Annotated in this window: 106 protein-coding genes, 5 tRNA genes and 3 pseudogenes (1 of these 114 running past the window's edge); 87 read left to right on the forward strand and 27 right to left on the reverse strand. The window is 59.9% G+C overall.

Annotated elements, in window-relative coordinates; translation table 11 throughout:
• Positions 1-28: 28 nt before the first annotated feature.
• On the reverse strand, positions 29-1126 hold the full coding sequence (locus DXB86_RS06100) for an IS110 family transposase (protein ID WP_147330825.1): 1098 nt from the start codon (positions 1124-1126) through the stop codon (positions 29-31).
• Between the two features lie 401 nt (positions 1127-1527).
• Between DXB86_RS06100 and DXB86_RS06105 the strand changes: the two genes are divergently transcribed.
• The 5 genes from DXB86_RS06105 (at position 1528) to DXB86_RS06125 (ending at position 8646) form a co-directional block, all read left to right on the forward strand.
• Positions 1528-3096: a threonine/serine exporter ThrE family protein gene (locus tag DXB86_RS06105; protein WP_199411004.1), complete on the forward strand. Its 1569-nt coding sequence runs from the start codon at positions 1528-1530 to the stop codon at positions 3094-3096.
• 299 nt (positions 3097-3395) lie between these two features.
• A complete protein-coding gene (locus DXB86_RS06110; RefSeq protein ID WP_117736530.1) occupies positions 3396-6038 on the forward strand; it encodes an ATP-dependent Clp protease ATP-binding subunit in 2643 nt (880 codons plus the stop codon).
• A 124-nt stretch (positions 6039-6162) separates the two neighbouring features.
• Positions 6163-6522, forward strand: coding sequence for a type II toxin-antitoxin system RelB/DinJ family antitoxin (locus DXB86_RS06115; protein WP_117736531.1), 360 nt, complete (start codon positions 6163-6165; stop codon positions 6520-6522).
• Positions 6519-7040 carry a PIN domain-containing protein gene (locus tag DXB86_RS06120; protein ID WP_117655056.1) on the forward strand — a complete coding sequence of 174 codons (522 nt, stop codon included), beginning with the start codon at positions 6519-6521 and terminating at the stop codon, positions 7038-7040. Before DXB86_RS06115 ends, DXB86_RS06120 begins: the two co-directional genes overlap by 4 nt.
• A gap of 148 nt (positions 7041-7188) precedes the next feature.
• Positions 7189-8646, forward strand: coding sequence for an aminoacyl-histidine dipeptidase (locus tag DXB86_RS06125; protein ID WP_117736533.1), 1458 nt, complete (start codon positions 7189-7191; stop codon positions 8644-8646).
• A 127-nt stretch (positions 8647-8773) separates the two neighbouring features.
• On the opposite strand, the gene DXB86_RS06130 is transcribed toward DXB86_RS06125, so the two are convergent.
• The 3 genes from DXB86_RS06130 to DXB86_RS06140 form a co-directional block, all read right to left on the reverse strand.
• Positions 8774-10078, reverse strand: a complete 1305-nt coding sequence (locus DXB86_RS06130; protein WP_117736534.1) for a type II toxin-antitoxin system HipA family toxin — start codon at positions 10076-10078, stop codon at positions 8774-8776.
• Between the two features lie 3 nt (positions 10079-10081).
• Complete coding sequence (locus DXB86_RS06135) at positions 10082-10552, reverse strand: helix-turn-helix domain-containing protein (protein ID WP_117736535.1); 471 nt, start codon at positions 10550-10552, stop codon at positions 10082-10084.
• A 124-nt stretch (positions 10553-10676) separates the two neighbouring features.
• The gene (locus tag DXB86_RS06140) at positions 10677-11255 is read right to left on the reverse strand and encodes a manganese efflux pump MntP family protein (RefSeq protein ID WP_117736536.1); all 579 of its coding nucleotides are present in this window, start codon (positions 11253-11255) and stop codon (positions 10677-10679) included.
• 374 nt (positions 11256-11629) lie between these two features.
• Here DXB86_RS06140 and disA point away from each other — a divergent pair, with 374 nt between their 5' ends.
• The 7 genes from disA (at position 11630) to DXB86_RS06175 (ending at position 17433) form a co-directional block, all read left to right on the forward strand.
• Positions 11630-12670, forward strand: coding sequence for a DNA integrity scanning diadenylate cyclase DisA (disA, locus tag DXB86_RS06145; protein WP_369831362.1), 1041 nt, complete (start codon positions 11630-11632; stop codon positions 12668-12670).
• Positions 12670-13398 carry a 2-C-methyl-D-erythritol 4-phosphate cytidylyltransferase gene (ispD, locus tag DXB86_RS06150; RefSeq protein ID WP_117736537.1) on the forward strand — a complete coding sequence of 243 codons (729 nt, stop codon included), beginning with the start codon at positions 12670-12672 and terminating at the stop codon, positions 13396-13398. The genes disA and ispD overlap by 1 nt, the downstream gene beginning before the upstream one ends.
• Entirely contained in the window at positions 13388-13882 is a 495-nt protein-coding gene (gene ispF / locus DXB86_RS06155) for a 2-C-methyl-D-erythritol 2,4-cyclodiphosphate synthase (RefSeq protein WP_006234975.1), read from the forward strand. Before ispD ends, ispF begins: the two co-directional genes overlap by 11 nt.
• A gap of 3 nt (positions 13883-13885) precedes the next feature.
• A complete protein-coding gene (gene cysS / locus DXB86_RS06160) occupies positions 13886-15352 on the forward strand; it encodes a cysteine--tRNA ligase (RefSeq protein ID WP_117736538.1) in 1467 nt (488 codons plus the stop codon).
• A gap of 186 nt (positions 15353-15538) precedes the next feature.
• Positions 15539-16453 carry a 23S rRNA (guanosine(2251)-2'-O)-methyltransferase RlmB gene (gene rlmB, locus DXB86_RS06165; RefSeq protein ID WP_117736539.1) on the forward strand — a complete coding sequence of 305 codons (915 nt, stop codon included), beginning with the start codon at positions 15539-15541 and terminating at the stop codon, positions 16451-16453.
• A 3-nt stretch (positions 16454-16456) separates the two neighbouring features.
• On the forward strand, positions 16457-17134 hold the full coding sequence (locus DXB86_RS06170) for an NYN domain-containing protein (protein WP_055309418.1): 678 nt from the start codon (positions 16457-16459) through the stop codon (positions 17132-17134).
• A 224-nt stretch (positions 17135-17358) separates the two neighbouring features.
• Positions 17359-17433 (forward strand) — tRNA-Thr (locus tag DXB86_RS06175).
• Positions 17434-17964: 531 nt separating this feature from the next.
• Here the strand turns inward: DXB86_RS06175 and DXB86_RS06180 are convergent.
• On the reverse strand, positions 17965-19365 hold the full coding sequence (locus DXB86_RS06180) for a PTS transporter subunit EIIC (protein WP_117736540.1): 1401 nt from the start codon (positions 19363-19365) through the stop codon (positions 17965-17967).
• 9 nt (positions 19366-19374) lie between these two features.
• The gene (locus DXB86_RS06185; RefSeq protein ID WP_117736541.1) at positions 19375-20793 is read right to left on the reverse strand and encodes a glycoside hydrolase family 1 protein; all 1419 of its coding nucleotides are present in this window, start codon (positions 20791-20793) and stop codon (positions 19375-19377) included.
• Positions 20794-20944: 151 nt separating this feature from the next.
• Between DXB86_RS06185 and DXB86_RS06190 the strand changes: the two genes are divergently transcribed.
• The 13 genes and pseudogenes from DXB86_RS06190 to DXB86_RS06250 all read left to right on the forward strand — a co-directional run bounded on the left by DXB86_RS06190 (position 20945) and on the right by DXB86_RS06250 (position 28197).
• Entirely contained in the window at positions 20945-21778 is an 834-nt protein-coding gene (locus DXB86_RS06190) for a MurR/RpiR family transcriptional regulator (RefSeq protein WP_158555294.1), read from the forward strand.
• A 431-nt stretch (positions 21779-22209) separates the two neighbouring features.
• A tRNA-Tyr gene (locus tag DXB86_RS06195) sits at positions 22210-22291 on the forward strand.
• Between the two features lie 10 nt (positions 22292-22301).
• Positions 22302-22377, forward strand: a tRNA-Thr gene (locus DXB86_RS06200).
• Between the two features lie 3 nt (positions 22378-22380).
• A tRNA-Met gene (locus DXB86_RS06205) sits at positions 22381-22457 on the forward strand.
• A 96-nt stretch (positions 22458-22553) separates the two neighbouring features.
• Positions 22554-23744, forward strand: a complete 1191-nt coding sequence (tuf, locus tag DXB86_RS06210) for an elongation factor Tu (protein ID WP_089572520.1) — start codon at positions 22554-22556, stop codon at positions 23742-23744.
• Between the two features lie 279 nt (positions 23745-24023).
• Entirely contained in the window at positions 24024-24173 is a 150-nt protein-coding gene (gene rpmG / locus DXB86_RS06215) for a 50S ribosomal protein L33 (protein ID WP_117655047.1), read from the forward strand.
• A 13-nt stretch (positions 24174-24186) separates the two neighbouring features.
• Positions 24187-24262, forward strand: a tRNA-Trp gene (locus DXB86_RS06220).
• Positions 24263-24338: 76 nt separating this feature from the next.
• Positions 24339-24677, forward strand: a complete 339-nt coding sequence (secE, locus tag DXB86_RS06225; RefSeq protein WP_117736543.1) for a preprotein translocase subunit SecE — start codon at positions 24339-24341, stop codon at positions 24675-24677.
• 3 nt (positions 24678-24680) lie between these two features.
• Entirely contained in the window at positions 24681-25217 is a 537-nt protein-coding gene (nusG, locus tag DXB86_RS06230; protein WP_006234984.1) for a transcription termination/antitermination protein NusG, read from the forward strand.
• A 120-nt stretch (positions 25218-25337) separates the two neighbouring features.
• Positions 25338-25766, forward strand: a complete 429-nt coding sequence (rplK, locus tag DXB86_RS06235; RefSeq protein ID WP_022093893.1) for a 50S ribosomal protein L11 — start codon at positions 25338-25340, stop codon at positions 25764-25766.
• A gap of 117 nt (positions 25767-25883) precedes the next feature.
• Positions 25884-26591 carry a 50S ribosomal protein L1 gene (gene rplA / locus DXB86_RS06240; RefSeq protein WP_117736544.1) on the forward strand — a complete coding sequence of 236 codons (708 nt, stop codon included), beginning with the start codon at positions 25884-25886 and terminating at the stop codon, positions 26589-26591.
• Between the two features lie 465 nt (positions 26592-27056).
• Positions 27057-27623: pseudogene (locus DXB86_RS06245) on the forward strand (hypothetical protein).
• Positions 27547-28197, forward strand: coding sequence for an isocitrate/isopropylmalate family dehydrogenase (locus DXB86_RS06250; protein ID WP_233502585.1), 651 nt, complete (start codon positions 27547-27549; stop codon positions 28195-28197). Before DXB86_RS06245 ends, DXB86_RS06250 begins: the two are co-directional and overlap by 77 nt.
• Positions 28198-28548: 351 nt before the next feature.
• Here DXB86_RS06250 and DXB86_RS06255 read toward each other — a convergent pair whose 3' ends face one another.
• The 12 genes from DXB86_RS06255 to DXB86_RS06310 form a co-directional block, all read right to left on the reverse strand.
• Entirely contained in the window at positions 28549-29679 is a 1131-nt protein-coding gene (locus tag DXB86_RS06255; RefSeq protein WP_117635373.1) for a DUF4179 domain-containing protein, read from the reverse strand.
• The gene (locus tag DXB86_RS06260; RefSeq protein WP_117583099.1) at positions 29660-30220 is read right to left on the reverse strand and encodes an RNA polymerase sigma factor; all 561 of its coding nucleotides are present in this window, start codon (positions 30218-30220) and stop codon (positions 29660-29662) included. The genes DXB86_RS06255 and DXB86_RS06260 overlap by 20 nt, the downstream gene beginning before the upstream one ends.
• A gap of 222 nt (positions 30221-30442) precedes the next feature.
• Positions 30443-31153 carry a metallophosphoesterase gene (locus tag DXB86_RS06265; protein WP_117736545.1) on the reverse strand — a complete coding sequence of 237 codons (711 nt, stop codon included), beginning with the start codon at positions 31151-31153 and terminating at the stop codon, positions 30443-30445.
• The gene (locus DXB86_RS06270; RefSeq protein WP_117736546.1) at positions 31150-33066 is read right to left on the reverse strand and encodes a BMP family ABC transporter substrate-binding protein; all 1917 of its coding nucleotides are present in this window, start codon (positions 33064-33066) and stop codon (positions 31150-31152) included. Before DXB86_RS06270 ends, DXB86_RS06265 begins: the two co-directional genes overlap by 4 nt.
• 93 nt (positions 33067-33159) lie before the next feature.
• On the reverse strand, positions 33160-33927 hold the full coding sequence (locus DXB86_RS06275) for a mechanosensitive ion channel family protein (protein WP_117736547.1): 768 nt from the start codon (positions 33925-33927) through the stop codon (positions 33160-33162).
• 128 nt (positions 33928-34055) lie between these two features.
• Complete coding sequence (locus tag DXB86_RS06280; protein WP_117736548.1) at positions 34056-36083, reverse strand: bifunctional UDP-sugar hydrolase/5'-nucleotidase; 2028 nt, start codon at positions 36081-36083, stop codon at positions 34056-34058.
• A 158-nt stretch (positions 36084-36241) separates the two neighbouring features.
• A complete protein-coding gene (locus DXB86_RS06285) occupies positions 36242-37036 on the reverse strand; it encodes an ABC transporter ATP-binding protein (protein WP_022093887.1) in 795 nt (264 codons plus the stop codon).
• Complete coding sequence (locus tag DXB86_RS06290; protein ID WP_099432089.1) at positions 37029-37952, reverse strand: ABC transporter permease; 924 nt, start codon at positions 37950-37952, stop codon at positions 37029-37031. The genes DXB86_RS06285 and DXB86_RS06290 overlap by 8 nt, the downstream gene beginning before the upstream one ends.
• Before the next feature lie 204 nt (positions 37953-38156).
• A complete protein-coding gene (locus DXB86_RS06295) occupies positions 38157-39137 on the reverse strand; it encodes an ABC transporter substrate-binding protein (RefSeq protein WP_117736549.1) in 981 nt (326 codons plus the stop codon).
• Between the two features lie 160 nt (positions 39138-39297).
• A complete protein-coding gene (locus DXB86_RS06300) occupies positions 39298-40083 on the reverse strand; it encodes a hypothetical protein (protein WP_117736550.1) in 786 nt (261 codons plus the stop codon).
• Positions 40084-40332: 249 nt separating this feature from the next.
• Positions 40333-41736 (reverse strand): asparagine--tRNA ligase, encoded by a 1404-nt coding sequence (gene asnS / locus DXB86_RS06305; protein ID WP_117736592.1) that lies wholly within the window; start codon positions 41734-41736, stop codon positions 40333-40335.
• Positions 41737-41917: 181 nt separating this feature from the next.
• Entirely contained in the window at positions 41918-42481 is a 564-nt protein-coding gene (locus DXB86_RS06310) for a PTS glucose transporter subunit IIA (protein WP_118266321.1), read from the reverse strand.
• 244 nt (positions 42482-42725) lie between these two features.
• On the opposite strand from DXB86_RS06310, the gene DXB86_RS06315 reads away from it, so the two are divergent.
• On the forward strand, positions 42726-43628 hold the full coding sequence (locus tag DXB86_RS06315) for an alpha/beta hydrolase (protein WP_117736551.1): 903 nt from the start codon (positions 42726-42728) through the stop codon (positions 43626-43628).
• Positions 43629-43838: 210 nt separating this feature from the next.
• On the opposite strand, the gene DXB86_RS06320 is transcribed toward DXB86_RS06315, so the two are convergent.
• Entirely contained in the window at positions 43839-44489 is a 651-nt protein-coding gene (locus tag DXB86_RS06320) for a GntR family transcriptional regulator (protein ID WP_117736552.1), read from the reverse strand.
• A 254-nt stretch (positions 44490-44743) separates the two neighbouring features.
• Here DXB86_RS06320 and DXB86_RS06325 point away from each other — a divergent pair, with 254 nt between their 5' ends.
• The 7 genes from DXB86_RS06325 to DXB86_RS06355 all read left to right on the forward strand — a co-directional run bounded on the left by DXB86_RS06325 (position 44744) and on the right by DXB86_RS06355 (position 53782).
• Positions 44744-45520, forward strand: coding sequence for a dimethylarginine dimethylaminohydrolase family protein (locus DXB86_RS06325; RefSeq protein ID WP_117635364.1), 777 nt, complete (start codon positions 44744-44746; stop codon positions 45518-45520).
• A gap of 107 nt (positions 45521-45627) precedes the next feature.
• Positions 45628-47091: a basic amino acid/polyamine antiporter gene (locus tag DXB86_RS06330; protein ID WP_117736553.1), complete on the forward strand. Its 1464-nt coding sequence runs from the start codon at positions 45628-45630 to the stop codon at positions 47089-47091.
• A gap of 465 nt (positions 47092-47556) precedes the next feature.
• Positions 47557-47877 carry a hypothetical protein gene (locus tag DXB86_RS06335; RefSeq protein WP_117736554.1) on the forward strand — a complete coding sequence of 107 codons (321 nt, stop codon included), beginning with the start codon at positions 47557-47559 and terminating at the stop codon, positions 47875-47877.
• Between the two features lie 121 nt (positions 47878-47998).
• Entirely contained in the window at positions 47999-50359 is a 2361-nt protein-coding gene (gene feoB / locus DXB86_RS06340) for a ferrous iron transport protein B (protein WP_117736555.1), read from the forward strand.
• 123 nt (positions 50360-50482) lie between these two features.
• Positions 50483-51679, forward strand: coding sequence for an MFS transporter (locus tag DXB86_RS06345; RefSeq protein WP_117736556.1), 1197 nt, complete (start codon positions 50483-50485; stop codon positions 51677-51679).
• 153 nt (positions 51680-51832) lie between these two features.
• Entirely contained in the window at positions 51833-53209 is a 1377-nt protein-coding gene (locus DXB86_RS06350; protein ID WP_117736557.1) for an alpha-amylase family glycosyl hydrolase, read from the forward strand.
• Positions 53210-53212: 3 nt separating this feature from the next.
• Complete coding sequence (locus DXB86_RS06355) at positions 53213-53782, forward strand: DNA-deoxyinosine glycosylase (protein WP_117736558.1); 570 nt, start codon at positions 53213-53215, stop codon at positions 53780-53782.
• Here the strand turns inward: DXB86_RS06355 and DXB86_RS06360 are convergent.
• Positions 53779-54435 carry a hypothetical protein gene (locus DXB86_RS06360; RefSeq protein ID WP_117736559.1) on the reverse strand — a complete coding sequence of 219 codons (657 nt, stop codon included), beginning with the start codon at positions 54433-54435 and terminating at the stop codon, positions 53779-53781. The two genes, DXB86_RS06355 and DXB86_RS06360, sit on opposite strands and share 4 nt — an antisense overlap.
• Positions 54436-54528: 93 nt before the next feature.
• Here DXB86_RS06360 and DXB86_RS06365 point away from each other — a divergent pair, with 93 nt between their 5' ends.
• The 4 genes from DXB86_RS06365 to DXB86_RS06380 all read left to right on the forward strand — a co-directional run bounded on the left by DXB86_RS06365 (position 54529) and on the right by DXB86_RS06380 (position 58394).
• The gene (locus DXB86_RS06365; protein ID WP_117736560.1) at positions 54529-55665 is read left to right on the forward strand and encodes a pyridoxal phosphate-dependent aminotransferase; all 1137 of its coding nucleotides are present in this window, start codon (positions 54529-54531) and stop codon (positions 55663-55665) included.
• Positions 55666-56170: 505 nt separating this feature from the next.
• Positions 56171-56692 (forward strand): 50S ribosomal protein L10, encoded by a 522-nt coding sequence (gene rplJ / locus DXB86_RS06370; protein WP_117646079.1) that lies wholly within the window; start codon positions 56171-56173, stop codon positions 56690-56692.
• Positions 56693-56794: 102 nt separating this feature from the next.
• On the forward strand, positions 56795-57172 hold the full coding sequence (rplL, locus tag DXB86_RS06375; protein WP_006235005.1) for a 50S ribosomal protein L7/L12: 378 nt from the start codon (positions 56795-56797) through the stop codon (positions 57170-57172).
• A gap of 313 nt (positions 57173-57485) precedes the next feature.
• Positions 57486-58394: a UTP--glucose-1-phosphate uridylyltransferase gene (locus DXB86_RS06380; protein WP_117736561.1), complete on the forward strand. Its 909-nt coding sequence runs from the start codon at positions 57486-57488 to the stop codon at positions 58392-58394.
• Positions 58395-58476: 82 nt separating this feature from the next.
• Here the strand turns inward: DXB86_RS06380 and DXB86_RS06385 are convergent, their stop codons facing one another.
• A complete protein-coding gene (locus tag DXB86_RS06385; RefSeq protein ID WP_117736562.1) occupies positions 58477-59502 on the reverse strand; it encodes a WYL domain-containing protein in 1026 nt (341 codons plus the stop codon).
• A gap of 268 nt (positions 59503-59770) precedes the next feature.
• On the opposite strand from DXB86_RS06385, the gene DXB86_RS06390 reads away from it, so the two are divergent.
• From DXB86_RS06390 to rpsJ, 15 genes are all read left to right on the forward strand, one after another.
• On the forward strand, positions 59771-60469 hold the full coding sequence (locus DXB86_RS06390; RefSeq protein ID WP_117736563.1) for a hypothetical protein: 699 nt from the start codon (positions 59771-59773) through the stop codon (positions 60467-60469).
• A gap of 211 nt (positions 60470-60680) precedes the next feature.
• Positions 60681-60878, forward strand: a complete 198-nt coding sequence (locus tag DXB86_RS06395; protein WP_117736564.1) for a hypothetical protein — start codon at positions 60681-60683, stop codon at positions 60876-60878.
• A 372-nt stretch (positions 60879-61250) separates the two neighbouring features.
• Positions 61251-61526: a hypothetical protein gene (locus DXB86_RS06400; RefSeq protein WP_117736565.1), complete on the forward strand. Its 276-nt coding sequence runs from the start codon at positions 61251-61253 to the stop codon at positions 61524-61526.
• Positions 61526-62431, forward strand: coding sequence for a hypothetical protein (locus tag DXB86_RS06410; protein WP_147330826.1), 906 nt, complete (start codon positions 61526-61528; stop codon positions 62429-62431). Before DXB86_RS06400 ends, DXB86_RS06410 begins: the two co-directional genes overlap by 1 nt.
• A gap of 10 nt (positions 62432-62441) precedes the next feature.
• Positions 62442-62579 (forward strand): hypothetical protein, encoded by a 138-nt coding sequence (locus DXB86_RS09995; RefSeq protein WP_158555295.1) that lies wholly within the window; start codon positions 62442-62444, stop codon positions 62577-62579.
• Between the two features lie 188 nt (positions 62580-62767).
• A complete protein-coding gene (locus tag DXB86_RS06415; RefSeq protein WP_117736568.1) occupies positions 62768-63526 on the forward strand; it encodes a hypothetical protein in 759 nt (252 codons plus the stop codon).
• A gap of 92 nt (positions 63527-63618) precedes the next feature.
• Positions 63619-64491, forward strand: coding sequence for a hypothetical protein (locus DXB86_RS06420; RefSeq protein ID WP_117736569.1), 873 nt, complete (start codon positions 63619-63621; stop codon positions 64489-64491).
• A 439-nt stretch (positions 64492-64930) separates the two neighbouring features.
• Positions 64931-68359, forward strand: a complete 3429-nt coding sequence (locus DXB86_RS06425) for a DNA-directed RNA polymerase subunit beta (RefSeq protein ID WP_233504170.1) — start codon at positions 64931-64933, stop codon at positions 68357-68359.
• A 6-nt stretch (positions 68360-68365) separates the two neighbouring features.
• A complete protein-coding gene (locus DXB86_RS06430; protein WP_199411006.1) occupies positions 68366-72844 on the forward strand; it encodes a DNA-directed RNA polymerase subunit beta' in 4479 nt (1492 codons plus the stop codon).
• Between the two features lie 312 nt (positions 72845-73156).
• Positions 73157-73675 carry an RNA polymerase sigma factor gene (locus DXB86_RS06435; protein ID WP_187362387.1) on the forward strand — a complete coding sequence of 173 codons (519 nt, stop codon included), beginning with the start codon at positions 73157-73159 and terminating at the stop codon, positions 73673-73675.
• Entirely contained in the window at positions 73626-74702 is a 1077-nt protein-coding gene (locus DXB86_RS06440) for a DUF4179 domain-containing protein (RefSeq protein ID WP_117736572.1), read from the forward strand. Before DXB86_RS06435 ends, DXB86_RS06440 begins: the two co-directional genes overlap by 50 nt.
• Positions 74703-75153: 451 nt before the next feature.
• Positions 75154-75531, forward strand: a complete 378-nt coding sequence (gene rpsL / locus DXB86_RS06445; protein WP_006235012.1) for a 30S ribosomal protein S12 — start codon at positions 75154-75156, stop codon at positions 75529-75531.
• A gap of 74 nt (positions 75532-75605) precedes the next feature.
• Positions 75606-76079, forward strand: coding sequence for a 30S ribosomal protein S7 (rpsG, locus tag DXB86_RS06450; protein WP_006235013.1), 474 nt, complete (start codon positions 75606-75608; stop codon positions 76077-76079).
• Positions 76080-76098: 19 nt separating this feature from the next.
• On the forward strand, positions 76099-78198 hold the full coding sequence (fusA, locus tag DXB86_RS06455) for an elongation factor G (RefSeq protein WP_022094183.1): 2100 nt from the start codon (positions 76099-76101) through the stop codon (positions 78196-78198).
• A gap of 60 nt (positions 78199-78258) precedes the next feature.
• Positions 78259-78567, forward strand: coding sequence for a 30S ribosomal protein S10 (gene rpsJ, locus DXB86_RS06460; protein WP_022094184.1), 309 nt, complete (start codon positions 78259-78261; stop codon positions 78565-78567).
• A gap of 115 nt (positions 78568-78682) precedes the next feature.
• Here rpsJ and DXB86_RS06465 read toward each other — a convergent pair whose 3' ends face one another.
• A complete protein-coding gene (locus DXB86_RS06465; protein ID WP_117736573.1) occupies positions 78683-79459 on the reverse strand; it encodes a biotin--[acetyl-CoA-carboxylase] ligase in 777 nt (258 codons plus the stop codon).
• A 174-nt stretch (positions 79460-79633) separates the two neighbouring features.
• On the opposite strand from DXB86_RS06465, the gene DXB86_RS06470 reads away from it, so the two are divergent.
• The 25 genes and pseudogenes from DXB86_RS06470 (at position 79634) to rplX (ending at position 98273) form a co-directional block, all read left to right on the forward strand.
• Positions 79634-80593: a beta-ketoacyl-ACP synthase III gene (locus DXB86_RS06470; protein ID WP_117736574.1), complete on the forward strand. Its 960-nt coding sequence runs from the start codon at positions 79634-79636 to the stop codon at positions 80591-80593.
• A gap of 52 nt (positions 80594-80645) precedes the next feature.
• Entirely contained in the window at positions 80646-80882 is a 237-nt protein-coding gene (locus tag DXB86_RS06475; RefSeq protein WP_006235019.1) for an acyl carrier protein, read from the forward strand.
• 2 nt (positions 80883-80884) lie between these two features.
• The gene (fabK, locus tag DXB86_RS06480; RefSeq protein ID WP_117736575.1) at positions 80885-81829 is read left to right on the forward strand and encodes an enoyl-[acyl-carrier-protein] reductase FabK; all 945 of its coding nucleotides are present in this window, start codon (positions 80885-80887) and stop codon (positions 81827-81829) included.
• Positions 81817-82743: an ACP S-malonyltransferase gene (locus DXB86_RS06485; RefSeq protein WP_117736576.1), complete on the forward strand. Its 927-nt coding sequence runs from the start codon at positions 81817-81819 to the stop codon at positions 82741-82743. The genes fabK and DXB86_RS06485 overlap by 13 nt, the downstream gene beginning before the upstream one ends.
• Positions 82744-82773: 30 nt before the next feature.
• Complete coding sequence (gene fabG, locus DXB86_RS06490) at positions 82774-83547, forward strand: 3-oxoacyl-[acyl-carrier-protein] reductase (RefSeq protein WP_117736577.1); 774 nt, start codon at positions 82774-82776, stop codon at positions 83545-83547.
• 39 nt (positions 83548-83586) lie between these two features.
• Entirely contained in the window at positions 83587-84834 is a 1248-nt protein-coding gene (gene fabF, locus DXB86_RS06495) for a beta-ketoacyl-ACP synthase II (RefSeq protein WP_117629228.1), read from the forward strand.
• A gap of 3 nt (positions 84835-84837) precedes the next feature.
• Positions 84838-85311, forward strand: coding sequence for an acetyl-CoA carboxylase biotin carboxyl carrier protein (accB, locus tag DXB86_RS06500; RefSeq protein WP_117629227.1), 474 nt, complete (start codon positions 84838-84840; stop codon positions 85309-85311).
• A gap of 9 nt (positions 85312-85320) precedes the next feature.
• The gene (fabZ, locus tag DXB86_RS06505; protein WP_099432064.1) at positions 85321-85743 is read left to right on the forward strand and encodes a 3-hydroxyacyl-ACP dehydratase FabZ; all 423 of its coding nucleotides are present in this window, start codon (positions 85321-85323) and stop codon (positions 85741-85743) included.
• Positions 85744-85753: 10 nt separating this feature from the next.
• Positions 85754-87097, forward strand: coding sequence for an acetyl/propionyl/methylcrotonyl-CoA carboxylase subunit alpha (locus DXB86_RS06510; RefSeq protein WP_055250229.1), 1344 nt, complete (start codon positions 85754-85756; stop codon positions 87095-87097).
• Entirely contained in the window at positions 87090-88808 is a 1719-nt protein-coding gene (gene accD, locus DXB86_RS06515) for an acetyl-CoA carboxylase, carboxyltransferase subunit beta (protein WP_233504168.1), read from the forward strand. Before DXB86_RS06510 ends, accD begins: the two co-directional genes overlap by 8 nt.
• Positions 88809-88848: 40 nt before the next feature.
• Positions 88849-90063, forward strand: a complete 1215-nt coding sequence (locus tag DXB86_RS06520; RefSeq protein WP_117736579.1) for a PTS transporter subunit EIIC — start codon at positions 88849-88851, stop codon at positions 90061-90063.
• A 151-nt stretch (positions 90064-90214) separates the two neighbouring features.
• Entirely contained in the window at positions 90215-91369 is a 1155-nt protein-coding gene (locus DXB86_RS06525) for a cation diffusion facilitator family transporter (RefSeq protein ID WP_233504169.1), read from the forward strand.
• 39 nt (positions 91370-91408) lie between these two features.
• The gene (locus DXB86_RS06530; RefSeq protein ID WP_117736581.1) at positions 91409-92035 is read left to right on the forward strand and encodes a histidine phosphatase family protein; all 627 of its coding nucleotides are present in this window, start codon (positions 91409-91411) and stop codon (positions 92033-92035) included.
• A 449-nt stretch (positions 92036-92484) separates the two neighbouring features.
• The gene (gene rplC, locus DXB86_RS06535) at positions 92485-93105 is read left to right on the forward strand and encodes a 50S ribosomal protein L3 (RefSeq protein WP_035137484.1); all 621 of its coding nucleotides are present in this window, start codon (positions 92485-92487) and stop codon (positions 93103-93105) included.
• Positions 93106-93151: 46 nt separating this feature from the next.
• Positions 93152-93778, forward strand: a complete 627-nt coding sequence (rplD, locus tag DXB86_RS06540) for a 50S ribosomal protein L4 (RefSeq protein WP_117736582.1) — start codon at positions 93152-93154, stop codon at positions 93776-93778.
• Entirely contained in the window at positions 93779-94066 is a 288-nt protein-coding gene (rplW, locus tag DXB86_RS06545; protein WP_022094197.1) for a 50S ribosomal protein L23, read from the forward strand.
• A gap of 179 nt (positions 94067-94245) precedes the next feature.
• Positions 94246-95076, forward strand: a complete 831-nt coding sequence (gene rplB / locus DXB86_RS06550; RefSeq protein WP_055250219.1) for a 50S ribosomal protein L2 — start codon at positions 94246-94248, stop codon at positions 95074-95076.
• A gap of 32 nt (positions 95077-95108) precedes the next feature.
• Entirely contained in the window at positions 95109-95369 is a 261-nt protein-coding gene (gene rpsS, locus DXB86_RS06555) for a 30S ribosomal protein S19 (protein ID WP_006235035.1), read from the forward strand.
• 14 nt (positions 95370-95383) lie between these two features.
• A complete protein-coding gene (rplV, locus tag DXB86_RS06560) occupies positions 95384-95755 on the forward strand; it encodes a 50S ribosomal protein L22 (RefSeq protein WP_006235036.1) in 372 nt (123 codons plus the stop codon).
• A 6-nt stretch (positions 95756-95761) separates the two neighbouring features.
• Positions 95762-96472 (forward strand): 30S ribosomal protein S3, encoded by a 711-nt coding sequence (gene rpsC, locus DXB86_RS06565; RefSeq protein ID WP_006235037.1) that lies wholly within the window; start codon positions 95762-95764, stop codon positions 96470-96472.
• Positions 96472-96867 (forward strand): annotated as a pseudogene (rplP, locus tag DXB86_RS06570) (50S ribosomal protein L16); the annotation flags it as partial. The gene rpsC and the pseudogene rplP, both read left to right, overlap by 1 nt.
• A gap of 107 nt (positions 96868-96974) precedes the next feature.
• Positions 96975-97190 carry a 50S ribosomal protein L29 gene (rpmC, locus tag DXB86_RS06575; RefSeq protein WP_006235039.1) on the forward strand — a complete coding sequence of 72 codons (216 nt, stop codon included), beginning with the start codon at positions 96975-96977 and terminating at the stop codon, positions 97188-97190.
• A gap of 16 nt (positions 97191-97206) precedes the next feature.
• The gene (gene rpsQ, locus DXB86_RS06580; protein WP_006235040.1) at positions 97207-97467 is read left to right on the forward strand and encodes a 30S ribosomal protein S17; all 261 of its coding nucleotides are present in this window, start codon (positions 97207-97209) and stop codon (positions 97465-97467) included.
• Between the two features lie 118 nt (positions 97468-97585).
• Positions 97586-97954: a 50S ribosomal protein L14 gene (rplN, locus tag DXB86_RS06585; RefSeq protein WP_006235041.1), complete on the forward strand. Its 369-nt coding sequence runs from the start codon at positions 97586-97588 to the stop codon at positions 97952-97954.
• Positions 97955-97967: 13 nt separating this feature from the next.
• Entirely contained in the window at positions 97968-98273 is a 306-nt protein-coding gene (gene rplX, locus DXB86_RS06590) for a 50S ribosomal protein L24 (protein ID WP_117736583.1), read from the forward strand.
• Between the two features lie 767 nt (positions 98274-99040).
• Here the strand turns inward: rplX and DXB86_RS10115 are convergent.
• Together DXB86_RS10115 and DXB86_RS10120 are read right to left on the reverse strand one after the other, a co-directional pair.
• Positions 99041-99142: an IS3 family transposase gene (locus DXB86_RS10115; RefSeq protein WP_231501554.1), complete on the reverse strand. Its 102-nt coding sequence runs from the start codon at positions 99140-99142 to the stop codon at positions 99041-99043.
• 292 nt (positions 99143-99434) lie between these two features.
• A pseudogene (locus tag DXB86_RS10120) lies at positions 99435-99542 on the reverse strand (hypothetical protein); the annotation flags it as partial.
• Between DXB86_RS10120 and DXB86_RS06600 the strand changes: the two are divergent.
• The 8 genes from DXB86_RS06600 to DXB86_RS06635 all read left to right on the forward strand — a co-directional run bounded on the left by DXB86_RS06600 (position 99499) and on the right by DXB86_RS06635 (position 107538).
• Positions 99499-99816 (forward strand): 5'-methylthioadenosine/S-adenosylhomocysteine nucleosidase, encoded by a 318-nt coding sequence (locus tag DXB86_RS06600; RefSeq protein ID WP_158555296.1) that lies wholly within the window; start codon positions 99499-99501, stop codon positions 99814-99816. The pseudogene DXB86_RS10120 and the gene DXB86_RS06600 sit on opposite strands and share 44 nt — an antisense overlap.
• Before the next feature lie 226 nt (positions 99817-100042).
• Positions 100043-102784 (forward strand): PRD domain-containing protein, encoded by a 2742-nt coding sequence (locus DXB86_RS06605; RefSeq protein WP_117736585.1) that lies wholly within the window; start codon positions 100043-100045, stop codon positions 102782-102784.
• Positions 102785-102907: 123 nt separating this feature from the next.
• Positions 102908-103381, forward strand: coding sequence for a PTS sugar transporter subunit IIB (locus DXB86_RS06610; RefSeq protein ID WP_117736586.1), 474 nt, complete (start codon positions 102908-102910; stop codon positions 103379-103381).
• A gap of 9 nt (positions 103382-103390) precedes the next feature.
• Complete coding sequence (locus DXB86_RS06615; protein ID WP_117563755.1) at positions 103391-104176, forward strand: PTS sugar transporter subunit IIC; 786 nt, start codon at positions 103391-103393, stop codon at positions 104174-104176.
• A 2-nt stretch (positions 104177-104178) separates the two neighbouring features.
• Positions 104179-105012, forward strand: a complete 834-nt coding sequence (locus DXB86_RS06620) for a PTS system mannose/fructose/sorbose family transporter subunit IID (protein WP_117563754.1) — start codon at positions 104179-104181, stop codon at positions 105010-105012.
• A gap of 26 nt (positions 105013-105038) precedes the next feature.
• Positions 105039-105437, forward strand: a complete 399-nt coding sequence (locus DXB86_RS06625; protein WP_089572475.1) for a PTS sugar transporter subunit IIA — start codon at positions 105039-105041, stop codon at positions 105435-105437.
• A 12-nt stretch (positions 105438-105449) separates the two neighbouring features.
• A complete protein-coding gene (locus DXB86_RS06630; protein WP_199411007.1) occupies positions 105450-106574 on the forward strand; it encodes a glycoside hydrolase family 172 protein in 1125 nt (374 codons plus the stop codon).
• Between the two features lie 79 nt (positions 106575-106653).
• Positions 106654-107538, forward strand: coding sequence for an ROK family protein (locus tag DXB86_RS06635; RefSeq protein WP_199411008.1), 885 nt, complete (start codon positions 106654-106656; stop codon positions 107536-107538).
• 116 nt (positions 107539-107654) lie between these two features.
• Here DXB86_RS06635 and DXB86_RS06640 read toward each other — a convergent pair whose 3' ends face one another.
• Complete coding sequence (locus DXB86_RS06640) at positions 107655-107897, reverse strand: DegV family protein (RefSeq protein ID WP_117736587.1); 243 nt, start codon at positions 107895-107897, stop codon at positions 107655-107657.
• Positions 107898-108495: 598 nt separating this feature from the next.
• Between DXB86_RS06640 and DXB86_RS06645 the strand changes: the two genes are divergently transcribed.
• Positions 108496-109575: a Gfo/Idh/MocA family protein gene (locus DXB86_RS06645; RefSeq protein WP_117736588.1), complete on the forward strand. Its 1080-nt coding sequence runs from the start codon at positions 108496-108498 to the stop codon at positions 109573-109575.
• 3 nt (positions 109576-109578) lie between these two features.
• The gene (locus DXB86_RS06650) at positions 109579-110325 is read left to right on the forward strand and encodes a DeoR/GlpR family DNA-binding transcription regulator (RefSeq protein ID WP_117736589.1); all 747 of its coding nucleotides are present in this window, start codon (positions 109579-109581) and stop codon (positions 110323-110325) included.
• A gap of 396 nt (positions 110326-110721) precedes the next feature.
• Here DXB86_RS06650 and DXB86_RS06655 read toward each other — a convergent pair whose 3' ends face one another.
• Together DXB86_RS06655 and DXB86_RS06660 are read right to left on the reverse strand one after the other, a co-directional pair.
• Entirely contained in the window at positions 110722-111381 is a 660-nt protein-coding gene (locus DXB86_RS06655; protein WP_233503005.1) for an RluA family pseudouridine synthase, read from the reverse strand.
• A 15-nt stretch (positions 111382-111396) separates the two neighbouring features.
• Positions 111397-113777, reverse strand: partial view of a U32 family peptidase gene (locus DXB86_RS06660; protein ID WP_117736590.1) — the 3' portion only. Its footprint extends 115 nt past the window's final position; 2381 of the gene's 2496 nt are visible here — the last part of the coding sequence; its start codon lies beyond the right edge, outside the window; the stop codon is at positions 111397-111399.

Consider the following 113777-nt stretch of genomic DNA (forward strand, 5'->3'; position numbering starts at 1 on the left):
TGTTGAGCGTTGGTCAAAATGGTTGTTTTTACAGTAGCGCTAACACCACCTCACGAGCTCGGCCGCGGTGGCCGCGTTCGCCTTCGCCTGCGGCATCCCGCGGGCGATCATCTCCTCGCGGCGGCGCAGGAGCCTCTCGGACCCCTTCCTCCCGTGCATCCTTATCTCGAGGGGCACGCCGGAGCCCTTGGGCATCAGCTTCGGCTGGTGGCCGGCCTGGGGCATAGCACCAGGACCCCTCGACAGCCAGCTTCCTGACGAGCGCGTTGCCGGCCCCGCTGATTCCGCCGAGGCGCACGGAGTCCGCGCTCGACCTCTGCTTCGGGGCGAGGCCGAAGTAGGCCGTCACCTGCCTGCCGGAGCGGAACCTCGAGAAGTCGCCGACCTCGGACGCGAAGGCGGCGGCGAGCGCGAACCCGCACCCCTTGATCGACTGGAGCGCCTCGACCTCGGCCGAGAGGGGGCCCGCCGCGACGGCGGCCCTGTATTCGGCGAGGAGGGCCTCCCTCGTCTCGTCGGCCGCCTCGACCTCGTTCCTCAGCGCCGCAAGCGCCCGGATGCCTCCGTCGTCGGCGGGGTGTATGCCGTCGAGCCACCTGAGGAAGCCGTACGTCCAGTACTTCCGGGGGTTGCCGGCCGGCGTCGTGCCGCCGTAGACATAGCCGCGGCGGGCTAGGAACGCCAGGAGCCGCTGCTTCGCCGCCGCGAGCCTCGCGGTCGCCGCGTCGTGGGCGGCGGCGAGGTCCCTGAGCCCCTCGGTCTCGGGGGACGGCACCCATACCGGGGTGACGTCGTGCGACAGTATCGCCTTGGCCATCCTGGCCGCGTCGTTGCGGTCGTTCTTGGACGAGAGGTCGGCAGCCGACCTCGGGACCTTGGAGACGGCCGCGACGACGCAGTCGACGCCGAGCCCGGAGAGCTCCCTTTGCGGGGCGAAGCCGAGGTAGCCGCTCTCGTAGGCGGCGAGCGACGGGCCGGGGAAGCCCGACATCCACTCCGCGACCTCGCCCCAGGGGTTGCCGCGGAACCTCCTCGTCACGGCCTCGCCCGTCTCCGCGTCGAGCGCGCAGACGGTGGTGGACCTGAGGTGTACGTCCATTCCGAAGGCGGTAGAATATCTAGGCACGGGAGCCTCCCAACCTCGTTGCGGCGCGGCTGCGCCTCTGGCACTTCAACAACATTGTCGCAGCCCCGACCCGCGGTCACGAGCGGGGGCTCCTGTCGTTTCCGTGCCCCTGGATTGGGTCATAGTGTCTGACTTATGCTCAACCTGCGGCGCCATTTTGCTTGAAGGCACCTTGCTCACTCTGGCGGGCTTTCGCTGTCCGTCCTCTATCTGCGGTGTTGCCCTGGTTGGCACTTGGGGACGTTCCTTTTGTGCCGGCACTTGGGGACAGTCCTAGTCGTCTGGGGTCTACCGGCGCATTGGGGGTTTACGCCTTCCATGCATGACAGTCGTCTCTTTTATGTTTCCTTTAGCCGTCGCTGCCTAGGATGGGGGTTAGTCGGTAGGAAGGGAGCGTCTATATGAACGACGCGAGCGATCGTGCAATCGAAGAGGACATGCTCGATCAGTTCAATTACTTTGACGATGAGGACGAGGAGCTGATCGATCGTCGCGAGCCGGCATCGCTCGATGCTTTCGACCTTGTTGATGAGGGGCCCGACGAGGACGAGGTCGAATCGACGGAACCCCCACAGCCTTCGCGCCATGATTCGTTGCTCTCAAGAGTCCCTCTGCACCACGGTGTTCGTGCCGGCGCCCTCCATATGAAAACCGACTGGTGCCAGATCGTGACGGCAGGCGGTGAGCTTGCCGTCGATGCGCCGCTCACCGATAAATCATCCATCATTTGCCGCACCGGTATGCTTATGCTCGCGAGCGGAACGGGTGCCTGGCGTGTACGCGATACCATGAATCGCGTCGCCGCTGTACTCGGTGTCACCATCCACGTTGACTTAAGTCTCCTGTCGTTTGAGTGTACTTGTATCGAAGATGGTCACTGCTTTAACGAGGTCGTCAGCCTACCCACAACGGGGGTCAATACTCATCGCATATGGATGATGGAGAGCTTCTTAAAGGAAATCGAGGTTTACGGGCGCCGGTTTACCGTGCATGAGTACCACGAGATGCTCAAGACCGTTGAGAGTTCAAAACCCGATTACACTCCCTGGCAACAGGGCATTGCGGCGGCCTGTGCTTGCGGCGCCTTTGTCTTTTTGCTCGGCGGCGGCCCTATCGAGATGGCCTGTGCATTTGTGGGCGCTGGTGTCGGCAACTTTGCGCGCTCCCATATTCTCAAGCAGGGCCTTGGCCAGTTTAGCGCGCTGACGATCGGCGTTGCACTCGCTTGCGTCTCGTATCTGCTGGCATTGCTTGGCCTTGGCCAGGTCATACCGGGGGCAATGTCGCACCAAGAAGGCTATATCGGCGCCATGCTCTTTGTGATCCCCGGCTTTCCTCTCATTACGGCAGGCCTCGACATCGCTAAGCTCGACATGCGAAGCGGCATTGAGCGTCTTTCGTATGCTGTGTCGATTATTGTGATGGCGACCCTCGTAGGCTGGATGGTTGCCGAGTGTGTGGGGCTGGCGCCGGATGATTTTGCCCCGCTCGGCCTCTCACCGTTGGCTCTTACACTCTTGCGTATTGTGATGAGCTTTGTCGGAGTATTTGGCTTCTCGGTTATGTTCAACAGTCCGGTAAAGATGGCAGCGGCGGCAGGGCTCATCGGCGCCGTGTCTAATACCTTGCGCCTTACGCTCGTTGATGCGCCGACGCTGTTTCCCTTCCTGGGTCTGAGCGTGGGTATGCCTCCCGAGGCAGCAGCGTTTATCGGCGCGCTGGTATCGGGACTGCTCGCGAGCTTAGCCGAAATCAAACTCACCTACCCACGCATCGCCCTCACGGTGCCGTCGATTGTCATTATGGTGCCGGGCTTGTATCTGTATCGCTCGATGTATTACATGTGCACCTTCGACACGGTCAATATGCTCGGCTGGTTTGTGCGTGCAGTGCTCATCGTGGCGTTTCTGCCCGTTGGCCTGGGCGTGGCGCGTACGCTCACCGACCCTCGCTGGCGCCACACCAGCTAATTGGCGCAAGTGAAACTGATCCGCATAACATGAACGTGGATAATCTCCCGTTTTTGGCCTGTTTACGGGCTCAAAACGGGAGATTATCCACGTTCATGGAATGGGTGTCCGAAAATCCACGCTCGTTGGGCCGATACAGACGCACCTGGCGATTCCTTTTTTGTAGACGTTGTCGCGCGGCTACGGGCAGGAAAGGTCCCAACGGTTAACATATACTCCATATGGGTAAAGAGACCAAAGCGCTGCCGCGGGGCGGCGCTTTGCGTTTGAAAAAACTAGCTCGTCTAAGAGGAACTAGCATGTTAGACCGTTTTACCGATCGCGCGCGCAAGGTCATGTCCATGGCCAAGCAAGAGGCGCTCGATCTTCATTCAAATAAGGTGGGTACCGAGCACCTGCTGCTCGCGCTTGCCAAGGAGGACGAGGGCATTGCCGCCGAGGCACTGCGTTCGCTCGACATCTCCTACGATGACATCATGGATACTCTCAAAGAGGTCCAGACCACGGTTCCCGACCCCAGTGAGGAGACCGAGGCGGCCAAGCTCGCCTTTACGCCGCTCGTCATTAGCGTGATGGAGCGTTCATTCCGCGTGGCGCGTGAGAACAACCAGACCTACGTGTCGACCGAGCACTTGCTGATCGGCATCGTCGAAGAGGGCAACGGCATGGCCATGGACATCCTCATGCGCTTGGGTGTGTCGTCCGCCTCCACCAAAAAGGCTATCGAGAAACTCACCGCCAAGGACCAGGACAAGAAGCGTCCGCTCGCCGGCGCCGGTGCTGGTCGTCCCGGTGCGGGCCTGCCGTTCTTTAGCGGCTCGGATGCCTCTCAGCAAAAGGGGAGTGGCACCGATACGCTTAAGCAGTTCGCGACCAACCTCACGCAGAAGGCGCGCGACGGCGAGCTCGACCCTGTAATTGGTCGCGAAAAGGAAGTCCAGCGTATGATGGAGATCCTTTCGCGCCGCACCAAGAACAACCCGCTCATTCTGGGCGACCCCGGCGTGGGCAAGACGGCCATCGTCGAGGGTCTGGCACAGCAGATCGCTGCCGGCAATGTGCCCGAGAACCTTATGAACCAGAACATCTGGACGCTTGACCTGCCGGGTCTTGTCGCGGGCGCCAAGTATCGCGGTGAGTTTGAGGAGCGCCTCAAGAACGTGATCCAGGAGGCGACCGAGGCCGACGACGTCATTCTGTTTATCGACGAGATGCACACCATCATCGGTGCCGGTTCTGCCGAGGGATCCATCGATGCAAGCTCCATGCTCAAGCCCGTGCTCGCGCGTGGTGCCTTCCAGATTATCGGCGCCACCACGGCCGAGGAATTCCGCAAGTACCTCACCAAGGACCCGGCCTTTGAGCGTCGCTTCCAGACCATCGATGTCGAGGAGCCGAGCGTCGAGGACACGGTCAAGATCCTGACTGCGCTCAAGCCGCGCTACGAGGAGCACCACCACGTGCGTTACACGCAGGGTGCCATCGAGGCCGCTGCGAACCTTTCCAACCGCTACATCCAGGATCGCTTCCTGCCCGATAAGGCCATCGACCTCATTGACGAGGCCGGTGCCCGCGCTCGCATCGCCGCGAATCGCGCACCCGAGCCGGTGCGCGAGGCCGAGCATCGCATCGAGGAACTCAAGGCTGCCGCACAGGAGGCTACCGAGAGCGACGACATGAACAAGGCCGCCGAGATCACCGAGCAGCAGAAGGCTGCCGAGATTGAACTCGCCGAGGCCAAGGCTGCCTGGACCGCCGAGCTCGACGCCAGCCCGCTCACCATCGACGTGAGTCAGATTGCCGACATCGTGTCCGTGACCTCGGGCGTGCCGGTTTCCTCGCTCACCGAGAGCGAGAGCCGTCGCCTGCTGCAGACCGAAAGCGTGCTCAAGACCCGCATTATCGGCCAGGACGAGGCCGTCGAGGCCGTCGCCAAGGCCGTGCGCCGCAGCCGTTCGCCGCTCAAGGACCCGCGTCGCCCCGGCGGCAGCTTTATCTTCCTGGGTCCCACCGGCACAGGCAAGACCGAGCTCGCCAAGACGCTCGCCGAGTACCTCTTTGGCAGCAAGGATGCGCTCATCAGCTTCGACATGTCCGAGTTCGGTAGCGAGTTCGAGGTATCCAAGCTCATCGGTAGCCCTCCGGGTTACGTTGGTCACGACGAGGGCGGCCAGCTCACTAAGGCCGTTCGTCGCCACCCGTACTCGGTCGTGCTGTTCGACGAGATCGAGAAGGCGCACCCCGATATCTTCAACATCTTGCTGCAGGTGCTGGAGGAGGGTCGTCTGACCGATAGCCAGGGCAAGACGGTCGACTTCCGCAACACCGTGATCATCATGACATCCAACGTGGGCGCCCGCGAGATCGCGCAGGATGCGAGCGTGGGCTTTGGCACCACCGGCGAGCAGGGCCTCACCTCGAGTGAGATCCGCGGCCGCGCGATGGGCGAGCTCAAGCGTCTGTTCCGCCCCGAGCTGCTCAACCGCATCGACGACATCGTGGTGTTCCAGAAGCTCTCGGGCGAGAACCTGACCAAGATCGCTCACCTGCTGGTGGACGATCTGCGCCAGCGCCTGATTGCCAACGGCATGAACATCAAGCTCACCGATGCGGCCTATGACAAGATCGTGGCCGAGGGCACCGACCTCACCAACGGTGCGCGTCCGCTGCGCCGTGCTATTCAAAAGCTCATCGAGGACCCGCTGTCCGAGGAGCTTTTGGCCGGCGAGTGGGGCGAGGGCGATACCGTCCTGTGCGACGTGGCCGATGGCAAGTTTGTCTTTAGCCACGGCACGGGCGAGATCCCGGCACCGCGTCCGGCGGGCACGCTCGGTGGCGATACCGCCCCGGCGGCACCGCACACCGGCAACGCCGCGCCCGTGAGCGGCGGCGTGACCTCGGGCCCCGGCGGTATGATGCAAGCCGGCTCTGGTGCGCTGTAGGGATTAAACATACCTTGTATAACGGGGGCGTTTCCGATAAGGAAGCGCCCTCATTTCTATTGAAATGCGCTTCAATCTGCCGTGCTATACTAAAATCGAGATATAGTATAGCAAAGGAGCTGATATGCCTACGTCAATATTCGACACGCGGCCAGTTCAGATGAACGTGCGTATAGATCGCCAGCTCAAAGAGGCGGGAGACGCCGTCCTGACTCATATTGGCATGACGCCGTCACAAGCCGTTCGGACACTTTGGGAGTATCTGGTCGTTAACGGACGCATGCCCTCGAAGGGAGATGCGGCGGCTCCGGTTTCTGACGGAGTAGAGCCCCAGCGCATGGAGTCAAGGGCCGCGCAAGGCAGCCATATCGTTCGCGATTCGTGCCTCAAATACGGCATCCCCATCCCTGAGTTCTCGGGAGACTATGACGACCTCTATGAGGAGGCCATGGCGGAGCGCTATCCCGAATGGGTGGAACTATGAGCACAGAAGGCGTCCTCAAGCTGTTAATCGATACCAACGTATGGATGGATTATTTTTCTGGCAGGTCCGACCGTACGGCAAATGTCGTCCATCTGATCGAGATTGCCGACGCCTCGGAGCGGATTGCCCTGTTTGCCTCGTCGCTTTCGGTCAAAGACGTTTCATATCTTGTCTCGGCGGCAATCAAGCAGGAGTGCCGAAGAAAGACTGGCTCACTGAGCGATAACGCCATTGCGGCGGCAGACGAAACGGCTTGGGCATGCGTTCGACAGATGCGCGAGCTAGCCCTCATCGCCCCGGTCGGTGCAGACGAGGTCTTCGACTCCTTTGTGTTCAAGTACCACCACAATGACTTTGAGGACGACCTGATGCTGGGCGTCGCCAATCGCATTGATGCCGATTACGTCGTGACGGAGGACAAGAATCTTATTAAACATACCAATGGTGTATGCATTAATGTTCAACAGGCGTTGAGGTTGGTTGAAGGGTCCAACGCCCCTTCGGCACGGCCCGTCTAGCCTGCTTTATCTTAATAAAGTGGCGTTTCCCCGCCGTTAGCCGATGATGCAAGGGCGCTCGGCGTTTTCGACTGGTTTATGCACGCAAAGTCTGGGAATATACAAGTCGCATATCTTACTGTCTTACCAGTTGCGCCAAGGAGGCACCATGGACTACAAGATCACCGGCTATGAGCCCGCCCAGCTGTTCCATTTCTTTGAGGAGGTCAGCGCGATTCCCCGTGGGTCTGGCAACGAGAAGGGCATCAGCGATTTCCTGGTCGCGTTTGCCAAGGAGCGCGGCCTCGATGTGTATCAGGACGAGGTCTACAACGTCATCATTCGCAAGCCCGCATCTGCCGGTGCCGAGAATGCCCCGGCCGTGATGCTGCAGGGCCACATCGATATGGTGTGCGACAAGTTGGGCTCCGTTGAGCACGACTTTATGACCGATGGTATCGACCTGGTCGTCAAGGACGGCGTCCTCACCGCCAACGGTACCACCCTGGGTGCCGACAACGGTATCGCCGTCGCTCTGATGCTCACTGTTCTCGATGACGATTCGATCGTTCACCCCGCCCTCGAGTGCGTATTCACCACCGACGAGGAGACTGGCCTGGTCGGCGCCGAGACGCTCGACAAGTCCCAGATTAGCGCCCGCACCATGATTAACCTTGACTCCGAGGAAGAGGGCGTTGCCACCGTCAGCTGCGCCGGCGGCGTCGTCGTTACCTACACCTGCCCGATCGTGCGCGAGCACAAGACCGGTAGCACCCTCACGCTCGACATCTCCGGCCTGCTGGGCGGTCACTCCGGCAGCGATATCCACCTGGAGCGCGGCAACGGCAACCTCATCATGGCCCGCATCATCGACCGCCTGATGGTCGCCGGCGAGCCCGCCATCGTTAGCTTTAACGGCGGCACCAAGGACAACGCCATCAACCGTGAATGCAAGGCTGTTCTGGTCTACGCCGACCACGCTGCCGCCGAGGCCGCGGCCCAGATCGCAAAGGGCATCATCGCCGACGTCGCTGCCGAGCTCGAGGTCTTCGACCCCGGCTTTACCTGCACCGTCGAGATTGCCGACGACGCCGAGGTCGAGGCCATGGACCAGAAGTCCGCGCTTGCCCTTATCCGCGCCCTGCGTCTTGCCCCTAACGGCGTGATTCGCCGCAATGTCGCCACCGACGGCTCCGTCGAGGTTTCCTCCAACATCGGTGTGGTTGCCACTTCTGACGACGAGGTCAAGATCATGCTGTCCCCGCGCTCTTCGATCACCTCGCTGCAGAACGAGTTCAAGGATCGTTTGCAGACGCTTGCCGATGTCCTGGGCTTCGACGCCAAGTTTGAGTTCGAGTATCCCGGCTGGAGCTATGCCGAGCATTCGCCGGTCCGCGACGTCTTTGTCGAGAGCTATCGCGAGCTCTTTGGCTCCGAGTTGCGCATCGAGTCCATTCACGCCGGCCTTGAGTGCGGCCTGTTCGCCGAAGCCCTGCACGGCCTGGACGCCATCGCCGTGGGCCCGACGCTCTCCGATGTCCATACCCCGGACGAGAGCATGGAGCTCGCTTCTGCCGAGCGCTTCTACGAGCTGCTCATCGACGTCCTCAAGCGCCTCGCTGCGTAAAGGTTGCGCTAGCAGCAGTCCGAGCCGCGTGCCAGCGGATTGCAAATGACATTACGAGAGGGGGTACCCGGTCTTTTGCGACAGGTGTCCCCTCTCTTCTTTTAAGAAATGGGAAATTGATTGGCGTCTAGCCCATATCCGCCCTGATGAGGTCGAGGGTTCGCTGGCAGTTTTCGCGGACGGGGCCGAGCATATGATCGCGCAGGTCCGCCATGCCGGGCAGGTCGGCGTATTCGTCCATGACCTCTTCCATGCAAATGGGTACCTCGTAGGCGAGGTCCATCATGGTCGCAAAGCAAAACTTCTCGGATAGCCCGGCATCGGTGAGCGCCGTCTCCAGCGCGGGGTCGCCCATACCGTGGTATCGGCGGATAGCACCTGGACCGATGCGCCCCACACGATTTTCGCCGCCAACGCTCATAGCAAGGCGTGCCCGACGTCGCATGCTCTCATACGCCAAGCCCGATGCGACATCGTACATTCGAGCCATCATGGCTGCGCCGTCGTTTCCAAGGAGCAGGGAATAGTTTTTCGCATGCGCATCCGGTGCGCCGATAATGGCGTTGAAGAACAGTATCTGCGTAAACAGATGCAGGTTAAGTTGATGGTGGCTCGTAGTTACGAGGAGCTCTTGAATGTCGCGTGTGGTCGGGCCGCCGTCTGCCGTGTACTTTTGGGCGGGCATCACCCCAAGTGCCTGACAGAGGTCTTCTTGATGTAGGCGCCTGATCGTTCCGTCTTCGACTTTCACGCGGTCATAGCGCTCAACAATGAGGGTAGGTTCGTCCTCAAACATACGATATTCGACGTTTGCCGTTGCGATACCGGCTCGCTGGGCGCTTTTCATGCAGACAAACTCATTGAGAGCCTCGAGTTTAAATCCGTTAACGCCATTTTTGAAAATATGCGTCGTGGGCGAGGAGCCCATGCATTCGCACCAGCGGCCGTTAATGAACGCGAGCGCGAACTTGCCCTGGTTGCCTCCAAGTGACCAACTTTCATCTAGACCCATCCACGATGCATCGCGGTCATCTCTGATCGACTTGAGGCGGAGAGCAATTTCGTGGTCGTCTATAGGGCGGTAATCGCCAGCGCGATGCAGGACGGCGTCGGCATCTTCTTCGGCATAAAACTGCACTCCGCCCGGACAGTCGAGTCCGATATGGCTGAGCAACGCAACGGGATTGTTGGGCCTAACGTCGAATTCGGCGGCAATCGCTTTTCGCTGGTCATCGCTGTCGGGTAGAAGACCAAACAGGTACGGATTCATGACCTGTTGTCCGTATGTGCGATTCGATACGGGTATGTTGGTCGATAGGGCTGGCCCGTCATAGTCATGATCGTAGGTAAAGCTGATAAGACCGTTCTCATCTTGCGTGAGCGTTCCCGCAGGTACGCCGCAAATAATGGTCCGAAGTGATGTTCTGGCCATTGGCTATTTCCCTTCGGGCTTGGTTTGGTTAGATGCGTTTGCGGCAATCGAGACTCCGAGATTGGACATGACGAAATCGGCGAAGATCTCGTCGTAAAGTGCGGATGTAAAGGGGGCATCTGCAAGAGCCGGAATGGCGGTACTACGACTGTTGCGATGATGGGGACGTTGAGTGTGATGGCGCCTGGGAATGCTGCGAGGCAGCGGATTGGCATGCGGAGCGTCGACTGGTCGCTCATTTTTTGCTTCGCCGATATCCCCTTGAGCGGCGAGTGCCAGTCCAAGAGCATTGAAAATCGTCAGCAGCTTGTCGAGTCGAATGCCAGTGGCGTCTCCTAGCTCGAGCGATGCGAGCAGGCGCTCCGAAACACCGGCCTTTTTGGCGAGGGCGGCACGGGCGAGACCCTGAGCCTTGCGTGCCTGACGCACGTAGATGCCAGCTTGGCGCGGTGTGGTGATGGGAAGGGTATCCATGGCGATCTCCTAATGTGCAGACTTTTGCATATCAGTATGACATGCAAAAGTCTGCACGAAAAGGCATTATGCAAAACTCTGCATGAGACCTCTACATTGACGTTGAGCTTATGAGAGGCGTTTTTTATATCGCGAGAATCCCCAGATGCTCAAGCAAGATCTTAAGTCCGATGAGGATGAGCACGATGCCGCCCACGATGGTGGCAGGTTTTTCGTAGCGCGCGCCAAAGGTGTGGCCGATTGCTACGCCGGCGACGGAGAAGATAAACGTTGTGACGCCGATAAGCGATACAGCGGGAACGATGTCAACCGAGAGCGCGGCAAATGAGATGCCCACGGCTAGGGCGTCGATTGAGGTGGCGATGGCGAGGATCAGGTACTCGCCTAGGTCAATCTTTTCGGCATTCTTGCCGTCGCCTTCATCCTCGTCTTCGGTAAAGGCTTCCCACAGCATTTTGCCGCCGATGAAGGCCAAAAGGATAAAGGCGATCCAATGGTCGATGGGTCCGATGATGCCCATGAATTGACTGCCGAGCGCCCATCCGATTACGGGCATGCCGGCCTGAAAGCCGCCAAAGAACAGGCCGAGCACCACGGCGACTTTAAAGTTGATCTTCTTCATGCCGAGGCCCTTGCAGATGGAAACGGCAAAGGCGTCCATCGAAAGGCCAACGGCGAGCAACACGAGCTCTGCGAGTCCCATAGTCTGGCTCCCTCTCTGCGGGCGGGCCCGCGTGTACCTCTTGGGGGAGTAACAAAAAAGACCCGTGGCGTACGCGTTGCGCGCACAGCCACGAGTCTCGTTCATTAAGGCAAGCCAGGCCGCATCGGCCAGTGTGTTGACTTGCCGCGCCACCGGAGGCGAACCCGATCACGCGACTACTCCCTCATTTATGCGAATCCCGATGCTACCACATAAGCAGCTCATTTGGATTGGGGCTCTCAGCTGTGTTCGCTCATTCTGTAAGCATCGGATTTTGCGGGCGTCACAGAGGCAAACCGTGAGAAACTTATTGACGTTTATGGAGCGTATACGATGGGAGCGATGCCTTGGATAAGAACGAGCTGCAAAAGCGTATGGAACAGGCCATCCGCCTGACGGCACCTGGCCAGCCGATCCGCACCGCCCTCGACATGATCATTGCTGGTCACCTGGGCGCCCTTATCTGCGTCGGCGACACCGAAAACGTGCTCGCTGCCGGTAACGACGGCTTCCCGCTCAACATTTCGTTTACCTCGAACCGCCTGTTCGAGCTTTCCAAGATGGACGGCGCCATCGTCATCGATGGCGACCTCACCCAGATCCTGCGCGCCAACTTCCACCTCAATCCCGATCCCTCGCTCGCCACGAGTGAGACGGGCATGCGTCACCGCACCGCCGCCCGCATGTCGGTGCTCACGGATGCCATCGTGATCTCGGTCTCGGCCCGTCGTGCCGTCGTCAACGTGTACGTTCACGGCAAGAGCTACGAGATCCAGCCCGTCACCACCATCATGAGCTCGGTCAACCAGCTCGTCGCCACGCTCCAGACTACCCGTCAGTCGCTCGACCGCTCCCTGCTGCGCCTGACGGCCCTCGAGCTCGACGACTACGTTACGCTCGCCGACATCACCGGCATTTTCTCGAGTTTCGAGATCATGCAGCAGGCAAAGACTGAGCTTAAGGATTGCATCGTCAAGCTGGGCAACCAGGGCAAGCTCGTGCAGATGCAGCTCGAGCAGCTCGCGGGCTCCAGCATGGATACCGAATACGACCTGATGATCCGCGACTACGCAAGTGATTCTTCCGAGGCTAATGCCGAGAAGATTCGCGCCAACCTGAGCCGTATGACACCTAAGGACCTGTCCGACCCACAGCATGTGGCGGCGGTTCTGGGTTACGACGACCTGGACGAGGACTCCGTCATGACGCCGCTGGGCCTGCGCACGCTTTCGCGCGTGTCCGTCGTGCGCGACGGCGTGGCCGAGAAGATCGTCGACGAGTATGGATCGCTGCAGGAGCTCATGGACGACATCAGCGAGGATCCGGAGCGCCTGGGCGACTTTGGCGTCAACAACCCTGCCATTCTCGCGGACTCCCTGTACCGCATGAAGGGCACCAAACAGGGGAACGCATAATGGCGCCCGTATGTGCCGTGGTCGTTGCCGGCGGCAGCGGCCAGCGCTTTGGAAATCCCGGCGGCAAGCAGCTCGTTAACGTGGCGGGCCGTCCGCTCATGAGCTGGTCCATCCGTGCGTTCGATCGTAGCGACAAGGTCGGCCACATCGTGGTGGTGTGTCCTTCCGTGCGCCGTGCCGAGATGCGCCGCCTGGCCATCGACCCGTTTGACTATGACACGCCCATCAGCTTTGCCGATGCCGGCGATACCCGTCAGGATTCCACCCGTGCCGGCGTGCATGCGGTGCCGGCGGGCTTTGAATACGTCGCCATTCACGATGGCGCTCGTCCGCTCATTACGACCGAGGCCATCGACCACGCTATCGACGTGCTCGTGAGCGACCGTGCCCTCGACGGTGTCGTGTGCGGCCAGCCTGCCATCGACACACTCAAAATCGTCGATGGCGACAACATCGTCGAGACGCCGCCGCGCGAGCTGTACTGGGCCGCGCAGACGCCGCAGATTTTTAGTGTCGACGCCATGAAGCGCGCCCATGCCGCGGCGATTGCCGAGGGCTTTATCGGCACGGACGATTCGTCACTGGTCGAGCGCATGGGTGGGCGCGTCCGCTGCGTCCAGAGCCCGCGCGATAACCTTAAGGTGACGGTGCCCGAGGACCTGCGTCCCGTAACCGCGATTCTGCTTGGCCGCATGGCCGAGGGAGAGGACCTTCCCCATGTTCAGTAACCTGCGCATTGGCCATGGCTACGACGTCCACCGTTTGGTGGAGGGGCGTCGATGTATCATCGGCGGGGTCGACATCCCCTACGAGCGCGGCCTGCTGGGCCACTCGGATGCCGATGTGCTCGCGCACGCCTTGGCCGACGCCATTCTGGGCGCCTGCCGCGGGGGAGATATCGGCAAGCTATTCCCCGACACCGATCCCGCCTACGAGGGTGCCGATTCGATGGTGCTGCTCGCTCGCGTGATGGACTATGCGCGCGAGCTGGGCTTTGAGTTTGTCGATGCCGATTGCACCATTGCCTGTCAGCAACCCAAGATCACTCCGCACCGCGATGCCATGCGCGCCAACCTTGCCCATGCCCTGGGCGTCGACGTGGAAAACGTGGGCGTCGCCGCCACCACGACCGAAAAGCTCGGTTGGGAAGGCCAAGGCGAGGGAATTGGCGCCTGGGCCGTCTGCCTGCTACAGAAAACCGTTAAGGAGTAACGAATGCGTATCTACAACAGCGCTACCCATAAAAAGGAAGAGTTCCAGCCCATCGAGTCCGGCAAGGTTCGCATGTACGTGTGCGGCCCCACGGTCTACGACAACATCCATATCGGCAACGCCCGCACGTTCATCAGCTTTGACGTGATTCGCCGCTGGCTCATCGCGAGCGGTTACGAGGTCACGTTCGCCCAGAACCTCACCGATGTCGACGACAAGATCATCAAGCGCGCCAACGAGCAGGGCCGTACGGCCGCCGAGGTCGCGACGGAGTTCTCCGACAAGTTCATCGGTGTCATGCGCGCCGCCAACGTGCTCGATCCCGATGTGCGCCCCCGCGCCACCAAGGAGATCGGCCCCATGATCGCTATGATCAAGACGCTTATCGAGCAGGGCCACGCTTACGCAGCCGATAACGGCGATGTGTACTTTGCCGTGCGCAGCGATCCCAACTATGGTCAGGTCTCGGGCCGCAACATCGACGACCTTATGGTTGGCGCGCGCATCGAGGAGAACGAGGACAAGAACGACCCGCTCGACTTTGCCCTGTGGAAGGCCGCTAAGCCCGGCGAACCCAGCTGGCCGAGCCCCTGGGGCGAAGGCCGTCCCGGTTGGCACACCGAGTGCGCCGCCATGGTGCATCGCTACCTGGGCACCCCGATCGACATCCACGGCGGCGGCTCCGACCTTGCCTTCCCGCATCACGAGAACGAGTGCGCCCAGGCCACCTGCGCCTGGCACCAGGGCTTCTCCAACACCTGGATGCACACGGGCATGCTGCTGGTCGACGGCGAGAAGATGTCCAAGTCGCTCGGAAACTTCTTTACGCTGGCCGAGGTCCTCGAGCAGCACTCCGCTGCTGCCCTGCGCCTGCTGATGCTGCAGACGAGCTATCGCTCGCCGCTCGACTTTTCTTGGGAGCGCCTGGAGGGTGCCGAGAACTCGCTCACGCGTATCGCCGGTACGGTCGAGAACCTGCGCTGGGCCGCGAACCATGCGACGGCCGATGCCGATGAGGCAGCATCCGAGGCGTTTGCCGCCAAGGCCGCTGAGACCCGTGCCACCTTTAAGGAGTGCATGGACGACGACTTTAACACCGCTGGTGCCATGGGTGCCGTCTTTGGCTTTGTGACCGAGTGCAACCAGTACCTGGAGCAGGCGGGCGACGCTGCCGACAAGGCCGCCGCGCTTGCCGCCGCCGATACGCTGGTCGAGCTGCTCGATACGTTTGGCGTTGAGCTCCCCGAGCCCAAGGTCGAGCTGCCGCTGGGTCTGCTAGGCGTTGCCGCCGGCCTGGTCGCCTACACGGGCGACGACGTGGACGAGGCCGCTGCCAAGATTCTCGAGGCCCGCGCCGAGGCCCGTGCCGCCAAGAACTGGGATCTGGCCGACGCCATCCGCGACCAGCTCAAGGACCTGGGCCTGACGATCGAGGACACTGCCGCCGGCACTCGTATCAAGTCTCTCTAATCCCTGCGGGTTTTCCAAGCACCCGACCTTGCCGTTCAAACCGTCGCTCGCGTACTCAAGTACGTGTCGCTCCTCTTTCATGGCAATCTCGGGCACTTGGAAAACCCGTACCGACCGCCCGAATTAATATTCATGGGCGGTCGTTTATTTTGTTTCGTTTGATAGTTGTATTTAGGAGGTCGCTTTATGGCCGACAATCGCAAGCGTGCGCCTCGTGGCGGCAAGCAGGCCGCTTCTGGCTCGCGTCCGATTCGCCGCAACGATCGCGCTGCCGCTCCCAAGGGCCAGCGCGAGCGCTCACAGGCTGCTCGCTCGCAGCGCGAGCGTAGCCGCGATAACGTCGAGGTTCCCAAGGGCGAGTTTATCGAAGGTCGTCGTGCTGCCGCCGAGGCGCTACGCACTGGTTTTCCCATCAAGTGCGCGCTCATCGCCGAGGGCGGGGAGCGCGATGCTGCCTTGTCGCGCCTGGTCGACGATCTCAACGCCGCGGACGTCCGCATTAAGTATGTGCCGCGCGCGCAGCTCGATGCGCTGTCGAGCCATGGCGCTCATCAGGGCATTGCGCTCGAGGTGGGTAATTTCCCCTATGCGGACGTCGCCGATATCCTTGACCGCGCGGGTGACGGCCCGGCGCTCGTCGTCGTACTCGACCATGTGACCGACGACGGTAACTTTGGTGCCATCGTGCGCTCTGCCGAGGTCGTGGGCGCGGCGGGCGTCATCATTGCCAACAAGCGCGCCGCCGGTGTGACCGTGGGCAGCTACAAAACCTCTGCTGGTGCCGTTATGCATCTGCCCATCGCACAGGTTCCCAACATCGCTCGAGCGCTCGACGACCTCAAGGCTGCTGGCTTTTGGGTGGGCGGTGCTTCCGAGCACGCCGAGGGCAGCTGCTGGGATGCTCCCTTTGAGGGCCGCGTTGCGCTCGTCATGGGCTCCGAGGGCGACGGCATCTCGCGCCTGGTGCTCGAGAAATGCGACTTTTTGACCAAGCTTCCCCAGCGCGGCATGACCGAGAGTCTCAATGTGGCCCAGGCGACCACCGCGCTGTGCTTTGAGTGGCTGCGCCGCAATGCCGGCGAGCTCATGGGGGAGGAGTAGCGCATGTCCAAGAAGAACCGCGCCAAGTCCAAGGCCAAGCGCTTTGGCGAGGGCTCGGCCAAGCCGATTGTTTCGGCCGCGACCTACGGCGTGGGCGGCAATGCGTTTGCGCAGGCTATCGCCGACCCAGTCTCGACGGTGCACTCCAACAAGCCCGAGCTGCTGGTGGTCGACGGTTACAACGTGATCCACTGCACGCCGCGCTACGAAAAGCTCGTCTACGACCATTCCGACGATCCATATTCCAGCGACGTCCACGATATGGCGCGCACCGCGCTCATCAACGATGTTGCGGCGTTTGCCCAGGGCCGTTACGAGGCCGTGATCGTGTTCGACGGCGCGGGCAACATCTCCAACGAGCGCCCCAACCTACCGGCCCGCGGCGTGCGCATCGAGTTCTCGCCGACGGGCGTCTCTGCCGATACCGTGGTGCAGAAGCTCTGCATTGAGGCACGCGAGGAAGGCCGCGCGTGCTCCGTGGTATCGAGCGACGGTACGATTCAGGCCGTCGTCATGGGCAAGGGCGTCACGCGCATCTCGAGCCGCATGCTGGTGGACGAGATCAAACAGATCGATAACGACGTTCACGAGGCAGAGGAAGCCCCGCAGATCAAGATGACTCTGGGCAGTCGCCTGAGCCCCGATGCCCTGGCCAAGCTCAAGGCCCTTCGTGGCCGGTAGGGGAGTATCTGTAGAGACCAGCTACTCGGCTGGTCAATTCACTGGCTTGTAGTTATTGGATTGTGGACTTGCCATCGCCAAAACGAATAGTTTTTTGTTTTGGCGAACAGACGAAACTATTCGTTCTGGCGAATAGTTTTGAGATGTGGTCGGTCGAAGGGCCTGTTGCGCCCCATCCTCAATTCCTTTATCCTTAACAGGCTTCGCGCGAAAGCGCCAAGTGTGCCAGTGTGGCGCAACGGTAGCGCAACTGATTTGTAATCAGTGGGTTGCAGGTTCGATTCCTGTCACTGGCTCCATGGGAGTTTCGGGCTCTGTTCCTTGTGGGACAGGGCTCGTTTCTATTTAGGTGGTGCGCCATCGGGTTAGCGCCCATCCCGTTTTTGGTTTGTCTCGTCCTTCAGTTTGTCTAAATCTGTAACACCAAGACCGATATTCGGCATCTAACTGTTACAGATTGAGATGAAACTTAGGGTGTTTTAGGAATATCTTGATCTGTAACATGTAGAAGCGGAATAGGCCTCTTGCTGTTACAGATCGAGACAAGGGCGGGTGCGGACATGGGGTCCTGCTCGAGCGTGGATTTCTGGACACGCGAGCGAAGAAAATCTCCCGACCGGAGAACGAGCGTGGATAATTAACTTGGATAGGGAGCTAAGGTAAACACCGATTGTCTATCGACGGCTTTAGAAACAACGGCCCCGATTTCATTGTGGAATCGGGGCCGTTTGTGCCTCAGGAATCCGAATGGATTAATCGAGCTCCTAAGGAACTTCTTGGGTTCTTGCTAATGGTCTGCCGAGGATGTCTCCAATGCAAACAGCGGGCATCTAGTCAATATAGCTGGGGTTCTTCTTGATGATCACGCGTGCAGCGATGAAGGAGACGACGATGGCGATGATGGCGACAACGCATGCCAGCACGAAGTTGCCCATGGACCCATCGGGAGCGATAAAGATGAGTGCCGAAAGAAGGCCGGGGCATGCTCCCGCAACATACTCTTTCAGAACAAAGATGCCTGCAGGGAGTCCAGCGCAGAGCGCGCCGATTGCCGTGCCGACAAGCAGGCGGGGACGCTCGATGAGGCAACCGTAGAACGCGGGCTCGGTTACGCCACAGAGTGCGGTGACGGCAACCGTGGTGACCATACCCCTCTTCTCTTTGTTTCCCTTCATGGCAGTTGCCAGGGCGAGGCTCGTGCCGCCAATGCAGAGGTTCGAGATGAATCCAAAGATAATGGGTGCCCAACCGAGCTGCGCCAGGCTCGTAACTTCGATTGCGATGTAAGCCTTATCGAGACCGAGCATGACGAAATAGGGGTTAAGGGCTGCCAGGATCGGAGTAGCGATAAATGCCACGTTGTCCATAAGCCACGTGACGGCATCGCTCAGCGCGTAGCCCATCATGCTGCCGGCGGGGCCAAGGATAATAAGCTCGACGGGCACGACGATGATCATGGTGAGCAGCGGCTTCAAGAACAGTTTGGTAACGTCGGGAATGATCTTCTGAAGGCCGCGGTCGACAAAGTACATGAATACAACGCCCAGTACGATGGGCACTACCGTACTCGAATAGTCGTTCGTCGGGATGGGAATACCAAGAAAGTCGAGACCCTCGGCACCGCTAATGGACGAGCTGATCATGATCGCGCCCAGCAATGCGCCCATGATGGGCTGCATCTTCATGACGGCCGCGAGCTGATAACCAAGATAAACGGGTAAGAAGCTAAACGAAGCGCTAAAGATCGCCAACAGGACCTGGGCGGTTCCGCTATCGGTGCTCAATCCGCAATAATTGACCAGGAGATTCTTGATCGAAAGAATGAGTCCGCCAACGATGAGCGCCGGGACGATGGGCATGAATACCTGTGCAGAGACGTTCCCGAATTTCTCAATCAAGCCCATGGCGGTGTTACCGCTTTTAATGCCTTCTGCAAGGTCTTTGGCGGTTTGGGCATCGTCGGCAACCGTGCCACCGCCGACTTCGATTCCCGCGAAGTCGAGGAAGTCGTTGTAAGCCTCGGTGACGTTGGGGCCGATGATCACCTGAAGCTGGCCACCGCTGACTACTGCCCCGAGCGCCTGATCGGCCGATTTGGCGAGCTGGAGATCGATGATCGAGGTGTCTCGTGCGTCGATGCGAAGGCGCGTCGCACAATGAGTTACCGATGTATTGTTCTCTCTGCCGCCAACAGCCTTTAGGACTGTTTCGGACATTGCGTGATATTTCATCTCTTTCTCCTAACCTTCCTGCTCCTGATACTTCGAGATAAGGTCTCGGTACCAATACCAGCTCTTTTTGGGGGTGCGCTCCAGATTGTTCTCGAAGTCGATATGGACAAGTCCGTATCGTTTTTCGTAGCCGTTTATCCAGCTATACAGATCCATCGTCGACCAGAGGTAGTAGCCCTCAACGCGCGCGCCGTCGCGCTTAGCCCTCATCATGTGCTCGATGAACTGGCCCAGAAGCTCGATGCGGTCATCATCGTGGATCATTCCGTCTGCGTCTGGTTGCTCATAGGCGCCATGTCCGTTTTCCGTAATAAAGATGCGGGGCGCGTCATAGCGCTCGTGGACATCCATGATGGTTGAATACATGCAACCTGGGAGTATTTCGCGGCCCCATTTATTGCGGGGAACATTGCTGTCGCGGGCGCTTTCAAACAAGGGCGCAATGCATTTTCCTTCGACCTTTTTGCTCGAACCGCCCTTATTGTTCGCCGAAACGGCAAGCTCTCCACCGTGCCAGTCGGTTACATACTCTCGGCAATACACGTTGAGTCCAATAAAATCGACTTTACCGTCTCTGAATTCTTCTACGTCATTTGGGGATCGATAGAGCGAGACGCCAAGTTTTTCAAGGATTTCGTCCATTTCTGGCGGCAGTTGACCCTGAAGCGCTGGTGCCAGAATCATGCGATTGGCGAAAAAGTCTGCGTATCGAAATACGTCATCAGGGTGCTCGGTTGCCGGGTCGAGTTCGACAACGCCGCCATCGTGGACGGCGCCGATGATGCCGTCGTAGCCCATTTGATGATATGTTCGGACTGCGAGTGCGCTCGCGCGCATCAGGTTGTACTGAAACTGCATGTACGACTGAACGTCGAGCGATCGATTGGGGGGATAGTTGCCCAACATGTTTACGCAGTAGCTGTAGAAATGCGGCTCGTTAACGGTAGCCCAGATTTTGACGCGGTCTCCAAAGCGCTCAAAGCAAATCTTGGCGTATTTGCAGAACCACTCTGCCATGTCGTTGTTCAGCCATCCGCCTTTGCAAGCAAGCGTGAATGGTAGATCGTAATGGAACAGCGTAACGTTGGGCTCTATGCCATTTTCGAGGCAACAATCAATGACCCGATTATAAAAATCGATACCCTCTTCATTCACTTCGCCGATACCCGTGGGGATGATTCGACTCCATGAAAGAGAGAAGCGATAAGTGTTTTGTCCGCCTTCTTTCATCATGCGGATATCTTCTTCATAGCGATGGTAGAAGTCGCAAGATACATCACCGTCAACATGGTTGATGTTCTTATTGCTTGTGTGGCTAAAGAAATCCCACTCGCCAAGGCCTTTGCCGTCTTCGTTCCAGGCACCCTCGCACTGATAAGACGCCGTGGCGGAACCCCAGAGAAACGGCATGTTGTTCACGTTGTCCATGAATCCCCTTTCCATCATTCAACACGGTGGATACGTGTGGCGGAATTACGATTAAGATGACGTCAACTGATTTGAATCATAGGAGAACGACCAAAGCTGTTTGATTCAATAAATGAACCATGATTTCGAGGAGAGCGGAAAGAGGGATCACGTGAATATCAATGACTTCGATGTGCTCAATCGCATTAGCTCAATCATCAACAGCGAGTTTGGGTCAAACGATGCCGCCATCGCTCGATATCTCATCGCTCACATTAGGCGTTCGAGCGAAATCAATGTTGCCTCAATAACCCGCGATGCATTCGTGACCCGTTCCGCTGTTCGTCGTTTCTGCAATCGATTGGGCTACCAGTCTCTTAGCGATTTGAAAGAATCATTTACTCAATCAGTCTTTCCAAGCGACTTAAGCCATCGAGAGGAGGAATTTGGCTACGAGGAGTACAGGGCAGAGCTCGACGTTCGCATGATCGAGATGTTCGCTGAGGTTGAAAGCGGCGTGTCCGATATCGCTATTAAGCACCTTGCCGACGAAATTGATGGCCATAAAAACGTTGAAATCTGGTGCACCAATAATGTGAGCGCCAATCTCGTACGATTTCAGCAGGAAATGTTTTATGCGGGCAAGATAGTTCGCATAGTTGCTGGGGCTAACGTCGCGGAATTGAAAAACATGGGAGACGTTTCGCAGTCATTGATAATTCTCGTATCGGTCTCCGGGCTATTTGCGTCACAGGCACGTGAGTATCTTGATTGCCGTTCGGGCAGGAAGATTCTAATTACTGCGTTTAGCAACGATGACAAATCGAGGTCTTTTGACCGTGTATATCGTCTTGGTAATGCGGGAAACGGAATTGACCGACTCGGTGTTTATTCGAAATATGCCATGACTTATTTCTTCGACTTGCTATCGTCGTGTTACTTGAGTCGCTACCCCTGCACCAAGGGGGAGCCGCTCTATGGGTCTACTTTGGCCTGGCCCGAGTAGTTCGGCTCTATAGTTCTCCCGCCTAGAGAATGAGCGTGGATAATCTGCCACTTTGGCCTCAGAAACACGCCAAAAGCGGGAGATTATCCACGCTCGATGTCAAACGGGAGAAAATCCACGCTGAATTGTGCCGGTGAAGGCCGATCACGACCTATGTAATAAGCGCAAGGGATCCGTTATCGAGGGTCGAGACTGCAGACATACTCCATCACGCCAAAGTGTGCCCTTGGGAAATGACGCCAGCATTGCCAAATTCATCACTCCACATAATCAAACTCAGCAAAACCGCAGGTCACGGCTATATAGATACGCCCGGAACCGTGTATCTAGAGGTTTTCGTTGACAGCCCCCAAGGTTGCATCGTATTATCTTTTTCGTTCGCGGGGGCGGCGGTCCAAAAGACCAAAGAACCTGCGGATACTTGAACGATTGGGAGTTTGCCCGAGTGGTTAATGGGGACGGGCTGTAAACCCGTTGGCTCTGCCTACATAGGTTCGAATCCTATAGCTCCCACCCGTCAAGTGCCTGTATAGCTCAGTCGGTAGAGCACTTCGTTGGTAACGAAGAGGTCACCAGTTCAAGTCTGGTTGCAGGCTCCATCCGGCGGTGTAGCTCAGTTGGTTAGAGCACACGGTTCATACCCGTGGCGTCACTGGTTCGAATCCAGTCACCGCTACCATAGGTAACACGGTGGCTTCTCAATAGTATGTTGAGAGGCCACTATGGTATAAAGGCAAAGTCCCGTCCGGGGACGACCTGTTTAGAGGAGGGCTTTATGGCCAAAGAGAAGTTTGAGCGCACTAAGCCGCATGTTAACATCGGCACCATTGGTCACGTCGACCACGGCAAGACCACGCTGACCGCTGCCATCACCAAGGTTCTCTCCGAGACCGAGGGCTGCAAGGCTGACTTCACTGCGTTCGAGAACATCGACAAGGCTCCCGAGGAGCGCGAGCGCGGCATTACGATTTCCGTCTCCCACGTCGAGTACGAGACCGCTTCCCGTCACTACGCTCACGTTGACTGCCCGGGCCACGCTGACTACGTCAAGAACATGATCTCCGGTGCTGCTCAGATGGACGGCGCTATCCTGGTCATCGCCGCTACCGACGGCCCCATGGCTCAGACCCGCGAGCACATCCTGCTCGCCCGTCAGGTCGGCGTTCCCTACATCGTCGTCTTCCTGAACAAGTGCGACATGGTCGACGATGACGAGCTCATCGACCTCGTCGAGATGGAGACCCGTGAGCTCCTCTCCGAGTACGATTTCCCCGGCGACGACATCCCCGTCATCCGTGGTTCCGCTCTGGGCGCTCTCGAGGGCGACGCCAAGTGGATGGACGCTATCCGAGAGCTCATGAACGCTGTCGACGAGTACATCCCGACGCCTGCTCGTAACAACGACCTCCCGTTCCTGATGGCCGTTGAGGACGTTATGACCATCTCCGGCCGTGGTACCGTTGCTACCGGCCGTGTCGAGCGCGGTGAGCTCAAGCTCAACGAGCCCGTCGAGATCGTCGGCATCAAGGATACCCAGAACACCGTTGTTACCGGTATCGAGATGTTCCGTAAGTCCATGGACTTCTGCGAGGCTGGCGACAACGTCGGTCTGCTGCTCCGTGGCATCAAGCGTGAGGACATCGAGCGCGGCCAGGTTCTCTGCAAGCCCGGTTCGGTTACCCCGCACACCAAGTTCACCGGCGAGATCTACGTTCTGACCAAGGAGGAGGGCGGCCGTCACACCCCGTTCTTCGATGGTTATCGTCCTCAGTTCTACTTCCGTACCACCGACGTTACCGGTACGGTCAAGCTCCCCGAGGGCACCGAGATGGCTATGCCTGGTGACCACATCACCATCGAGGGCGACCTCATCCACCCGATCGCCATGGAGGAGGGCCTGCGCTTCGCTATCCGCGAGGGTGGCCACACCGTCGGTTCGGGCATCGTCTCCACGATCATTGAGTAAATTAGCTCTTTGATATAGCTGACTTAGAGAACCCGGCACTTATTTGGGTGCCGGGTTCTTTTCTGCAATGGATATTGAGCCGTTGCTGGTGTCGAGAGGATCGATAATGGTTCTGGGTACACCGTCGATTAGATCTCGTTGGCTCCATTGATGTGTTTCAAATATGAATGGATCCACCGAGAACCAATTGACTCGAGGTTTTCGTTGACAGCACTTACGTAGAGCTGATAAAGTATCAACTCGTGCCCGTACGGGGCGGAAATGAAAGGTTCAGGATAAATGCGTACTCTAGTTACTCTTGCGTGCACTGAGTGCAAGCGCCGCAACTATACGACCACCAAGAACAAGTCGAACATGCCTGATCGTATGGAGATCAAGAAGTATTGCCCCTGGTGCCGTCACCACACGCTGCACAAAGAGACTCGCTAGTCTTTAGTCATATACGCCAGTAGTTCAATTGGTAGAGCATCGGTCTCCAAAACCGAGTGTTGAGGGTTCGAGTCCTTCCTGGCGTGCCAGTCATTATTCCGTAAGCTCCCAATTGGGGGCTTACGGTTTACTCATGTATAAGCGCATTGCGCGGAGGTAACCCAAATGGCCAACAAGAAGAACAAGAAGAAGGCTCAGCAGCCGGCACCTGCCAATAACGCTGCCGCCAACTCCAAGGTTGAGGCCAAGAAGGCCGTTGCCAAGAAGAACGAGAAGGCTGCGAAGTCCAAGAAGAACGAGAAGCCTGGTTTCTTCGCCCGCACCAAGAAGTATTTCGCTTCGGTGAAGTCCGAGATGAAGCGTGTCACGTGGCCCGATAAGAAGGAGCTCGTGAACTACTCGGTCGTCGTTTGCGCTTCTCTGATCGTCGGCGTCGTCGTCATCGCTCTGCTCGATGCTGGCTTTGGCGAGGCTCTTGCTCTGTTCTCTGGATTGAGGGGCTAAACCATGTCTAAGCGTTGGTACGTCGTTCACACTTACTCTGGATACGAGAACCGCGTTAAGTCCGATCTCGAGCATCGTATCGAGACCATGGGCATGCAGGACCGTATCTTTGATATCGAGATTCCTATGGAGCGCGTCACCGAGATCAAAGAGGGTGGCAAGCGCGAGACCAAGGATTCTAAGATCTTTCCGGGTTATGTCCTGGTTCGCATGGAGATGGATGACGATGCGTGGACGTGTGTTCGCAACACGCCCGGCGTCACCGGTTTCCTAGGCGGCAACGGCAAGCCCGCTCCGCTTTCCCGCGACGAGTACAACAAGATGACTCGTCGTCCCGGTAAGGGCGATTCGCCCAAGCGCACCTCGGTTGATATTCAGGTCGGCACGTCCGTCCGCGTCACCGATGGCCCGCTTACCGACTTTGATGGCAAGGTCTCCGAGGTTAACACCGAGGCTGGCAAGCTCAAGGTCACGCTGATGATCTTTGGCCGCGAGACGCCGGTCGAGCTCGACTTTAACCAGGTCGCTGTCATCGCTTAAGTTTTCGTCCGTTCGCGCGAGCGTGCTTCTTCTGTGACTGCTCATCTCAGGAGTGCTTCTAACACGTGCGTGCTTACGATATAGCAAGTACTTCACACTCGTGATTCGAAAGGAATGACCATGGCTGAGAAGAAGGTTGCCAACGTCATTAAGCTCCAGATTCCTGCTGGTGCAGCTAACCCCGCTCCTCCCGTCGGCCCCGCTCTGGGCGCTGCTGGCGTGAACATCATGCAGTTCTGCCAGGCCTTTAACGCCGAGACGCAGGACAAGAAGGGCGACATCATCCCCGTTGAGATCTCTGTCTACGAGGATAAGTCCTTCTCCTTCATCACCAAGACCCCGCCGGCGGCTCACCTCATCAAGAAGGAGCTGAACCTCAAGTCTGGTTCCGCTAAGCCCCAGGCCGACAAGGTTGGTCAGCTCTCCCAGGAGCAGCTCACCAAGATCGCCGAGATCAAGATGCCGGACCTCAATGCCAACGACATTGACGCCGCCAAGAAGATCATCGCCGGTACCGCCCGTTCCATGGGCGTCACCATCGCTGAGTAGCGATTTCTTATGGTAACGACGGGTGCTCCGACCGGGGCGCCCGTTAAATGTGTGCAATAGGGCACACGATACGATGTGGGAGGGCTCACGCCCGTTTAACCACAGGAGGTAATGCACATGGCTAAGCATGGTAAGAGCTATAACGCCGCTGCCGAGAAGATCGATCGCGCCACGCTCTACACCCCCCTTCAGGCTGCCAAGCTCATTAAGGAGCTCGACACCGCCAAGTTCGACGAGACCGTCGAGGCCCACTTCCGTCTGGGCATCGATACTCGTAAGGCTGACCAGAACATCCGTGGTTCCATCTCCCTGCCCCACGGCACCGGCAAGACCGTTCGTGTTGCCGTCTTCGCCGAGGGCGAGAAGGCCCGCGAGGCTGAGGCTGCCGGCGCCGACATCATCGGTTCCGACGAGCTTGTCGCCCAGATTCAGAAGGGCGAGATCAACTTCGACGCCGCTATCGCTACGCCGAACATGATGGCCAAGGTTGGCCGCATCGGTAAGATCCTTGGTCCCCGTGGCCTCATGCCGAACCCCAAGCTCGGCACCGTGACCATGGACGTCGCCAAGATGGTCTCCGAGCTCAAGGCTGGCCGCGTTGAGTACCGCGCCGACCGCTACGGCATCTGCCACGTGCCCCTGGGCAAGAAGTCCTTCACCGAGCAGCAGCTCGTCGAGAACTACGCTGCCCTGTACACCGAGATCCTGCGCGTCAAGCCCTCTTCTGCTAAGGGCAAGTACGTCAAGTCCATCTCCGTGTCTTCCACCATGGGCCCTGGCGTCAAGGTCGATCCCGCTATCCAGCGCGACTTCCTGGCTGAGTAACTAATAGTTACTGCCTGAGCAAAGCAAGCATTGCTAAAGAGACCCGGTTCTGCCTCGTGCAGGACCGGGTCTCTTGCTTTTGAGTCAACGAAACCACCACGAAGGGGACAGGCACCCTTGTGGTGGTTATACTTGTGTTGTACTTTAGCGCGATGTAGTACTACCCGAGGCCGAAGGGAGCCCAACATGTTTAAGAACACGCAACAGCTCCTAGGCCTAGCGCTACTAGATTGGATAGCGCGCTAGGGTTGTAATCTCGCTATAACGATTTGTTGTACCCGGGTGCGCTATCGTTTGCCGCTTTCAGGCGTGATGAGCGACACGGGTATTTTTCTATCTCTAGGCCTTCTCTCTCTCCTGAAAGCCATCTGTCATAAAACGGTCAATCAGGAGGAACATATAAGCCGCAAAATCACAATCTTTGACGCCACCCTGTGCGACGGTGAGCAGTCGCCGGGCGCCAGCATGAATACCGAGGAAAAGCTCTTCATCGCCCGCCAGCTGGTGCGCATGAACGTGGACGTTATCGAGGCGGGCTTTCCCATCTCGAGTCCTGGTGACTTTCGCTCCGTACAGGAGATTGGCAAGATTGCGGGCGACCGATGCACGGTATGCGGCCTGACGCGCGCTGTCGACAGGGATATCGAAGTGGCTGCAGAGGCGCTCAAAACGGCCCAGAGGCCCCGTATCCATACAGGGCTGGGTGTGAGCACCAGTCACCTGCGCGACAAGCTCCATATGACTGAGGAAAGGGCAATTGAGTGAGCGATCCATGCCGTCAAACATGCTCGCAAGTTCGTTGACGATGTTGAGTTTTATGCCGAGGATGCCGGCCGCTCCGATCAGGAGTTTCTGGTGCGCATTATCGAGGCGGCCGTAAAGGCCGGTGCCACGGTCGTGAACATCCCCGATACGATGGGCTACAACATGCCGTGGGACTTTGGCGCCCGCATCCGTGACCTGCGCGGGCGCTGCGGGTGCGGCCGGTCAGCGCGCGGTCGACGTGATGGAGTATCGCGAGTACGAGATTGAGCGCATTGCGCGCCAGGCATTTGAGGCGGCGCGCAAACGTCGCGGCAAGGTGACGAGCGTTGATAAGCGCAACGTGCTGGAGACGAGCCGCATGTGGCGCGAGATCGTGCATCGCGTGCAAGACGAGGAGTACTCCGACGTGGAGCTTGAGGACCTGCTCGTCGACAACGCCGCCATGCAGCTCATCAGTCGACCGGCAGACTTTGACGTCGTGGTGACGGAGAACATGTTCGGCGACATCCTGTCCGATGAGGCGGCTCAGATTACCGGATCGCTCGGTATGCTTGCCTCTGCCTCGCTGGATGATGGCGTATCGCTGTTTGGGCCGAGCGCTGGCAGCGCTCCTGACATCGCGGGGCTCGGCGTGGCCAATCCGCTGGCTCAAATCTTGTCGGTGGCGATGCTGCTGACCTACGCGCTCGACATGGGCGAGCAAGCCGCGTGGATCGAGAGCGCCGTGGCGCGCGTGCTCGACGAGGGCTGGCGCACCCGTGACATCGCCGATGTCAACACCCCGGCAGATAAGATCCTCGGCACCACGACGATGGGCGACAAGGTCGTCGCCGCGCTGTAGGCGATGCCGATTCAAGCTGTCAAATATCTCAATCTGTAACATCTAAGGGGCAAAATCGTTCCTACCTGTTACAGATTGAGATTTTCGGCTGAGCATCCGTGGTCTGTCTCGATCTGTAACAGCTAACCGATTATTTGGGCCCTACCTGTTACAGATTGAGACAAACCGTTGGGACAGGTCGGACGAGTCAGCAAAACCACCACAAAGGTGCCGGTCCCCTTCGTGGTGGTTTTTAGCGCAACGAGGTGTTCCCAGCCGACCATACGGGCGGCCTTGCGCTCACGCTGCTCGATGACAGCGCATCTTTAGACGCGAAGTGCGGAACCGGGTGCATATACGAGCCGCGTAGCGTTACGAATTCATGGGAATGACCGTATCGCCAATTTGTACGCTTGCAATCTTGTCTGTGTCACAAACTTGCGAGAACGGCCAGGTCTTGTGGACATCAGTGGTGCCGTTATCCAGTTTATTTGCGAAATAGCCGCTGTGGCTGGTTGCGTCCTCAACATGACCGTCTTTGAACGTCACGATGAGGGGTATGTTGCCAACGGCATCCATAGACTCCTCCATGTTTTGAGACATCTTGCCGCTGTTGTTGTCGTGTTCGATGGAACGATCTATGTTGTAGCGGACTGAAACGCCAACGCAGGATACGGTGGCCTCTTGAATCGTCGCCTTGGTGCCGTTAAAGTTGACCGATTTGGGCGCGGGAATCGTAACGGATGTATCTTCGTAATTCAGCTGGAACTTAAGATCCCATGGGCCCGTAAGTATTTTCTTATACTCGGGAAGCTCTTTGCCAGCACGTGGCACAACGAGAGAGTTGATATGCGTGCGGACGGTCCTGCCCATAAGGCCGGGTGATTCAACGCTGAACTGTGCAAAGTATTGAATGCTGGAGTCATTGGGGTTCTTGTCAATGAGCCATGATTGGCCTTGGCCGCCATGCTCGCCATCAACGTATACGTTTCCATCGACACTTCCGGCGATAGTTCCGTTCTCGCCCGGCTCGGAAAGCTTTTTCAGGGCAGCGGGATCGTCGAACGTAAGCGTATAGGCGATGGTAACCATATCCTTGTCGCCCATGATGGCGTCGGCGGTCACGGTGACTCCGTTGTTGGAGCAGCTAGCACCGACGGGCCGGCCAATACGGTCGATGATCTCGGTTTGAGAAGCAGGTCCGTCAAAGATGTCGGAAAGCATGTCAGAAGGAAGCGGCAGGACGCCTGTTGCCATAGCCGTGCCAGCGCCTCCAATGACGATAGCGAGGACTGCCGTTACAGCGGCAATGCGAGCGACTGTTCTTACGGGATGGCGGGCGATGCGCGGCTTGCGTCGCGTGCCATTAAAGTTGCTTTGAGCGGTCGCCGCATCGCTTGAGGCGACGGACTGAGCAATCGAGTTTGCCATGTGCTGCTTCGCATTATCGGTAAACGAAATGTGCTCCAGGGCGTGGCGATAGTCATTCGAATTCGTAGTCATTGTGGTCTCCTTTCAAGGAAAGCCGAAGTGACGCACGTCCGCGGCTAAGGTGCTGGGCGGTTGCAGCTGGCGTCGCGTGAACGGCGTCTGCGATTTCCCTGATGCTCATGCCTGCGTAGTAGTGCAAAAAGATGGCGATGCGCTGTGCTTGAGGCAGGGCCGTGACAGCGGAAAGAATGGCGCAGTCGCGTTGCGCGAATTCTTGCTCGGTATGTGTTACGGGTGCGCAGAAATCGGGGAGCGAATCGAGGTCGACAACCGGGTGATTCGCGTGCGTACGGCCGATATCGCGACATGCGTTCAGTGCGACTCGGATCACCCAAGCACGTTCGTGTTCGAGCGAGTCGAACGGTTGAGTGCGTTGGAGAATCTTGATCAGCGTGTCCTGACAGATGTCTTGAGCGTCGTCAGCGGATCCAAGGGCCGAATAGCACAATCGAAGGATGAGGTCGGAATACGTGTCGACCAAGCGCTTTGCTTCCCGCTCGATCTGATCGGCATCGCATCGGAGCGTGCTATTGCGGTTACGGCGTGCAGGCATAGTGTCACCTCCAATTGGTCGTGGTGGATATAGGGAAGGCGTCTCGCGAGGTCCCTCTACATACAACACGGTCGAGACTGCATAAGTTGACAAAAAAAGACGGCACGTGAGCGCCGTCCTTACAAAACAATGAGTGCTCTCGTTAATTACACAAGCACCGTGATGGACAGGTCGGACGAGTCAGCAAAACCACCACAAAGGTGCCTGTCCCCTTTGTGGTGGTTACCAGGGGGTTCTGGCGGTAGAGGACTCGATGGCCTCGTGGCGCTTGAGCTCGCGGCGCATGGTTTGCGAGTTGAGCCAGGCTGCCTGCCATCCGCGGATGGGGTAGCGCGCTTCGTCCAGCTCAAACTGCGTATAGCCGCAGGCGTTGATGATCGTCGTTCCACACACATGCTGCCGCTCGCGCTGAAAATCGTTACCGTAGCTTTGGTGTACATGCCCATGCACCATGTAGTCGGCCCCCCAGGACTCAAGCGCCGTGTTAAAGCACTCAAACCCTCGATGCGGCAGATCGTCCAGATCACCCATACCGGCGGCGGGTGCATGGGTAAGCAGAATGTCGCACCCGCCGACCATCCTAACCTTACGCGACAGCTTGCGCATGCGCTTGGACATCTCGCGTTCGGTGTACATGTTGGCGCCGTCGCGATAACGCATGGACCCGCCAAGGCCCGCAATGCGAATCCCTCGGTACGTGTACACGCTGTCTTCCACGCAGATACATCCGCCCGGTGCATGACGTGCGTAGCGGTCGTCGTGGTTGCCGCGAACGTAGATGAGCGGTTTGTTGATGACGGTGACCAAAAACTCAAGATAGTCCGGGTCCAGATCGCCGGCAGACAGAATCAGGTCGACACCCTCAAAGCGCTCCTTGCGAAAGCACTCCCATAGGCATCGTTCCTCGGTATCGGCTATGGCAAGGATTTTCATAGGGCAGGGACTTTCGGCTCATCGTCGAGCTGCGGAATGGTGCCCACCACGTTGTCCGCCAGCCAATTCATCTCGACAATCTGCGTGCTCGGCAGCGGAGGGAAGCCTTCGATCTGTACCACGCCGTTCTGGCTGTGGAGCTCGCCGCCAAAGGGGTTGATGGAGCCCTCGACAATGCCGTTGCGGAGCAACTGCACGAGCTTGCGCGTCTGGTAGGGTAGGCCCGGAGCGTAACGGATGTCGATAACGCCGGAACTCATTCCGTACCAGTAGTTGACGGCGCGCACTTGGTTGTCGTCGCTGGTCTCGTCCCACGTGCCGTGCAGAAGGCTGCGAACGATAAGCTCGTAGTATCGGCCCCAGTTCCAGACCGGCATGGCGATGCCGACGACCTTGCCATCGACCAGGCGGTGGAGTCCGTAGGCCGTAGGGTCTTCGAGCGACTTTGACATGTCAGCGCCGGTCATGACGCTCACGCCTTCGCGGCACATGGCCTCGGCAAGGCCTCCGGCGGGCACATCGCCCCAGGTCAGGATAATTTGCGCACGGGGGTCGAGCAGTGAGGCGCCAATCGCAAAGGCGTTGATCTCGCTGAGTGCGCCCGAGGCGAAGACCGACGCGTGGTAGCCGATGCGGTGGTTGTCCGCCATGCTGGCGGCAAGGGCGCCCAGGAGGAACTTGGCCTCGTACATCTTGCCAAAGTACGAACGGACGCTTTGGTGGGGAAGGCCGATAGAGCAGTTAAGGAACCGCACCTGGGGATACTCAACGGCAGCTCTGAGCGTGTATTCCATCAGGCGGTGCGAGGTCGAGAAGATGACGTTAGCTCCATGTTTGACAGCCGTTTCCACGGCGGCGTAGAACACATCCGGATTATGACAGTCCTCGAACGCCTCGGTGCGCACGATACCGCCAAAGTGCTCATCGAGATACTGACGTCCTTGGTCGTGCAGACTGTCCCAGCTCGACGTCGCACAGGGGAACTCATGGATAAAGGCGATGCGCAGGGGGCTGGCCGCCGAGTAGACGGTCTTGCCCATAAAGAAGTTGAGCACGCCGGAGGTGGACTTGGCGGGCGCCTCTTCCTCATCGACACTCGGTGCCTCGACAAGATCGACCTTCTCCTCATCACTTTTGCCGGCAATGACCAACTCGCGCCAAATCTTGCACAGGCGGTTTACGACGATATCCGTCGGCGTATCCAGCAGGCGGTCCTGGTTGTACACATTGAGGTAGACGAGCATAGCGTCGGCGGGCGTAATGTCCAGATGGTCGCCGCCGGCGCGCAGGTAGGCGCGCTTAAAGAGCAGGAAGGTGTGGCGCAGGTAGTCGACCTTTTTCTGCGGCCATTTTTCGATAAGGTTCTGACCGAGCATCTTGGCGAGCGTTTCGTAGCTTCCCTCACGCGAGAACTCGATCTCGTATAGGGGGCAGACGCGCCAAAACGCGCAGAACTCGCCATAGAGGCGGCTTTCGACGGAATCCCATTTTCCGGGGTAGAGGCGGGTGACCTTGGCCGAAACTGTCGGGGCGTCCAGGAATTTGAGGACGCTGACGCGCTTGTTGCCCTCTTGGACGTAGAACCGATGCATGAACTCGGTGACGATGATGGGGTCGCGATAGCCCTCGGTCACCTGGATGTCGTAGAGGTTGGACCACTTGCGGGCGAACTCGGTGCTAAATGGCAACAGGGGCATAAAGTTGCACGAAAAGGCAGACTGACGGCCCTTGGTAACCGTGCCGACGACCATTTCGAGCGGAATATCCCGCAGGCCGACGCTCTCTCGCTGACCTAAGGGGAGCTGGGCAACCAAGCTGTCGAGGTCCGTAAGGTACGGGTGCTCGCTTTGGCTGATGGCGCGACGGCGTCCCTGCTCGCCGCGCTTGCGTGCTTGACGATAGGCCTCTTCCATGGTGTCTACTCCCTTAGTCGTTTAAACAACGATATGAACCATGGTACCACGATGCGAAACTACCACAAAGGTGCCTGTCCCCTTTGTGGTAGTTTAGGCGATGATGGGGGCGATGGCACGAATGCAGGCGTCGGCTGCCGTGAAGGTGGTGCTATCGTCGCTGACGATAAAGATGATTTTGCCCTTGACGCCAAAGTCGCCGATCTCGCTAAAGAGCACGTACGGCTCCTTGTCAAAGCCAGAGATGGGAAGCACCGCGGCCTTGGTGGCGTCGGTAAGCTCATCTGCCAGCGCGTCCAGCGAGGCCCACTTAGACGTGTCCTTTACGGCAACGGGCACGGCCACGCGCCCAAAGGGCATCAGGTGCACGAGCGTGTTCTTGGAGATGTTGGAGTTGGGCACAATGATGGTCTGCCCGCAGGCATCCTCGATGGTCGTGTGGCGCCAGGTGATGTCTTGGACCACGCCCGACACGCCGCCGACCTCGATATTGTCGCCGGGCTTGATGATGCCCATGAAGGTCACCTGCATACCGCCGATAAGGTTCGACAGCGTGTCCTGAAAGCCGAGCGAGATGGCGATGCCGCCGACGCCAAGAGCGGCGACGAGCGCGTTTGCATTAATGCCAAAACAGTTGTCGAGGATAAAGCTGCCGCCGATCATCCAGATGACGGCGCGTGTGATGTTGATGAAGATGCTCGATGCTGGGAGCGGGTTATCATCGCGGTTAAGCAGGTGGTGCAGGGTCTTGGACGCGATTTTGGCGGCAACGGCGGTGCCGATGGCCAAGATACCGGCCCAGATGATGTTGTGGACCCATCGTTGTGCAAAGAAATGAAGAATTGGCTCAAACAATTCCATGTAGGGAAACCTCCTCATGATCATCCAACCATGATACCCACCAAGAAGCCCGTCCGATCAAATTCGTACGGGCTTCTGTGCTCGATATAAGGTTTATGCGGCGGGGCTGCAAGGCCCGGCGGTGTAGCTTAGCGTCGACGCTTCCAGATAATGCCGAGAATGATGACGATGATGCCGCCGATAAGGCACGTGCCAACTACTGCCAGCGTGCGGTCTCCCGTTGCGGCGAGCTTGCCGGTCGTCTTCTTGGTGATGACCTTCGTGGTCGTCGCGTCCGTCTTAGGCGAGGGCTCAGGCGTCGGGGCCGGTGTGGGCGTGGCGTCCACGGCAGCGGAGCCAAAGCTGATGGTGCCGGCGAGTCCGGCCATCTTGCTCTCCCAGCCGTTTTGCCCAATCAGCGCCCTCAGCGCCGCCTCACACGTGCCCCACTCGGTGCGCTTGGTGGCGTGTGCGAAGGTGGGGAAGTCGGTCGTGTTGGTAATGATGTAGTTGTTGGTGGCGACGGTGTAGGTCTTGGCGGGGTCGAGCATGCTGCCATCCTTGGTGAGCGTGGCGCTCACGATGCGTTTGCCTTCGGGCTGCGTCCAATCGATTGTCACGTTGATTCCGCCGAAGGAAAGGACGCTGCCGGAGTCGTCGCGCCACTTGTACATGTCTTGCGCCTCCTGCTCGGTGTGGCCGGCCGCTACGTAGGCTTGCTGAAGCTCGTAGCTGTGATTGCACTCGTCGCTGATCTGCAGCGAGTGCTCGAGCGCTGCGAGGAAGTCCGCACCGGTCATGGTCCAGGTCTCCACGGTGTTGCCGTAGGGCGAGATAGCGATGACGTTGCCTGCGGTCACATCGCCTGCAGCGATGCCGCCGCGGATGCCACCCGCGTTTTCGATAGCGAGGTCTGCGCCCGTCAGGTCAAGATAGGAGCCGCAGATCACATGGTCGATGGTCTGGGCCTTGGTGGTGTCGCCCTCCTTGCTGGGGCGGAAATCGGTGGTGCGCACCATTTCCCAACCATGCGTGCCTGCGGCGTCCTCGCCGTAGAAATAGTTGGTGGTGGATGTGCCGAGCACCTTGTTCGATTCGTTTTCAAAGGCCTCGTCGAGCGGCTTGATCTTGTTGCGGACGGCTTCAAGGCGGCTTTGGTAGTCGGAGCCCTTGTCGGGGTCTGCCAAAAGGTCGTTGACGTTCTTGGCGGTGTAGAGCTTCTCGTCACTGCCGTCTGCAGGGACCGTGACCGTGTCATCGTCGGTCGTCTCGGTGCCATTCGTGTCGTACTTGTACGGAATGGAAAGCAGCCCCACCTCGGCAAAGGCGCTGCCCGCTTCGACGACGCGGACCGACTTGCCGTCAGCCCCCGTCACGTTTTCGTCTAAGTTGATGTGCTCGTGGCCCGCGACCAGTGCATCGACCCCAACGAGCTTTGCAGCAAAGGTCTTGGCGTTGAGCGTGTGCGCGATACAGACGACAACGTTGCAGCCCTCTGTCTCGCGCAGTCGCTTGGCCTCGGCATTGATGGCGTTCGCGGCACTCGAGAACGACGTACCCGCGACCAGGTCCGCGCGCAGCGAGGATTCCAGCGACTCATCCATGGCACCCACGACGCCGACCTTGATTTTGTAGTCGAATGTGGAGTGATCTTCGCTATCCTCCCAGGTGCGATCGAGCGTCTTGGTGATACTCGAGCTCCATACGCCGCTCGTAGACTTCGCGTTCGCGCAGAGCATGGCGAAGGGCGTGCCGGTGGGGCTGTAGCCGGTCATGGTGCGGAGCTTGTCCGCGCCGTAGCTCCAGTCGTGGTTGCCCGGCGTGGTCGCGTCGTAGCCGTCTGCATAGAAGGTGTCCATGAGCTCGGCGATGCTCTTACCCTCGCTCATGGTGGCAAAGGACTGCCCGTGGAAGGTATCGCCCGCATCGAGCAAAAGATCGGGGGCGCTGCTTTGGGCGCTATAGAGAACCGCCAGTCCGTCAAAGCCCACAGTGCCGGTGCCCTTGCTTGCGTTGTAGCTGTACTTGTAGCTGCCGTGGATATCGTTGGTGTGCATGACGGCCACGGAGCCGTCAATAGCGGCGGGCAGGTTCCCCGCGAAAGCGAGGCTTGGGATGCCTGCGAGCGAGCCGGCAAACAACGCGGCGGCTAACGCAAGGCGGGGGAGTCTTTTCATGGCAGTTTCCTTAGTCCTTAGCCAGAAAGTCTGGTTGAATATCGGATTATCGACATAATATGCGAAAACCGTCGCAAAGGTATCTGTTCCTTTGCGGCGGTTTTGACGTTTGCGCAGATAAAACCTGCCAAAATAAACCTGTCCCTTATTGGCAGGTTTTAGCTCAGCAGCATGCGGTCGTTGGCGAGCTCGCCGCCCGAGACCTCCTCGAACTTCTGCAGCAGGTCGGCGACGGTGAGCGACTTCTTCTCGTCGCCCGCCACGTCGTAGATAACGTGGCCCTCGTGCATCATGATCAGGCGATTGCCCAGACGGATGGCGTCATTCATGTTGTGCGTGACCATGAGCGTGGTCAGGTGGTTCTCGTCGACAATCTCCTCGGTCAGATTGAGCACCTTAGAGGCGGTCTTGGGGTCGAGTGCCGCGGTGTGCTCGTCGAGCAGCAGCAAGCGCGGCTTGGTGAGCGTGGCCATGAGCAGCGTGAGTGCCTGGCGCTGGCCACCCGAAAGCAGGCCGACCTTGGCGTTGAGGCGCGTGTCCAGGCCAAGGTCCAGGCGCTTGAGCAACTCAACGTACTCGTCCTTCTCGGCCTTGGTGACGCCCCACGAAAGGCCGCGACGCTGGCCGCGACGCTTGGCGAGGGCCAAGTTCTCGGCAATCTGCATGTCGGCTGCGGTGCCGCGCATGGGATCCTGGAACACGCGGCCCAGGTACTTGGCGCGCTGCGACTCGCTCAGGCGCGAGATGTCGGTGCCGTCGAGCTCGATAACGCCCGAATCGAGCGGATATACGCCGGCAATCATGTTGAGCAGCGTGGATTTGCCGGCGCCGTTGCCGCCGATCACAGTTACAAAGTCGCCGTCGTTGAGGGTAAGGTCGACGCCGGTGAGCGCGCGCTTCTCGGTGACGGTGCCCTTGTTAAAGGTCTTCTTGACGTGCGAGAGCTTAAGCATCTGCCTCATCTCCCTTCGTGTAGGAGCTGCGGAGCTTATAGCGCTCCCAAACCACGGGCACGCACAGGGCCACGGCGACAATCACAGCAGAGAGCAGTTTCATGTCGTTGGCGTCCATGCCCAGCTGCAGCACGATGGCGCGGATGAGGAAGTACACCACGGAGCCAAAGACGGCGGAGGCCAGACGGACGGAGAACTGCGTGAGACCGCCGGGCAGCAGGCGGCCGAGCACCTCGCCGATGACGATGGCGGCAAGACCGATAACGATGGCGCCGGTGCCCATGCCAATGTCGGCATACTTCTGGCTCTGGCAGATGAGCGCACCCGAAAGGCCAATGAGGGCGTTGGAGAGCACGAGGGCGATCATTTTGGTGGTGTTGGTGTTAACGCCCAGGGCGCGGATCATGTACTCGTTGTTGCCGGTGGCACGCAGTGCCGAGCCGATCTCGGTGCCAAAGAACCAGTACAGGATGGCGACGATGGCCACGGCCAGCACGATGCCTAGGATAATGGCAACAGTGGACTGCGGCAGGCCCGTCATGTTGCTGACGGATGAGAAGATAGTGCCCTTGGCAAGGATGGGCGTGTTGGACTTGCCCATGATGCGCAGGTTGATGGACCACAGACTGATCTGCGTAAGGATTCCGGCGAGGATTGCGGGAATCTCAAAGACGGTGGTCAAGATGCCCGTGACGGCGCCCGCGATGGCGCCGGCGCACATGCCGGCCAGCACGGCGAGCAAGGGGTCGACGTTATTGTTGACGATGAGTACGGCGCAGACACAGCCGCCGAGGGCAAAGCTGCCGTCGCAGGTCATATCGGGGATGTCGAGCAGGCGGAACGTGATAAACACGCCAAGCACCATAATGCCCCAGAGGACGCCCTGCGAAACGGCGCCCTGCAATGCAATGAGCATGCTTCATACCTCCTAGGATAGGGTGGACACGTGATTTTCCATAATAGCGGTACCAATGCATAAAAGAGCTGCGGACGGATGTTTTGTCTCATCCGAAACAAGCAGGGCGAACGCCGGTCTTTAGCGTTCGCCCCAAGGACTCAGATATTGAATAACGCGGCTGTGGCGCGCGTGCGGGCCCTAGACGCGTTACCGCGCATGGCGCTACTCGTCCAGAGCGGAAAGGTCGATGCCTAGGGCCTCGGCCATCTCGTCGTTCTTGACGACGACCAGGTCCTTGCTCGAGAGGTGCTTGATCGGCATATCCTCGGGCTTGGCCTCGCCCTTCAGGATCTTAACGGCCATCTCGCCCGCGGCGTAGCCCAGGTCCTTATAGTTGATGGAGAGGGTGAACAGGCCGCCGGCCATGCACATACCCTCCTCGCCGGTCACGAAGGGGAGCTTATTCTCCTTGCAGATCTGGCCGACCTGCGAAGCGCCCGCGGCGATGGTGTTGTCAGTGGGGGAGTACAGCGCGTCGACCTTGCCCACGGCAGACTCGACGACGGACTGAATCTCGTTGGAGCTCGAGACGGTGAAGTCGGTGTACTCGAGGCCCAGCTTGTCGAGCTCCTTCTTGGCGGCCTTGATCTGGACGTCGGAGTTGGACTCGGCGGTGCAGTAGAGCAGGCCGACCTTTTTAACGTCGGGCAGGACCTTCTGCATCATCTCGAGCTGCTCGGCGACCGGGGTGAGGTCGGAAGCGCCCGTGACGTTGGTGCCGGGCTTGTCGTTGTCCTGGACCAGGCCGGAGGCGGCGTAGTCGGTGATGGCACAGCCCACGATGGGGATATCGGCCGTGGCGCCGGCGGCAGCCTGCGCGGCGGGCGTGGCGATGGCATAAATCAGGCTGACGTTGTCGCCCACAAACTTGTCGGCAATGGACTTACACGTGGACTGGTCGTTCTGAGCGTTCTTCTGGTCGATCTTGACCTTAAGGCCGCTCTCCTTGATGGCCTTGACAAAGCCATCGTTGGCGGCGTCGAGTGCGGAGTGCTCGGTGAGCTGCAGAACGCCGATGGTGTAGTCGGAACCGGCGGCAGCAGAGCCGGAACCAGAGTTGCCGCCGCATCCGGCGAGCGGGGCGAGCGCGAGCAGGCCGGCGGAGACCAGAAGGCTCCTGCGGCTGATGGTGATGTCCTTCATATCATTACCCCCAGTATAAAAATGGCTGGAAACACTGCACTGGGACAAAGTGCAAGTGGGACTATAGTAGCGCTGATGTCCATTTTTACAACAGCCTGGCGGGTTTTTTAATACAGAATCGGATGGGCGGTACGGGTAGTCGAATGGGCGGCGGAGGGTCTTATGCGGCGGAGGCGGCGTCGTCCTCGTCCAGGGCGGCGAAGAGCTTCTTGCCGTCGAGGAGACGTGTGGTGACGTTTCTCATGCGGCCGATCTCAACGGTACGCAACGTGTCATCGGCGCCTCGCGCGTCATAGACCGTTCCCAGCAAATACGAGATGCCGTCTCGTTGCTTGATGGCAAAGGGCCGGAGTGTCATCCGTGCCACTTCGACCTCTCCGCGTGCCGTGACACTCGAAATATCAAAACTCACCGTGGTTCCGTGGTCGATGGCCTGCTCGATGAGCTCGCAGGCATCGATGCGCTTGACGGGCGTGCGTGTGGCCTTGGTGGATTTGCCGCCTGCGCTTGGAGCAGGCTCGGGTGCATCGAGGTAGCCGCGAACGTCGGCACTCGCCATGGCGACCAGGTGCTGCGCCATGCTTTTTCGAATGGCGATGGGCGTAGAGCGGTTGCGCATGACCATGCCGTGGAGTCGGATGATTTCTTCGTCGGTGAGCGGACGGGTCAAGAGCCGATACCCAACGCCGCGCTTGTACTCAATTTCGTATCCAGCATGGCGAAGTGCGGAGATGGCGGTGTAGATGCTGCGCCGCGCCGCCGAGATGGGCATGCGGGCGGGGTCGTCGGGATGGGCTAGGCGCCGGATCAACTCATCGGAAAGCATGGCCTTGTCCTCACCGGTGTTTTCGCTCAATAGTTGCAGGATGCGAACGGCGCGATAGGCTGCCATCGAGGCGGCGCCCCTCGTCGTGGTCTCGTAAGTTTCAACAGCGGTTTCGGTCATGGCGCCCACGTCCTTTCCGTTTTGGGTGGCGACGGTATGGAGCCTAGGACGAGGGGCTTTCCCAGGGGCGCAGGACGCCCTGGGCGGTCGGTAGCCGTCGGCAAGCGGCGGGTCGAGTTTTCAACAGCCCTGCCCAACTGACCAAAAACTTGCCAAAAGCTTGACGGATGCTGTTGAAAAAAGCGCCCCTCGGCTTGCCGAGAGGCGCTGGCGTGATGCGCTGGAACGCGTTTGGTGGCGCTGTGGCGATTAGAAGTCGGCGTTGCCCACGGTGCGCGGGTGCGGCAGGACGTCGCGGATGTTGCCCACACCGGTCAGATACATGACCAAGCGCTCGAAGCCCAGACCGTAGCCGGCGTGCTTGCAGGAACCGTAGCGGCGCAGGTCAAGGTAGTACTTGTACTGCTCGGGATTCATGCCCAGGTCCTTGATGCGGGCTTCGAGCAGATCCAGGCGCTCCTCGCGCTGGGAGCCGCCGATAATCTCGCCGATACCGGGAACCAGGCAGTCGGCGGCGGCGACGGTCTTGCCGTCCTCGTTCATGCGCATGTAGAACGCCTTGATCTCGGCCGGATAGTCGGTCACAAAAGTCGGTCGCTTAAAGTGCTCCTCGGTCAGGAAGCGCTCGTGCTCGGTCTGCAGGTCGATGCCCCAGCTCACGGGATAGTCAAACTTGTGACCGGCGGCGACGGCCTGCTCCAGGATTTCGATGGCCTCGGTATAGGTGACGCGGGCAAAGTCGGAGTTTGCCACGTGGTCCAGGCGCTCGAGCAGACCCTTGTCCACAAACTTGTTGAGCATATTGAGCTCGTCGGGGCAGGTTGCCATGACGTCCTTAAGGACGTACTTGAGCATGGCCTCGGCGTTATCCATGTAGTCGTTAAGGTCGGCAAAGGCCATCTCGGGCTCGATCATCCAAAACTCGGCGGCGTGGCGCGTGGTGTTGGAGTTTTCGGCGCGGAAGGTGGGGCCAAAGGTGTACACGTCGCCAAAGGCCATGGCAAAGTTCTCGGCATTGAGCTGGCCGGACACGGTGAGGCTCGCGTGCTTGCCAAAGAAGTCTTGGCTCCAGTCGACCTCGCCGGACTCGGTGAGGGGCGGATTTTTGGGGTCGAGCGTGGTCACGCGGAACATCTCGCCGGCGCCCTCGCAATCACTCGTGGTGATGATAGGGGTGTTGACGTAGACAAAGCCCTGCTCCTGGAAGAAGCGGTGGATGGCGGCAGCCGCGACAGAACGGATGCGGAACACGGCACGGAACAGGTTGGTGCGCGGGCGCAGGTGCTGCTGGGTGCGCAGGAACTCGACGGTTGCGCGCTTCTTCTGCAGCGGGTAATCCGGGGCGCTGACGCCCTCGACCTCGATGGAGGTGGCAGAAAGCTCGAAAGGCTGGGGTGCATCGGGGGTCAGCTTGACGGTGCCGGTGCAAATGAGTGCGGCCGAGACGTTTTGATGGGCGATCTCGTCGTAGTTGTCGAGCGCCTCGCGGTTCATGACGACCTGCAGGTCGCGGAAGCAGCTGCCGTCGTTGAGCGTAACAAAGCCAAAGTTCTTCATGTCGCGGACGGACTTGACCCAGCCGGCAACGGTGACGGTCTGGCCGCCGAGCGACTCGGCATCGACATAGAGCTGCGCGATTTTGGTGCGGTTCACGTATCCTCCCATAACGGTTGAATGATAGTTATCCATACAGTTCGATATTCTAGCAGCTCGGCTCATTTGGGCTATACAGATAAGGCATTGGCGGGATGGTTTTTCAAACGAAAAGCGCCCGCGGCCAAATGGTCGCGGGCGCTTGACGAGGTGCCTTTTGGTTGTGTGGCGCGGGGCCTAGCTACTTGGTCTTGGCAACCAGCAGCGGGTCGCCAAGCTTGACGAGCGGGTTGCCGCCGATAAGCGTTCCAGACTCGCCGACATGGTCGATGCTCTTAAGACGATCGAGCTCGGAGACGATGACGGTCACGATGTCCTCGTGGCCGGCGGCCTTGATGGCCTCGCGATCGAAGCTGATGAGCGGCTGGCCGGCCTTGACCACATCGCCCATCTCGACAAAGCGGGCAAAACCCTTGCCGTTCATTTCCACGGTGCCCAGGCCAACATGGATGAATACGCGCAGACCGTCCTCGGTAATCATGCCGATGGAGTGGTTGGTGACAGTGGTGGCGCCGATGCGGCCGTTGGCGGGCGCATAGATGGTGCCGGTAATGGGCTCGATGCCATAGCCCTGGCCAAGCATGCCCGAGGCGATCGTCTCGTCGGGAACCTCGTCCAGGCTGACGAGCACGCCGTTGACGGGGGCATAGATGACGCCTTCGCGGGTGGCGAAGCTTGCTGCGGGCGGAACGGACGCCTCGCCGGTCGAGGTGAAGGTGGACTTAAGCGAATCGAGCAGACCCATAGTTGCCTCCAACTTAAATAGGCGCATATCGCGCGTTTGGTTTGCCGGAAACGTTTCATATCTGTTTCGCGGCTTGGTCAACACCCCCTATTCTACGCTGCTCAGCGATACCTCTGAGCTGGGATTATGTGATATATCAGTTGAAGGGAAACTTATTGCTGGCGTGTTTCTGCGTCACGGGTTCAAGTGGGGTACGCTTGAAGGCGAAAAACAATGGCGCTTAATTTGCGCGAAGGGAGCACATATGATTGTCGAGAACCATGCACTGTGGGGCGAGGAGCCGACCGAGGAATATCCGGCGACGTTTACGTATTTGGGTGCCGAGCCGCTGCCCGACAAGCCCAATGGCCGCCGCCCCGCGGTGATCATCTGCGGCGGAGGCGGGTTTACGCATATCGCTCCGCACGAGCAGGACCCGGTGGCGTTTGCGTTTTTGGACCGCGGCTACCAGGCCTTTGTGCTCAACTATGTGACGAGCGCCACGGGCGACGTGAGCTTTCCGCACCCGCAGGCGGACCTCGCCAAGATGGTCGCTACCGTGCGCGCCAACGCCGACGAGTGGCATGTCGATCCCAAGCGCGTGTGCATCGTGGGTTTCTCGGCGGGCGGCATGATCTGCGCCTCGTTGGCAACGCAGTGGAAGACCGGACCCTTCGCGGGCCTTGCCGGGGCTCGTCCGGAGGATATTCGTCCCGACGCCGTGGTGCTGGGCTATCCGTTGCTCGACCTTGCCTATGTGCGCGATATGCAGACGCGCGACCCGCGCATCGACCTGCGCGTGCCCAAGACGGGTGGCAAGACAGGGCGCGATTTGCTCAACGACTATCTGTCGATGGTGACGGGCGGCGAGGCGACCGATGAGCACCTGACCGACATTTGCCCTACCACGCACGTTTCGCGCCAGATGCCCCCGACCTTTGTGTGGGGCGTTTCGGACGATAAGACGGCGCCGGTCGCGCAGGTCTACCCGTTTGCGCAGCGCATGGCCGAGGAGGGTGTTGCATGCGAGACGCACGTCTTTGACCAGGGTGGCCACGGCCTTTCGCTCGGTAACGCCAATACCGCGGTCGACAACGAGGACAAGCAGGTGGCGGTCCGTCCTTGGATTCGCCTAGCCTTCCGTTTCCTGGAGCGCCACGGGTTTTAGTTACGGCGTTTTACCAAACGCCGTAACCACTTGACGCTGCAAGCCCGCCAGAGCGGCAATCTGCCTTTCAACTTCGGCGGCATGACCAGAAGGTCAATGCCGCCTCGTTTCAAGGCACCTTGCTCGCTTTGGCGGGTTTTCGCTTTCGGTGCCAAAACATCGACGTTGCCCTGGCCGCCAAGGGTTGGGCCGGCACCGATCGTTATATTTCTACCAAACGGTGAACTGGGCGTTTTCTGTGTTCCAATGGACATCGCGAACGTAGTCTCGCACGGCCGCCGCATCCCGCGCTTCGAACAGCTCAAGAATGTGGGCATGCTCGGCATTGGCTATACCCAGCAGTTTGCACGCCGTCTCCTGATCGACGGTCTCGTAATCGCGTTTGATAAAGCAACGCTCGAGTTGCGAAATCATGTCGCGCAGACGGTCGTTGCCGCAGCGGTTGAAGTACGTAAGGTGAAAGTCCCGCTGAATGTCGTCGTACTTTCGGATAAGACCGCCTTGGATCGCTAGGTCCATGGATCCAACCAAGAACTTTAGCTGCATGATGTCCTCTTCGGTCAGGAGGGGGCAGGCAAGGTATGCCGCCTGCCCGTCGAGCGGCCCCATAATCTCAAAGACTTCGACGGCGTTTTGCTGATCGAATCCACGGACGCGGAATCCGCGGCGGGGGAGATTGTCCAGATAGCCGTCGCTTGCCAGCTGGATGAGCGCCTCGCGAACCGGCGTGCGCGACACGCCCATGGCATCGCAGATCGCCTGCTCGCTCACGCGGTCGCCGGCCGAAAGCTCGCCGGCGTCTATGCGACTCGAAATATAGTCGTATACATGATCCTTCAAGGGTCTTCGGAGCGTTTCCATGAGCTTATATTCCTCAACTGTATATTTTCAAAAATAAATACGTTTCGCCTGAATAGGCTAATTGAATTATAGAACGACCAGTTAAATCGCGCTACCAAACCAGAAGAAGCAATAATACGCTTACCGACAAATATCTACCGTTCAGGATTGTATACAATATACAAAACAGTAAAGACACCCTAAGATAAAGCCATCGGAAGGAAGGCGGGCGCAAGGAAGTCCGCTCTCTGCTAAGAGGTCCAAGGAGGATCATCATGACTAAGTTCAGCCACGTCATCATCCGTCGTCCCGGCAAGTCCCTGAGCAATGGCATCACGAGCGCTCCCGAGCTTGGTCAGCCCATCTACGAGCGCGCTATCGAGGAGCACTACGATTACGAGCACGCGCTCGAGCAGTGCGGCGTTGACGTGTCGGTGCTGCCGGCGCTTGAGCAGTATCCCGACAGCTGCTTTGTCGAGGATCCGGCCGTTATCACTCGCTGCGGCGCCATCATTACCAACCCCGGTGCCGACAGCCGTAACGGCGAGAAGGACGAGATCGAGCCGGTCGTCCGCCGCTTCTTTGACGACGAGCATGTGAAGCACATCGTTTCCCCCGGTACGCTTGATGGCGGCGACGTCATGATGGTCGGCGACCATTTCTACGTCGGTCGCTCCGCTCGCACCAACGAAGAGGGCATCCGCCAGTTCTGTGAGATTCTCGAGGGCTGGGGTCTCGAGGGCTCCGAGGTTCCGCTGGAGGAGGTCCTGCACCTCAAGACGGGCGTCAACTACATCGAGGACAACAACATGCTCGTCTCCGGTGAGTTCATTGATAAGCCCGACTTTGCCCAGTACAACAAGATCGTCGTGCCCGAGGACGAGGCCTATGGCGCCAACTGCATCTGGGTCAACGGAACGGTTATCGTTGCCGAGGGCTATCCGACCGTGCTCAAGGCCGTGCAGGATTTGGGCTACAAGACGCTCGTTGTCGACACCTCCGAGTACCGCAAGGTCGACGGCGGCCTTTCTTGCCTGTCGCTGCGCTTCTAATGTGGTCGCTGTACTAGCTTAATGATCGCTTGACCGATGGCCCGGCACCCGATTCGGGACGTCCGGGCCATCTTTATGCGGTCGTTTGATTGAGGGGGTGCACATATATGGCCTCTAAAACTTGTAACGATGAGATTATCGACCCCAATGGTCTGGATCTCTTTCGTCTGACCATGATGGTCATCACTGCGAGCATTTGCGGCGGCATCTTTTCTCTTGCCGGCGATATGGCGGCAGGCGGAGCCAATACCGGCGCGGTTATCGTTTCGTGGGGAATTTGCTTCATTGGCGTCTTTGCGCTGATGATGGTATTCAACGGTTTATCTCAGGCTCGTCCCGACCTGACTGGCGGCATCTATGCATACGCTGCGGCCGGTTTTGGCGATTACGTTGGATTCAACTCCGCTTGGGGCTACTGGATCAGCGCATGTCTTTCCAATGTGAGCTTTGCGCTCTTGCTGTTTAGCGCACTGGGCTATTTCTTCCCTGCGTTCGGTACGGGCAACAATATGCTTTCCATCGTCTGCGCCAGCGTGTTTTTGTGGTTCCTAACCGCTCTCGTGCTTCGCGGCGTTAAGGAAGCTGCCGGCATCAACACGATCGTCACCTTGGCGAAGCTGGTGCCGCTGGGGCTCTTTGTGCTGAGCATTGTGCTCCTGGGTAAGTTCAACGTCGATATCTTTATGGACAACTTCTGGGGAGAGCCGGCTGGCCCCGGTTTTGGTGAGCAGGTTGTCTCGACCATGATTGCCCTTGTCTGGGTCTTTACGGGTATCGAAGGCGCTGTCGTCATTTCGGGCCGTGCAAAGTATGTGCGCGACGTCGGTCGTTCGACGGCGCTTGGATTTGCAGCCGTGTTTACGCTGTATCTAATTATCTCGATGCTGTCGCTCGGCATTATGCCGCGCGGGGAGATGGCACAACTTGCAACGCCCTCCATGGCGGGAATTCTTGAGTGCGCAATCGGTCCGGTTGGCGCAGCCATCGTAAACCTTGGCGTTATTCTCTCGCTGGTCGGTGCGATGCTGGGCTACGTCATCATTGCATCCGAGACGCCGTTCGAGGCTGCACGTCAGGGCTCCTTCCCGCTGGCGTTTGCTAAGACAAACAAGCATGACGCCCCAGTGGTAACGGTTCTTGTGAGCTCCGGCATCACGCAGCTTTTCCTGATTGTGTCGTATGTAGCGGCGAGCACCTACCAGTTCTTCTACAGCTGCGCGGTCAACACGATCTTGGTTCCCTATGTTTGCTCGGCTGCTTACTACATGGTGATTGGCTGGAAGAACGAGCATCTGGACGGACCGCATGCGCCGAGTGTCGGCAAAGCACGCTTCTTCGGTACGCTCGGCTTTATCTACACGCTGTTCCTGGTGTGGTCGACGGGCCTCCAGGGCGTCATGATCACGACGATCCTTTTTGCTCCGGCCATCCCCGTCTATATTGCGGGCGAGCGAGGCCGCGGCAAGCAGGTGCTCCCGCATCTGCACGACAAGCTGATCGCGGCAGTGGTCATTGTCGTGGCGGCCATCTCGCTGTATCTGCACTTTGCCGGCATCGCGCCGATCGTCTAAGGCTAGGGTGAGCTTCATTGCTTGGTATGCCGACGGAGACATCGCATGTCGGTGCTGTTCGGAATTCCATAACTGATGTGGGTCTCAATAACGTGCCATTGTGAGCGCCCACCAAGCCCGCGCAGGTGACATTTGTTGCCAGCGCGGGCTTTTGCAGTTGCGGTGAAATAGTTTCTGTTTTTGCTGGTTAAAGCTTCAAACAGGAACTATTCCACCGCAACTTCGTTTTGATTCGCTGGGGGACGGAGGAAGCGACGATCCGGAATCCACCTGCACGGTCGTCGCTCCGCATCCCGTCCGTTGGCGCAAATGGTGTCAAAAGCAATCTGTCCCCCTTGCACGCTTGTTCCCCTTGCAGCAATCTGTTGATTGAACGTCATTGTGTGCTCGCGGTTTCTGGGCAAGCCGTCTCGCAGCAAAGTAGACTAGATGCCCGTTTCAAAAAGTCTGCTTAGAGGAGGAGCCATGCTTGAGGGTACGTATGTGGTTTTGGCCCAGACGCCGGTGGGGAGCAAGCGCGGCGAGGTGACGTTTTCACATGGGGTGAACGGCGCGCTCAGGGCAGTATTAAACGTCAGGGGTCTCAATATCGCTCTCTCGGGTGCCCGCGCTGAGTGCGATTTCTTTGAGCTCTCGGGTACTATCTCCCACGTCTTGATGGGCAAGGCGCCCTTTACATGCACGGGGTCGGTTGAGGGTGATCGACTCACTGCTACCGCGCGGTCGGGTTCCGTTTCGATCTCGCTGAGCGGTATGCGCAAAGAGCTTTCGGGGCACACCGCATAAAGTTTGCGCAGGTAAACATCGGTATTTGACTTTATAAAATAGTTCAGAGCGCTATCATTTGTCGTTACGAGTTGGTTAGCCCCGGTAAACGGTTAACCGCGTCTAACGAAAGGATGAGCGCGTGAAGCTCGATACACTCGAGATTGGAAAGGACGCCGTTGTCGCATCGGTGGCATCGGACGATCAGGCACTCCGACAGCATATTTTGGACATGGGCCTAACGCCGGGCACCGAAGTCACCATGATGAAGTACGCCCCCATGGGCGACCCGCTCGAGATTCGCCTGCGTGGCTACGAGTTGACGCTGCGCAAGGACGATGCCGCACGCATTGAGCTCGTGGATGTGCACGACACCGATACCGGCCCGCGCGTTAACGCCGCAATCGGCACGACGGAGCATCCGGCCCTGGGCGAGGGGACGTATTCGCCCCGTGCGGCAAATACGGCCGTGCCCGAGGGCGCACCGCTGCATTTTGCCCTTGCCGGTAACCAAAACTGCGGCAAGACCACGCTGTTCAACCAGCTGACGGGCTCCAACCAGCACGTCGGTAACTTTCCCGGCGTGACGGTCGACCGCAAAGATGGCACCATCCGTAACCACCCCGAGGCGAGCGTCACCGATCTGCCCGGTATTTACTCCCTGTCGCCGTACACGGGCGAAGAGATTGTGAGCCGCCAGTTTATCCTGGACGAGCATCCCGACGCCATCATCGACATCATCGACGCTACTAATATTGAACGCAACCTGTACCTGACGCTGCAGCTTATGGAACTCGACCGCCCCATGGTCATCGCGCTCAACATGATGGACGAGGTGACCGCCAACGGCGGCGCCGTAGACGTCAACCTGCTCGAGAGTCTGTTGGGCGTGCCGCTCGTTCCCATTAGCGCCGCGCGAAACGAGGGTATCGGCGAGCTGGTGGACCACGCCCTGCACGTGGCGCGATTCCGCGAGCGCCCTGGTCGCCTGGACTTTTGCGCGCCCGACGGTCCGGACGGCGGTGCGCTGCATCGCTGCATCCACGGTATTGCTAACCTGATCGAGGACCATGCCGTGACGGCGCACATCCCGGTGCGCTTTGCGGCGACCAAGCTGGTCGAGGGCGATGAGCTGGTAACCGAGGCGCTTCACCTGGATCGCAATGAGCTCGACGCTATCGAGCACATCATTACCCAGATGGAGGGCGAGGCCGGCACCGACCGCCTGTCCGCACTGGCCGATATGCGCTTTAGCTTTATCGGCGACGTGTGTGGGCACTGCGTCGTCAAGCCGCACGAAAGCCGCGAACACGTGCGCTCCGTCAAGATTGACCGCATCCTGACAGGTCGTTACACAGCCATTCCGGCGTTTCTGGTGATCATGGGCCTCGTCTTTTGGCTGACGTTTGGCGTGATCGGCGCGGCGTTGCAGGGACTCATGGAGGACGGTATCGCTGCCATCATCGCCTCGGCCGATGCGGGCCTCAAGGCGTTCGGAACCAACGACGTGGTGCGCTCGCTGGCTGTCGACGGCGTGCTTACGGGCGTGGGTAGCGTGCTGACCTTCCTGCCGATTATCGTCGTGCTCTTCTTGTTCCTCTCCATTCTGGAAGACTCCGGATACATGGCACGCGTGGCCTTTGTCATGGATAAGGTGCTGCGTCGCTTTGGCCTGTCGGGCCGCAGCTTTGTGCCCATGCTCGTCGGTTTTGGCTGCACCGTGCCGGCTATCATGTCGACCCGTACGCTCCCATCCGAGCACGACCGCAAGATGACGGTCATGCTCACACCGTTCATGAGCTGCTCGGCCAAGCTGCCGGTTTACGGCTTGCTGTGCGGGGCGTTTTTCCCACAGGCGACGGTTCCCACCATGGTCTCGCTCTATCTGATTGGTATTGCGGTTGGTTGCATTGCGGCTTTGGTGCTCAACCGTACGGCATTTAAGGGCGACCCGGTGCCGTTTATCATGGAGCTCCCCAATTACCGCCTGCCGAGCGTCAAGACGACGGTGATGCTGGCATGGGATAAGGCCAAGGACTTTATTACCAAGGCCTTTACCATTATCTTTGCCGCTACGGTGGTCATCTGGTTCCTGCAGACGTTCGATATCCGCTTTAACGTGGTCGCCGACCAGTCGCAAAGCCTGCTTGCCGGTCTGGGTAGCATCATCGCGCCGGTGTTGGCCCCGCTCGGTTTTGGCGACTGGCGCGCCTCGACGGCACTCGTCACGGGACTTATTGCCAAGGAGAGCGTCATATCGACACTCACGGTGCTTTTGGGCGCGACCTCGCCTGCGGCACTGTCGACCATGTTTTCGCCGTTTACTGCCTACGTGTTCCTGGTCTTTACGCTGCTGTACCCGCCCTGCGTGGCGTCCATCGGCGCCGTCAAGAGCGAGTTGGGCGCGCGCTATGCCGTTGCCGTGTTCGCGTTTCAGGTGACGGTCGCCTGGATCGTGGCGTTTGTCGTGCATTCGGCGGGCATATTGCTGGGGTTGGCTTAGCTATTAATTGACGGCGCAACCTCTGTGTATTGAGTTGATTGCGGCCCCGCATCTGTACTGACGGATGCGGGGCCGTTGCTATATAATCGCCCACCGCCCAAGACAATCGGAGAGGTTTCCTACATGACTCAGGCAAGACAAGATGGCATCTCACTCAAGCAGTGGCTCCCGCTTATCGGGCTCGCCTGCTGCTCGTTCGTATTCAACACGTCGGAGTTCATGCCCATCGGCCTTCTGACTGATATCGCCGCGTCGTTCTCGCTCACCGAGGCCCAGGCAGGCATCATGATCTCGGTCTATGCCTGGGGCGTCATGCTACTGTCGCTGCCACTCATGGTGTTTGCCTCGCGCTTTGAGTTCAAGCGGATGCTGCTGGGCGTTTTGGCCGTGTTCTCGCTGGGCCAGTTCCTGTCCGCCGTGGCGCCCACCTATCCTATTTTGGTTTGCGCGCGTCTGGTGGTCGCCTGCGCGCATGCCGTGTTCTGGTCGGTCGCCTCGATTATGGCCTCGCGCCTAGTCGACACCCGCCACGGGGCGCTCGCGATCAGCATAATCGCCACGGGCTCGTCCATCGCACAGATCTTTGGCCTGCCGATCGGCCGCGCCATCGGGCTGGCCGTGGGCTGGCGCATGACGTTTGCCGTGGTCGGTGCCTTCTCTGCCGCCGCGGTGGTGTACCAGGCCGCGGTGTTCCCGGCCATGCCGGCGGGCGAGCGCTTTACCGTCAAACAGCTGCCCGAGCTGCTCAAGAACCCGTTCCTCATCGCGCTCTATGTGGTCACGGTCTTTATGGCGACCGGCTACTACGCAGGTTACAGCTATATCGAGCCGTTCCTGGCACAGGTCGCGCACGTCGACGCAAGCGCTATTACCATGACGCTGACGGCGTTCGGCTGCTCTGGTCTGCTCGGAAGCTGGCTGTTCGGCCGACTGTTCGATGGGCACCGGTTCCCGTTTCTCGCGATTACGCTCTCCGGCGTGCCAGCGGCCCTGCTGCTCATGGGTCCGGCCGCATCATCGCTCGCGGCGGTGCTTGCCGTCTGCGCGCTATGGGGCTGCTGCTCCACGGCCTTTAACGTGGCGTTCCAGGCCGAGCTCATCAAGTACACGCCGGCGGATTCGTCGGCCGTCGCCATGTCGATCTTCTCGGGCCTGTTTAATCTGGGTATCGGCACGGGCACCGCAATCGGCGGCGCCGTGGTTTCGGGTCCCGGTATCGCTTGGATCGGCTTCGTGGGCGGGGCAATTACCGTCGTGGGCGTCATCCTCGCCATCACCGTACTGTTCCCGGCCATCCGCCGCGCCAAGCCCGTCGCCTAATCACGTCCCCTCATCAGTTGCGGTGGAATAGTTCCTGTTTAAGGCCTCTGAAGGCCCAAGCAGGAACTATTCCACCGCAACTTATTTTGGGGGAGAGGATACAAGCTGGGCATACAATGGATGTCGCTGTGTTGAGCTTACCGGGAGGTTGCTATGTGGGCATACGAGACGACGTTCTATCAGATCTATCCGCTGGGCTTTTGCGGAGCTCCGCGCGAAAACGCCGCGCCCGTTTCCGAGGATGAACTCTCCCAGGCTGCCGACACTGCACCCAACCCCGATGCGCCCATCATGAAGATCGCCCAATGGGCCGACTACCTGCAGAAACTCGGCGTTGGTGCCGTGCTGATCAACCCTCCGCTTGAGTCCGATAGCCATGGCTACGACACGCGCAGCCTGCGCCATATCGACCGTCGCCTGGGTGGGGACGCCGACTTTGCCGCCGTATGCGACACGCTGCACGCCCATGGCATCCGCGTGGTGCTTGATGCCGTCTTCAACCACGTCGGTCGCGGCTTTTGGGCCTTCCGCGATGTGCAGGAGCGCAAGTGGGACTCGCCCTACAAGGACTGGTTCCATATTAGCTTTGACGGAGATTCCTGCTATGGCGACGGCTTTTGGTACGAGGGCTGGGAAGGCCATTTTGAGCTTGTGAAGCTCAACCTGCAAAATCCCGCTGTGGTCGATTACCTGCTCGAGTCTGTGCGCCGTTGGGCCGACGTCTTTGGCGTCGACGGCCTGCGCCTGGACGTTGCCTATATGCTCGACCGCGACTTTATGCGCCGCCTGCACGCCTTTGCCCGTGAGCTCAAGCCCGACTTTGTGCTGATCGGCGAGACGCTCCACGGCGACTACAACCAGATCGTCAACGACGAGATGCTCGACTCCTGCACCAACTACGAGTGCTACAAGGGCCTGTACTCCAGCTTTAACTCGGTCAATATGTTCGAGATTGCCCATTCGCTGCACCGCCAGTTTGGCGGCGATCCGTGGTGCATCTACCGCGGCAAACATCTGCTGTCGTTTGTCGACAACCACGATGTACCGCGCCTGGCGAGCATCCTCACCGACAAGTCCTGTCTACGTCCTGCCTACGGCATGCTCTTTGGCATGCCAGGCATCCCGTGCGTCTACTATGGCAGCGAGTGGGGAATTGCTGGCGAAAAGGGCGGCCCCGATGGCGACTGGGCGCTGCGCCCTGCGCTCGATGAGCCTGCGCCCAACGAGCTGACGGCGTTCATCACGCGGCTTGCGCACCTTCGCTCGGCCGACGACGCGGCTGCCCGTGCTCTCAACTACGGTGCCTATCGCAACGTGGTGATCCAGAACAAGCAGCTGCTGTTCGAGCGCGCCTGCGACGACGCGACAGTGCTCGTGGCGGTCAATGCCGTGAACGAGCCCTATACCTTTGGCGCCGGCGAGCTCAACGGCTCCTTTGTCGATCTGCTTGCCGACGACGCGCTCGCGGTCGAGCTGACGGGTACCCTCGAGCTTGCGCCCTACGAGGTGCGCTATCTGTTGAGGGCCTAGGCCATGGCTGCGTCTGACGAGGGCTATCAGCATATTGAGCATGGGTTTGAGCCCGTGTTCGACCAGTACTCGCGCGTTTTGGTGCTCGGATCGTTTCCCTCGGTGCTTTCGCGCGCCAATGCCTTTTATTACGGCAACCCTCAGAATCGCTTTTGGCGCGTGATGGCCGCGTGCCTCGGTGTGCCCGTGCCGCCCAACGAGGGCGGCCTTTTGGCGGACAGCGAGCCCGCGACGCTCGACGTCTCGATTGCCGCCAAGCGCTCCATGCTGCTGAACGGCGGCGTAGCCCTGTGGGATGTGATTGAGAGCTGCGACATTAAGGGCTCGAGTGACGCGAGCATTCGCAACGTTGTGCCGGCACATATCGAGCGCGTTACCGGCGCAGCTCCCATTGAGCAGGTGATATGCAACGGTGGTACAGCTGGCCGGCTCTACAAGCGCTATCTACAAGAACGCACCGGGCTGCCCGCCATCGTACTGCCCTCGACAAGTCCTGCCAATGCGGCATGGCGCCTGGAGCGGCTTGTCGAGCGTTGGCACGAAGCCGTTGACTGGCGGACTTCTTCGATTTAGCAGTTTGAGTGCCTGGCAAGACGTCTCATAACGGCGCGCCAGATTAGTGCGGGCAGTGTAGGCTCGGCGCGCGCCATGCCTTCGGTGTCAACGCCGCCCGTTGCGGCGCCACCGAGCTTCTGCGCGTGTTCGACGGAACACCCCATGCGAACGGCGCCCACGAGCTTGTCCATGACCTCCGAAAACGGTCGCCGCAAGAGGCCCATACGCGGGGAGTGGCGAAGCGCCGCAATACCGCTGCCGGCACAGACGACAACGCCGCCACACCACAATTGGTCATGGCGCTCACATGCCTTGTGCAGACGAACGGCGGTCCCGCGCGCCTGTTTAGTGCCCTCTTGTGCGGCTCGAATCGCGGCATAGACGCGCGTTCCCGTACCACCAAAGCGCTCAAGCGCCTGCTCGATAGCTGTCAATGTCTCATCGTCAGCCACATCTTCAATGGCCAGCACGATGCCATCGGCAACGCTGCCGGTATTATCCGCTTCCAAATCGATCGGGCGGGGGAGCGTGGTGCCAGAAAGCTGAGCATAGGCGGCGATGGCATCCTGCAGGTCCCAGAGCAAAAACTCAAGATCGGCGCTATCGGGAATGCTGATATACGCAATGGTTCGCAACGTTTTTGGCTTATTGGCCTGCTGGTTCGCCTCCATACCATCTCCTTTCCGGTTCGTTTCCGTTTAGGTTACACCGTCTGGCGGCGCGCGGGCGCGCTATCCTAGTGCAACCCTTACGAAAGGAACGCCATGCGCCTGCCCATGAATACCTCGCTTGCCACGCTCAAGCCCTCCGGCATCCGTCGGATTAACGCGCTCGCTGCCCAGCACCCAGGATGCATTGCGCTCGCGCTCGGCGAGCCCGATTTTCCTACACCCGATGTGATTAGCGCCGAGGTGACCGCCGCGCTGGGCCGCGGCGACACGCATTATCCGCCCAACAACGGTCGCCCCGCCCTGCGCGAGGCGCTGTCTGCCTACATGGGGGACGCGGGCCTTGCGTTTTCGGCCGACGAGGTCATCCTGACCGACGGCGCGACCGAGGCCCTGTCGGCAACATTCATGGCTATGCTCAACCCCGGCGACGAGGTCATCATTCCCACGCCGGCCTTTGGCCTGTACGAAAGCATCGTCGTGGCCAACCACGCCAAAGCGGTCTTTTTGGATACGGAGCCTGCGCAATTTCAGATTGACGAGGACGCACTTCGCGCCTGCGTGACGCCGGCAACCAAGGCTATCGTCATCTGCTCGCCCAACAACCCCACGGGCTGCATTCTCAACGCGGCCTCACTCGATGCCGTAGCGCGAGTGGCGGAGCAGGCGGGCATCTACGTAGTCTGCGACGATGTGTACAACCGTCTGGTTTATGTGGATGGCTACGAGCGCTTTGCCCGGCGCCACCCGGAGCTGCGCGATCAGACGGTGGTCATCGAGAGCTTCTCCAAGCCATGGGCTATGACCGGCTGGCGCTTGGGTTGGCTCGCAGCCGCAGCCCCCGTCATCGCCGAGATCGCCAAGGCCCACCAATACCTAGTATCGAGCGCCGTCTCCTTCGAAATGGACGCCGCAGCTCGAGCCCTGACCGTCGACCCCACCCCCATGCTCAACGTCTACCGAGCTCGCCGCGAGTGCGTGGTAGCGGCGCTCGGCGCCATGGGCTTGGACGTCGTGGAGCCCGCAGGAGCCTTCTACGCCTTCCCCAGCATCAAAAAGTTCGGCCTAACCAGCGAAGCTTTCTGCATCAAAGCCATCAAAGAGGCAAACGTAGCCCTAGTCCCCGGAGACTGCTTCGGAACCGAAGGCCACATCCGACTAAGCTACTGCGTTTCCGACCAAGATCTGAACGAAGGCCTCCATCGCCTGTCCACCTTCATTTCAACCTTATAGCCCAACGGGACGCAACACATCAGCCCACCGATCCAAGCATTATGAGTGGGGCGCGCCGCTCAACGGAAACCCGGGCTGCCCATAGTCAACGCAGGCACGCGCCGCCGAAGGCCAGGCGCAAGGTTTTCGTAGATTCCGCACGAGCCGAAGGCCACTTAATGTGGCCTTCGTGCGAGCCAGGACTTGACCGAGCGAAAACCTTGCGCCTGGCCTTCGGCGGTGCGGCCGGATGGTGGAATTGTGTACAGCCCGGTTTTCCGTTGACCGACGCCGGGGTCCCCGCCATAATACTTTCGGTTCACGCACGAATCCGCTGCCAGAGACAGCCGGTGCAAACGGGCATCGCTCGCGAGCTTAATGGGACATCCCGCCAGCCGAGGTGGTCGAGTAGATATGTCTTCTCGCCCCCGTCGCTCATGCAGCGCGGGGGCTTTCTTTTTGGACATGCCCCCGTCACGTCCTTGTGGCGGACCGTGCCCGGAAAGAAATCGAGGAGGTGTAATTCATGCCCCAGCAGTACAAAATCGACAAGGTTGCAGAGATCGAGTCCCGTATCGCCGAGAACGCCGGTCTGTTCGTCGTCAACTACAACGGTCTGACGGTTAAGCAGGCTCAGGAGCTGCGTCATCAGCTTCGCGAGTGCGGCGCCGAGATGAAGGTCTACAAGAACAACCTGGTCAAGATCGCTCTCAAGAACCAGGAGCAGCCCGAGCTCGACGAGATCCTCGCCGGCCCCGTCGCTTATGTGTTCTACGAGACCGAGCCGGTCGAGGCCGCTAAGACCCTTAAGGACTTCTCCGCTAAGTCCAAGGGCGTCCTTGAGATCAAGGGCGGTATCTCCGACGGCAAGGCCGTTTCCGCTGATGATGTTAAGGCTATCGCCGAGCTGCCCACCAAGGATCAGCTTCTCGGCCAGATCGCCGGTCTCATCTCCGGTTTCGCTCGCGACATCGCTGTCTGCGTCAACGGCGTTTCCTCTGGTCTCGCTCGTTCGATCCAGCAGGTCTCCGAGCAGAAGGCAGCCTAGTCGCTGTTTTCACCCGCGGCGGCAACGCCGCACTCCTGGCGCATTCGCGCCGTGTTTTAACTGATCTCCGTGCATTCGCACGGAAACCGAAAGGACTTAGAAATGGCTAAGCTTACCACCGATGAGATCATCGATGCTCTTAAGGAAATGACCCTTCTCGAGGCTTCCGAGCTCGTTAAGGCTATCGAGGACACCTTCGGCGTTTCCGCCGCTGCTCCTGCCGCCGTTGTCGCCGCTCCCGCTGCTGGCGCTGCTGAGGCCGAGGAGAAGACCGAGTTTGACGTCGTGCTCGAGGGCTTCGGCGACAACAAGATCCAGGTCATCAAGGCCGTCCGTGAGCTCACCAACCTTGGCCTGAAGGAGGCCAAGGAGGTCGTCGAGGGCGCTCCCAAGGCTGTTCTCGAGGGTGCCAAGAAGGAGGACGCCGAGGCTGCCAAGGAGAAGCTCGAGGCTGCTGGCGCTGCTGTCACCCTCAAGTAATCAGGCTTTCTCGCCAGATTTCTTTGCAGACGGGGTTCGCATTGCGAGCCCCGTCTTTTTCATTTTGACCCCTCTATTTTGCTGACTCGGCATGCAAATTGCTGCCGCTTGCAGTGCTTTGGGGTCGCTACCGTTGGGCGATAAAATTGCACCATTCGAGCAATAATTTGCGTTGACCTGCTGAAGAATGGCGCTTGCCTACATTAACGTTAATGAACGGCGGTAAGATAAACCGGTATCGCAATTTGGTCTGCGGCCGCCGTGCCGCACGCACGGGGCGCATCCTGCGCCTGCGAAAGGATTCCTGAATACTATGAAGGCAATCATCCCCGCCGCCGGTCTTGGCACGCGTTTTCTGCCTGGCACCAAGTGCACGCCCAAAGAGATGCTGCCGGTGCTCGACAAGCCGGTCATTCAGTACGTCGTTGAGGAGGCGCTCGACCCCGAGGAGGTCGATGATGCCATTATCGTCACCTCTCCCGGCAAGCCCGAGTTGTTGAGCTACTTCCAGCCCGATCGTTCGCTCGAGAACCTGCTGCGCGAGCGCGGTAAGGACGCCTACGCCGACGCCGTCGCCCATGCGGGCGGTATGCCGGTCGACTTCCGCTATCAGTACGAGCCCAAGGGCCTCGGTCACGCCATTCGCTCTGCCGCTGACGCTGTGGCGGGGGAGAACTTCCTGGTTCTTCTGGGCGACTACGTTGTGCCCAACCGCGACATCTGCGACAAGATGCTTGCCGTCTCCAAGGAGCACGGTGGCGCTTCTGTTATCGCCGTTGCCGCGTGCGCTCCCGAGGAAGTCAGCCGCTATGGCGTTATCGCCGGCGATCGCGTGGGCTCTCTCGAGGGCTTCGAGAATGCCGCCGACGACGAGCCCGGTGCCGTTTGGCGCATCGGCGGCCTGGTCGAGAAGCCAGCTCCCGAGGCGGCTCCGTCCAACCTGTACATCGTCGGTCGCTACCTGCTGAGCCCGCTGGTTATGGACCTGCTGGCCGATCAGCAGGCCGGTAAGGGCGGCGAGATCCAGCTGACCGACGCCATGGCCCGCTCGCTCGATCGCGAGGCCATGTACGCTGTCGTCATCGATCCGCTTTCGGGCTACGATACTGGTACGCCCTCTGGCTGGATGGCCACCAACGCCCTCATGGCCGCAAGCGATCCCCGCTTTGCAGACGCCTTCTGGGATGCCATCGACGAGCGCGGCGGTTTGATGCGCAAGTAAGGTAACGCTTGGGATAGACCTGTTCAAATAGCTAAGATCAACAAGCCACCGTGGCCTTCTTCGCCGCGGTGGCTTGTTGTTATCAGGGATTATTTCTGGTGTACTGGGCGAGCATCGTTTGAGCGTCTTTTGCCAGTTGACAGCGTAACTCCTGCGGGGCGAGCGCCTCGATGCTGTCAGAATTTTGCTTTATCCAATATCGCATGGCGTTGAGGTTGGCCTTGACCCGAAGGTCAACGAACTCGCGGTTGCACGCGATGACGTGCGCGTGCACCCCAAAAGCGTCAAAGACGCGCAAAAGTGCGGGATCGGTGTTGCGTACGCGGATAGTTGCATTTGAGCCGCCCCGAAACATCATGAAATGTTTTTGCTGGTAGTCGGTGAGCTCTTGTTTGGTTGCTGGTGTGCTCATCCTGACATCTGTCAGCTCGATATCAAACAGCACATCGATTCTAAAATGAAAGATCTTTTCGGCATTGCTGGGATACGTTGCCAAGAGGTAGTAGTGCCCGCCGCTTGTGATGATTTGCCTGGGGTCGACCTCGCTCATGTGATTTGTCGGTTTCAAGACAAGCGTCTTTCCCTCTGGAGCGCATCTGCCCCATAGGAACCTTATACGCTTCTTTTGAGCGATGGCCTGGTCGAGTGTGCCGATATTGATGAGCAGCCGATTGACAACCGTCCGCTCCTTTCTGGCGTCAGCCGAGACCACGTTCTTGAGGGTGCTGACCCCCGACTGGGGATTAAGAGATGCAAGTTTGTCGAGCAGCTCGCGTTTCTGCGTCTGCGGAAGCGGTGCTGACATGGCTCCATCTCCGAGAAATCTAATCTCCGCTTCGCTGAAATCGTGTATCCAAAACAGGCCCGTAATCGTTGTCTGCTTGGCGCCGTCGGATTGTACGCGCACGCGCTCCCTGAACCCCAGATTGTCTGGATAGTGTTCCAAGAGCGTGGCGATGTGGCTGCTAATCGTATTTCTGCTGAGCGAAAGCCCGTACGTCCGTTCAAGCTCTTTTTGGATATCGCTCTGGCACATCGGGCTATCTTCGCTTGTGCGCCCCCGCAAGATTTCGACAATGAGCAAAGGCGCGAGAAGTTTTGAATACATGCTCAACTCCTACCGAAGATTTGAAACTATGCACAAAATCTTGTGCATACAAATCCCTATTATGCCAAATGTGCCGAGCAAGGCGAGCGAGTCTCAGGCGAGAGGATGTATCAGACGACGTTCACGGGGAAAGGGTTTGGGCTAAGGGGACCGTCGTACCTTGAAAACCGCAGAGAGTACAGCAAGGGGAGCCGAATGGGCCGCGCCTGATGTCGTTCGCACGAGCTCGGATTGATAACGATCTTGTGGACAGAAAGAGGAGTCGCTTATGGATGTGCGCGTTTCTATTCCGGCGAAAAAGTACAACGAAATCGAAGGCTGCTTTGGCTCCGGACATCTCGACAGCATCGTCAACGGTGTCTATTACTGTTCTCCCGATGGATACGGTGGGGGCAGTAGTGTAATTGGCTTCACGGGAAACAGCGATGGCTCCCAGCGTTTTCAGGGCTCCGACAAAACGGCCTACAAGAAACTCAGGCTGATTTTCGATAGCTTTTTCGAAGATTACAAGCGCATCAATCCAGCTTCGCTGCAAACGTTTTACCGGGCATTCAAGGTTAACGTCGTGGCTGAGCTCGAAGACGCGTGTGGCCACGATGTGTTCATCACACGTTTTGGTATCAAGCAATACGATGGAGCCTATGCGGTGTATCCAAGTTCTATTGACGACCCCGCATTTTGGACCGACAACTGGACGAAGATGACCGACAATGATGGTTTTCCGCTCTATGACGCCAAGATCGACCTGACGTTTTATAAGGCATCCGAGGACTTTAATGTTTTAAGGGGGCTGAAGGCGTATTGCCGCCGAACGATGGGGAGCGAGTTTAGCAAGAAAAGCTTCAATCGGTTTCTCGAGGAGCTCCTCTGCTCTGAGGAAGAGCTGAACGACAGCGTTTTCGATTTGAAGTACACAAAGGCATACGGATGGATGTTCGAGAACCTGGAAGAGCGCACGTCGATGTGAGGTATCTGATGGCGCGAATGAAAAAGAACTGGTGGTGCTAGCTGCTATTCATTTCTCCTAAGCCCCTGACCTGCTGCAATTGTCGGGAGCTTTCTTTTTGGGCTACCTCTCGGCAACCTATATGCCGCTATTGCTCGGATAACCCGGCGATTGCGTTTACTTTATGGGGCCCATAGGTACGGTTCCGCACCTTTTGGAAGGAAGTACAGAAATGTCTACGACCAAGTCCCAGTTCCATCTGATTGAAGCCGTCCCTGTCCCAGCTAGGGTCGCGCCGTTCCAACAAGGTGTCCTCGAAAGTAGCGGGGTTGCAGTCGAGCTTTTCCAGTTTGGCAATATTATCGTTGCGTTCAGCGAAGATAGTCTCCTCAGGTCGGAGATAGTTAGCGTCACCCTTGACGGTCGGTAGTCGCCTGCAAACCTGCTGGGTTTCGGTGCTACTGAAGAAGGTCGTTCGTTCTGTTCGCTGTATCTCGACCAAGCTCTCCACCTAGGACGTGGCCCTCGTGACCTCGCGTTTGAGTTCCTCGCCGTGGAGCCCGACGCCGAATAGCGTCCCCTGCCGTGTTCCGCCTGCCGCAGTGGGCGGGACTGCCTTACCTCGACGGGCGGCGCGCCCGACGTTTTCAATGCTGCCCCGTCTTTTCAATGCCCCCGTAGTCCACCAGAACAACGTAGGGGGTGTTGGTGGAAGGCGGGGCGGTGTTGTAAACGCGGCCTTGGGTCGTTTCGCCCTCGTCCGAACCTTATATGTGCCTTTAGAAAGGAAGGAAGTACTGAAATGTCCTCTACCAAGACTCATCTTACCGTCAATCTAGCCCGTAGATGCCTGCCGCTGCTACAGGATGTCCACCGCTCCTATATCTTGGCGCACGAGGGTTTCAAGGAAGTTCTCATAGTCGCAGGCGATGCCGTCCCCGCCGATGCCCCCGCCGCCTATGACCCATATAACCTCATGTTCCCCTATCGTTCCGACCCCCGAAACGAGGGTATCGACCCGAGTATCTTCGATAATTTGTATCCTAACGGTACCAATGCTGATTGCGAGTTGTTCTAATGTGGCTGTACACCGTATCCGATAAACCTGAATGGTGGCGGTTCGAGGATGCTCCCGAAACGGTAGAACGCCTGCACGTTTCGCGGAAAGATGTTCGCCGCCGTGGGGTTCTTGGCCGAGTCCCCGCCCGCAAGCCCGCCGATGATGCCGAGCGCCCTGACCTCGAATTCTATGCTTTCTCGCGGGCAAAGTTTTATGGCCGAGCTTTCAGTCGCTTTTTTGAGCGCCACGGCGATGTTGAGAGTGTCATGCATGGCGAGTTTATGCACGTCCTCAACCATCGCGACCCGCAAGCCCGCCGCCCGCTGCGTGCGTTGTTCGTCCGTGAGGGCGGTGTGGTCGAGATTAAGGAGTTCCAATCAGGCCATTCGACCTACGCCGCCGTCCTGCATGTGCGCCGCTGGCCGCTCCTGCTGCCGCTGCTCCTTGCTGCGCTGCTCCTGAGCCTCACCCTCTGCGGTTCTGATTCCAGCCCTGCCGCGTTCCTCAAAGGGCAGGCCTCAATATCTGGCGCCACTTCCAAGCCCGTCCTGAAGACCTCCTATGCGAGCTATTCGGCAACCCCTGACATCGTGTGGAGGGCGGGACAGACACGGCAGGATATGACGCTCTTGCTCCCCGCCACCTGTACCGTGGACGGGAAAGAAGGGTCTAACCCCATCCTGTCAGCGCCCGCCATAGCGGTAGACCTCAACAATAATGGCTCCTTCGAGTCCTCTGAGGTGGTTTTTAACTCCGAGGGTGCCTACCTCCGCGCTGGTGCCGAGCTTCGGCATATAGAACTTTCGAAGAAACTTGATTCGGGCGAGTACGCGGCTCGAACTATCTGGACTTCCGTACTCGCCGAGGACGGCAAGACCCCAGCGGGCACAGCCACATTCGACTGGCATCTCACCGTTAAATAGTTGTGATGCGGTGGCTTACCCCGCCACCCCGTCCGAGGTGCAGTCTGAGACTGCCAAGGGCGATACGTTGAAGGAGCAGGCCGGCACCCACGTTGCCGCCCAGCTCGATAGCACGGGCGGCACTTGGAGTGACGGCGAGGCTACCTGAGCGAACGGTGTCTATGTTGTCACGGTGCCCACCCAGGTGGGATACAAGAACGTGAATGTCGGAAAGGTTGATTTGACAGCGTCCTATGGAGTGACAGTTAAGGGCGTAGTCGGCACAGGCTAGTGCGATGATGGGGTCCGAGGTGGCTCGATTCGCCCCGGACCCCGGTTGTGTGAGTAGGAGAAAATATGGTAGATGTGATTTCGATGCCATCGGCCAACTTGATGGCTGCGTACTTGGGGAAGGAGTACCAACCCAATCGACCACTGAGCAACTGGGTCCGTTATTGGCAGCATCCCGGGTACGAGATCGATTACCTTTATCTGAAGGGGCATCTCGGATTTGATGAAAAAGGGCGCGCGGATATCATGTTCAGCCCTTGGATGATCATACGGGAGCTATTGAGTCTACGCGGCGAACGCTGGTATAAGAATGATATCTATCGGGGCAAACTTACTGCTGAGAAGTTGGAAGGGCTCCTGCCGCAAGAGGAATATCCTCTTCTCCACATGTTTCTGGGGCTTGCGTACACTCGAGCAAATATGTGGATCCTGCCAGAAGGCTGGATGCAGCACCGAGGGCTTTACCCCCTTGTTGACTGTTGCAACGGGGACGGTCTCGGAAGAAACACCCGTTTCGCCTCGGATTGGGGCGGATGCTGCGATCAGATGCCTCCGACCCTAGCAGATTTGATGCTGGGTGCCGAACAGGGGGAGTATGCCCTTGGAGACCTTGAGTCCTGGGCGAAGAGGAACTGTCTCGAATGCTTCTATGAAGGCGGAGAGATTGAGTTCCATCACATCAAAGGGGTTACTGGCTTTGACGACAGGTTCCATCATTTCTATGTTCGGGGGTTTCTGGACGCTTATCTTCGCTATGCGATCGACCGTATCGAAGAGCGAGAGCAACTGCTTAAAACAGCGGAGACCAACGGCTGGAAGCTCTAGGGGGCAGACGGGTGGCCTATACTATTAACTGCTAGATGCGGAGCTTAGATCGTGTGTCGAATGATGCCTTAAGCGGAAGAGAGCGAGCTGAAATGTCGAAACCGGTGGAGCTATACAAAGGCAACGCGAGCGGGAGGTGTTCCGCCGATGTGTACCGCAACGGAGAGCGGCTTACCGACCTGAGGACGCTAATCGATTTCGATAAGCTGAAGGCTAGGTTGGGGCTGCGGTCGGAGCAGAATTATGCAGACGAGAAAGTAACGGCTCTGCAACGTCTCGCACGCTACAAGGGATGCAATGGCGGTTTCGATCTCGATTGCTGTAAAACTTCCGCGAAGTATTACCACTTTCAACCAGTACAAGACATGTATGAAGTTCTCTGGCCTGTTGATGAGTATCCGAGAGACATCGTTGATTCCGCGGAAACCTTGGTTTCTGCAAACGCGGCGCTCAAGAGATGCAAGACCGAGAACCAGTCGTATATCAAACGCGGAAAAATCGATTGGGATTCGTTGCGCGTCGAGGTATCTGAGCTCGAATACGATGACGAAATAAATGATCTGAATGATTTCGCCCATGCGGTTGCAACCATCGGCAATTTCATGCCCGTTCCGGGAGAGCACCAATCACTGCTCTCGCAATTGGGCGAAAGGTACGACAAAGTTCTCAAACAATTCAAGCAATACTATGCCTGCACTCAAAATCGAGAGATTTCTGTCATGACGAAGGGGGGGACGAAGCGCTGCTTTCCGGAGGTTCCGAAATGGCTCGAGCGCTTCGATGGGTGGAACGGATTCGTCGACAAGAACTACCTCAAGGGCTCTTTTGTCGACGATGGCTATCAAATCGTGGCGTTTGACAACACGTTTCACCAGCTCTCCGAGATGCTTGAGAACAGGTCACGAGTGATGCTCAAGGAATACGAGAAGCGCCTCGAGGGCTCGCAACGCTCAGCAACTGCCTAACGGCTGAATTTCATTTTCGTCTACCGCTCAGACGCATGCGCCCTGATTTCTCGCGTAGATGTCCGGTGCGGTAGGCAAACGGGTGCGGACTTCGGTCTGCACCCGTTTTTTATTTGGGCTGTGCCCTCGCTTCCATTTCGCCATTCAACGGCGTGCGCCAGCAGCTCTGTTCACAGAAAATATATGAACAGATGTTCGATGTACATACATCTACCTGCATGTTTTCTGTTGAAAAACTTTGCTACTCCAAAAACTCAATCGCGTCAAGGCTTTTCTTGCTCAACGGTCGGTACCTGATAAACTATTAGGTTGCGATAACTGGCGAAGCCATGCCTCGCCAATCCACCGAGCATTTCCGTGAAGGAGGAAAAACCTGGTGACCAACGCAATCACTGCCACTGAGCGCACGCGTGTCAGCTTCGGGAAAATCCCGGAGGCCATGGAGCTCCCCAACCTTATCTCTGTTCAGAGGGAATCCTTTGAGCGTTTTAAGAGCGAGGGCCTTCGTGAGGCGTTCAAGGAATCCAGCCCCATCCAGAGCCAGAACCATGTTCTCGAGGTTACCTTCGGCGAGCATCAGTTTGGCGATCCCGCGCACACCGTCGAGGAGTGCCGCGAGAAGGACATGACCTATCAGGCTCCGCTTCTGACCGACGTCCGTCTTACCAACAAGGAGACCGGCGAGATCAAGGAGCAGCTCGTCTTCATGGGCGACTTCCCCATGATGACCGATCAGGGCACCTTTATCATCAACGGTACCGAGCGTATCGTCGTCTCCCAGCTCGTCCGTTCCCCGGGCGTGTATTACAGCTCCGAGATGGATTCGGGCAAGCAGATCTACAAGGCTCAGATCATCCCGTCCCGCGGTGCCTGGCTCGAGTTTGAGGTCGACAAGCGCGACCAGCTCATGGTCTCCATCGACCGTAAGCGCAAGCAGAGCGCCACGATGTTCCTGCGCGCCCTTGGCATCGCCGTCACCAACGACGACATCATCGAGCTGCTCGGCAACTCCGATGTGATCAAGCGCACCCTCGAGCGCGATACCGCCCTTACCCGCGAGGATGCTCTTATCGAGATCTACCGTCGCCTGCGCCCGGGCGAGCCTCCCACCGTGGACGCTTCCCGCAGCCTGCTCGAGGGCCTTCTCTTTAACCCGCAGCGCTACGATCTGGCCCGCGTCGGTCGCTACAAGGTCAACAAGAAGCTCAACCTCACCACCGAGGAAGAGGTCACGGTGCTCACCGACGAGGATATCGTCGCTACGCTGCGCTACCTGCTGTCCCTCGCTGCCGGCGAGCAGGGCTTCAAGGTCGACGACATCGACCACTTTGGCAACCGCCGCATCCGTACCGTCGGCGAGCTCGTCGCCAACCAGTTCCGTATCGGCATGAGCCGTATGGAGCGCGTCGTCCGTGAGCGCATGAGCTCCCAGGACATCGACGAGATCACCCCGCAGTCGCTCATCAACATCCGCCCGATCGTGGCCTCCATCAAGGAGTTCTTCGGTTCCTCGCAGCTCTCGCAGTTCATGGACCAGGCGAACCCCCTGACCGGTCTGACCCATAAGCGCCGTCTGTCCGCACTCGGCCCTGGTGGTCTTGCCGGCCACAAGTCCGGCTCCAGCCGCCGCACCAACGTGCCGACGGCCGTCCGCGACGTTCACAATTCGCACTACAGCCGCATGTGCCCGATCGAGACCCCCGAAGGCCCCAACATCGGCCTGATCGGCTCGCTCGCCCTCTACGCCCGCGTCAACGAGTACGGCTTCATCGAGGCCCCGTTCCGTCGTGTCGAGAACGGCGTTGCCACCGATCAGATCGACTGGATGACCGCTGACGAGGAAGAGAAGCACGTCATCGCGCCGGCCAACACGCCGCTCGATCCCAAGACCAACGAGTTCATCACGACCGATGCCGAGGGCAAGCTTGTCCGCCCGCACACCGTGATCGCCCGTACCCGCGACTTCGACGGTTCCTTCGGCGCTCCCGCCGACGTGCCCGTCGAGGACGTCGACTACATGGACGTCTCGCCGCGTCAGATGCTCTCCGTCGCAGCCACGCTGATCCCGTTCCTTGAGCACGACGACGCCAAGCGTACGCTGATGGGCGCTAACATGCAGCGTCAGGCCGTGCCGCTGGTTCACCCCGCCGCTCCCTATGTCGGTACCGGCATGGAGCGTCGCGCCGCTCTGGACTCCGGCGAGGTCACCCTGGCCAAGAACGCCGGCGAGGTTATCTTTGCCGACGCCGCCAAGATTATCGTCAAGCATGCCGGCGGCATGGACGAGTATCATCTGGCCAAGTACCAGCGCTCCAACCAGTCCACCTGCATCAACCACCGTCCGCTCGTGCGCGTCGGTGACACCGTTGAACAGGGCGAGCCTCTGGCCGACGGTCCTTCGACCGATCACGGCGAGCTCGCACTGGGCCAGAACCTCACCGTGGCCTACATGCCGTGGGAAGGCTTTAACTACGAGGACGGTATCGTCGTGTCCGAGCGCCTGGTGGCCGAGGACCTGCTGACGACCATCAACATCACCCGTCACGAGATCGACGCCCGCGACACCAAGCTCGGCCCCGAGGAGATCACCCGCGAGATCCCGAACCTCTCCGAGGACATGCTTGCCAACCTCGACGAGGACGGCATCATCCGCATCGGCGCCGAGGTCGGCCCTGGCGACATCCTGGTCGGCAAGGTCACGCCTAAGGGCGAGAGCGCTCTGACCGCCGAGGAGCGCCTGCTGCGCGCCATCTTCGGTGCCAAGGCCCACGACGTCCGCGATACCTCCCTTAAGATGCCTCACGGCGCTTACGGCCGCGTCATCGATGTCGTCCGCTTTAGCCGCGAGAACGGCGACGACCTGGCCCCCGGCGTCAACGAGCAGGTGCGCGTCTACGTCGCCCAGCGTCGTAAGATCCAGCAGGGCGATAAGATCGCCGGCCGCCACGGCAACAAGGGTGTTATCTGTAACGTTCTGCCGGTCGAGGACATGCCCTACATGGCTGACGGTACCCCGATCGACGTTATCCTCAACCCGCTGGGCGTTCCCTCGCGTATGAACGTCGGCCAGCTGCTCGAGTGCCACCTTGGCTGGGCTGCTGCCTGCGGTTGGGATACCGAGCAGGCCGACTCCGACAAGTACGTCCCCGGTCCGTTCTTCACCGCCACGCCCGTCTTCGACGGCGCCAAGGAGGACGAGATCGCCGAGGTCATCCGTCGTGCCAACAAGAACATGCTCAACAAGGCCACCGCTGCCTTTGGCGATCACATGCGCCCCGAGTTCGTCACCCAGCTTGACGAGCGCGGCAAGACCCGTCTGTTCGACGGCCGCACCGGCGAGGAGTTCCGCGAGCCCATTACCGTGGGTACGTCCTACATCCTCAAGCTCGGCCACATGGTCGACGACAAGATCCACGCCCGTTCGACTGGCCCTTACAGCCTGGTTACCCAGCAGCCTCTGGGCGGCAAGGCCCAGTTCGGCGGCCAGCGCTTCGGCGAGATGGAAGTTTGGGCACTGTACGCTTACGGCGCTTCCAACGTCCTGCAGGAGATCCTGACCGTCAAGTCCGACGATACCGTGGGCCGCGTCAAGACCTACGAGTCCATCGTCAAGGGCGAGAACGTCCCGGTTCCGGGTATCCCCGAGTCCTTCAAGGTTCTCGTCAAGGAGATCCGCTCCCTCGCGCTGGACATCGAGCCCATGCACGATGCCGACGAGGACGCCTCCGCCCCTGTGACCGCCGAGGAGACCTCTGCTCTCGACGACCTGGCTGCGCTCGCCGGCGTTGACACCGACGTCGAGGCCGAGGATGCCGAGACCGCCGAGGCACCCGAGGCTGTCGCCGCCACGACCACTGATAAGGAGTAGTTGACTGTGGCAGATTTCGAAGCTACTGATTTTGACTCGGTAAAGATCTCCCTTGCCTCCGCCGACCAGATCCGTTCCTGGTCGCACGGTGAGGTCAAGAAGCCGGAGACCATCAATTACCGTACCCTCAAGCCCGAGAAGGACGGCCTGTTCTGCGAGAAGATCTTCGGTCCCGCCAAGGACTGGGAGTGCTCCTGCGGCAAGTACAAGGGCATCCGCTTTAAGGGCATCGTCTGCGAGCGCTGCGGCGTCGAGGTCACCTCGGCCAAGGTGCGTCGCGACCGCATGGGCCACATCGAGCTCGCCGCTCCCGTGTCCCACATCTGGTACTTCAAGAGCCCCACGAGCTTCCCGATGAGCCGTATGCTCGACATCAAGTCCAAGGACCTCGAGAAGGTTCTGTACTTTGCCAGCTACATCATCACCGAGGTTGACTACGAGGCTCGCGAGGCCGACGCCGACGACCTGCGCGAGGAGCTCGCCGCCGATCTGGAAGAGATCGATGCCGAGTGCGCCCGCCAGATCGAGTCCCTCAAGGAGCAGGGCGACCCCGAGAACTTTGACGAGTTCTCCGACGAGGAGCCGCTGACCCCCGAGGAGATCGCCTCTGGCATCGTCGATATCGAGGAAGAGTGCAAGGACGAGAAGCAGCTCCGCACGGACGCCTTCAACGCCTTCATGAAGCTCACCGAGCGCGACCTCATCTCCGATGAGCCGCTGTTCCGCGAGATGACCCGTTACTACTCCATGTACTTCAAGGGTGGTATGGGTGCCGAGGCCGTCCGCGACCTGCTCGCTGCCATCGACCTCCCCTCCGAGGCCGAGAAGCTCAAGGCCATCATCGCTGACGAGGATTCTCAGAAGCAGAAGCGCGAGAAGGCCGTCAAGCGCCTCGAGGTCGTTGACGCCTTCCTGAAGGGTGGCAACAGCCCCGCGAACATGATTCTGGACGTCATCCCGGTCATTCCGCCCGATCTGCGCCCGATGGTCCAGCTCGACGGCGGCCGCTTCGCCGCGTCCGACCTCAACGACCTGTACCGTCGCGTGATCAACCGTAACAACCGACTCAAGCGCCTGCTCGACCTGGACGCCCCTGCGATCATCGTGAACAACGAGAAGCGCATGCTCCAGGAGTCCGTGGACGCCCTGTTCGACAACGGCCGTCGTGGTCGCCCGGTCTCTGGCCGTGGCGGTCGCCCGCTCAAGTCGCTCGCCGAGGCCCTCAAGGGCAAGCAGGGTCGTTTCCGCCAGAACCTGCTGGGTAAACGTGTCGACTACTCCGGCCGTTCGGTTATCGTTACCGACCCCAAGCTGCTGCTGCACCAGTGCGGTCTGCCCAAGACCATGGCGCTGGAGCTCTTCAAGCCCTTCGTCATGAAGCGCCTGGTCGAGCTTGGCAAGGTCGAGAACATCAAGGGCGCCAAGCGCGCTATCGACCGCGGTGCCACCTTTGTGTGGGATATCCTCGAAGAGGTCATCGACGGCCGCGTCGTGCTGCTCAACCGCGCACCGACCCTGCACCGTCTGTCTATCCAGGCCTTTGAGCCGGTTCTGGTCGAGGGCAAGGCTATCCACCTGCACCCGCTGGTCTGCTCGCCCTTCAACGCCGACTTCGACGGCGACCAGATGTCTGTCCACGTGCCGCTGTCCAGCCAGGCTCAGGCCGAGGCTCGCGTGCTCATGCTCTCTGCGAACAACCTGCGCTCGCCGGCATCCGGCAAGCCGGTCAACATCCCCTCGCAGGACATGATTATTGGTGTGTACTACCTGACCCAGGTCCGCGACGGTCTGCCGGGCGAGAACCACGTGTTCGCCAGCTTCGACGACGCGCTGCACGCCTATGACTGCCGCTCCGAGGTCGACATGCAGGCCAAGATTCAGGTCCGCGTGTCCGCCGAGAACGCCAACGTCATCAACGAGGACGGCACCCGTATCTTCCGCGTCAAGAACGGCAAGAACGAGTTCGTCGACTACGACGTCACCGGCAACAAGACCGCGCGCTTCGAGACCTCTATCGGCCGCATCATCTTCAACCGCCAGTGCCTGCCCGAAGACTACGAGTTCATGAACTACAAGATGGTCAAGGGCGATGTGGCCAAGCTGGTTGCGGACTGCTGCGATCGTTACCCCGAGGCCAAGGTCGGCCCGATCCTCGACGCCATCAAGTACTCCGGCTTCCACTACGCTACCCGCGCTGGCCTCACCATCTCGGTGTGGGACGCTCTCATCCCTGCCGAGAAGCAGGAGCTGCTCGATCGCGCCCAGGCCAACGTCGACCAGATCAACGAGTACTTCGAGGAGGGCTTCATCAACGAGACGGAGCGGCACATCGAAGTCGTTAACGAGTGGACCGCTTGTACCGATAAGGTTGCAGCGCTCATGCTCGACTTGTTCGACGAGGAGAACCCGCTCTACATGATGGCCGACTCCGGCGCCCGTGGTTCTAAGACCCAGCTGCGTCAGCTCGGCGGCATGCGTGGCCTGATGGCAGACATGTCCGGCGAGACGATCGACCTTCCCATTAAGGCGAACTTCCGCGAGGGCCTGCTGCCGCTCGAGTACTTCATTTCGACCTACGGCGCCCGTAAGGGCCTGGTCGATACCGCATCCCACACCTCGGACTCTGGTTACCTGACCCGTCGTCTGGTCGACGTGGCCCAGGACGTCATCGTCCGCGAGGAGGACTGCGGTACGCACGAGGGCGTCACCTACAACCTCATCATCCCCGGCACCACCGACCTCAACACCGACCTCGTCGGCCGTTGCTTCATTGAGGACGTCGTGGCTCCCGATGGCACCGTGCTCTTTGAGCAGGACGGCTACATCGAGAAGGTCGCTGACATCCAGAAGATGGTCGATGCCGGCCTTAAGAAGGTCAAGCTTCGCGCGCTGCTCACCTGCCGCTCCAAGTACGGCGTGTGCCAGAAGTGCTACGGCTGGGATCTTTCCACCCGTCGTCCGGTCGCCATCGGTACCGCGGTCGGCATTATTGCCGCCCAGTCCATCGGCGAGCCCGGTACGCAGCTTACGATGCGTACCATTCACTCCGGCGGCGTCGCTGGCGTCGACGATATTACGCAGGGTCTGCCTACGGTCAGCCGTATGTTCGATATCGTCGGCAACGTCAACGAGAAGATCCTGGGTCGCGAGGCCGAGCTGGCTCCGTACTCCGGCCACCTCTCGATTAAGCCCGAGAAGTCCGAGTACGTGCTGACGCTCACCGACTCCGAGGATCACACCCGTGTCCTCGACGAGCGTCGCGTCCCCGCTTCGGTGCGCTTCATGCCCGAGATCGAGGACGGCTGCGAGGTTCGCGCCGGCGACCAGATCACCAAGGGCTTCGTTAACTTCCGCAACCTGCGCAAGCTGACCGACATCGAGTCGACGATGCACACCTTCGTCGAGAGCGTCAAGGACGTCTACACCAGCCAAGGCGTCGACCTGAACGACAAGCACATCGAGGTGCTCGCACGTCAGATGCTGCGTCGCGTTCAGATCACCAACCCCGGCGACTCCAAGTACCTGCTTGGTCAGTACGTCGACCGCTACGAGTTTGCCGACGAGGTCGAGCGCGTTGCCCGTCTGGGCGGTCAGGCTCCCGTGGCCGAGCCCGTCATCCTGGGTACGCTCAAGGTCGCGTCCAACATCGACTCCTGGCTGTCGAGCGCTTCGTTCATCCGTACCGCTGGCGTCCTTACCGAGGCTGCCATCGAGGGCAAGGTCGACCACCTGCTCGACCTTAAGTCCAACGTCATCGTCGGTAAGAAGATCCCGGCTGGTACCGGCCTCAAGCCGTACGCCAACGCCAAGCTGACGTATCGCACGGCCGACGGCTACGTGGACATTGACGGCCCGGCTTCGCCCAACGCCAAGTCGCTGCCCGAGTGGGCTCCTGTGGAGCTCAAGGACCTGGACGAGCAGCTCCCGCAGCAGCTCGACTGGGCCGGCTACGACGAGTTCGGTGGTGCTGACGGTTCGTTCACCCGCAACGGCCACACCATCTCCGCCGAGAAGGCTCGTCTGTACCTGTTCGACGACCTGGGCGTGTCGCAGCGCTGGACCAACAAGTTCAGCGAGGTCGGCATCGAGACGGTCGGCGACCTGGTTGGCAAGTCCGAGGAGGATCTGCTGCGCATCGATGGCATCGGCGCCAAGGCGATCGAGGAGCTCCGTGACGGCCTGGAGGCCCACGATCTGCTCTACATCCTCGAGAACAACGACGACGTTGCCGACGAGGAAGACCTCTCGCAGCTGCTGCAGATGGTCTTTAGCCCCGACGGTCCGGACGACATCCTGCTGGGCACCTCCGCCACGCCGACGCATCACGCCGACGCCGACGAGGAGCTCCTGGGCGCCCCGATCGACGACAAGAAGGCTCCCGCCAACGGTGCCATCAACGAGGACATGGCTTCCCTCGACGAGCTGCTCAACCAGCTCGTGGACACCGATGACGCCGAAGAGGCCAAGGACAACGACGAGGAGTAACTAGTTCCGCCGTTCTAACGAACGGCGGCGACCTCCGTCGCTGCGCGGCCCCCAGAGCTACAATCTGTCATTCAAAAGGCAGGGCATGACCAAAAGGTCAATGCCCTGCCTTTTTCATGCCACCTTGTACGCTCTGGGGGCCGCTCGCTTGCGTATGTTCAACCTGTTGCGTTTCGTTGATCCCTTGCCAAAAAGTGACGGATTTATTTTTTGGTAGGTTTTTCCTGCTTGGATTTGAAACATTTCACTCGGTCAAAGCGTATCTATGGTGAGGGCCCCATCAAGAACCATCAATGTCACCGGGAGGTGATTATGGAAGAACAAGCTTTTAGACAGGCGGTCGAAGACCACCGGGATGTCGTGTTTCGGATCGCGTTGACGTACCTGCGTGATCGCGCCGACGCCGACGATGTCGCTCAAGACGTCTTTCTGAAGTTACTCAAAAGCGATGCGCAATTTGAAAGCTGGGAACATCTTCGTCGATGGCTTATCCGGGTCACGATCAATGAATGCAAATCGCTCTTTCGAAAGCCGTGGAGGCGTGTGGAGGATATTGAGAACCTGGCCGAGTCGCTTTCGACAGCGCAGGATGAGACCAAGGCCGTCCTGTCAGATGTCATGCGGCTTCCGGAACGATTCCGTATCCCCATCGTGCTCTATTACTATCTGGGCTTCTCGACTTCAGAGATTGCCGAGTTACTGCATGTGCCAGCCGCGACCGTTCGAACGCGTTTAGCTCGCGGCAGATCGAAACTCAAGTTCATCCTAGAGGAGGGCGACCGTGAAATCCAACCAAATCAAGCAGGCCTTCGAGTCCGTCCAAGCCGATAGCGATCTTGCTGACCGTGTTCTTTATGCCGCTGCTGGTGAGCCGCTTCGCCGAAAGGGTCACGCGAAGCCTCTGTATGTTGCCGTGATCGGATGCCTTGCCGGAGTGCTGGCGACCGGAGGGGTCGCCTACGCCGTCGTCAATTCCAGTTATTTTGCCTCTGCCTGGGGAAACCATGGCAACGGAGAGTCCATTACCTGGACTCAAGGTGGCTCGTCGGGGACTAAATATACCTACACCAGAGAGTTTGGTGATGGTATCGCGCCCCAAAGCTTGGAGGGTTCAGTACAGAAGGTCAATCTGTCCGTCGAGGGCAACGGCTATACACTCGACATTCATGATATGGCTATCGATAAAAACGGTTGCGGTGCCGTGACGTTTACGTTGTCCAATCCGAATGGCGTTAGCTACTACAAGCCGGCGGCAGAGCTTGGCGAACTTGTTCTCTATGGTGAAGAAGAAGGGGGCGTCAGTACACCCAGCATGAACTTCGGCGAGGAATGGGCTGATACACGCTGCACCATTGATAAAGACACATCAAGCGACACGGTCATTAACGGCACGATGTACTTTGCATCTTGGAATCGCGATCGAGATTTACGACATGCGGTCACCTGGAATATCAGTTGGACGGAGGGCAAAGGTGAGGATGCGAAGGTGATCGAGGTATCGACGCCAGAGTTTAACGTCGGAGCGCACGTCGATACAAAAGAACTCCGCTCCGATGACTCGCCTCTCGAGATTAGCCCGTTTTCCATTCAGACGCACATCGATGATCTGGGCTATGAAGCAGTTGATCATAAACTGACCGTCACCTACAAGGATGGGTCAGAGCAGATTATCGAAGATGACGACGCAGGGGCGTACAATTTCTATGTTTCGATGGCACGCAATAGCGGAGAGAACATTTGGGTTCCGACAAGGCTCATCAATGTCGATCAGGTTGTATCGGTAACCCTTGAGGGAACGAGGTGCACATCAACAGGGGAGACTCAAACGGAAGAACCCTTTACCATCGTCTACTCGTAAGGCTTGAGGCCGCTTCCCACTAGGGGAAGCGGCCTTTTCCCAGATAAAACCTGCCAAAACAAACCTGTCCCTTTTTGGCAGGTAACGTTGCCCCGACGAGCACGTCGGATCCCCGGCCCGGGCGGCACAGGGGTTAAGTTTGTCGCGAGTTCCGCACGAGCCGGAGGCCACTTAATGTGGCCTCCGTGCGAGCCAGGACTGTAGAGCAGCAAACTTAACCCCTGTGCCGCCCGGCCCGGGGATCCGCCCCCGCGCACAGGAGGGGATTCCTTTTGTGTAGGCTTTGCGGAAATGTGCCAATTTTGGGATACGCCCGGCGGCGTGGTCTGTTGACGGCACAGCTAACGCCACGTATCCTATCGAACTGCGTGTTTCGTAGGGGGATGCTGACCCCTCGATTCAAGCCGTTGCACTTTACAGAAAGCTGGAATCATTCGAGAAGGAGTACGCTTTGCCTACTATTAACCAGCTGGTTCGCCAGGGCCGTCGTTCCGTGCCCAAGAAGTCCAAGAACGCTGCTCTGCAGCACAACTCCCAGAAGCGCGGCGTGTGCACCCGCGTCTTCACCACGAGCCCCAAGAAGCCGAACTCGGCTCTTCGTAAGGTTGCCCGTGTTCGCCTTGTCAACGGCATCGAAGTTACTGCTTACATCCCGGGTGAGGGCCACAACCTGCAGGAGCACTCCATCGTGCTCGTCCGCGGCGGTCGTGTCCGTGACCTCCCTGGTGTCCGTTATCACGTCATCCGTGGCGCCTACGACGCTGCTCCGGTCCAGAACCGTATGCAGGCCCGTTCCAAGTACGGTGCTAAGCGCCCCAAGGCTAAATAAGCCAGATAACGTTTTGATACTTTCGCCGTGTGCCGTCTTGAGCGCCGCACGGTAGACACTTAAGGAGATTTCACATGCCGCGTCGTGCAGCAGCTAATCGTCGTGAGGTTCAGCCTGACGCCGTTTACAACAACCGCCTGGTGACTCAGCTCATCAACAAGGTCCTTCTTGACGGCAAGAAGGCCACCGCTGAGCGCATCGTTTACACCGCTTTCGAGATCGTTGCCGAGAAGTCCGAGGGTGGCGACGCTCTTGCTACCTTCAAGAAGGCTATGGACAACGTCAAGCCCACGCTCGAGGTTAAGCCCAAGCGTGTCGGTGGCGCTACCTATCAGGTCCCGATGGAGGTCAACTCCCGTCGTTCCACCGCTCTGGGTATCCGTTGGATCGTCAACTTCTCCCGCGCTCGCAAGGAGAAGACCATGGCCGAGCGTCTCGCCAACGAGATCCTCGACGCCTCCAACGGCCTGGGCGCTTCCGTCAAGAAGCGTGAGGACGTCTTCAAGATGGCCGAGGCCAACCGCGCGTTCTCTCACTATCGTTGGTAAGTTAAGGTAAGGAACTAACATGGCTAAGCCTAAGTACAAGCTTTCCGATACCCGTAACATCGGCATCATGGCTCACATCGATGCCGGTAAGACCACCACGACCGAGCGTATTCTTTACTACACCGGTAAGACCCACAAGATCGGTGAGGTCCATGAGGGTGCTGCCACCATGGACTGGATGGTTCAGGAGCAGGAGCGCGGCGTAACCATTACCTCCGCTGCTACCACGTGCTTCTGGAACAAGGACGGTAAGGACTACCGCATCCAGATCATCGACACTCCGGGCCACGTTGACTTCACCGCCGAGGTCGAGCGCTGCCTGCGCGTCCTCGATGGTGCTGTCGCCGTCTTCGACGCCGTTGCCGGCGTTCAGCCCCAGTCTGAGACCGTTTGGCGTCAGGCTTCTACCTTCAACGTCCCCCGCATCGCCTTCATCAACAAGTATGACCGCGTGGGCGCTGACTTCTTCAACGCTATCGAGACCATGAAGGATCGTCTCGACGCTAACGCCGTGGCCGCTCAGGTCCCGATGGGCGCCGAGGACAACTTCTGGGGCGTCATCGACCTGGTCACCATGACCGCATGGGACTTCAAGGCCGACGAGAAGGGTATGACCTACCCTGAGCCGATGGACGAGATCCCGGCTGAGTTTGCCGACATCGCTGCCACCAAGCGCGAGGAGCTCCTTGACGCTGCTGCCAGCTTTGACGACGAGCTCATGGAGAAGATCCTCATGGAGGAGGACTTCACCGTCGAGGAGCTCAAGGCTGCTCTGCGCAAGGGCGTTCTGGCCAACGAGCTCAACCTCGTCTTCGTGGGTTCCGCCTACAAGAACAAGGGCGTTCAGGAGCTGCTCGACGCTGTCGTCGACTACCTGCCCAGCCCGCTCGACGTTGAGGCCGTCACCGGTACCGATCCGGACACCGGCGAGGAGATCCAGCGTCATCCTTCCTTCGACGAGCCCTTCTCCGGCCTGGTCTTCAAGATCATGACCGACCCGTTCGTCGGTAAGCTCACCTACGTCCGCGTTTACTCCGGCCGCGCCGAGTCCGGATCCTATGTGGTCAACGCTTCCAACGGTCAGCGCGAGCGCCTCGGCCGCATCCTCGAGATGAACGCCGCCGAGCGTATCGACCGTGACGACGCTGCCGCCGGCGACATCGTCGCTTGCGTCGGCTTCAAGAACTCCACCACCGGTGACACCCTGTGCGCCGAGGGCAAGGAGATCGTCCTCGAGAAGATCGAGTTCGCTAAGCCCGTTATCGACGTTGCCATCGAGCCGAAGACCAAGGCCGAGCAGGACAAGATGTCCCTGGCTCTGACCAAGCTCGCCGAGGAGGACCCGACCTTCCAGGTGTCCACCAACCACGAGACCGGCCAGACCATCATCGCCGGCATGGGCGAGCTGCACCTCGAGATCATCGTCGACCGTCTGCTCCGCGAGTTCAAGGTTGACGCTAACGTCGGTAAGCCCCAGGTCGCCTACCGCGAGACCGCTGGTCACGACGTCGAGAAGGCTGAGGGCAAGTTCGTCCGTCAGTCCGGTGGTCGCGGTCAGTACGGCCACGCCGTCATCAAGCTCGAGAAGATGGAGGAGGGCTTCGGCTACGAGTTCGTCAACGCTATCGTCGGCGGCGTCGTGCCCAAGGAGTACATCCCGTCCATCGACAAGGGCATCCAGGAGGCCCTGAACACCGGTGTTATCGCCGGCTTCCCGGTCCTCGACGTCAAGGTCACCCTGTTCGACGGTTCTTACCACGAGGTCGACTCCTCCGAGGCCGCCTTTAAGATCGCCGGTTCCATGGCTATCAAGGACGCCCTCAAGAAGTCCGACCCGCAGCTGCTCGAGCCGATCATGGCTGTCGAGGTCGAGACCCCCGAGCAGTACATGGGCGACGTTATGGGCAACCTCTCCGGTCGCCGCGGCAAGATCGAGGGCATGGAGGATCGCAAGAACAGCAAGCTCATCCGTGCCAAGGTGCCGCTGGGCGAGATGTTCGGTTACGCTACCGACCTTCGCTCCCAGACCCAGGGCCGTGCATCCTACACGATGCAGTTCGACTCTTATGAGCCCGCGCCCAAGTCCATCGTGGACGAGGTCATGAGCAAGAACGCCTAAGTTCGAGCTCCCTGTTACGTAATCCGCGAGAGCATCTCTCGCACTCTTTGGAGGTTTAAGTTGGCTACCCAGAAGATCCGCATTCGCCTCAAGGGCTATGATCACGAGGTCGTCGATCAGTCCGCGAAGCTCATCGTCGAGACCGCTCAGAAGACCGGCGCTCGCGTTTCCGGTCCTGTCCCCCTGCCCACCGAGCGCAACCTGTACACGGTTATCCGCTCGCCGCACGTGAACAAGGACTCCCGTGAGCAGTTCGAGATGCGCACCCACAAGCGTCTCATCGACATCCTCGACCCCACCTCGGGCACCGTTGATTCGCTCATGCGTCTCGACCTCCCCGCTGGCGTCGACATCGACATCAAGCTCTAAGCGATATCGCTCATAGCTTAAAGGGCCCCGCTGCCGTTACGGTAGCGGGGCCCTTTTGTTTTGAGCTTAGGTTTTAAGAGGCGAATAATGCTGCTGAGAGGATGGCTTTGGCACCCTATGCGCCCAAAGGGCGCAAGGATGCTTCTTCGAAGTGGAATGCGCGGAGCCCGCCCTCCGTCTCGATGTTCGCGCGACCATAATCGTCGACCGTTCTGAATATTCCTCGCGCCAGCTCTTCTCCAGCGGGGGAGCGGGCAATTACGTGGTTCCCAATCCAATTGAGGTGGGCGACATAATCATCGAGGATGGGCGCAAGCGGGCCGACGCTACTCTCCATTGTATTAAGGCACTTCTCCCAAGTGTCTACACCCTCAACGACCGCATGGTAGACCGCATCGAGCAGCGTATCGACCGTGGGAACATTCTTGTTGAGATCCGAGAGGCCGATTGCCGCCAGCCCGCCATCGGGAACCTCCGAGGGCACATAGTTCACATTGACGCCAATGCCGCAGACGGCGAAGGGTTTGCCTTCGTTATCGCGTGCTGCCTCGACTAAGATGCCGCCAAGTTTGCGCCCTCGAGCGACCAAGTCGTTGGGCCATTTGAGGCCAATCTCGTTTGCAAGACCCTGTTTTTCGAGCGCCTCGAGCACCGCTAGGCCGCTGACGGCAGCAAGACCAGAGTACTTCGCAGGATTAACGCATGGACGCAGGACAATCGAAAGCAATAGGTTGCCGGCGGTTGAATCCCACTTGTGGCCGCGCCGGCCGCGTCCTGCTGTCTGAGCCCGGGCGGCAAGTCCTGTGCCGTGCGGCGCTCCCTGTTTTCCTGCTTCGAGCAGGTCATCGTTGGTCGATCCGGTTACGTCGACTATCGTTAATTTGGCATCCATAACGGCTGCTACCTCCTTAATGAATAAGTGAATAACGCAATGGTGTCGAGAGAGACACAATGTGAAGCCTTTGTCGCATTTGGACAATTTAATGTTAACACGTTAACAACGACTGAAATGCGCTATCCTCTCTTGGTCGATGTAAACACGTCAACAACTCAAAGGAGGTTAGTGATGGGTTTCACGATTCTTGGAACAGGCTCGGCGCTTCCTAAGCGCAGTGTTTCCAATGACGAGCTGTCCGAGTTCCTCGATACCTCGGATGAGTGGATTTTTACCCGCACAGGTATTAAGAGTCGCCATGTATGCACCACCGAGTCACTTGACGACCTTGCCGTAGCGGCGAGCGAGCGGGCACTCCAGGTGTCCGGAATCGACGCGAGCCAGCTGGATTTGATCGTCTGCTCGACGACGACGGGTGACCACCTTGTTCCCGCCGAGGCGTGTGCCGTTGCTGAGCGACTGGGCGCGACGTGCCCTGCCTTCGATGTCTCGGCTGCCTGCGCCGGCTTCGTATTTGCGCTCGATGTTGCCGAGGGCTATATCGCCCGAGGACGAGCCAAGCATGTGCTTGTCGTTGCCGCCGAGCAGATGACGCGCGCGCTCGACTGGACCGACCGCGCCACCTGTGTGCTCTTTGGCGATGGGGCAGGCGCCGCGGTGATTGAGGCTGGGGGAGACAGCCCCCTTGCCGTTGAGCTTTCGACGGCGCCCGACGTCGAGACGTTGTGCGTTCCCGGTCTGGTCGGCACCTCGCCGTTTAAGGCCTTCGCAGATAGCGAGAGCGTGCTGTCCATGAATGGCCGCCGCGTGTTCAAGTTCGGCGTCAACGCGATTTGCGACACGGTCCATAAGCTTGCGAGCGATGCGGGCATTTCGGTCGAGGACATCGACCATTTTGTATTCCATCAGGCTAACGAACGAATCCTGAGTCAGGCGGTCAAGCGCCTCGGTGCGCCAGACAAGCGCGTGGTTCGAACGCTGCGCGAGACCGGCAACATTTCGAGCGCATGCATTCCGCTTGCCCTCGACCGGCTGGCAAACGCCGGCGCACTTCACACGGGCGACACCATCGCCCTCGTTGGATTTGGCGCCGGTCTGGATATAGGTGGCTATCTACTTCGTTGGAAGTAGTCGCACATAGGAAATAAAAACGCCCCTAGGGCACAAACAAAGGAGAACTACCATGGCAGATCAGAAGACCTTCGAGCGCGTTTGCGATGTTATCCGCGAGACCGCCGGTCTTGACGACGTCGAGATGAAGCCCGAGTCCACGCTCGAGGAGATTGGTCTCGACAGTCTGGGCACCGTCGAGATCCTCGTCGCCGTTGAGGACGAGTTTGGCATCCAGCTCGATACCGAGGAGAACCCCAAGACGGTCGGCGAGTTCGCCGATACGGTCGAGGCGGCATTGGAGAAGTAGAGATGCTCAAGACTCCTCTCTGCGATCTGCTCGGCATCGAAAAGCCCGTGTTCCAGGGCGGTATGGCCTGGATCGCCGACGCCTCGCTGGCGTCCGCAGTGTCCGAGGCGGGCGGCTTAGGGATTATCGCGGCCATGAACGCCGACGCCAACTGGCTGCGCGACCAGATTCATGAGCTGCGCGCCAGGACGGATAAGCCCTTTGGCGTCAACGTCATGCTCATGAGCCCGTTTGCCGACGAGGTAGCGCGGGTCGTGATTGACGAGCGGGTGCCGGTCGTCGTGACGGGTGCCGGCAATCCCACCAAGTACATGAAGGCGTGGAACGAGGCGGGCATCAAGGTCATCCCGGTCGTTGCCTCGGTGGCGCTGGCGCGTCTCGTGGCGCGTCGTGGAGCCACTGCCGTGGTTGCCGAGGGTACCGAATCAGGCGGCCATATTGGCGAGACCTCGACGATGGCACTGGTGCCACAGGTTGTCGATGCGGTCGATATTCCCGTGGTTGCGGCTGGCGGTATCGCCGATGGCCGCGGCGTGGCGGCCGCCTTTATGCTGGGCGCCGCCGGCGTGCAGGTGGGTACGCGCTTTCTGATCGCAGATGAGTGCACCGTATCGGAGCAGTACAAGGAGATGGTCCTGAAGGCCAACGACACCTCGACGCGTGCGACCGGTCGCTCGACGGGACATCCGGTTCGCGCCCTCAAGAGCCCCTTCACCAACGCGTATGCCAAGAACGAGGCGGCGGGCGCAAGCCCCGAGGAGCTCGGGGCCATGGGCACGGGCGCGCTTCGTAAAGCCGCAAAGGACGGTAATTACGAAGAGGGTTCGTATTTGTGCGGACAGATTGCCGGCATGGTCAACGAACGCCAGAGCGCACGCGAAATCGTCGACGATTTGGTCGATGGCGCCGAGCATGTCCTGAAGGGTGCGTCCGCATGGGTGGCGTAGCGTTTCTGTTTGCCGGTCAGGGTGCCCAGCATCCCGCGATGGGCGTCGACCTGATTGAGGCATCGCCGGCGGCCGCCGAGGTGTTCGCCATTGCCGACGAGGTGCGCCCGGGGACCAGCGAGCAGTGCCGGAGCGCCTCCAAGGAGGAGCTCTCGCAGACTGAGAACACGCAGCCGTGCGTGTTCGTTCACGACCTGGCAGCGGCTGCCGCCCTGCGCGAGCGCGGCGTAGTGCCTGCCGCCTGTGCGGGATTCTCGCTGGGCGAGGTCGCAGCACTCACCTTTGCGGGGGCATTCGATACGCGAGCGGGTTTTGAGCTCGTGTGTGAGCGCGCGGCATTGATGGCCACGGCGGCCGAGCGTCACCCCGGCGGCATGCGCGCCGTCATCAAACTCGATGCGGCGCAGGTCGAGGGTTTGGCAAAACAGGCCGGCGAGGACTGCTGGCCGGTCAACTACAACAGTCCCCAGCAGACGGTTGTGGCCGGAGCGCCCGAGGCGCTGCAGGAGCTCGACGTCCTGGTAAAAGAGGCTGGCGGTCGCGCCATGAAGGTCGCGGTGTCGGGTGCATTCCATAGCCCCTATATGGCCGAGGCGACCTGTGGCCTTGCTGCATATATCGAGGCCGGTCACGCGCCGTCCTCGTTGCTCATTCCTGTTATGGCAAATATAACAGCGGCGCCCTATCCGGCGGACCCGCGAGCAGCATCGGATGTCTTGGCCAACCAGGTGAGCCATGCCGTGCGCTGGGTCGACACGCTGCATGCTCTGCAGGATCAAGGCATCGACACGTTTATTGAGGTCGGCCCTGGCAAAACGCTGTCGGGCCTGGTTAAGCGTACGCTGTGCGACGTTCGCGTGTATTCGTGCGAAACGGCCGAGCAGGTCGCAGCTATTGCCGACGAGCTCGCATAGTCCACAGGGCTGTAACCCGAAAGGAATGACATGGGCAACTTGAACAACGGCGCGCTCGAGCGCAACGACTCACGTCGCGTGGCACTGGTCACGGGCGGCTCGCGGGGTATCGGCCGCGCCTGCGCTGTCGGTCTGGCGGAGGACGGCTTTGATATCGCCGTCGTCTATGCCGGCAGCGTCGATGCGGCGCGCAAGACGTGCGAAGCCTGTGAGGCGGTTGGCGCCACGGCACGCGCATATCAATGCGACGTGGCCGATCCCGCTGCCGTCAACGCGTGCGTGGAAGCGGTCCTCAACGACTTTGGTTCCATTTGGGCGCTCGTCAACAACGCCGGCATCACCCGCGATGGCCTGCTCATGCGCATGGGCGATGACGCATTCGATCGCGTGCTCGATGTCAATCTCAAGGGAACATTCAATATGACGCGCGCGCTCACCAAGACCTTTATGCGCCAGCGCGGCGGTTGCGTCGTCAACATGAGCTCGGTCGTGGGCCTGATGGGCAATGCCGGGCAAGCCAACTACGCTGCTTCCAAGGCGGGCGTGATAGGGCTTACCAGGGCGGTGGCGCGCGAGCTTGCGCCTCGTGGCGTACGAGCGAACGCGGTCGCCCCCGGGTTTGTCGAGACAGATATGACGGCAAAGCTCTCGGAGAAGGTGCGTACGGCAACCGAGGAACAGATTCCCCTTAAGCGCATGGCACGTCCCGAGGAAGTGGCCGGCGTGGTGCGCTTTTTAGCGAGCGATGCGGCTGCTTACATTACGGGCGAGGTCGTGCGCGTCGACGGCGGAATGGCGATGTAGAAACCAGGGCCGAAGAACGGCTTGGATGAGGAGACCATGATGGAACAGAGAGTTGCAATCACCGGCATCGGTGCCGTATCGCCGCTCGGCAACACCGCGCTTGCCACCTGGGCGGCCATGTGCGCCGGGACCTGTGGCATCGGCCCGATCACGCACTTCGATACCGATGCGTTTACCGTCAAGGTGGCGGCCGAAGTCAAGGGCTTTGACGGCAACGAGTACTTTGGCAAGCGTGACGCCAAGCATCTGGACCCCTGCGTTCAGTTTGCGATGGCGGCTTCGGACGAGGCAATGCACGATGCGGGCTTTGATGTCGAAGGCGCCATCGATCGTGAGCGCCTGGGCGTCTACGTGGGCTCGGGCGTGGGCGGCATGACGACGCTCGTCGACAACGTCCACACGATCGCCGATCGTGGACCTCGCCGCGCATCGCCCTATATGATTGCGATGATGATCCCCAACATGGCTTCGGGCAATATCGCGATCCGCCACAAGGCAAAGGGACCGACCCTGCCAGTCGTGACTGCTTGCGCGACCTCGGCCCATGCGGTGGGCGAGGCGTTCCGCGCCATCAAGCACGGCTATGCCGACGCGATCCTCGCGGGCGGCGCCGAGGCGGCCATTATCCCCGATGCCGTTGCAGGCTTTACGTCCTGCCGCGCATTGACCACCAACCCCGATCCTGCGACGGCTTGCCGCCCGTTCGATGCAGACCGCGACGGCTTTGTGATGGGCGAGGGCGCTTGCGTGCTGGTACTCGAGAGCATGGAACATGCGCAGGCGCGCGGTGCGCACATTTATGCCGAGGTCGTGGGCTACGGCAACACCGATGATGCTTATCACATCACGAGTCCCGATCCCGAGGCTGCCGGCATTGCCCGCGCGATATCGCTGGCGGTGGCCGAGGGCGACGTCAAGCCTTCCGAGGGCCTCTACATCAATGCCCACGGCACCTCGACCAAGCTTAATGATTCGTCCGAGACGGCGGGCATTAAGCGAGCGCTCGGCGAGGACGCGGCGCGCGCCGCACATGTCTCGTCGACCAAGTCGATGACGGGGCACATGATCGGTGCCACGGGGGCCATCGAGGTCATGGCCTGCGCCATGGCACTCGAGCAGGGCGTGGTGCCGCCGACCATTAACTACCACACGCCCGATTCCGCCTGCGATCTTGATTACACGCCCAATCGCGCGGTTCGCGCCGACCTTACCTGGGCGCTTTCGACCAACCTGGGCTTTGGCGGGCACAACGCCGCCATCGCGCTGCGTAGATATACGAGGAGCTAGAGCATGGATTCCAAAAGACTTGCCGAGATAGCCGATGTGATGGAGGACCGCGGCCTCACGCGCGTACGCGTTGAGGAGCCCGATGGCACCGCGGTCGAACTCGAGCGCGCGAGTGTGGCGCAGCCGGTTGCCGTGCCCATGCCTATGCCGAGCGCCATGGCCGCTCAAGTTGCAGCTCCCACAGTCGCGCCTGCCGCACCGGAACCCGCCACGCAGACACCTGCCGCCGCGCCGGAGCCCAAGGGCACCGAGGTGACTGCTCCCATGGTGGGCGTCTTCTATGCTGCCCCTGCGCCGGGCGACGAGCCATTTGTGCGCGTGGGCTCCAAGGTCAAGGCCGGCGAGACCCTCTGCATCATCGAGGCCATGAAGGTTCTCAACGAGGTGACGGCCGAGGCAGACGGTGAGGTGCTCGAGATCTGCGTGGCCGACGGCGACCTCGTGGAGTTTGGCAGCTGCCTCATGAGGATCGGATAGGTGATATCCATGAACAAAGAAGAGCTCAAGAAGCTGTTACCGCATCGCGAGCCGATGCTTTTGCTCGACGAAGCCGAGCTGGTGGGCGACGAGGCCCACGGCAAGATCACGATTACAGGCGACGAGTACTTTTTGCAGGGACATTTTCCGGGAAACCCGGTCGTTCCCGGCGTGATTCAGTGCGAGATGCTCGCCCAGAACTGCTGCGTGCTGCTGATGGGCGATGAGGAGGCGCGCGGCGCGACGCCGTTCTACACGAGTCTGGACAAGGTGCGCTTTAAGCGTCCGGTGCGCCCGGGCGACACGGTGGATCTAGTGTGCTCCATCACGCGTGCGCGCGGGCCGTTCCGCTTTGCGACGGGTACTGCGAGCGTCAACGGTGAGGTTTGCTGCCGCGCCGATATGTCTTTTGCACTCATGCACGAAAGTTAAGGAAGGCTTCATGTTCGACAAAGTGCTCATCGCCAACCGCGGCGAAGTCGCGGTTCGTGTTATCCGCGCGTGCCGCGATATGGGCATCAAGACCGTCGCCGTTTATTCCACGGCCGATGCGGACGCGCTGCACGTGCAGCTTGCCGACGAGGCGTATTGCATCGGCGGCCCGCGTCTTGCCGAGAGCTACCTCAACGACGATGCCGTGCTCACCTGTGCCGTAAAGTCGGGGGCAAAGGCGATCCATCCCGGCTATGGCTTTTTCTCCGAGAAGGCGAGCTTCGTGCGCGACTGCGACAAGTACGGTCTGGCGTTTGTCGGTCCTTCGGCCGAGGTGATCGACAGCATGGGCGACAAGGACGCCGCACGCCGAACGGCTGCTGCCGCGGGCGTGCCCATCGTGCCGGGCTGCGATTTGCTCAAAAGCCCCGAGGAGGCGACGGCCGAGGCCGAGCGCATCGGCTGTCCCGTGCTCATCAAGGCGCGTGCCGGCGGTGGCGGTCGCGGTATTCGCAAGGTCGAGCGCGTGGAAGACGCGGCAAAGGCGTTCATCGAGGCGCGCGCCGAGGGCGAGGCCGTTTTTGGCGACGGCGAGTGCTACATGGAGAAGTTCGTCGCGCCGGCGCATCACGTTGAGGTACAGATTATGGCCGATAAGCAGGGCCATGTGTTTTCACTCGGCGAGCGCGAGTGCTCGGTGCAGCGCCGCAACCAAAAGCTGATCGAGGAGAGCCCCGCGCCGTGCCTCGACGGACGCGACGATATTCGTGCCCGTATGCACAAGGCGGCGCGCGACTTGGCTCGTGCCGTCGGTTATGAGGGCGCTGGCACCATCGAGTTTCTGTACTCGGACGACGGCAATTTCTACTTTATGGAAATGAACACGCGCTTGCAGGTGGAGCATCCGGTTACAGAGTTTGTAACCGATACCGACTTGGTCAAGTGGCAGCTGCGCGTGGCAGCCGGCCAGCCTCTGCCCTTTGAGCAGGAGGACATGCCGGTGCGCAACCACGCCATGGAGTGCCGCATCAATGCCGAAACGCCGGACTTTCTGCCGTCGTGCGGAACGGTCACCGCGTTGCGTGTGCCGGGTGGCCCGCGCGTGCGCTGGGATTCCGCCATGTTTACCGGTGCGAACGTTCCGCCGTACTACGACTCCATGCTCGGCAAGCTCATCGTGTGTGCGCCCACGCGTGACGGCGCCATTCGCAAGATGCGCTCGGCCCTGGGCGAGCTCGTGATCGAGGGCGTGAGCGAAAACAGCGAGCTTCAGCTCGACGTGCTGGCAAACGACGAGTTCTTGTCGGGCATGTATCACACCGATCTGATGGGGCATCTCTATGCTGATGAATAGAAAAGCGAAGACGGTCAACGTCCTCGAGGGGCCGATGACCGAGTCGTGCGCCGAGTTTCCCGCGCGCCACGTGTTTATCAAGTGCCCGGAGTGCCGCCGTGTGATCGATGAGGCGCGCCTGCACGACAACCTCGAGGTCTGCCCTCGTTGCGGCAAGCACTTTCGCGTGAGCGGGCGCGACCGTATGCGCATGACGGTCGACGAGGGCACGTTTGAGGAATGGGATGCTAATCTGGCGTCGGAGGACTTCCTCTCGTTTCCCGGTTATGCCGACAAACTCAAGAGCGTGAGCGAGCGTTCGGGCGAGCGCGATGCCGTTGTGTGCGGCAGGGGCAAAATCTGCGGTTGCGATACAGCTCTCTTCTTTATGGATGCCAACTTTATGATGGGCTCGATGGGTTCCGTGGTGGGCGAGAAGATCTGTCGCACATTTGAGCATGCGACCGAGCTGGGATTGCCAGTTGTCGGCTTTACCGTTTCGGGCGGTGCGCGCATGCAAGAGGGCGTGACATCGCTTATGCAGATGGCCAAGATTTCTGCGGCGGTTAGGCGCCACAGCGAGGTGGGCGGCCTGTATATCACGGTGCTCACCGACCCCACGACCGGAGGCGTAACCGCGAGCTTTGCCATGGAGGGCGACATTATCCTGGCAGAGCCGGATGCCCTGACGGCATTTGCCGGCCCGCGCGTGATCGAGCAGAACATGCACAAGCGCCTGCCCAAGGGATTCCAGCGCTCCGAGTTTTTGCTGGAGCACGGCTTTTGCGATGCCGTTGTTCCGCGTGGCGAGATTGCGCTCACGGTAGGCGAGCTGTTGGCGCTGCACGAAGGGCACGCGCCCGGCCTGGGGGCACCGCATGAGATCGTGCATACGGGTCGCCGCGGCAAAAAGTTGGGACACTTGTTCAAGCGCTCGGCCGCACCAAAAACCGCGCTCGAGATTGTTAAGCAGACCCGCTCGGCAGATCGCGCCACGGCAGGCGAGATGATCTCGCTGGGCCTGGATGGATTTGTGGAGCTGCACGGCGACCGCTACTTTGGCGACGACGCTGCTGTGGTGGCTGGCATTGGCTGGAAAGACGGATGCCCCGTAACGGTCATCGCCATCGAACGCGGCACCACGACCAAAGAGCGCATGCGTCGCAACTTTGGTATGGCACATCCCGAGGGCTACCGCAAAGCGCGTCGCCTTATGCGCCAGGCCGAAAAGTTTGGTCGACCGGTTCTGTGCCTGGTCGATACTTCGGGCGCGTTTTGCGGCATCGGTGCCGAGGAACGCGGCCAGGGCGAGGCGATTGCCCAGAATCTCATGGAGATGAGCGGCCTTAAGACGCCGATTGTCTCGGTGGTGACAGGCGAGGGCGGCTCTGGTGGCGCGCTGGCGCTATCCGTGGCCGACCGCATCCTGATGCTCTCGAGCTCGGCCTATTCGGTCGTGAGCCCCGAGGCCTGTGCGTCGATCCTGTGGAAGGATACCGACCGCGCGAATGAGGCCGCCGAAGCGCTTAAGCTCACGGCCCCCGATCTGTTGGCGCTCGGCATCATCGACGGCATTGTTGACGATAGGGGCCTGTCGCATGAGGAGATCGCCGGTGCCGTCATGTCCTCGGCATTTGATGCCTTCGATACGCTTGGGCAGCTCGACGACGCGATCCTCACAAACCTCCGCTACGAAAAGTACCGCGCAATCGGTCAGTACCGCACGATGTGACAAAGGGGCAGTCCGCATGTCACATTGGGAAAGGCGTTCCATGTCACAAGTTTCTAACACCTCGTTTACAACGACGGTTTCATCAAACGCCATGGCCGTGGTGGACTATCTGTCCAAAAGCATGATGTCGGCGCTGCCCTTTATTGTCTGCGCGGCGTTGTTCCGCACCGTCGCCGTCATTATGGGCGAAGGCATGCTGGGCCTGTGGCCTGCCGATTCCGAAATCTATCGCCTGTTCTACAGTTGGCTCTATAACGCCGGTTACTACTTTTTGCCCATCTATCTTGGTTGGGCGGCTGCCCGCCAGCTCGGTTGCTCGGAACAACTGGGCATGATGCTGGGCGGCGTATTGATTGCGCCCGATCTGCTTAAGCTCGTCGATGCCGCATCGACGGCGGGGGCATCGATGACTTCCGTGTATGATCTACTTCCCGCGCCGGTCAACGATTACACGACGACTGTTATTCCGGTCCTCATCTCGGTGCCCGTGCTATGGCGAGTGGAGTGTTTCTTTCATCGAGTTATCCCTAAGGCCGTGGCATTTTCGTTCGTTCCGTTTGCAACCATGCTCGTCATGGTTCCGGTTTCGCTGTGTATTACAGCGCCGGCGGGCAGCTATCTGGGCATGCTGTTGGGCCAGCTTATGTTTATGCTTGGCAATTCCGGTGGCATCGTGTCGCTGCTCACGCTCATGGGGCTTGCCGCGGGTTGGGAGTTTCTTAAGATCGCGGGTATCAGCAACGTTGTCCTATCGCTTGCGTACGCGCAGTTTATGAGTGTGGGAACGGATTCGTGCATCCTGATTGCCGCGACGATGGCGACGTTCGCCGTTTGGGGCATGCCTTTTGGCGCGTCGCTTCGCGTTGCGGATAAGGACGAGAAGGCGCTCATGCTGGGCTATTCAATCTCGGGTGTTCTTGGCGGCGTAAGCGAGCCGGCGCTGTACGGTTGCGGCTTTAAATATGGCAGGTGTCTGACATGCATGGCCATTGGCGGCGCCGTCGGAGGCCTTGTTGCGGCCGTGGGCCACGTTACGGCCTATACCATCGGCATGACGAATGTCCTTATGGTCATTGGCTTTGCCACGGGCGGCATTTCGAACCTGCTGTGGTGCTGCGCTGCCGGTGGCACGGCATTTGCGGTGTCTGCGGCGCTGAGCTACTGCTTTGGCGTGGTGCCGGCGAAGGGGCAGGTGACGGGGGACGGAGCCGATTTGCCCGAAACCTCGAAGAGCGTGGCCGAGGCAAGCGCATAAACCTGTGCGACAAAGGGACGGTCCCGCATGTCGCATTCCAAGGCCGTGGCCCGTGTGGGTTGCGGCCTTTTTGTATCTGGGGGACAAAGTGGCTACACTACAATCCGTTTGAACAATAGATATATAGGTAGTACCGTGGGGGCGGATGCAGATGGTCGAGTGGATTGTTCGTCGTGCGCAGGGCGACCGTGCACGCGTGGGAACGTTGACGGGCATGGTGTGTATTCTCGCCAATGTGGCACTATGCGCTGCGAAGGGTGCAATTGGCGTGCTGTCGGGATCGGTTTCAATCGTGGCGGACGCTATGAACAACCTGTCTGATGCCAGCTCGAACATCGTGAGCGTGCTTGGCTTTAAGCTGGCGGGCAAGCCGGCAGACCCCGAGCATCCTTACGGCCATGGCCGCTACGAGTATCTCTCGGGTCTGGTCGTGGCGGCGCTCGTGCTGCTGATCGGCCTTGAGCTTATCAAGTCCTCGGTTGAGCGCGTCATCCACCCCGAACCTGTCGAGTTCTCGCTTGCCCTGGTGGCAGTCCTTGCGCTTTCGATGGTCGTAAAGCTTTGGATGGCGGCCCTCAACCAAAAACTCGGCGATCGCATTGAGTCCGAGACGCTGCATGCGACCGCGCAGGATTCCAAGAACGATGTTCTAGCCACGGGCGCCGTGTTGGCGTGCGCGATTGTTTCGCAGGTGACGCATATCAATCTAGATGCATGGGTCGGCCTTGCCGTTGGCGCCTATATCGGCTGGAGCGGTTTTGAGCTCATCCAGGATACGGTGAGCCCGCTTTTGGGCCAGGCGCCCGATCCCAAGCTGGTCAAGCACATTCGAGACAAAATCATGAGCTACCCCGGCGTTTTGGGCGTCCACGACCTTATGGTTCACGATTACGGTCCGGGCAGGAAGTTTGCAAGTGCGCACGCCGAGATGGCGGCCGAGGCCAGCCCGCTGGAAAGTCACGACACGCTCGATAACATCGAGCAGTCGTTTAGGAACGAAGACGGTATGATCGTCACGCTCCATTACGACCCCATCGTGACCGACGATCCAAAGGTGGCGAGCATGCGTCTGCGCATCAACGCTATGGCTCAAGAGGTCGATAGCCGCCTCTCGATCCACGACCTACGCTGTGTTCCGGGCCCCACGCATACCAACGTGATCTTTGACTGCGCGCGGCCCTCGGATTTGACGATGAACGCCGAGGACCTAAAGCGCGCGTTGGCGAAACATGTCGAATCCGAATATCCCAAGTCGATTGCCAAGATCACGATCGACGAAGACTATGTCGGCCATACCCACGAGTAGGGCCGAGCTGATAAAGCAACTGATGCAGAAGGGGAGAGCATGAAGCGCCTATACCTACTCCGCCACGGTCAGACAGAATTCAACGTTAAAAAGCTCGTCCAGGGCCGCTGCGATTCACCGCTGACCGACCTGGGTCGTCAGCAAGCCGGGATGGCAGCCGCGTGGCTCAAAGCCCACAACGTCGTTCCCGACAAAGTGGTCTCTTCGCCCTTGGGCCGAGCCATGGACACGGCAAGTCTCGTCGCAACCGAACTCCTCGGCCGGGATGCAGCAGTCGAGCCCTGCGAAGGCATCATCGAGCGCAGCTACGGCACCTTCGAAGAAGGCCCCCACGACGCCCTACCCACCGACGTCTGGGATCCAGGCGAGGACTTGGTCCCCTTCGGAGGAGAAGGAAGCCGCGCGCTGCAAGAGCGCATGGTAGGCACCCTCACCAATCTCATGGGCGCCAAGGGCATCGAAACCCTTCTAGCAGTAAGCCACGGCAGCGCCAGCCGCCAATTCATCAAGGCTGCAGCCCCAGAGGGCTTCGAGCTCCCAACAAAACTCCCCAACTGCGCCATCATGATCTTCGATTTCGATGGGGAAAAGCTACAAGCAGAAGGCGAGCCAATGCAATGTAAGTTCACCCTCCAGCAAATAGTGGACCCCCAACAAAGTAATTAGCTGAGCGAGCAGAGTTAAGCAGACATCAACGTGTCGTCTCCCGAGCACGGCGGAGGGCCGGAGAAATATATTAAGGTCATCGCGAGTTCCGCACGCAAAGGAGAGCACTTAATGTGCTCTCCGTCTTGCGCAGGACTGTAGAGCAGGGACCTTAATATATTTCTCCGGCCCTCCGCCGTGCTCGGGAGCCATCCACGCACTTTACCTGCGTAAACAATGTGAGTGAAATATGAATCTCGATGGATACGCCCGCAGCCGTGTATACTAAACAGCTGTGTGAAACCAGGGGAGTATTCTGGCTGGACAAAATGCCTGCTTAATAGGGTTGTCAGGTAGTCCGGGCGTAATACAAGACTGGGGAGCACGTCGTGTAAGTAGTGGTCCTCTAGGGGCGTACGCTCGGTGGTGTACGCATTGTCCCAAGACCACGCGAGAGTTGGGATCATATCTTGATCAGCATGATTCTCGGCCGCAAGATTGGCATGACCCAGGTTTGGGACGAGGACGATAACGTCGTTCCCGTCACGGTCATCCAGGCTGGCCCCTGCGCTGTCTCGCAGGTTAAAACTCAGGCAACCGACGGCTATGACGCCGTCCAGATCGGTTTCGGCGACATCAAGGCCAAGAACGTGAACAAGCCCATGGCTGGTCACTTCGCCAAGGCTGGCGTCGAGCCTGTCCGCTTCCTTCGTGAGGTCCGCGTCGAGAACGGCGAGGAGCACAAGGTCGGCGAGGTCGTCACCGTCGCTGATTTCGCTGATGTCGAGAAGGTCGACGTCATCGGTACCTCCAAGGGTAAGGGCTTCCAGGGTCGCATCAAGCGCTGGGGTCAGCGCCGCGGTCCTATGACGCATGGTTCTCACTTCCAGCGTCACCCCGGTTCTATCGGTCAGTGCGCCTATCCTGCGCGCGTCCTCAAGGGCGTCAAGATGGCCGGTCACATGGGTAACGAGCGCGTTACCGTCAAGAACCTTTCCGTTGTCCGCATCGATGCCGAGCAGAACCTCATCTTGGTCAAGGGCGCTGTCCCGGGTGCCAAGAATGGTCTCGTCGCCATCCGTATGGCCTAAGGGCCCAGCCCATTTAGCCCAGCGTCATACCAAGGAGAACACTTAAATGGCAAAGTTTGAAGTAAAGAACAGCGAGGGCAAGAAGGTCGCCGAGGCCGAGCTCGCCGCTGAGGTGTACGGCATCGAGCCGAACATCCACGTTATGCACCACATCGTCAAGTGCCAGATGGCCTCTTGGCGTCAGGGCACCCAGTCTGCTAAGGGTCGCTCTGAGGTTTCCGGTGGCGGCAAGAAGCCTTGGCGTCAGAAGGGCACCGGCCGTGCCCGCCAGGGTTCCATCCGTGCTGCCCAGTGGCGTCACGGTGGCGTCGTCTTCGCCCCCAAGCCCCGTTCTTACGCTAAGCGTATGAACAACAAGGAGGTCAAGCTGGCTATGCGCTCCGCGCTGTCCGCCAAGCTGGCCGATGGCGAGCTCGTGCTCGTCGACGACTACGGCTTCGAGAAGCCTTCCACCAAGGCTGCCGTCGCCATGCTCAAGGCTCTCGGCCTTGAGGGCAAGCGTCTGACCATCGTCGTTCGCGATGAGGACGTCAACGCCTACCTGTCGTTCCGCAACATTCCCAAGACGTTCATCATCACTGCCGACGAGGCCAACACCTACGATCTCGTCAACAACAACGCCGTGCTGATGCCCGCCGACATCGCCGCTCACTTCGGGGAGGTGCTTGCATAAATGACCGCCCACGAGATCATCATCCGTCCGATCGTGTCCGAGCGTTCCTTCTCCGGTATGGAGCTGAACAAGTACACGTTCGAGGTCGCCAAGGATGCTAACAAGTATCAGATCAAGGACGCTGTCGAGGAGATCTTCGGCGTCAAGGTCGTTCGCGTGAACACCCTGACGGTCAAGCCCAAGACCAAGCGCGTGCGCTATGTCGCCGGCAAGACCCGTTCTTGGAAGAAGGCCATCGTCACGCTGGCCGAGGGCGACACCATCGAGGTCTTTGGCAACCAGGCCTAAGACTCGCTGCTGTTGAGTGAGCTCATGCCTCCCAAATAGGGGAGGCGAGAGCTCAAGGTTTTGGGCGTATAAAATGGACACGCCCGGAACCGTGTATACGTCCGGTGTCATCGCACCCGAGGCAGAACCTCGAATCCCTGTCTGCGATGGCTAACGGATTCCTATTGAAAGGGATTGTAATGGCTGTAAAGCATCTTAAGCCGACCTCCGCTGGTAGGCGTTGGCAGACGATCTCCGACTTCTCCGAGATCACCTGCACCAAGCCCGAGAAGTCTCTTCTCGAGCCCCTGCCCAAGAAGGCCGGTCGTAACAACAACGGCCGCATCACCACCCGCCACCAGGGCGGCGGCGTGAAGCGTCGTTACCGCGTGATCGACTTCAAGCGCAACAAGGACGGCGTGCCCGCCAAGGTTGCCACGATCGAGTACGATCCGAACCGTTCCGCTCGCATCGCTCTGCTGCACTACGCTGACGGTGAGAAGCGCTACATCCTGGCCCCCAAGGGCCTCGAGGTCGGTCAGACCATCATGTCCGGTTCTGACGCCGACATCAAGCCGGGCAACGCTCTGCCCCTCGCCGACATCCCCGTCGGTACGCTCATCCACGCCGTCGAGTTCCAGCCGGGCAAGGGCGCTGCTATCGCCCGTTCCGCCGGTAACTCCTGCCAGCTGATGGGTAAGGAGGGCAAGTACGCCATCGTCCGTATGCCTTCCTCCGAGATGCGCCGCATCCTCGTTACCTGCCGCGCCACCGTCGGTGAGGTCGGCAACGCCGATCACGCCAACATCGTCATCGGCAAGGCCGGCCGTAAGCGTCACATGAACGTGCGCCCGACCGTCCGCGGTACCGTCATGAACCCTGTCGACCACCCGCACGGCGGTGGCGAGGGCAAGAACCACACCTCTGGTCGTCCCTCTGTTACCCCCTGGGGTAAGCCGACGAAGGGCCTTCGTACGCGCAAGAAGAAGAAGGTCTCGAACCAGCACATTATTCGTCGCCGTAAGAAGTAATTTCGGATACCGAGTTTTAGGAGAAAGCACTTATGAGCAGAAGTCTCAAAAAGGGCCCGTTCGTGGAGACTCGCCTTCTCTCGCGTATCACCGCGATGAACGAGGCTGGCAAGAAGGACGTCGTGAAGACCTGGTCCCGCGCGTCTACCATCTTCCCCGAGATGGTTGGTCACACCATCGCCGTCCACGACGGCCGCAAGCATGTGCCCGTGTATGTTACCGAGTCCATGGTTGGTCACAAGCTCGGCGAGTTCGCGCCGACTCGTACGTTCCGTGGCCACAAGGCCAAATAGGGGGTTAACCGTAAATGGCAACTAAGTCTATTGAAACTGAGGCCACCGAGGTTCGCGCCGTCGCTAAGTACGTGCGTGTTTCCCCCAGCAAGGCCCGCCTGGTGGTCGATCTGATCCGCCGCAAGCCTGTCGCTCAGGCCTTCGACATCCTCCACTTCTGCGACCGCGCCGTCGCCGTGGATGTCGAGAAGGTTCTCCGTTCCGCCGTTGCGAACGCCGAGAACAACAACGGTCTGCGTGCCGACAACCTGGTTGTCGCCGCTGCCTATGTTGACGAGGGTCCGACGCTTAAGCGCATCCGTCCCCGCGCCAAGGGTTCCGCTTCTCGCATTCTGAAGCGTACTTCCCACATCACCGTCGTCGTTGCTCCTCGAAAGGAGGCGTAAAGCTGTATGGGTCAGAAAGTCTACCCCACCGGCTTCCGTCTTGGCATCACCGAGAACTGGCGCTCCCGCTGGTTCGCAGAGAAGGATTACGCTAAGACCCTCGGTAACGATCTCGAGATCCGCAAGTACCTCGAGAAGCGTCTTTCCCGCGCAGCTGTCTCCCGCGTCGAGATCGAGCGCGCTGGCGACAAGGTGAAGGTCATCATCCTCACCGCTCGCCCCGGCGTTGTCATCGGTAAGAAGGGTGCCGAGATCGATACCCTCCGCACCGAGCTCGAGAAGGTCGCTGGCGTCTCCAAGGGCCAGCTCTCCGTCGACGTTGTCGAGATCAAGCGCCCCGAGCTCGACGCCAATCTCGTTGCTCAGTCTATCGCCGAGCAGCTCGAGGGCCGCGTTGCCTTCCGTCGCGCTATGCGCAAGGCTGTCCAGTCTGCCCGCAAGGCCGGCGCTAAGGGCATCCGTATCCAGTGCTCCGGTCGTCTCGGCGGTGCCGAGATGGGCCGTCGTGAGTGGTACCGCGAGGGTCGCGTGCCTCTGCACACCCTCCGTGCCAAGATCGACTACGGCACGGCTGTCGCCAGCACCACCATGGGCGCTTGCGGCGTGAAGGTCTGGATCTACCTGGGCGAGAAGCTCCCGGGCCAGCCTGTTCCCAACCCTGCACTCGAGGGCTCTTCCCGTCCTCGTCGTCGTAACTCCGAGAGGAGGGGTCAGTAGTGCTTGCCCCTAAGCGTATTCTTCACCGCAAGGTGCAGCGTGGCTCCATGAAGGGCCAGGCCAAGGGTAATACCGAGCTGCATTTCGGCGAGTTTGGTATCCAGGCTCTCGAGGCCCATTGGATCACCAACCGTCAGATCGAGGCCGCTCGTATTGCCATGACCCGCTACATGAAGCGTGGCGGTCGTGTCTACATCACGATCTTCCCCGATAAGCCCATCACCAAGAAGCCTGCCGAGACTCGCATGGGTTCTGGTAAGGGTAACCCCGAGGAGTGGGTGGCCGTCGTCAAGCCCGGCCGCATCATGTTCGAGGTCAAGGGCGTGCCCGAGGAGGTCGCTCGCGAGGCTCTGCGTCTTGCACAGCACAAGCTTCCCATCAAGACCAAGATTGTTGCTGCCAAGAACGCTGAGCAGCGCATCGAGAAGGAGATGGCTGAGGAGGCCGCTCTCGAGGCCAAGTGGGCTGCTGAGGACGCCGCCGCCGCCAAGGAGGAGAACTAATGAAGCCCGCAGAGATTCGTGAGCTCTCGGACGCTCAGCTCGTTGAGAAGCTGAAGGAAATGCGCGCCGAGCTCTTTAACCTTCGTTTCCAGATGGCCACCAGCCAGCTGGACAACACCGCTCGCGTCAACACCGTGAAGAAGGACATCGCTCGCGTCCTCACGGAGCAGCGCGCCCGCGAGATCGCAGCGGAGAAGTCCGCTGTCGCCGAGTAGGACCTAAGGAGAGAACATGACTGATTCGCGTAACTCGCGTAAGGTCCGTACGGGTGTCGTTACCTCCGTCTCCGGTGCCAAGACCATTGTTGTCACCATCACCGAGCGCAAGCGTCACCCCAAGTACGGCAAGATGATGACCAGCTCCAAGAAGCTGCACGCTCACGACGAGGAGTGCACGGCTGGCGTGGGCGACACCGTCCGCGTTATGGAGACCCGTCCTATGTCCAAGATGAAGCGTTGGCGCCTCATCGAGGTCGTCGAGCGCGCTAAATAAGCAGTCGCTCTTACGACTTGTACGTTTCCGAAGATGTGCGTATGCCTGGCTTGCATACCACGGGCCGTATAAAGGCTGCGCACCTCTCTTCGGTTCTTAGTTCGGAGGAACATCTACCATGATTCAGATGCAAACCATGCTGAACGTCGCCGACAACTCCGGCGCTCGCAAGATTCGCTGCATCAAGGTGCTTGGCGGTTCCAAGCGTCGTTATGCAGGCATCGGCGATGTGTTCATCGGTGCTGTCCAGGAGGCTACCCCTGGCGCCAACGTCAAGAAGAAGGACGTTGTCCGTTGCGTCGTCGTTCGCACCGTTAAGGAGATCCGCCGCAAGGATGGCTCCTACATTCGCTTTGATGAGAACGCCTGCGTTGTCATCAACAACGATGGTTCGCCCGTCGGCACCCGTATCTTCGGGCCCGTCGCTCGCGAGCTTCGTGACAAGAAGTACATGAAGATCGTCTCGCTCGCTCCCGAGACCCTGTAGTTAGGGGAGATATATGTATATCAAGAAGGGCGATAAGGTCCAGGTTCTCTCTGGTAAGGATCGCGGCAAGCAGGGCGTTGTCCTGCGTGCTCTCCCCGTTGAGAACAAGGTCGTTGTCGAGGGCGTTTCGGTCGTCAAGAAGGCCGTCAAGCCCAACGCTGCCAACCAGCAGGGCGGCATCGTTTCGCAGGAGGCTCCCATCGACGCCTCCAACGTCAATCTCGTTTGCCCCGAGTGCGGTAAGGTTACCCGCGTCGGTCACGAGAAGGACGGCAAGAACAAGCTGCGCGTCTGCAAGAAGTGCGGCCACAAGTTCTAAGCTGCCCGCAACATCAAGTTGCTAGCAAAGGCCCGGATGCCATGGCACCCGGGCTTTTTTCTATCCCTACTCGATGGCTTCGGTTCTGCCGTCCTGTCATTCCGGTTGCATCCAGTTTTCGGTGCCGTCTCGAATCGAGTGCCGCCAGGTGACACCCTGTCGCGTTTCGTCGGCTTCGGGGACAAAAGTCGGGACAACTCCAAAAACTATTTTCGAACTCAGGGCTTTGAGTTTTTGTTTTTGTCCCAAAGGGCGCGGCGGGATGCCTTTGGAGGCTCGATAGCGCCGAAAACGCCCGTTTTGAAACTTAAATGCCTTTTCGCGTGCAAGCCGCCAGCTGCAATAGGAAGTGAATCAACGCAGGTGGCTTTCAAGCAGTTTGCAAAACTGCAGGCCGCAGGTCTTCATTGCCAGTAGGAGAAATGAGTAGTCTCAGGTGGCTTGCCCATGAGTTGACGAACGGGATTTGAGATTACGCTGACGTCCGGAAACGCTTCGAGCACGGCGTTACGTTTTTGGGGTTTGGGCGTAGCCCCTGCACCCGCGAGCGCGGGCCTTAAGCCCGCCGAGAGGGTGACGCGTCGAAAACGAAGGGGAAAGAGAGAAGGGGCCGTCCCTATCATTCAGGTTGCGACCGAAGAAGACAAGGAGACCCCCTGAGCCTGAATGATGCCCCACAGACCGCGTCCGACCGAGCTCAAGCCGAGCTTTTCCTGACGTCCGCCTTCGCGAAGATGATGGCTGGATTGGCTATGGATTGGCAACACTTATTTGGACGATTCCGGGAGGGACGGCCCCGCCTCCCTGAACTCGACCGGCGACATGTAGCCCAGCGTCGAGTGGATCCTGAAGTTGTTGTACCAGTGCACGTAATCCAAGAGCTTGGCTCGGAGCTCGCGCGTCCCTCCTCGGTCCTTCGGAGTGGCCGACGATCTCCCCGTTGCAGAGGTCGACGAGCAGGCAGACGTAGTTCCATGACGCCCCGACGCGCACGCAGGCCAAGTCGCTGCTTATATGGGTGCACGGCGCCCTGCCGCCGAAGCCGCGCGCGACGACGTTGGGCACGTCGGCCTCGTTGACCGTCCCGGGGTGCACCTTGAACCTCTTCCTGCCGTATGCGCCGGCCAGGCCGTTCTCCCTCATGATGCGGCAGACGCGGCGCCGGCTGACGGTAACGCCCGACCTCCCGGGCGACGCCTTGATCTTGCGCGATCCGTTCCGGCCCTTGCTGGCGGCGTGCGCCGCCGCGGCCGCCGTCGCCCCCGACATTAAGGTCCTCAAGGGCCGTGTCGTCTCCGGCGACCAGTTCGTCTCGCCCGCGGGACAGAAGGAGCGCATCCTCGCGACCTTCGGCGACCTGTGCTGCGAGATGGAGGGCTGCACCATCGCGCAGGCCGCCTATCTCAACGGCGTGCCCCTCGTCGTCGTGCGCGCTATCAGCGACAAGCCCTGCGCCGAGGGCCAGGTTGTCGACTACAACACCTTCGAGAAGAAGGCCGCCTGCGACTGCGCCCGCATCGCCGCGCGCATGGTTAAGCTTTAGGCCCTGCGCACCGGGGCCCTTCTTTATGTTGGGACCCCGGCGCGCAGGGCCCTTTCCAAAGCGAAGTGTCGAGCCGAAGTGTTGAGCGTCGGCCCTGAATGTTCAATGGCCGTTGTTTTCTGCCCCTCAAGTGGTGGACTTTTCCTCGGAGCTGTTGATTCCCCCACGCGCCCCCTTCCGTTCTCTGTTCTCCCCTTATACTCCTTGTACGAGGAGGTAAGAAGTCATGGACAAGACCACACAGGACAGCTTGGCAAAGAAACCCGTCGACATGAGGGACAGGATTCTCGAGCATCTCGAGGCCCTCACCTCTGCCGTCTCACTCGACGACCTTGCCCGTCTGTCCACCTCCGACATCGCCGAGACGCTCATCATCTCCAGGAGCCTGGCGAGCCAGTACCTCAACGACCTTGTTCGCGCCGGCCTTGTGGTTAAGGTGGCGGGCAGGCCTGTCCGTTATTTTCATCGCCGCGCGTTCCAGAAGCGTTTTCAGGTAAAGCTCTCTGCAAGCGAGTACGCCTCGCTCGCCGACCTCATCCAGGCGACGGGAATCGCCGATCACCGCGACTTCGCGCGTGCCGTGGGCTTCGACATGAGCCTCAGCTCCGTTGTCGAGCAGTGCAAGGCTGCGGTTCAGTACCCTCCGTTTGGCCTGCCCATCCTCTTGAGCGGCGGCGTGGGTGTCGGTAAGTCTTTCCTTTCACGCCTTGTGTACGAGTACGGCAAGAACCAGGGCTTGCTGTCCCGCGACTCCTCCTATGTGCGCATCGACTGCGCCGGGGTCCCGGACGCCGCCTCGTTCAACGGGCTTCTTGACGAGTCGATCGCGAAAGCGCGCGGGGGTGTGGTCTTTGTCAACGGCATCGAGGCACTCTCTCCCTCTGCGATGGAGCACTGCCTTGCGACGGCCCTCGGGCTCGATGCCTCCCAGGATGCGCCGCGCGCTCGCCTCGTTCTTTCGACGACGCTTTCCGCCGATGACCTGAAGGTTTCCTCGGCCTACAGCAAAATGCCCATCTGTGCCCGCGTCCCCTCACTCAAGGAGCGGACCCCCGAGGAGCGCGAGGATCTCATCTTGAGCTTCCTGCGCAGCGAGGGGTGCCGAATCGGTTCTGATGTGAAGATCAGCCGCGGCGCATACCGTTGCCTCGTGAACGCGGACTTTTCCGATAACATCGCCGGCTTGCGCGCCTGCGTGACGAACTGCTGTGCCAAAGCGTTCCTCAATCGCGAGGGCGACTACGTCGTCGTTCGCCCGTATCTTCTTCCCAGCGGGCTCCTCTCCTCCGCGCAGATCGATCAACAGCCCGACGATGGCGTTCTGATCGACGCGTCTCTGGATGCCGCCGAGAGCACAGGGCCGGTCGAGCAGGCGCTCGATGCCCTGTGCTCCCTCGATGAGCGATTCTGCGCCGGGGAGCTCTCTGTCTCCGAGCTTGTCTCGCAAGCTGTCTCCGCTGTGCGCGGCGTTGAGGATCACTTGATCTTCGACCACGGCGTCGCCTCCTCGAGGTCGCGCGCCTTCGAGCGCGTCGTGGGCGCGGTCCTTGCCGACGCAGGCTCTTCTTATGGCATCGAGCTTTCGAGGAAGGTCGCTTTTCTGCTGGCCCAGGAGATTTGCCTGCAGTTGTGGCCGGGTATCGGCCTGGCTAAGCGAAAGTCTGCCTGTGCGGAGCAAATCTCCCATCTCCTCGGTGCCGTGACCTCCGAATTGCCGTTTGCCTCGAGTGTCTCCGATCAGGTCGCCGCAGACGTGGAAGGGGCGCTGGGAATCTCGCTCGATCACTTCACGAAGACGCTTCTGACGCTGTGCGTCGCATCGGAGTCTCGCGATGCGAAGGCCCTTCGGACGCTCTGCGTCATCTTGTCCCACGGCTACTCAACGGCGACGAGCATCGCCGACGCGGCGAACCGTATGCTCGGCATGCATGTGTACGAGGCTGTCGACATGCCCTACGACCAGCAGCTGAAGGACATCGTCGGTCCGCTCCAGCGCCTCGTCGACCGCCATTCCTACTGCACCGGGGTCGTGTTCCTCGTCGACATGGGCTCCTTGGAGGAGGCCTATAAGGCCCTCGAGAACGTTACCGACTCCACTATCGGCGTGGTGAACAACGTCTCTACCGGTCTTGCGCTCGAGATCGGGGTCGGGCTGCTCGGCGGCAAGTCCATCGCTGAGGTTCTTGGCGATGCGACCGCCGCGTGCGTGACGCACTGCAAGGTGATCGAGCGCGTCAACCGTGAGGACGCCATCGTCTTCTGCTCCGAGTCCGGGGTCGACGCCGCGGAGAGGATACGCCAGCTCGTCTCGCAGAGCCTCCCGCGCACCATAGGCGCGCGCCTGCTCACGAGGCCCTTCAAGCAGCTCGTCGCGAACGGGTCGAACGACGCCGTTTTCTCCGAGCACCGCGTCTGCGCCGTCATCGGCACGGGAGACCCCGGGGTCGCCTCCGTCCCCTTCGTCGCCCTCGAGGACATCATGTCGACGGCGTCCGCCTCTAAGGTTGATGCCGTGTTCGGCAGGTGGCTTGACGCTTCCGAGCTCTCTTCTTTCCACGAGAAGTTGCTCTCGAACATGACGCTGCAGAACGTCATCCGCTCCATCACCATCCTCGACCCGGAGCGGCTATTCCACGAGATCGAGAGCGCCGTGCACGAGCTTCAGCGCAGGACAGGCGAGAAGATCGGCAGCAACGCCATCATTGGGCTCTACGTCCACCTCTGCTGTCTCGTCGAGCGCCTTGTTACCAGAAACCCCATTGAGACCTACGTTGGCCAGGACCGCTTCGAGGAGGAACGCGCCGATTTCATCGAGTCCTTCAGGCAGAGCTTCTCGAGCATCTCGACGCGCTATCGCGTAGAGGTTCCCGTAAGCGAGATCGCATATGTCTTCGACTACATAAGCGTGAGCGCCGCCCCGGCGCGAGAAGAGCGCCTCGGCTCCTCGGACCTCCTGCTCGACGAGTGACCTTCCCCGCGCCGCCGCGAGCTGACCGCGCGTCCTCAATAATTCGATAACCCCTTGCCCCGCGCGAATCCGGATAGCGCCGAGGCAGTACCGAACGTAAAACTTCATTTGATAGGAGCAAACATGAGTGTTGTTATGGCACGAATCGACAATCGCCTGCTTCACGGCATCATCGTGACGCAGTGGGCCCCGGTGTCGGGCGCGACCCGAGTCATGGTCATCGACGACAAGGTCGCCGGCGACGAGGTCCTGAAGTCCACCATGAGGATGGCGCGCCCCGCGGGCATGGCCGTCTCGATCATCTCCGAGGAGACCGCGCTCAAGAACTTCGCGGCGGGCAAGTACGACCGCGAGAAGGTCTTTGTCATCGCCAAGGAGCCCGAGACGATCCTTCACCTGGTCGAGTCGGGCATCGAGCTCCCGTCGCTGATCGTCGGCGGCTCTCTTGTCAAGGAGGGCGGCGTCCAGCTCACCCAGCGCGCCTATGCCTCCGCCGAGAACGTCCAGAGCTACAAGGCGCTCATCGCCCGCGGCGTCAAGGTGACGGCACAGTTCGTGCCCGCCGACAAGCCCGTCTCCGTCGCCGACCTCATCTAAGGAGGGATCATGGTCAACTTCACTATCCTGCAGGTCGTCCTTTTGACCCTGCTGGCCTTCATCAAGCACGTGGACTACTACGGCATCCCGATGATCTTCGTCAACTATGCCGTCTTCTGGGGCCTTATCACCGGTGTCGTCATGGGCGACTGGCAGACCGGCCTCGTCATCGGCGGCACCATCCAGCTCATGCAGCTCGGCGTCGCGGGCTTCGGCGGCTCGTCGATTCCCGACTACGGCACGATGGCCATCATCGCCACAGCCTACGGCGTGACCCTGGGCGCGGACACGGGCCTCGCCATCGGCCTGCCGGTCGGCATGCTCGGCATCCAGCTCGACGTCATCGTCAAGATCCTCAACGGCTTCGTCGTCGAGAAGTCCCAGAAGTTCTGCGACGAGGGCAAGTTCAAGCAGATGAACGCCATCCTGTGGGTCTGCCCCGTGCTCTTCGGCCTGTGCGCCGCCCTGCCCGTCTTTGTCTCCGTGACCCTCGGCCAGCCCGCCGTCAACTGGCTCCTCGAGGTTATGCCCCAGTGGTTCCTTTCCGGCCTCACCCTCGCCGGCAAGATGCTCCCGGCCGTCGGAATCGCGATGCTGCTGCGTTACATGCCCACCGGCAAGTACTTCCAGTACCTGCTCGCCGGCTTCTTCCTCTCGGCCTTCCTGAACGTGCCCATCATCGGCGCCGCCATCGTCGGCTTTGCCCTCGCGATCGCGTTCTACCAGCGCGCCGAGAGGGACACCGAGCTCGCCGCCCACGCTTCCGCAGACGCCTTCATCGGAGAGGATGAGTAACCATGGAAAACGAGAACATCACCGCCGTCGCCAAGGGCAAGCCCTCCGGCTACAAGGTCACCAAGAAGGACCTGCGCAACGCGAACTGGCGCTGGCTCATGAGCGTGTGCACCTTCAACTACCAGACCCAGCAGGGCGCCTCAGTCGCCTACGCCCTCTCGCCGGTCCTGAGGAAGATCTACACGAACGACGAGGACTATAAGCAAGCGCTCAACAACCACTTCCGCTACTACAACACCCAGCCTTGGCTCGCCGCCATCATCCTTGGCGCCTGCGTGGCCATGGAGGAGCGCGACGGCCTAGCGGCGGCGGACGCCGTCCAAGACCTGAAGATCGGCACCATGGGACCGCTCGCCGGCGTCGGCGACTCCCTGCTCATGACCATGATCCCGACCATCATGGGCTCCATCGCCGCCTACATGGCCATCGAGGGCAACCCCGTGGGAGCCGGCATCTGGTTCGCGCTCATCCTGGCCATCTTCTGGGTCCGCATGCACGCCCTCGAGTTCGGCTACAAGCAGGGCGTGAAGCTCGTCACCGACTTCAGCGAGAAGCTTCCCAACCTCACTGCCGCCGCCTCCGTGCTCGGCCTCACCGTGGTCGGCTGCCTCATCGCCTCGGTCATCGGCGTCACCTGCCCGATTAGCTTCAGCTTCGGCGACGTCGCGATGGAGATTCAGCCGCTGCTCGACAAGATCCTGCCTGCCATGATCCCCGCCGCCATCACGGGAAGCGCGTATTACCTTCTTACCAAGAAGAACGCGAGCATGACGGCCCTCATCCTCGTGGTGATCGTCCTCGCGATGGTCGCCTCCGCCGCCGGCATCCTCGCCTAGCTTCGACCCAAGAGATTGGTGAATCAATGAGAAAGATAGTTGTGGCGAGCCATTCCCTTCTCGCCCAGGGCTTCAAGGACACCCTCGAGTTCCTTACGGGTAAGGGCGACGCCGTCAACGCCGTGTGCGCCTACGTGAACGACAACGGCGAGGGGCTCGACGCGGCGGTCGAGGCGGCTCTTTCGGGCACTGACGAGGTCGTCGTCCTCACCGACGCGTACGGCGGCAGCGTGAACCAGCGCTTTTCCCGCTTCGCCTCCGACCGGATCCACGTGATCGCGGGTGTCAACCTCCCGCTCGCCATGACGGTCGCGCTCGCGCGCCCCGACGAGAAACTCGACTTCGACGCCCTCGTCAACGAGGCGCGCCAGCAGATCATCTACGTGAACGGTGCCAGTTCCGCCGAGTGCGACGACGACGAATAGAGGAGGTCGACGATGAGAGAGTTCCTTAAGGACGTGTGGATGCACGGCGGTGAGGAAAGCCGCGCCATCACCCCCGAGAACATCACGGGCGAGAAGGGCCGCGCCGCCATGTCGGCCAGCCACCTCGGCGTCGGCCGCAAGGGCTCGTGCTGCGTGCCCCTTGAGTCCGGCGAGACCATCACGCTCGCGGACATCGAGGGCCCCGGCATCATCCGCCACATCTGGATGACCGTCCCCGACAAGACCGCCGCTGGCAGCTTCGTCATGCGTGACCTCGTGCTGCGCTTCTACTGGGACGACGAGGAGACCCCCTCGGTCGAGTGCCCTGTCGGCGACTTCTTCTGCAACGGCTTCGGTGAGCGCGCCATCGTCAACTCGATGCCCATCTGCGTGAACCCGACGGGCGGCATGAACTGCTACTTCGAGATGCCCTTCAGGAAGCACGCCAAGGTCACGCTTACGAGCGAGCACCCCGGGTCCATTAAGTACATCTTCTACACGTTCAACTACGCGCTCACCGACGTGCCGGACGACGCCATGTACTTCCACGCCCGCTTTAACCGCGAGCGCAGCACCCGCAGGGGCGTCGACTACACTGTGCTCGACGGCGTGCGCGGCAAGGGCTACTACGTCGGCACCTACATGGCCCTGTGCGCCCTGGAGCGCTATTGGTGGGGCGAGGGCGAGATGAAGTTCTTCCTCGACGGCGACGAGGAGTTCCCCACGGTCACCTCGACGGGAGCCGAGGACTACTTCGGCGGTGCCTGGGCCTTCCTCGACAGGCCGCCCCACGCGCTGCCCGAGGCGCAGTGCTTCAACACGCTGTTCGCTGGCTACCCGTACCGCTCGACGCGCGACGCCACGCGCGACCGCTTCAGCGCGGGCAAGCCGAACCCGAACCCGATGCTCGCGACCAACGACGACGCGCTGCCCAGGCACGGCCTCTACAGGTGGCACCTTCCCGACCCGATCTCGTTCAAGGAGGACCTGCGCGTGACGTTCCAGGACCTCGGCAACGACGACATCAAGCTCTACGAGCGCGAGGACGACATCTCCACCGTCGCCTACTGGTACCAAAGCGAGCCGCACGCCGTGCTCGCCCCGTTTGCCGCAAGGCAGGACCGCGTGCCCAGGTAGGGTCGCCTCGAAACAAGCCAACGTTATGGGCGTCCGCGGTTGACCATGACTGCGGGCGTCCCTTTGCAAGGAGGATCACATGAGCGAAAAGCAAATGAGGCTCGGCGCCCTCGAGGCCGGCGGGACCAAGATGGTCTGTTCCGTGGTGTCCGGCGACGGCGAGGTCCTCGACCGTATAGAGACCCCGACGCTTACGCCCGCCGAGACCGTCCCGCAGATGATCGAGTGGTTCACTGCCCGCGATGTGGACGCGTTGGGCATCGGCGCCTTCGGCCCGACCTGCGTCGACCCCGACGACGAGCGCTACGGCTCCATCCTCCAGACGCCCAAGCTTGCGTGGCGAGGCTATGGTCTTCGCGCCGCGTTCGCCGACGCTCTCGGGATTCCGGTGGCCTACGACACGGACGTGAACGTTGCCTGCCTCGGCGAAGTGGTCTTCGGCTGCTGCAAGGGGCTCGAGGACGCCGTCTACGTGACCATCGGCACCGGCGTGGGCGCGGGCGTCATGTGCGCGGGCAGACTCCTTCACGGCATGCTGCACCCCGAGGCCGGTCACATGCTGGTAAGGACCCGTCCCACCGAGGAGGGACGCTGCGTCTGCCCGAGCCACGCGAGCTGTCTCGAGGGGCTCGCCTCCGGCCCCGCCATCGCCGCGCGCTGGGGAAAGCCCGCGGCCGAGCTCGCGGACAACGATGAGGTGTGGGCGCTCGAAGGGGATTATCTGGGGCAGATGTGCGCGAACCTCGTGCTCATGTACTCGCCTCGCCGCATCGTCCTCGGCGGCGGCGTGATGCACCAGGAGCAGCTCTACGGCATCGTCCGCAAGAAGACCCTCGAATATCTGGGTGGCTACATCCAGACCGCCGAGCTTAAGGACATGGAGAGCTACATCTGCGCCCCGGGCTGCGGCGGCGACCAAGGAATCCTCGGCGCGGCCGAGCTGGCAAGAAGGGCGCTCGCGTAACTTGCGCTCTCTCCGCCATACAACGCGTTAAGAAAAGACGAGCGCTTCTTGCCAATTGAGCGGCAAGAAGTGCTCGTCTTTTGCATTTGTTTTTGGGGCAGGACGCCCCGCCTCCGCTAGAGTCCCTGGACCGCCACACCCACGAGGTTTGGACCGGTGTGGACAAGAAGCGCGGGGCTGATGTCGGAGCGGACGACCTCCACCGCGTTGGCCATGCGCTCGCACAGGGCCTGCTCCATGCGGTCGTAGAGGTCGGCGTGGGCCGAGGTGCAGCTCACGGCAAAGCGCACCTTGGGGTGCTTCTCGACGATGGCGGCGATGAGCTTGACCTCGGTGCGATGCGGTACTTGCACAGCCATTTCGTGTGCGCGAGGCTGTTGGCTTTCTGGGCCACAGCAATCACCTTCCCCTTAGTATGATGGCCTGAACAATCCTCATGCTAGGGGGAAGGTTTTTGTCGCGTAGCGGAAATTGGCCTCCACCCGCTGAGCGGGTGGCTTTCTATGCCGCGCGTGCCGCACGGCACGGACTAAAGTCCATGAATAAAACGAGGAAGGCCACGTCCGGCCTCCCTCGCAAAGAGTCTCTGATTGCTCCCACTCATTGGGGGCAGACTTAAATGAGTGCTCTTGAAATGCCGGCGCCTGGGGACGTTCTTTTTCTGTCTGCAGTTTGGGACGGTCCTTAGAGCTGCAGCGCGCCATGAGCGACGAGGCGAAGCGGATCATCCTGTCTTTCGAGTTCTAAGCAGAATTCCCCGTCTCTGAGTAATGATTAGTGCGCATTTGTGCGTATTTGCGTGCGTAGGATTGCGTGGCTATGCGTGTATAAGCGCCGTCTGCGGCTGTATTTTGACCATTTGGCGGTTATATACGCAAAAGTACGCACATACGCGCTAATTTGTGCGAATATAGAGACGGCAGAAATGTTAGACGCTCCATGACCTAGGAGGCACATATGGCAGATTCCAAGCAGGCTCCACTCGACTCCGCGGCTGCCGCAAAAGCGGCGTTCGCTTCGGTTCAGGACAAGCCGTTCCCCGAGGACATCTTTACGGCTCCCGAGCTTCGTTGGGCTGTGATCGGTTGCGGTGTTATCGCCAACCAGATGGCCCAGTCCCTCGCTCTGGCCGGCCGCAAGCTCGCGGGCGTTGCCAACCGTACGCTGTCCAAGGCCCAGGCTTTTGCCGAGCAGTATGGCGTCGAGAAGGTGTATGAGACGGTCGAGGACCTCTACGCCGATCCGGACATCGACGCCGTCTATATCACCACGCCGCACAACACGCATATCACCTATCTGCGTGCCGCGCTGGCCGCCGGCAAGCACGTGCTCTGCGAGAAGGCCATTACCCTCAACTCCGCCGAGCTCGACGAGGCCCGTGCCATCGCCGACGAGCACAACGTGGTCCTTATGGATGCCACCACGGTGCTCCACATGCCGCTGTATCAGGAGCTGCGCCGTCGCATGGATGCTGGCGACTTTGGCCGCATGAACCTCGCCCAGCTTAACTTTGGCAGCTATAAGGAGTACGGCGACCTGACCAACCGCTTTTACAACCGTAGTCTTGCCGGCGGCGCCATGCTCGACATTGGCGTGTATGCGCTCTCCGTCATGCGCCTGTTTATGGCCAGCCAACCCGCCGAGGTCGTGTCTCTGGGCAATACCTGCGAGACTGGCGTTGACGTCGCGGGTGGCATTGTCTGCCGTAATGCCGAGCAACAGCTGGGCGTCGTGAGCCTTACGCTCCACTCCAAGCAGCCCAAGCGCTCGGTCATCAGCTTCGATAAGTGCTATATCGAGGTCAACGAGTATCCGCGTGCAGACCATGCGACCGTCGTGTGGACTGCGGACGGTCACCGTGAGGAGGTCCACGCTGGCACCGAGGCCTACGCGCTGTGCTACGAGATGGCCGACCTGGAAAAGGCCGTTGCTGGCGATGATTCGAAGCGCGAACTTCTGGGCTATGCTTCTGATGTTATGGAGCTGATGACCAAGCTCCGCGCCGATTGGGGAGTCGTGTACCCCGAGGAGGAGTAAGCGATGCTTGCGGAAGATAGGCTCAACGCAATCGTGTCGATGGTGCAGCAGACGGGCTCGGTTACCGTACCGGAGCTTGCTGAGGCCCTGGGCGTGACGGCGTCTACCATTCGGCGCGACCTGCAGACGCTCAATCGCGCACACCGTATCGCCAAGGTGCACGGTGGGGCGACGAGCCTTGAGCGCGCGCACGTGACGCGCGACCTAACGCTTAATGAGCGCAGCGATCTCCATAACGACGACAAGGAACGTATCTGCGCCCGTGCGGCGGCACTTGTGGAGCCCGAGAGCTTTGTATACATCGACTCGGGTTCGACGACGCTCAGGCTCATCGAGCATCTTCCACACCTTGAAGATGTCACCTATGTGACCGATTCCGTGCTCCATGCTCAACGCCTTGCTTTGCGCGGCATGCGTACCGTGGTGCTGGGTGGCGAGCTCAAACCCGAGACCGAGGCGCTCGTTGGCCCCGATGCCTTGGCAACCTTAGACCGCTACAACTTCAACTGTGGCTTTTGGGGCTCTAACGGCATTGCCGCCGAGCAGGGCTTCACGGCGCCCGATATCGAGGAGGCGCAAGTAAAGCGTATCTCGATGCGCCATACGGCCAAGCGCTTCGTAATCTCGGACGCCAGTAAATTTGGCATGGTGGCGCCCGTCAAGTTCGCGGACTTCCGTGACGCAACGATTATTACCGCAGGCGATGTCCCTGCCAAGTACCGGGCAATGGACAACGTCGTCACGGTCTAGCGACGGGAAGGCCAAAACCACCACAAAGGGGACAGGCACCTTTGTGGTGGGTCAATGGAAAAGCGGCAACGACCATCCCGGGCGCTGCCACTTTTGTTGTCTACCGGTTTATCTAAATCTGTAACAACCAGACCGTTAAAAGCAGGCTAGATGTTACAGATCGAGATACTTACGAACCGCGCCGTCCCTTTGTCTCAATCTGTAACATCTGGGACTGATTTTGCCGAGTTACTGTTACAGATTGAGATTATTCCCTTGAGGGGATTCGAATGTCTCGATCTGTAACAGATAGACCGGAAAATGGGTTCTAACTGTTACAGATCGAGACGTTTTGGGACCGCGGCTGAGCCATCGCGGCAAAACCATCATAAAGGTGCCTGTTCCCATTGTGGTGGTTTAGGGCTCCCAGGGGCAAGGGGCTTCGATGTGGATGTGCTCGCCGGTTACGGGATGCGTAAAGGACACGCTGTGGGCATGGAGCATGAGGCCGCAGGGGCGCGGCGTTCCGTACAGGTCGTCGCCAACCAGGGGATGATGCTCGCTTGCCAGGTGCACGCGAATCTGATGCTTGCGGCCGGTGAGCAGCTCGACATCAATATACGAGCGCGTGGGCAGGCCGCGGCGGCTCTTAAGGCGCTTGAGTACCTTGACGCGCGTCTGAGATGGCTTGCCGCTGGCGCCAACGCGCATCTTGCGGCTATCGTGGCGGTCGCGGGCGATAGGCTTGTCGATGAGCTTCTCGTTCCAGTCGATTTTGCCCTCGGCGAGCGCCAGATAGTGCTTTTCGAACGCGTGGTCGATGATCATCTGGTCAAAGGCGGGCTGCGTCTGCTTGTCGAGTGAGAACAGCACCACGCCGGTGGTGTCACGGTCCAGGCGATTGAGCGGCTGCATGTCGGTCGCGGCAAAGCCGTCGCCCATCGCCAGCAGCAGGTCGCTGGCGTAGTCGGTAAGTGTGCGCTCGCCGGTGCCGTCACCGTGGACGATCATGCCGGCGGGCTTGTCGATGGCCATGAGCCAGGCGTCGCAGTAGAGGACTTGAGGTTCTTCGTTCACGTGTAAGCCTTTCGGTTAGCTAATTCCCACAAACATGCAGCCCGAGGTGGCGCCGCGCAGGCGGGCGGCCGGCTTGCGGCCGGCTTGAGCCGCCTCGACAGCGCGACGGACGCGAGCGACGGCACGGCCAATCTCATCGGCCTCGAGCAAGGTTCCGTCGACCATAAGACGGCGCACGCCGGCATCGAGCAGCTGCGGAACTTGCGGCGTGAGGTCGATGGGGTAGGCGTCGTACAGGCGTGAGCGGCCGTGGATGTCGGTACGCACCGGCATGACCTTGCCGTCGATATTCTTGAGCGAGAGCTTGCGGGCACGCAGGCGGCAGTTGGCACAATCGTGGATGCAGCCGTTGGCAACCTGCAGAATGCAATGCTCGCTTGTCATGACGCGCGGGCGGCCAAAGACGGTGATGCCCAGAGCCGCGGGCGCGGCGGTGCCGAGCGAGATAATCTCGTCGAGCGTGATCTCGGGCGAGAGCCAAAACGCACCGGCTCCGCGCTCGGCAAGCGCCTCCATGCAGGGCGTGTTGTGCACCGGCAGGCAAGAGCGAATCTCGGCCGTGGCGCCAACCTGGGCGGCCAGGGCAAGCTCAGAGATGTTGCCAATAGCGACCGTGGCGCCGGCAACAACCCATGGGTCAACGCGGACGTGGTCAACGGCGCGGCAGACCTCATCGAGCACGGGTGCGATGCCCTGCTCAAACGTATCGGCGGGGGAGAGCTTGGCCGCATCGAGCGCGTCGGTGGTCATGTAGATGCGCGTTGCACCCTCCGCCCGCGCTGCCTCGGCGGCCTCGAGCGAGGTGACGGTGGCGCAGATCTGCGGCTCGTCGCGGTAGTGCTCGGGCGCGGGGCGGGAATCACTGGTGACAATCGCCGGCAGCTCGAGCGTTTTCGCGCGCTCCGCGTACGGCGCCAGAATGGCCTCTTCCAGCGCCTTGCAAGCGGCGGCGCGCACCTTATGTACGGCGGAGAAACCCATGCCACAGCCCTCATCGAGCGCCACCTCAAAGCTCGCAGCCTCAAAGGGAGAGGAACCCATGCGGCCGACGTGCTCAACCAGATCGGACGCCTCGACCGCACGGGTCTTGGCGGCTTCGACGGTAAAGCCCGTGGCCGTGGCCGTAAGCGAAGGGTCGTCGCAGCAGGTGAGCGTAACGGTAAACGGCTCGCCCAGACGCGCCACGACGGACACATCAACAGCTCGGCGGCGCAGCACATCGCGCTTGAGCGCGGCGCCGGCGGCGTCGATGGCACGCTGACTGCGAATCACGCGGACGCGGCAGCCCTCGGGCATGCTGCGGGGTACGCGACATTCGATGACTTCACCGGCTGCGGCATCATCGGCGGCAATGGTGGTCAGGAACTGGTCAAACTCGTTATCGTGGCGAAGCTCCAGCAGGTCGCCCTTGCCCACGGGCTCAAACAGCTCAATACGGGCGATGGCGGCGCGGCGACGGCGGTCGTCGGGCTTGAGGCCGCGCACATCGCGGTTGGCCGGGCGGCTGCCCAGCACCGTGCCCACGATCTGGCCGCGGTTGTTGGAACGCTCATAGCTCATCATCTCGTCGCCCGAGGTGCCGTCCTGATAGGCGTGCGTAAAGTCGCGGTTAAAGCAGCGCTTGAGCTGGCGCTGGCGGGCGTCTTTCTCGTCCTTGGCAACGGTGGTTCCGGCCAGCATGTCATCAATCTGATGACGATACACGTCGACGATGGAATACACGTAATCGGGCGCCTTCATGCGGCCCTCGAGCTTGAGCGACGCGGCGCCGGCGTCATACAGGCGGCGAACAAGTTGTGAAGTGTTGGTGTCACGCGGGCACAGCGCGCGCTCGCGACCGGCAGGGGAGAGCGAGCGACCGTTCTCGTCGATCAGCTCGTAGGGCAAGCGGCAGGGCTGGGCGCACATGCCACGGTTGGCCGATCGTCCCGCCATGGCAAAGCTCGAAAGCAGACACAGGCCAGAGTAGCAAAAGCAGATGGCGCCATGGCTAAAGACCTCAAGGTCCACATCGGGCGCGGCATCGTGAATGGCGGCAATCTCGTCGATGGAAAGCTCGCGCGAGAGGGTCACGCGGTCGGCGCCCTGCTCGCGGCACCAAAGGGTTCCGCGGTCGTCGTGGATGTTCGCCTGGGTCGAGATATGCGTCTCGATGCCGGGCATCGTGCGCTTGACCTCAAAGAACAGGCCCCAGTCCTGGATGATGAAGGCGTCGGCGCCCAGCGTGGAGCAGCGATGGATGAGCTGCAGCGCATCGCTCATCTCGGATTCCTTGATGACGATGTTGACCGTGACGTAGACGCGCGAGCCGGCCAGATGCGCGGCGCGGCAGGCCTGCTCAAAGGCCTCGTCGGTAAAGTTGGTGGCCTTGCGGCGTGCGTTGAAGCTGCCCATGC

This window comes from Collinsella sp. OM06-18AC, from assembly GCF_003438785.1.
In the GTDB taxonomy this organism is placed as follows: Bacteria; Actinomycetota; Coriobacteriia; order Coriobacteriales; family Coriobacteriaceae; genus Collinsella.

Excerpts from the sequence above, each read along its gene's own strand:
- DXB86_RS06605 (WP_117736585.1), top strand. The coding sequence starts at position 100,043 with ATGGACAAGACCACACAGGACAGCTTGGCAAAGAAACCCGTCGACATG.
- DXB86_RS06395 (WP_117736564.1), top strand. The coding sequence starts at position 60,681 with ATGTCTACGACCAAGTCCCAGTTCCATCTGATTGAAGCCGTCCCTGTC.
- rplX (WP_117736583.1), top strand. The coding sequence starts at position 97,968 with ATGTATATCAAGAAGGGCGATAAGGTCCAGGTTCTCTCTGGTAAGGAT.
- rplV (WP_006235036.1), top strand. The coding sequence starts at position 95,384 with ATGGCAACTAAGTCTATTGAAACTGAGGCCACCGAGGTTCGCGCCGTC.
- DXB86_RS06120 (WP_117655056.1), top strand. The coding sequence starts at position 6,519 with ATGAGCACAGAAGGCGTCCTCAAGCTGTTAATCGATACCAACGTATGG.
- DXB86_RS06390 (WP_117736563.1), top strand. The coding sequence starts at position 59,771 with ATGGATGTGCGCGTTTCTATTCCGGCGAAAAAGTACAACGAAATCGAA.
- DXB86_RS06520 (WP_117736579.1), top strand. The coding sequence starts at position 88,849 with ATGTCACAAGTTTCTAACACCTCGTTTACAACGACGGTTTCATCAAAC.
- DXB86_RS06320 (WP_117736552.1), bottom strand. The coding sequence starts at position 44,489 with ATGGAAACGCTCCGAAGACCCTTGAAGGATCATGTATACGACTATATT.
- rpmG (WP_117655047.1), top strand. The coding sequence starts at position 24,024 with ATGCGTACTCTAGTTACTCTTGCGTGCACTGAGTGCAAGCGCCGCAAC.
- rpmC (WP_006235039.1), top strand. The coding sequence starts at position 96,975 with ATGAAGCCCGCAGAGATTCGTGAGCTCTCGGACGCTCAGCTCGTTGAG.
- fabK (WP_117736575.1), top strand. The coding sequence starts at position 80,885 with ATGCTCAAGACTCCTCTCTGCGATCTGCTCGGCATCGAAAAGCCCGTG.
- DXB86_RS06465 (WP_117736573.1), bottom strand. The coding sequence starts at position 79,459 with ATGGATGCCAAATTAACGATAGTCGACGTAACCGGATCGACCAACGAT.
- DXB86_RS06360 (WP_117736559.1), bottom strand. The coding sequence starts at position 54,435 with ATGGAGGCGAACCAGCAGGCCAATAAGCCAAAAACGTTGCGAACCATT.
- DXB86_RS06280 (WP_117736548.1), bottom strand. The coding sequence starts at position 36,083 with ATGAAAAGACTCCCCCGCCTTGCGTTAGCCGCCGCGTTGTTTGCCGGC.
- DXB86_RS06285 (WP_022093887.1), bottom strand. The coding sequence starts at position 37,036 with ATGCTTAAGCTCTCGCACGTCAAGAAGACCTTTAACAAGGGCACCGTC.
- accB (WP_117629227.1), top strand. The coding sequence starts at position 84,838 with ATGGATTCCAAAAGACTTGCCGAGATAGCCGATGTGATGGAGGACCGC.
- nusG (WP_006234984.1), top strand. The coding sequence starts at position 24,681 with ATGTCTAAGCGTTGGTACGTCGTTCACACTTACTCTGGATACGAGAAC.
- DXB86_RS06140 (WP_117736536.1), bottom strand. The coding sequence starts at position 11,255 with ATGGGACTCGCAGAGCTCGTGTTGCTCGCCGTTGGCCTTTCGATGGAC.
- DXB86_RS06315 (WP_117736551.1), top strand. The coding sequence starts at position 42,726 with ATGATTGTCGAGAACCATGCACTGTGGGGCGAGGAGCCGACCGAGGAA.
- DXB86_RS06295 (WP_117736549.1), bottom strand. The coding sequence starts at position 39,137 with ATGAAGGACATCACCATCAGCCGCAGGAGCCTTCTGGTCTCCGCCGGC.
- DXB86_RS06110 (WP_117736530.1), top strand. The coding sequence starts at position 3,396 with ATGTTAGACCGTTTTACCGATCGCGCGCGCAAGGTCATGTCCATGGCC.
- DXB86_RS06125 (WP_117736533.1), top strand. The coding sequence starts at position 7,189 with ATGGACTACAAGATCACCGGCTATGAGCCCGCCCAGCTGTTCCATTTC.
- DXB86_RS06300 (WP_117736550.1), bottom strand. The coding sequence starts at position 40,083 with ATGACCGAAACCGCTGTTGAAACTTACGAGACCACGACGAGGGGCGCC.
- DXB86_RS06325 (WP_117635364.1), top strand. The coding sequence starts at position 44,744 with ATGACTAAGTTCAGCCACGTCATCATCCGTCGTCCCGGCAAGTCCCTG.
- DXB86_RS06640 (WP_117736587.1), bottom strand. The coding sequence starts at position 107,897 with ATGGCTGTGCAAGTACCGCATCGCACCGAGGTCAAGCTCATCGCCGCC.
- rplL (WP_006235005.1), top strand. The coding sequence starts at position 56,795 with ATGGCTAAGCTTACCACCGATGAGATCATCGATGCTCTTAAGGAAATG.
- DXB86_RS06310 (WP_118266321.1), bottom strand. The coding sequence starts at position 42,481 with ATGGGTCTGCTCGATTCGCTTAAGTCCACCTTCACCTCGACCGGCGAG.
- DXB86_RS06420 (WP_117736569.1), top strand. The coding sequence starts at position 63,619 with ATGTCGAAACCGGTGGAGCTATACAAAGGCAACGCGAGCGGGAGGTGT.
- cysS (WP_117736538.1), top strand. The coding sequence starts at position 13,886 with ATGCGTATCTACAACAGCGCTACCCATAAAAAGGAAGAGTTCCAGCCC.
- DXB86_RS06350 (WP_117736557.1), top strand. The coding sequence starts at position 51,833 with ATGTGGGCATACGAGACGACGTTCTATCAGATCTATCCGCTGGGCTTT.
- rpsG (WP_006235013.1), top strand. The coding sequence starts at position 75,606 with ATGCCGCGTCGTGCAGCAGCTAATCGTCGTGAGGTTCAGCCTGACGCC.
- DXB86_RS06635 (WP_199411008.1), top strand. The coding sequence starts at position 106,654 with ATGAGCGAAAAGCAAATGAGGCTCGGCGCCCTCGAGGCCGGCGGGACC.
- DXB86_RS06435 (WP_187362387.1), top strand. The coding sequence starts at position 73,157 with ATGGAAGAACAAGCTTTTAGACAGGCGGTCGAAGACCACCGGGATGTC.
- DXB86_RS06275 (WP_117736547.1), bottom strand. The coding sequence starts at position 33,927 with ATGGAATTGTTTGAGCCAATTCTTCATTTCTTTGCACAACGATGGGTC.
- DXB86_RS06185 (WP_117736541.1), bottom strand. The coding sequence starts at position 20,793 with ATGGACAACGTGAACAACATGCCGTTTCTCTGGGGTTCCGCCACGGCG.
- DXB86_RS06610 (WP_117736586.1), top strand. The coding sequence starts at position 102,908 with ATGAGTGTTGTTATGGCACGAATCGACAATCGCCTGCTTCACGGCATC.
- DXB86_RS06290 (WP_099432089.1), bottom strand. The coding sequence starts at position 37,952 with ATGCTCATTGCATTGCAGGGCGCCGTTTCGCAGGGCGTCCTCTGGGGC.
- rpsC (WP_006235037.1), top strand. The coding sequence starts at position 95,762 with ATGGGTCAGAAAGTCTACCCCACCGGCTTCCGTCTTGGCATCACCGAG.
- rplA (WP_117736544.1), top strand. The coding sequence starts at position 25,884 with ATGGCTAAGCATGGTAAGAGCTATAACGCCGCTGCCGAGAAGATCGAT.
- DXB86_RS06625 (WP_089572475.1), top strand. The coding sequence starts at position 105,039 with ATGAGAAAGATAGTTGTGGCGAGCCATTCCCTTCTCGCCCAGGGCTTC.
- DXB86_RS06645 (WP_117736588.1), top strand. The coding sequence starts at position 108,496 with ATGGCAGATTCCAAGCAGGCTCCACTCGACTCCGCGGCTGCCGCAAAA.
- rplB (WP_055250219.1), top strand. The coding sequence starts at position 94,246 with ATGGCTGTAAAGCATCTTAAGCCGACCTCCGCTGGTAGGCGTTGGCAG.
- fabG (WP_117736577.1), top strand. The coding sequence starts at position 82,774 with ATGGGCAACTTGAACAACGGCGCGCTCGAGCGCAACGACTCACGTCGC.
- DXB86_RS06470 (WP_117736574.1), top strand. The coding sequence starts at position 79,634 with ATGGGTTTCACGATTCTTGGAACAGGCTCGGCGCTTCCTAAGCGCAGT.
- DXB86_RS06530 (WP_117736581.1), top strand. The coding sequence starts at position 91,409 with ATGAAGCGCCTATACCTACTCCGCCACGGTCAGACAGAATTCAACGTT.
- rlmB (WP_117736539.1), top strand. The coding sequence starts at position 15,539 with ATGGCCGACAATCGCAAGCGTGCGCCTCGTGGCGGCAAGCAGGCCGCT.
- rplJ (WP_117646079.1), top strand. The coding sequence starts at position 56,171 with ATGCCCCAGCAGTACAAAATCGACAAGGTTGCAGAGATCGAGTCCCGT.
- DXB86_RS06415 (WP_117736568.1), top strand. The coding sequence starts at position 62,768 with ATGGTAGATGTGATTTCGATGCCATCGGCCAACTTGATGGCTGCGTAC.
- DXB86_RS06365 (WP_117736560.1), top strand. The coding sequence starts at position 54,529 with ATGCGCCTGCCCATGAATACCTCGCTTGCCACGCTCAAGCCCTCCGGC.
- DXB86_RS06345 (WP_117736556.1), top strand. The coding sequence starts at position 50,483 with ATGACTCAGGCAAGACAAGATGGCATCTCACTCAAGCAGTGGCTCCCG.
- DXB86_RS06265 (WP_117736545.1), bottom strand. The coding sequence starts at position 31,153 with ATGAAAATCCTTGCCATAGCCGATACCGAGGAACGATGCCTATGGGAG.
- rplD (WP_117736582.1), top strand. The coding sequence starts at position 93,152 with ATGGCAAAGTTTGAAGTAAAGAACAGCGAGGGCAAGAAGGTCGCCGAG.
- rplN (WP_006235041.1), top strand. The coding sequence starts at position 97,586 with ATGATTCAGATGCAAACCATGCTGAACGTCGCCGACAACTCCGGCGCT.
- DXB86_RS06255 (WP_117635373.1), bottom strand. The coding sequence starts at position 29,679 with ATGACTACGAATTCGAATGACTATCGCCACGCCCTGGAGCACATTTCG.
- DXB86_RS06170 (WP_055309418.1), top strand. The coding sequence starts at position 16,457 with ATGTCCAAGAAGAACCGCGCCAAGTCCAAGGCCAAGCGCTTTGGCGAG.
- DXB86_RS06270 (WP_117736546.1), bottom strand. The coding sequence starts at position 33,066 with ATGGAAGAGGCCTATCGTCAAGCACGCAAGCGCGGCGAGCAGGGACGC.
- rpsS (WP_006235035.1), top strand. The coding sequence starts at position 95,109 with ATGAGCAGAAGTCTCAAAAAGGGCCCGTTCGTGGAGACTCGCCTTCTC.
- ispF (WP_006234975.1), top strand. The coding sequence starts at position 13,388 with ATGTTCAGTAACCTGCGCATTGGCCATGGCTACGACGTCCACCGTTTG.
- fabZ (WP_099432064.1), top strand. The coding sequence starts at position 85,321 with ATGAACAAAGAAGAGCTCAAGAAGCTGTTACCGCATCGCGAGCCGATG.
- DXB86_RS06615 (WP_117563755.1), top strand. The coding sequence starts at position 103,391 with ATGGTCAACTTCACTATCCTGCAGGTCGTCCTTTTGACCCTGCTGGCC.
- ispD (WP_117736537.1), top strand. The coding sequence starts at position 12,670 with ATGGCGCCCGTATGTGCCGTGGTCGTTGCCGGCGGCAGCGGCCAGCGC.
- secE (WP_117736543.1), top strand. The coding sequence starts at position 24,339 with ATGGCCAACAAGAAGAACAAGAAGAAGGCTCAGCAGCCGGCACCTGCC.
- tuf (WP_089572520.1), top strand. The coding sequence starts at position 22,554 with ATGGCCAAAGAGAAGTTTGAGCGCACTAAGCCGCATGTTAACATCGGC.
- disA (WP_369831362.1), top strand. The coding sequence starts at position 11,630 with ATGGAACAGGCCATCCGCCTGACGGCACCTGGCCAGCCGATCCGCACC.
- DXB86_RS06400 (WP_117736565.1), top strand. The coding sequence starts at position 61,251 with ATGTCCTCTACCAAGACTCATCTTACCGTCAATCTAGCCCGTAGATGC.
- DXB86_RS06485 (WP_117736576.1), top strand. The coding sequence starts at position 81,817 with ATGGGTGGCGTAGCGTTTCTGTTTGCCGGTCAGGGTGCCCAGCATCCC.
- rplK (WP_022093893.1), top strand. The coding sequence starts at position 25,338 with ATGGCTGAGAAGAAGGTTGCCAACGTCATTAAGCTCCAGATTCCTGCT.
- DXB86_RS06380 (WP_117736561.1), top strand. The coding sequence starts at position 57,486 with ATGAAGGCAATCATCCCCGCCGCCGGTCTTGGCACGCGTTTTCTGCCT.
- DXB86_RS06105 (WP_199411004.1), top strand. The coding sequence starts at position 1,528 with ATGAACGACGCGAGCGATCGTGCAATCGAAGAGGACATGCTCGATCAG.
- DXB86_RS06335 (WP_117736554.1), top strand. The coding sequence starts at position 47,557 with ATGCTTGAGGGTACGTATGTGGTTTTGGCCCAGACGCCGGTGGGGAGC.
- fusA (WP_022094183.1), top strand. The coding sequence starts at position 76,099 with ATGGCTAAGCCTAAGTACAAGCTTTCCGATACCCGTAACATCGGCATC.
- DXB86_RS06135 (WP_117736535.1), bottom strand. The coding sequence starts at position 10,552 with ATGGATACCCTTCCCATCACCACACCGCGCCAAGCTGGCATCTACGTG.
- DXB86_RS06385 (WP_117736562.1), bottom strand. The coding sequence starts at position 59,502 with ATGTATTCAAAACTTCTCGCGCCTTTGCTCATTGTCGAAATCTTGCGG.
- DXB86_RS06115 (WP_117736531.1), top strand. The coding sequence starts at position 6,163 with ATGCCTACGTCAATATTCGACACGCGGCCAGTTCAGATGAACGTGCGT.
- DXB86_RS06510 (WP_055250229.1), top strand. The coding sequence starts at position 85,754 with ATGTTCGACAAAGTGCTCATCGCCAACCGCGGCGAAGTCGCGGTTCGT.
- fabF (WP_117629228.1), top strand. The coding sequence starts at position 83,587 with ATGGAACAGAGAGTTGCAATCACCGGCATCGGTGCCGTATCGCCGCTC.
- DXB86_RS06330 (WP_117736553.1), top strand. The coding sequence starts at position 45,628 with ATGGCCTCTAAAACTTGTAACGATGAGATTATCGACCCCAATGGTCTG.
- DXB86_RS06475 (WP_006235019.1), top strand. The coding sequence starts at position 80,646 with ATGGCAGATCAGAAGACCTTCGAGCGCGTTTGCGATGTTATCCGCGAG.
- DXB86_RS06260 (WP_117583099.1), bottom strand. The coding sequence starts at position 30,220 with ATGCCTGCACGCCGTAACCGCAATAGCACGCTCCGATGCGATGCCGAT.
- DXB86_RS06630 (WP_199411007.1), top strand. The coding sequence starts at position 105,450 with ATGAGAGAGTTCCTTAAGGACGTGTGGATGCACGGCGGTGAGGAAAGC.
- rpsQ (WP_006235040.1), top strand. The coding sequence starts at position 97,207 with ATGACTGATTCGCGTAACTCGCGTAAGGTCCGTACGGGTGTCGTTACC.
- rplW (WP_022094197.1), top strand. The coding sequence starts at position 93,779 with ATGACCGCCCACGAGATCATCATCCGTCCGATCGTGTCCGAGCGTTCC.
- DXB86_RS06130 (WP_117736534.1), bottom strand. The coding sequence starts at position 10,078 with ATGGCCAGAACATCACTTCGGACCATTATTTGCGGCGTACCTGCGGGA.
- DXB86_RS06525 (WP_233504169.1), top strand. The coding sequence starts at position 90,215 with ATGGTCGAGTGGATTGTTCGTCGTGCGCAGGGCGACCGTGCACGCGTG.
- DXB86_RS06650 (WP_117736589.1), top strand. The coding sequence starts at position 109,579 with ATGCTTGCGGAAGATAGGCTCAACGCAATCGTGTCGATGGTGCAGCAG.
- DXB86_RS06410 (WP_147330826.1), top strand. The coding sequence starts at position 61,526 with ATGTGGCTGTACACCGTATCCGATAAACCTGAATGGTGGCGGTTCGAG.
- DXB86_RS06620 (WP_117563754.1), top strand. The coding sequence starts at position 104,179 with ATGGAAAACGAGAACATCACCGCCGTCGCCAAGGGCAAGCCCTCCGGC.
- DXB86_RS06425 (WP_233504170.1), top strand. The coding sequence starts at position 64,931 with ATGGAGCTCCCCAACCTTATCTCTGTTCAGAGGGAATCCTTTGAGCGT.
- accD (WP_233504168.1), top strand. The coding sequence starts at position 87,090 with ATGAATAGAAAAGCGAAGACGGTCAACGTCCTCGAGGGGCCGATGACC.
- DXB86_RS06355 (WP_117736558.1), top strand. The coding sequence starts at position 53,213 with ATGGCTGCGTCTGACGAGGGCTATCAGCATATTGAGCATGGGTTTGAG.
- DXB86_RS06180 (WP_117736540.1), bottom strand. The coding sequence starts at position 19,365 with ATGAAATATCACGCAATGTCCGAAACAGTCCTAAAGGCTGTTGGCGGC.